We start from the raw sequence: 108,709 nt of genomic DNA, 5'->3' as shown, positions 1-108,709 counted from the left end.
CAGATCGTCGGTGAGGACGAGGCCGACATCAAGCTGGGCCGGGTCAACATCGGCTCGCCGATTGCCCGCGCCCTGATCGGCAAGGACGAGGGCGACACGGCCGAGGTGCAGGCGCCCGGCGGCATCAAGCGTTACGAGATCATCGCGGTGATGTACATCTGACGGAGAGCATGAAGTCACGTCTCAGCATCGTGCTGGCAGCCCTGTGGTGGGGCAGCCTCACGGGCCTGGGTTTTCTGGTGGTGCCCATGCTGTTTACCCACCTGCCCAGCCCGGCCGCCGCCGGTGCCATGGCGGCCAAACTGTTCACAGCGCAGACCTGGCTCAGCATTGGCTGCACCATGCTCCTGCTTCTGGTATTGAACAAGAAAGAGGCTCCAGCCCTTTCCCCGTCTGCGCAAGCAGCTATGAAATTTATAGTGACTGGCCTGCTGTTGGCCGTGCTGGTGGAGTTTGGCGTGGCACCGCGCATCGTCAGCGCCCGGGCCAATGGCGGTAGCCTCCAGCTCTGGCATGGCCTGGGCAGCGCGATGTACCTGGGGCAGTGGCTTGCCGCCGGCTGGACGCTGTGGTCGCTCAGCCGCGTTCAGCCGCCTCAAGGGTATTGACCAGCAGCATGGTGATGGTCATGGGGCCGACGCCGCCCGGCACCGGGGTGATCCAGCCGGCAACTTCCTTGACGCCCTCAAAATCCACATCGCCGCAGAGTTTGCCGGCCTCGTTGCGGTTCATGCCGACGTCGATGACCACCGCGCCCGGCTTGACCATGTCGGCCGTCAGCACATTGCGCTTGCCCACAGCGGCAACCACCACATCGGCTTGAAGGGTCAGGGCCTTGAGGTTCTGGGTGCCGCTGTGGCAGATGGTGACCGTCGCATTTTTTTGCAGCAGCATCAGCGCCATCGGTTTGCCAACGATGTTGCTGCGGCCTATCACCACCGCATGTTTGCCCTTGAGCTCGTAGCCCTTGCCGTCGTTCAGGCTTTCCAGCATCTTCATGCAGCCATAGGGTGTGCAGGGCCAGAAGCCCGGCTGACCAACCATCAGGGCACCAGCGCTGGCCACATGAAAACCATCTACATCCTTGTCGGGCGAAATCGCTTCTATGACTTTTTGCGCGTCGATGTGGGCCGGCAAGGGCAACTGCACCAGGATGCCGTGGATAGCCGGATCGCGGTTCAAAGCATCGACGCGCGCCAGCAGCTCGGCTTCGCTCATGGTGGCGGGGTAGGGCTCCAGCAGCGAATGTATGCCGTTGTCCTGACAGGCCTTGACCTTGTTGCGCACATAAACCTGGCTGGCCGGATTTTCGCCAACCAGCACCACGGCCAGGCCGGGAACAATGCCGCGTGCGCGCAGGGCGGATGCCCGCTGGGCGACAGCGCCGCGCAGCTGCTTGGACAAGGCGTTGCCATCAATGAGTTGTGCGGTCATGGTGTCTGTTCTTCAAGTAAAAACGCCCGCTGGCTCATGAACCACGGGCGCAAGCAGCTACCGAAAGGATAGCAACCGGAAAGTTGGTCTCAGGCTTTGGGCGCGCTCGAACCCAGCGCAATTTTCAGCAGGTCGGCCACGGTGTTTGCATTGAGTTTTTCCATGATGTTGGCGCGGTGCGCCTCCACCGTCTTGATGCTGATGCCCAGGTCGTCGGCGATCTGCTTGTTCAGGCGGCCGGCCACAATGCGCTCCAGCACCTGGGCTTCGCGCGAGGTGAGCTTTGCCAGCAGGGCGTCGCGGCTGGCCGACTGCTGGTGTTCGCTGAAAGCCTCTTTGGCCTGATTCAGCATGCGCTCGACAAGACCCACCAACGCTTCTTCCTGAAAAGGCTTCTGGATGAAATCCATGGCGCCTTTCTTCATGGTGTCCACTGCCATCGGCACGTCGCCGTGGCCGGTAATGAAGACGATGGGCAACGGTGACTTGCGTTCGACCAGACGATCCTGCAACTCCAGGCCGGTCATGCCGCCCATCCGGATATCCACAATGAGGCAGGCGACTTCACGCGGGTCGTAGCGGCTCAGAAAAGTTTCTGCCGAGTCGTAGCAGCGCACCCGATAGTCCTTGCCCTCCAGCAGCCACTGGAGCGAGTCGCGCACGCCCTCGTCGTCATCGACGACGTAGACGGTACCTTTTTTCGGAATCAAGCTCATGCCAAACCTTTTTGAGAAGACGATAACAAGTCACTTGTCAGTGAACACCGGCCGGAGGGGTGGGCAGCTCTGCGGCTGCCGGTGCTGGCGCCCGCAGGGGCGTCACGGGAATCCAGAAGGTAAACCGGCAGCCCACTACTTCGTCGCCATTGTAGAGGTTCTCTGCCTGCATCCTGCCCTGGTGCGACTCGACAATGCTGCGGCACAATTTCAGCCCGATGCCCATGCCCTCAGCCTTGGTTGAATAAAAAGCTTCGTACAACCGGCTCATCACCTCGGGTGACAGTCCTTTGCCCGAGTCGAGTACCGAGAACTCGACCACGCTCTGGTCCTCGATGGTCTTGGGTACCACCCGCAGCTCGACGCTGCGACGCGCCGTCGGGCGCCTTGCCTGAGCGATGGATTCGGCGCCATTTTTCATCAGGTTGATCAGTACCTGCTCGATCAGGATGGGGTCCACCAGCAGCGCCGGCAGGCGCGCTGCAATGTAGTGGCTGAGCCGCACGTTGTGGCGGCGCAGCTCGATGTCGGCCAGCTCCATCGCGTTGCTGACCATGGTGGCGACATCGGCGGCGCTGCGATTGGGTTCGCTGCGTTTGACGAAAGAACGGATGCGCTGGATGATCTGCCCGGCTCGGTGCGCCTGTTTGGCGGTTTTCTCCAGAGCAATCAGCAGGTCTTCATTGCTGATCTGCTGGCCCTTGATGCGTGACACCATGCCATTGCAGTAATTGTTGATCGCAGTCAGCGGCTGATTCAGTTCATGCGCCACGCTGGATGCCATCTCGCCCATGGTGATCAGTCGGCTGGCCGATTGGGCGCGCTCGGCCTGTTGCGCTGCCTGCTCTTCGGCATGGCGGCGCGGCGTGATGTCGGTGGCAATCACCATCTGCGCCAGGCGTCCGTCCACCCAGGTGAGGTAACGCGAGCGCACCTCCAGCCACTTGCCGAGCTCGGGTACAAAAATTTCTGCGTTTTCACTTTGCGCTGCGGTCAGGGTATCCGTCGGAAAACCGGCCAACCCATCGACTGCGTCGAGCGTGTCGTCGGTGGGCGCCACCGCCGGGACACCGGCCTGGGCGATCAGGTTCATGTGGCCAGCCACCTCGCCGCCAAACCATGCGCGGTACAGCTTGTTGGTAAACAACAGCTCTTCACTGCCCAACGGTGCCACCGAGACGGCTGCGTCCAGGCCTTCCAGAACTGTGGTGAAGCGCTCGTACGATGCCGACAATTCCTCCCGAATGCGTTTGGGCTCGGTGATGTCGGTCATCGAGGTCATCCAGCCGGTTTGCTGACCACGCGGGTCTATCAGGGGCGAGACGTACATCCGGCCATCGAAAATCGCACCGCTTTTGCGTTTAACCCGTACCTCAAAACCGCCTGGTGTGGAGCGGCCATGTAATTCGTCATCCAGCCGGGCGGCCAGTGTTTCGCGGTCCTGCTCCGGCCAGTATGGAAAGGGTGCGGTACGGCCCACCAGCTCGGCCTCGCTCCAGCCGGTCATCTGGCAAAAGGCCGGGTTCACATAGGTGATGCGGCCCTGCAGATCCAGCGCACGCATGCCGGTCAGCATGGAATTTTCCATGGCCCGGCGGAAGTTGGTTTCGGAGATCAGGGCTTCCTGGGCCTGCACCCGGCGCCGGGTATGGCGCCAGGTACCCAGCAGCATCCACACGGTGAGGGCGCTGAGCGCACTGACCAGCCAGAAAAAGCCGCTACCGACCACGCCCAGCGAAGCCCTGTAGCCCTGGGCCTTGAGCAGCAAGCCGTTGCCTATCGGAGATACCGGAATTTCATACTCTTGCGCTTCGTCCGACCAGGGCAGCAATTGGGCGGCGGTGTTTCTGGGCGGCGGCAGAATGCCGGCCAGCAGGTTTCCTTTGTCGTCCAGCAGGGCAACCGCGTATTTAGCCGTCACCTCATTGGGAACGCCAAAACGCAGCAGACCGTCTATCGTGTATTCGCCCATGATGACGCCGTCAAAACGCCCCTGGTCATCCAGAGGAACCTGCAACTGCACGCTGGGCGCGTTATAGCTCGCATCGTCCTTGATCGTGAGCGGGCGCGAATACACCGGTTGCCGCAGGTCCCGCGCCAGACCAAAAGTGCTTTCAGTTTCTCCGCGCTTGATCTGCTCGCCGACGAGCTGCATTTGCGAGGCGTTGGCGCTGGGGGAGACATAAGAGGACCTGACCCGACGGCGCGAGTCCACCCAGGTCACCGCCAGCAGCTCGGGGTACTGGTTGACCAGCGATTCGGCCTGCGCCACAAATTCGTCGGAATCCACCTCCTTGTTGGAGACGTCGCGGCTCAGTCGCATCAATTGCTCCTGGCGCTCCAGCAGGCGCAGGCGCAGCCGTTGCTGGGCGTATTCCACATCGCGCTTGACGGCTTGCTGCTCGCGGTCAATTTCCTCAATGCGCAAATAGCCAAAGGCGGCCACCACGGCAGACAGGAACAGCATCACCGAGAACAAGGGCCCCAGCGTGACGAAGCGATCCTGACGCGTCGGTGACTGCCGGCGCCACCAGCTGCGCCAGCGGGCCAGAGGCGCTTGCCCTGCAGGGCTGTCAAAAGTGGAGGGCGTGGGTTCTTTCATGGCGAGGGTGCAGTTTACGGGAGTTGTTCTGCGGCCGGAACGGTGCAGTTCAGATCAAAAGCATTTCAAGGGCGCGGCCTTGTAAATATCACAATATGAAAACAATGAGCACTATTTGAAATTCTGAAAAAATTGTGCGAAACTGGAGACTGGAATCCAAATTGCGTTAACGTGATGAAAACGCGAGTCAACCACCAGCTAGCAAACTAGCGACCAGCAGGAGACAAACCATGGCTGCAAATCCGGAACAGGCGCGTGTCGATACCTTGGGCAGCGCCGCCAACGACGTCCCCGACAAGGACTCCCAGGAGACCCGCGAGTGGATTGACGCGCTGAGTGCCGTCATTGCCAACAGCCCCAGCAACGACGAGGGCCGCGCCCGGGCCCACTTCCTGCTCGAGCAACTGCTGGAACAGGCGCGCCAGGAGGGCATAGACACGCCGTTCTCCGCCACCACAGGTTATGTCAACACCATCGAACCCAGCGACGAGGTGCCTTCTCCCGGCAACCTGCTGATCGAGCAGCGCCTGCGCGCCTACATGCGCTGGAATGCCATGGCCATGGTGGTCAAGGCCAACCGCCTGCATCCGGCCGATGGGGGTGACCTGGGCGGCCACATTGGGTCCTTCGCTTCCCTGGCCAGCCTGTTCGGGGCCGGTTTCAATCATTTCTGGCATGCCGAGAGTGACACCCACGGCGGCGACTGCCTGTACATCCAGGGCCATGTGTCGCCCGGTGTGTATGCCCGTGCCTACCTCGAAGGCCGCCTGACTGAAGAGCAGTTGCTGAACTTCCGCCAGGAGGTCGACGGCAAGGGCCTCTCGAGCTACCCGCACCCCAAGCTGATGCCCGAGTTCTGGCAATTCCCCACGGTCTCCATGGGGTTGGGCCCGCTGATGGCGATTTACCAGGCGCGGTTTCTCAAATACCTGCACGCACGCGGCATTGCCAACACCGAAAACCGCAAGGTCTGGGTGTTCTGCGGCGACGGCGAGATGGACGAGGTTGAATCGCTGGGTGCGATCAGTCTGGCCGCCCGCGAAAACCTTGACAACCTCATCTTCGTCGTCAACTGCAATCTGCAGCGCCTGGACGGCCCGGTGCGCGGCAACGGCAAGATCATCCAGGAGCTCGAGGGCGAGTTCCGCGGCTCTGGCTGGAATGTGATCAAGCTGGTCTGGGGCAGCAACTGGGATCCGCTGCTTGCACGCGACAAGAACGGTGCGCTGCGCAAGGTCATGATGGACACCCTGGACGGCGACTACCAGGCAATGAAGGCCAACGACGGTGCCTATGTGCGCAAGCATTTCTTTGGCCAGAACCCGGAGACGCTGGAGATGGTCTCCCGGATGAGCGATGAGGAGATTTTCGACCTGCGCCGCGGCGGCCATGATTCGAAAAAGGTCTACGCGGCGTTTCACAAGGCGGTCAACCACCCCGGCCAGCCGACCGTGCTGCTGATCAAGACCGTCAAGGGTTTTGGCATGGGCAAGATCGGCGAGGGCAAGAACAACGTCCACCAGACCAAAAAGCTGTCTGATGAGGACATCAAGGCCTTCCGCGACCGCTTCAACATCCCGATTCCCGACAGCCAGCTGCCGGAGGTCCCTTTCTACAAGCCGGCCGACGACACGCCTGAAATGAAATACCTGCACGAGCGCCGCAAGGCCCTCGGTGGCTACCTGCCGCACCGCCGGACCAAGGCCGACGAGAGCTTCACGGCCCCGTCGCTGGAGTCCTTCAAGTCGGTGATCGAGCCCACGCCGGAAGGCCGCGAAATCTCCACCACCCAGGCCTATGTGCGTTTCCTCACGCAGCTGCTGCGCGATCAGGCGCTCGGCGCGCGCGTGGTGCCCATCCTGGTGGACGAGGCCCGCACTTTCGGCATGGAAGGCCTGTTCCGCCAGATCGGCATCTACAACCCGGCAGGCCAGAAATACACACCGGTCGACAAAGACCAGGTGATGTATTACAAGGAAGACAAGCAGGGCCAGATCCTGCAGGAGGGCATCAACGAGGCCGGCGGCATGAGCAGCTGGATCGCGGCGGCCACCTCTTACAGCACGAACAACCGGATCATGATCCCGTTCTACGTGTATTACTCGATGTTCGGCTTCCAGCGTGTCGGCGACCTGGCCTGGGCAGCCGGCGACATGCAGGCGCGTGGTTTTCTGCTGGGCGGCACTTCGGGCCGCACGACGCTCAATGGTGAAGGCCTGCAGCACGAGGACGGGCACAGCCACATCCTGGCCGGCACGATTCCCAACTGCGTCAGCTACGACCCGACCTATGCCCATGAAGTGGCGGTGATCATGCAGGACGGTCTCAAGCGCATGGTCGAGCGCCAGGAAAACGTTTTCTACTACATCACGCTGCTCAACGAGAACTATGCGATGCCGGGTCTGACCCCCGGCACCGAGGCGCAGATCGTCAAGGGCATGTACCTGCTCAAGGAAGGCGGCCAGGGGCTGACCAAGGGCCAGGCCGGGACGGCTCCGCGCGTGCAATTGCTCGGGTCCGGCACCATTCTGCGCGAGTCCATCGCTGCCCAGGAACTGCTGGAAAAGGACTGGGGCGTCGCCGCCAACGTCTGGAGTTGCCCGAGCTTTAACGAACTCACGCGTGACGGCCAGGATGCCGAGCGCTGGAACCTGCTGCACCCGCTGGACGCGCCGCGTATTCCCTTTGTGGGCCAGCAGCTCGAGAAACACACGGGACCGGTGGTTGCCTCGACCGACTACATGAAAGCCTACGCCGAGCAGATCCGTCCCTTCATTCCGCGGGGCCGTACCTACAAGGTGCTGGGTACCGACGGTTTTGGCCGCAGCGATTTCCGCTCCAAGCTGCGTGAGCACTTCGAGATCAACCGCCACTATGTCGTGGTTGCCGCGCTGAAGGCGCTCAGCGAGGAAGGCACTGTGCCGGTCGCCAAGGTCGCCGAGGCGATCAAGAAGTACGGCATCAATGCCGACAAGGTCAACCCGCTCTACGCCTGATCATCACGCGCAAAAAAATACGGACGAACTGGAGACAAGAACATGGCATTGGTAGACATACAGGTCCCTGATATCGGAGACTTTGACGAGGTAACGGTCATCGAGCTGCTGGTCAAGCCCGGTGACACCGTCAAGGCGGAGCAGTCACTGATCACGGTTGAATCGGACAAGGCCTCGATGGAAATCCCCTCGAGCCAGGCTGGCGTGGTCAAGGAGCTCAAGGTCAAGCTCGGCGATAAAGTGAAACAAGGGTCTGTCGTGCTGGTGCTTGAGGCCGGTTCGGCTTCTGCGCCTGCTGCGGCTCCGGTTGCAGACCTAAAAGCGGCTGTAGCCATTGCTGCACCTGCGCAAGCAGCTATTCAATCAATAGCAGTTCCGACGGCCGCTGCCAGCGGACCTGTTGAAATCCGTGTCCCCGATATCGGCGACTTCAAGGATGTGGCCGTCATCGAGGTGCTGGTCAAGGTCGGCGACAGCATCAAGGCTGAGCAGTCCCTCGTCACGGTGGAATCGGACAAGGCGTCGATGGAGATCCCGTCCTCTTCTGCCGGTGTGGTCAAGGAGCTCAGGGTCAAACTCGGCGACAAGCTCAACATAGGCGACCTGCTGGTCGTGCTGGAAGGGGTGGCCAGTGCGCCGGCTGACGCAGCGCCAACTGCAGCCGCTGCGGTGGCAACCGCGCCCGCCGCCAGTCCAGCGGGTGCAGCGCCAGAGCGTGTGGCACCGGCTGTCGCCATGCCCGCGCACGAACCCGCTTCCAGCAGCGGGAAATTGCCGCATGCCTCGCCGTCGGTGCGCAAGTTTGCGCGCGAGCTCGGCGTGCCGCTGGCCGAGGTCAAGGGCAGTGGCCCCAAAGGGCGTATCACACTCGATGATGTGCAGGGCTTCACCAAGTCCGTCATGGCAGGCGATGCGCGCACCCTGGCGCAGGCCGCCAAAACGCCCGCAGCCTCTGGCGGAGGCGCTGGCCTGGACTTGTTGCCCTGGCCCAAGGTCGACTTCACGAAGTTCGGCCCGGTCGAGCGCAAGGACATGTCGCGTATCAAGAAGATCAGTGGTGCCAATCTGCACCGCAACTGGGTCATGATTCCGCACGTCTGCAACCACGACGATGCGGACATCACCGAGCTGGAAAATTTCCGCGTGCTGATGAACAAAGAGAACGAGAAAGCCGGCATCAAGATCACCATGCTGGCCTTCCTGATCAAGGCCTCGGTGGCGGCGCTGAAGAAGTTTCCCGAATTCAATGCCTCGCTGGATGGCGACCAGCTGGTGCTCAAGCAGTATTACAACGTGGCTTTCGCGGCAGACACCCCCAACGGCCTGGTCGTACCTGTCATCAAGGACGCCGACAAGAAAGGCGTGGTGCAGATCTCGCAGGAGATGGGCGAACTGGCCAAAAAAGCACGCGACGGCAAGCTGAGTCCCGCGGACATGCAGGGCGCGTGTTTCACCATCTCGTCGCTGGGCGGCATTGGCGGGCGTTATTTCACGCCCATCATCAACGCGCCGGAAGTGGCGATTCTCGGCGTCTGCAAATCCAGCACCGAACCGGTCTGGGATGGCAAGGCCTTCCAGCCGCGCCTGATGCTGCCCCTGTCCCTGAGCTGGGACCACCGCGTGATCGACGGCGCTTCGGCGGCACGTTTCAACGCCTACCTCGGTCAGATACTGGGCGACTTCCGCCGGGTGCTGCTCTGAACGACCAGCGGAGACAGAAAACATGGCATTGATAGACATAAAAATTCCCGACATTGGCGACTTCGACGAGGTGTCGGTGATTGAGCTGCTGGTCAAGGCCGGCGACAGCATCAAGCTGGACCAGAGTTTGATGACGGTCGAAAGCGACAAGGCGTCGATGGAAATTCCGTCCAGCGACGCGGGTGTCGTGAAAGAACTCAAAGTCAAACTTGGCGACAAGGTCAAACAAGGAAGCGTCGTACTGGTTCTGGAGACCGAAGGTGCTGCGGCGCCTGCAGCGAAAAATACAGAGCCAAAACAGGCTGCAGCCCATATCCCACCTGAGAAAACAGCTACAAAATCAGTAGCGACTCCAGCCGCTGCCAGTTTTGCCGGCACAGCCGATCTGGACTGCGACCTGCTGGTGCTGGGCGCCGGTCCGGGTGGTTATTCGGCCGCTTTCCGTGCGGCGGATCTCGGCTTGAAAGTTGTGCTGGTCGAGCGTTATGCCACCCTCGGAGGTGTCTGCCTGAACGTCGGTTGCATCCCGTCCAAGGCGCTGCTGCACGTCGCCGCGGTGATGGACGAGGTCAAACACTTCGACAGCCTGGGCGTGAGTTTTGGTGAACCCACGCTGGACATTGGCAAGCTGCGCACGCACAAGGAGAAAGTCGTTGGCAAGCTGACCGGCGGTCTGGCCGCGATGGCCAAAATGCGCAAGGTCACAGTGGTGCGCGGTTATGGCGCTTTTGTGAGCGCCAACCATGTGCAGGTGGAAGAAACCTCTGGCGGCGCGCAGGAGAAAACCGGAAAAAAGCAGACCATTGCCTTCAAGAACTGCATCATCGCCGCCGGCTCGCAGGCGGTGCGCCTGCCCTTCATGCCGGAAGACCCGCGTGTCGTGGATTCCACCGGCGCCCTGAACCTGAAAGAAGTTCCCAAGCGCATGTTGATCCTGGGCGGCGGCATCATTGGCCTGGAGATGGGCACCGTCTACAGCACGCTGGGTGCGCGCCTCGACGTGGTCGAAATGATGGACGGACTGATGCAGGGCGCCGACCGCGACCTGGTGAAAGTCTGGCAGAAGATGAATGCGCCACGTTTTGACAACATCATGCTCAAGACCAAAACCGTAGGCGCCAAAGCAACAGCCAAGGGCATTGAAGTCACGTTTGAAGGCGAGGGCGCTCCCGCCCCACAGACCTACGACCTCGTGCTGCAGGCCGTGGGCCGCACACCCAATGGCAAAAAAATTGCGGCAGAGAAAGCAGGCGTCAGCGTGACCGACAGGGGTTTCATCCCCGTCGATATCCAGATGCGCACCAACGTGTCGCACATCTTTGCGATCGGTGACATCGTCGGCCAACCCATGCTGGCACACAAGGCGGTACACGAAGCCCATGTGGCGGCTGAAGTGATTGCCGGTGAATTGCAAGGCAACAAAGAGCTGGCCAGCGCCGCCTTCAATGCCCGCGTGATCCCGAGCGTGGCCTATACCGACCCCGAGATCGCCTGGGTAGGCCTGACCGAAGACCAGGCCAAAGCCCAGGGCATCAAGGTCAAAAAAGGCCTGTTCCCCTGGAACGCGTCAGGCCGCGCGATTGCCAACGGGCGTGACGAAGGCGTCACCAAACTGCTGTTTGATGACAGCCCCGAGGCACACGGCCACGGCAAGATTCTGGGCGGCGGCATGGTCGGCACGCACGCTGGCGACATGATCGGCGAGGTGGCCCTGGCCATCGAGATGGGCGCCGACGCGGTAGACATCGGCAAAACCATCCACCCGCATCCGACGCTGGGCGAAAGCATTGGCATGGCGGCGGAGGTGGCGCATGGCAGTTGTACGGATTTGCCGCCGGCTCGCAAGTAGAACAAGTTTCCGAGCCACCCTGCAAAGCCCGAGCCTTTACCGGTTCGGGCTTTTTGTCGTCTGGCTGACCGACGCGTCGAAAATGTCACCCGGACGTAACTGCGCGAGTGTGTTGTTCGATGGCATGCGCCAATGCCGACGCGTGGGATCCGATCATGAAATGGTTCGCACCTTCCAGGGTCATGATTTGCGCCCGGGGCAGGCGGTCAACAAGCAACTGGTTGCACCGCTGCATGGCCCTGTGGCTGGACCCGCCGCACACAACCAGTGTGGGTACTTTCACCGCGGCAAGGTCTGCAAGTTTCATGGGGTCTGCATAACCAGTCTTCCAGTCGAGGATATTGGTTGGCGTCTGGCCAATCAACTTTTCCTGAACCGCAGGAGGATAGGCATCAAAAGTTCCGGTTTCGCCATAAAAGTCGATGACATGGCGGACCGCCTGCTGATTCCCGCTCTCCCAGTCGGTCATATAACGATCTGTCATGGCATGGACCTCCCGGTTCAATGCGGACTCCCCGCCCAAACCCAATAGATTGAAGGCCGTGGGCTCCAACAGGGTCATGCTCATCAATTTCGGACTGCGGCGTATGGCCATACTCAAAGCGACCCAGGCGCCGAATGAGTGAGCCACCAGATGCACGGGCGCATCAGCTCTGTATAAAACGGCTTCGAGCACGTCCATCTCATCTTCCATGTGGGTGCCACCGGGCTTGCGCCGTTCCTGCGTTTTCCCGTAGCCGGACAAACTGGTGGTGATGGTGCGATAGCGTTCAGACAAGGGCGTACTGATGTTGCGCCATGAAGACCCTGCGGAGAAGGAGCCCGGCACAAAAACGATGGTCTGTCCGTCGCCGCTTTCCTGATACTCCACCGTACCTTGGGGGGGTGTGATCATGATGCCAGTTCCTTTTCAAAGGGCGCAGGCCGGTTGAATCAAGCGGACACGTGCTGTATCCAGGGCCTGAATCAAGGTACGTTGTTTGCGGTCCACATTGAAGGTGTGGCCAGCGTCAAGTACCACATCGCGCCTGTCGCCATCCAGCGTGACCCAGACAGAGCCTTCAAGGCATTCGATAGTCATCCCCAGCGCCTGTTTGACTTCCAGGATCCTGTTTTTGGCGATCTCCTGAACGCCGGGGCGTGTGCAAGTGTCCTGCCCGGTCTGACGGATGCCGTCGAAGGCTTTGGATCGTAACCATCTGGCGATGGAACGGGTGTCGTGAATTGCGACGGGTAGGACGAGGTTCATGGCTTTCTCCAGTGGTGTTGCTGATGGAGAAAGTATGGTTTTTACAGTCCGCCTGGACAAGTGAGCTTGCTACGGTAAATGGCCTCTCTGACTACGGTAGTGTTTACCGTAGTCGACCGCAAGAGCCCTGCTTAGCCGTTGAGCAGGCCGAGAGCGCCTGCGCGATGTACGGCTTCGGCTCGGGTCGAGCAACTCAGTGCTTTCATGGCCCCCGACATGTGCATCTCTACCGTGCGAGGGCTCAAGTTCAGGGCTTTGGCCACTTCCTTGTCGGTATGCCCGTGAGCCACAGCCTGAAGAACTTCAGCTTGTCTCGGGGTTAGTTGGGGTGTCGGTCCCGTGTTACCCAAGAATGTGCCCAGCTCGGCCTCAAAAACCTGCATGGCCGGTTCGGTGGAGAGGAGGATGTGACCCTGGGCTTCCAACGCTACAAACCGGGCACCGGGGATCAGCGAAGCCATCTTGCGACCCTGCTCGAAGCCGATCATTTCATCCTTGCGGCAATGAAAAACCAGGGTGGGTACGTTCACCTGCGCGCAGAGTTCCCTCACGTTGATAGAGAAATTGTTTCGCAGGTAAGCCGTCGCCATCTCGGGCGTCATGGAAAGTTGCATGCGCTCTTCCAGTTCACGCTGCTGCTCCGGGGTGGCGTTGCCAAGCAACTGAGCCACAAACAGCTTGCGAAAGATCGACTTGGGGCTGTTCCAGCCGACTTCCGCACTTTTGATCACCAGCTCAGCCTGATCGATGGCGTTTTGGCTGACGCTTGGGGTGCTGAAAACGGACGTTGCAAATCCGCTGAAAAGAACCAAGTGAGACACCTGGTCCGGGTGGCGTACAGCGTAGGCAATCGAAGTTGCCGCCCCCATGGAAATACCCAGCAATGCAAATTTCTTCAGGCCTCTGGAGGCCACGACGGCTTCCAGGTCAGTGACGCCGTCTTCAAAAGACAGCGACGGCACCTTGCGGTCCGACAGGCCACAACCTCGCGAGTCATACCGCACATAAGAAAATCCCCGGCTGAGCGCTCGTATGTAGGCCTGTGGCTCTTCATGACGCGCATCACACTCCAGGTGGCTAAGCCAGGTTCCAGCCCGGACAATGGGTGTGCCGGAGCCGGTTGACGTGGTTGCGATCTTCACACCGTCTGCGCTGGTGCAAAAGCGTATGTCTTGTTGCAGTGTCATTTGGAACCAGAAGTTTTCGCCATCCTCAGTTTACTGGAGAGGCCGTGGGGTTGGTACACGTCGCTTGCGCGCGGGCGTGGTGAACCCTGCGGTCCCCATGCCGCACATGCTGCTGGATGCAGCGGCGTGGCAGGGCGGTGCAGGCTTCGTTGCTCTGGCCTCCCTCCCCAAGGGCTGCCACAGGGTTTCAACAACGACCGGGCTCGCGGCGCACAGAGGAGCCCTCCCCACGAGTAGCTCAGGCATCTCGGCAGCCGGGTACCGGGCGAAGCCGTCGTGAAGGCTCGATTCTGCGCTGCAGAATCGCAGCCGTCGCACAGGTGTCACCGCTGCCCTGCATGCCAGGCAGCTTCGGGACAAACCCGCTAGGCCGGTAACCGGCGGCTGGCCCAGAATGGGTCACCCCTCTGGAGAAGCCATGACTGAATTTACGTCCCCCCGTTCCCTCTCACGCCGTCGCTTCAACCTGGCCATCAGCGCCGGTGCAGCCTCAATATGCGCGCCGCTGTTGGCCCAGCCGGCCTGGCCGAACAAGCCGATTCGCATCATCGTGCCTTACACGCCGGGCGGTTTTACCGACCAGATGGCGCGCATTGTGCAGGTGGGCCTGCAAAATCGCTTGCAGCAAACGGTCACGGTTGACAACAAACCGGGCGCCAACAGCATCATCGGGGTGGACATGCTGGCCAAGGCGCCGGCCGATGGCAGCACCTTTGCGGTGGTGATTGCGGCCTACGCCGCCAACACCACGCTTTACCCCAAGTTGCCCTACGACCCACGCAAGGATTTGACCGGTGTCTCGCTGATGGGCGTGTCGCCGCTGCTGGCTGCCGTCAACAACGACGCACCTTTCAAGACCGCCAAAGAGTTGATCGCCTATGCGCGGGCCAATCCCGGCAAGGTCAGCTTTGGCTCGTCGGGCAACGGCTCGGCCGCGCACCTGACCAGCGAACTGCTCAAATCCCTGACCAAAACATACATGGTGCACATACCCTACCGGGGAGCTGTGCCGGCGCTGACGGACCTGATGGGCGGGCAGATCCAGCTGTTTTTTGATGCCGCCACCGGGCTGATCAACCAGGGCAAGGCCGGCAAGGTCAGGCTGATCGGTGTCGCCAGTGACCGCCGGCTGCCGGGTGTTCCGGATGTGCCGACCTTTATCGAGCAGGGTTTTGCCGGTTTTACCGGCAGTACCTGGGCCGGCATGTTGGCCCCTGCGGCTACTCCCAAAGACATCATCAAGCGCATGTCGGACGAGGTTGGCCGCATCATCCGCAGCGACGAAACCCGCGTGCGTCTGGATGCGATGGGGACTTTTGGCGCCGGCGGCTCGCCTGAAGAGTTTGACGCTTTCATCGCGGCCGAAACCGCCAAATGGGCCAAGGTGATCAAGGACGCCGGCGTCAAGGCCGACTAATGCTGGTTAACGCCCCCCAGGGCGCAGGGCCTGCTTATTCGCCGGAGGCCGGGGCGGCCGACACATTGGTCACGCGGCGGGCGCCATCAAAGCGGCGTGCCCAGTAGGCCACGCCCATGCTTTCCACCCGAACTTCAGCACCCGGTTTGGGGGAGTGGATGAACTTGCCATCGCCGACGTAGATGCCGACATGGCTGAAGGTGCGTTTCAGGGTGTTGAAGAACACCAGATCGCCAGGCTGCAGGTCATTTTTATCGATGTTTTGCGTCGCTGCGGCTTGCTGCTCTGCGCGGCGTGGCAGAACCAGCCCGATCGTCTGTTCGTACATGGCAACCACAAAACCGCTGCAATCAAATCCGGTTTCTGCCGAATTGCCGCCGCGCCGGTACGGTACGCCCAGAAAACCCATGGCGTTGACCACCAGCTCAGACGCCTTGTGGCCCACCGACTGGCGCACCTGATCCAGGCGGTTCAGCAACCCTTTGTCGGCAAGAAACTTGTCCATGTCGTCGCCTGCCTGACCCGGCGCAGCATGGGCGCTGGCGGCGAGCAGGAAAGTGGTGAGAACCAGGGTGAAACGCATGGCCGCTAGGTTACTTGAAGGACTTGTCCTACGTCAAGCTAAAGTTTTTTCTAGATTACCTTTACAAACTGTTGATTTGTAACGATTTAGAACAACAAGATCGATCCTGATTGAAATCGCCCCCGACCTGAAAGCCCCTGGACTGGCTCATTTACCCGTGCAATGGCATATTTGCAAGCTTGACCGGAAGGTGAGGCGATTCTTTCATTCTCAGGAGTCAGTTATGCCCCCAGCCCTTGTGTACCGTGCGCGCGCAGCTATATTTTTTGTAGCGATCGTTGCTTTTTGGGGACTCCCCGTCAAAGCCCAGGGCGTGCGCGCCGAGACGCTTGCCGGAGGTTTGCAAAACCCCTGGGCAGTGGCCTTTTTGCCGCAGGGGCGTTTTCTGGTGACCGAGCGGCCTGGCCGCATGCGGGTGATTGAAGCCGACGGCAGGCTGGGCACACCGCTGCCGGGGCTGCCGGCGATTGATGCCGGCGGGCAGGGCGGTTTGCTCGATGTCATCACCGATAGCGGCTTTGCCAGCAATCGCCGGATTTACTTCTGCTTTTCCGAGGCAGCGGCTTCTGGCGGCGGCAACAGCACGGCCTTGGCGCGTGCCACGCTGGCAACCGACAACAGCCGGCTGGACGATGTGCAGGTGATCTTCAGCCAGAAACCGAAATTTGCCAGCAGCGCGCATTTTGGCTGCCGTATTGTCGAGGCTCAAAGAGACGGCAAGTCCGATGGGACGCTTTTTCTGACGCTGGGCGATCGTTATTCCCGCATGCAGGATGCGCAACAACTCGACAACCACCATGGCAAGGTGGTGCGCATCAACAAAGACGGCAGTGTGCCTCCGGACAACCCCTTTGCAGGCCGCGCCGGCGCCTTGCCAGAGATATGGAGCTACGGCCACCGCAACATGCAGGGCGCAGCGCTGGCACCCGACGGTACTTACTGGACGCATGAACACGGCCCCCAGGGTGGTGACGAGATCAATCTGCCACAGGCTGGCCGCAATTACGGCTGGCCGTTGATCACCTATGGCGAGAACTACGGCGGCGGCAAGATCGGCGAGGGTCTCACCAGCAGGGCTGGGCTGGAGCAGCCGCTGCACTACTGGGTGCCGTCGATCGCGCCCTCGGGCATGACGTTTTTGACCAGCGAGAAATACGGCAGGAACTGGCAGGGCAACCTGTTTGTTGGCTCGCTCAAGTTTGGCTACCTGAACCGCATTGAGCTCGCCCAGCCCTTCAAGGGCAAAGTGATGCGCGAGCACAAGCTGCTGGAAGGCGCTGGCCGCATTCGTGACGTACGGCAGGGGCCAGACGGCTTGCTGTATGTGTTGACCGACAGCCCGCAGGGCGGTCTGATACGCCTGCAGCCACAGTGAGTTCATAGCTGGTCAGAGGGGCGCCGATAGAATGGGCGCTTTCCAGACCACACAGTGAGCTCGCGTGTCCGAACGATTTGATGTATTTCTGCAATACCTCCTGCCCAAGCAGGCGCTGACCGAGTTTGGCAGCCACATTGCCGGCATGCGCGGCGGTGCAGTCACCACGCGCATCATCCGCTGGTTTGTCGGCAAGTACGGCGTCGACATGACAGAGGCCGCCAATCCGGACATCACCAGCTACCCCAGCTTCAATGATTTTTTCACGCGGGCGCTCAAGCCCGGCGCGCGCCCGCTGGCGCAGGCCGACCTGATCTGCCCGGTGGACGGTGCGCTGAGTCAGTTTGGCCAGATCGAAGGTGATCAGGTTTTTCAGGCCAAGGGGCACCACTACTCCACCACCGCGCTGGTCGGTGGCGACCGTGCGCTGGCGGCGCAGTTTGACAACGGCAGCTTCGCGACGATTTACCTGAGCCCGCGTGACTACCACCGCATCCACATGCCCGCAGCCGGGCGTCTGACTCGCATGATTTATGTGCCGGGCGAGCTGTTCTCGGTCAATCCGGCCACTGCCCGGGGCGTGCCAGGCCTGTTTGCGCGCAATGAGCGTGTGGTCTGTGTGTTTGAGTCGGTGCTGGGGCCGTTTGTGCTGGTGTTGGTAGGCGCCACCATTGTGGGCAGCATGGCCACGGTCTGGCACGGCGTGGTGAACCCGCCCAGAACCAGAGAAGTGCGCGACTGGCGTTATGAAGGGCAGCAGGCGGTGCACCTGGCGCAGGGCGATGAAATGGGCCGCTTTTTGCTGGGTTCCACCGTGGTGTTGCTTTTCCCTCAGGGGCCCTGCCACTTCAACCCCGCGTGGGCGCCGGGTGGCCCAGTCCGCTTGGGGCAAGCCATGGCCCATCGCCGCACTTCCGCAGGTACTGTCTAGGAACCTTGCGGTCGCTATCAAAAAGAGAGCTTCTTACGCTTATCTCTTAAGGGCTGAAAGCGGTTTTATCTGTAAGAATCCGGGCTTGGCCAGGCGCATTGGGCTGACCGCCTTACCGCCCCTTCATCCCTTTCCTACACGCCGCTGATCGCTGGCGACTTACCCTGCCTGTTTGCCAACAACAGGGGCTTAACAGGTGCTTTTGTGGGCAAATTATTCATCCGACATGATCCGGGCTGGTTTTTCGCCAGCCGACCACTCGCGTTGATGAATCCCTTGACTTTCCTACCGGAGTTTTGATGACCCTGCCGGATTTGGACGCGTTGTTTTCGTTTCACGTCAGTCCGATGGAGATTGTTCTTCGCGGGACGGTGATGTACTGGTTCTTGTTTCTGTTGTTCCGCTTTGGGTTGCGCCGCGACGTCGGATCGATAGGCATCGCTGACGTGCTGCTGCTGGTGCTGATTGCCGACGCCTCACAGAACGCCATGTCCGGCGCATACGAATCTATCGCCGAAGGCTGCCTGCTTGTTGCAACCATAGCTGGCTGGAACTTCGGCCTTGACTGGGCCAGCTACCACTTCCCGCGAGTGCGCAAATTCGTGGAGCCGGCACCACTGTTGTTGGTCACTCAAGGCCGCATGCTGCGAAAAAACATGCGTCAGGAGTTGATCACCGTGGAAGAATTGCAGGCCAGACTGCGTGAGCAGGGTGTGAGTGATCTGAGCGAAGTGGCCTCGGCTTTCATGGAGAGCAGCGGCGAGATCAGCGTGGTCAAAAAAGCCACTCCCTCCAGTACCCGCCGCTCCGCGCCTGGTCCTGGGTCGGCATGAACACAGCGCTACGCCAACGCGTCGGAACTGCCCGCCCGTCGCTCAGGGTGTGTGTCATTGAAGACAATGTGGCCCTGCGCCAGCTGATTCTGGACGCCCTGCGCGAGATACCGGGGGTGGATGTGCTTTTTTACGCCGACAACGAGGTTTCCGCCACCAGCTGGCTGTCGTCCAACGATGGCGCCTGGGATCTGGCCGTCGTTGACCTTCACCTCAGGCAAGGCAGCGGGGTTGGCGCGCTGAACTGGTGTACCACCCGGCGACCGGGCCAGCGCGTGGTGGTTCTCAGCGGTGAATTGACTGAAGACCGGCGGCGCCAGTGCATGGCGCTGCGGGCCGATGCAGTGTTCGACAAGGCGACCGAAATGGCAGACTTTCTGGCCTACTGTTCGTCGCTTGCAGCCTGAGCGCCCGCCGCTTCTGCGCGATACTGCTGCAGGGCCTGCAGGGTGCGGGCCTCCATCATGGAGAATCCGCATGAGTCTATTGTTCCGGGACGAGTTACTGGCTGCTGCCGCGCAGGCCGCGTTTCCTCCCGAGCGCACGACGGACCCGGTCTCCGGCCAGGAAGTCTTTGACGCCGAGGCCGGCGCCGTGCTGGCCCGGGTGTTCGAGCTGTTTGGCGTGTCAGCGCTGAGCCCGCATGACGACGATGCGGACAAGGTCATCAACACCGCCTGCACCTTGGCCACCGAGGTGGCAGGCGATCTGGAGCGCCTGTGCGCGGTGGGAGGCAACGCGGACGCACTGGAGGGTACCGGCGCCTGGCATCCGGTCTACCGTGCCTACCTCAGCGCGTTGTGGCAGGGTGACCAGGCAGGCATCGCGCACGGCGCACGGGTGCTTCAGATATCGCAGGGCATCCCCAACGGATCCCTGCCGCTGGACGCCGGACCGCTGGCCTGAGGCGCGCGGCTCACAGTTATCATGAGGCCATGACTCTTTTGTCGGGCCAGCGTGCCGCGCTGGCAGAAATGAACCACAAGGCACAGAACTGGCTGATCGGCTGGTGGCGCCTGGTGTATCTCGGCGCCATGATCCTGGTGCTGGCCATGTCGCCGTCCAGTTATGGCCGCGACAACCGCCGCGTGCTGGCGCAGCACACCTACCACAACACTGCGCCCAATCTGCTGGGCTTCACCCTCATGTGTGCGCTGGTCACGGTGGTGATCACACGCATCGTGATTGTCACCGCGCTCAGCTACGGGCTTTCACAGTACGCCTTGCAGGTGGTGATTCGGGTCCTGGTGCTGGAGCTGATTCCACTGACCGCAGCCATGTTTGTCGCGCTGCGCTGCGCCATTGCCAGCGGGGTCGAGCTGTCGCTGCTGCGCCAGCAGGGGGTGCTGGAGTCGATGCAGCAGCGCGGCCAGGACCCGGTGCGGCGCGAGGTATTGCCGCGTGTCACGGCCGGCATTTTTTCGACCGTCACGCTGGCCGCACTGAGCTGCGTAGTGGCGCTGGTCATGGCTTACCTCGCCAGTTATGGATTCACGCTGTCAGGCGTGCCGGTCTACACCCGGTTGTTTGGTCAGGTTTTCAACCCCGATGTGACGCTGATATTTGTTCTGAAAACCCTGTTTTTCAGCCTGGCAGTGTCGCTGATCCCCATGGCATCCGCGCTGTATGACCCGATAGAAGCGCGCTTTCGCGCCAGCGCCGAGCTGCGCATGCTGGTACGCATGTTTGCGGTCATCCTGGTGATTGAGGTGGTATCGCTGATGGGTAACTACTACTGAGCAAAATGACGAAGCCTGAAAACCTCCCGGACCCAAGCGAATCCCCGAAGTCCCTCCCGCCGACCGGCTCAGGTGCATCGCTGCGCATGCCCGAAGTCGCCAATCTGGAGTTCAAGGCGGTGCTGCTGCTGGCCTTCATGGCTTGTCTGGTGGTGGGTTCGGCACTGTATGTGCTGTATGCCCGCGGCGCATTTGAGAGCACCCAGAAACTGGTGCTGCTGTCCGACGACTCCGAAGGTGTGGTGGTGGGCATGGACCTGACTTTTTCCGGCTTTCCGATTGGCCGCGTACGACGCATCGAACTGGGCGAGGACGGCAAGGCCCGCATCATTGTGGATGTGCCGACCAAAGATGCACACTGGCTGCGCACCTCCAGCGTTTTTACCCTGGTGCGCGGTCTGGTGGGCAGCACCAACATCCGCGCCTACACCGGGCTGCTCAAGGATCCGCCGTTGCCCGATGGCGCGGTGCGAGAGGTGTTGCGTGGTGATGCTGGCGCCGAGGTGCCCAAACTGGTTGCCGCGGCGAAAGACCTGATCGAAAACCTCAACAACCTGACCGCCAGCGAGGGCGCGATTGGCGCCAGCCTGGCGAATTTCCAGAAACTGACCACCAGGCTCAACGGCCCTGGCGGCGCGCTCAGTGTGCTTCTGGGCAACGATGCTGAAGCCAAAAAACTCATTGCCACATTGGACCGCACCAATGCCCTGTTGATCAAACTCGACGGCCTCGCAGCCAAGACCGACACCCAGGTGTTCGGGCCCAAGGGCGTGATGCCCGAAACCCGCGCAACAGTCGTGCAGCTCAACACCTTGCTCGGCGAGGCGCGAAACAGCCTGAAGAAAGTTGACGCCGTGCTGGTCGAGGCCCAGGCCGTGGGAGCCAACGCCAGGGCCGCTACCGATGATCTGGGTGCCCTGCGCGCCGAGGTGGAGTCCAGCCTGCGCAAGGTGGATGGCCTGGTCAACGAGATCAACCGCAAGTGGCCCTTTGCCCGCGACACCGAGATCAAGCTGCCATGAGATCACCCTTCACCCCTATTCCGTATCCAGCCCTGCTGGTCGCACTGGCGCTTTCCGCCTGCAGCAGCAGCCCCAAGGTGCCAGACTGGCAACTCGAAGCCAAAACCGCGATGGAACGTTCAGTCGCCGCTTACCTGGAGGGCAATTCACGGGTCGAGGCCCTGGAGTTTGGTCGTGCGCGCACCGAACTGTCCAGCACCGGCCGGGTCGACCTGGTGGCGCGCGCCGAGCTGCTGCGTTGCGCCAGCCGTGTCGCCAGCCTGGTGCTGGAGCCTTGTGCGGGCTTCGAAGCCTTGCGGCCCGATGCGCCCGCCGCCGAGCGTGCCTATGCCGACTACCTGGCCGGGCAGCTACAGGCGCAGGACGTCGCCTTGCTGCCTGCGCAGCAACGCGCGGCGGCTACCGGCGGCGACGTGGCGGCGCTCAAGGGCATCAGCGACCCCTTGTCTCAGCTGGTGGCTGCTGCGGTCATGTTCCGCGCTGGCCGGGCCAGCCCGGCCGTGTTGCAACAGGCGGTGGACACTGCGTCCAGCCAGGGCTGGCGCCGCCCCCTGCTGGCTTGGCTGGGGGTACAACTGCAGCTGGCAGAAAAGGGTGGTGACGGCGCCGCTGCCGCGCAATTGCGCCGCCGCATCACACTGACCCAATCCCCGGCAACCGCTCCGGCATCCGCTGCGGCGCCGGGCAGCAAACCTTGAGCCGCGCCGCAGTGGGGCACTGGGCCATCGCCATGGCCGGCCTGTTGGCGCTGGCCACCGCCATGGGTATTGGCCGCTTTGCCTTCACGCCGCTGCTGCCGATGATGCTCAGCGACGGCGTGGTTGATCTCCCAAGCGCCAGCTGGCTGGCCAGCGCCAATTATTTCGGTTACCTGGTCGGTGCGTTGCTGTGCACTTTTCAGCCCTGGATCTGGAAACGCCTGGGTTTTCTGCCGCCGCTGGTGGCCACGGTCTGGCTGCGGGGCGGGCTGGTTGCCACCGCCTTGTTGACCCTGGGCATGGCCTTGCAACTGCCTGTGGCCTGGCCGCTGCTGCGTTTTGCCGCAGGTGTGGCCAGTGCGCTGGTATTTGTATACACCTCAGGCTGGTGTCTGGCCCAACTTTCGCGGCTGGGCGCACCGGCGCTGGGCGGTGTGATGTACGCCGGGCCGGGCGCGGGCATCGCCATCAGCGGGCTGCTGGCCAGCGGCATGGTGGCGCTGCAATGGACCGCTGCCGCCGGCTGGCTTATTTTCGGGGTGCTGGCGGCGCTGTTGACAAGCATCGTGTGGTCTACGTTCAGTGAACGTGATAGCCGCGCGGGTGCAGTGGCAGGCGGCCCCTCGGCCAATCCGGCCGTCCGCGAAGAGGCGCCAGCCGGGCGTCCCCAAATGCTTTTGTTGGCCTCGGCCTATGGGCTGGCGGGCTTTGGCTACATCATCACCGCCACATTTTTGCCGGTGATTGCGCGGCAGGCCATGCCGGGCTCGGGCTGGATCGATTTCTTCTGGCCGCTTTTTGGCGTGGGCGTGGTCTGTGGGGCGCTGCTGGCCACGCGTATCCCGGTCGCCGGTGACAGGCGTTACTTGCTGGCGGGGGCTTATGTCATTCAGGCGCTGGGCATAGGCGCCAGCCTGCTGAGTCCGACTCTGGCTGGTTTTGCCCTCGGCAGCATGCTGCTGGGCCTGCCTTTTACCGCCATCACGTTTTTTGCCATGCAGGAGGTGCGGCGCCTGCGGCCTGCTGCAGCCGCCAGCTACATGGGGCTGCTGACCGCGCTGTACGGCATCGGCCAGATCGCGGGGCCGCCGCTGGTGGCCTGGTTGCTGCAACGCAGCCGCACGCTGGTGGAAGGATTTACGCTGTCGCTGGAGATTGCCGCTGGCGCGCTGCTGGCTGGCGCGCTGATGTACCTCTGGATGGCCCGGGCCTACCCGGTTCTGTTGCGACAAAACCTTCGCTGAAACCCGTCTGCGCTCAAAACTGAAGCAAAAAGGGCACTTGGCCCAGTCAGCGCCAGCGCAAGCAGCTATCAAAACAATAGCAAATCCCGAGCATCAGGTCTTGGCGCGCTGTGCCAGTACCGGGCGCAAAAGCTGCGCCAGCTCGGTGGCTCCGATCAGCCGTATCTGCTGCTGCGCCGCAAACTGGCGTGCCTTGTCGCTGAGCTCGCCCATGGTGATACACAGTGCGCTGTCGGCTTGCTGCGCCAGACGCGCTGCCTGCAACTCCTCTAAGGCCTCTATGCCCAGTCGGGCGGCTTTCCAGCGTTTGCAGGCCAGCAGCGTTGTCTGCCCGGCCTTGCGCAGCAAAAAATCGGCGCCGCCGGTATTCAGCCGCTGCACCTCGTAACCGTCGCGCACAAAAGCCTGCTCCACGGCGGCTGAAAAATCACGCCAGGGCATGGCGGCAATCTGTGCCAGGGTGGCCTCCACATGGGCGGTGCTGGGCGCGCTGAACTGCCTCCAGGCGGCAATCACCCCAATGACTGCAAAGGGAAAGCCCCCAATGGCACCAAACACCACATAGTCGGGCGGCAGCAAGGCCTTGGATGCCAGGGCAAATCCGCCTGCCAGGGCGAAGCTGATCCACCACGGTGAGCGCAGCAACACGGCAAAGAGTGACTTTTCAGCCATTTTGAATTTCAAGAGGTATTCCTTCTCAAGGTGAGGGGAGTTTGTATCACGGCGCCGGCACGGCGCTGCCCGCGACAACCTCTTTCAGATGGGGGCAAAGGCCCAAACGTGGAATGGGCGTGCAGGCTTCGCTTCATAATGGTGCACTGCAACACCCCATTGGACAGACCGTTGTCATCACCCATGCTCAAAACCTCTACCGACAAAAACAAGATCAAGTTTCTCCTGCTGGAAGGTATTCACCCGTCTGCGCTGGAGGTGTTGCGCGCTGCTGGCTACACGCAGATCGAAAGCCTGACCGGCGCGCTGGAGGGCGAAGAACTCCACGCCAAAATCGCCGACGCGCATTTTGTCGGCATCCGCTCACGCACCCAGCTGACGGGCGATGTTTTTGCCCATGCGCACAAGCTGGCGGCGGTGGGTTGCTTTTGCATAGGCACCAACCAGGTGGACCTGAATGCGGCGCGTGAACGCGGTATCGCGGTGTTCAACGCGCCATTTTCCAACACCCGCTCGGTCGCCGAGCTGGTTCTGGCTGAAGCAATTTTGCTGCTGCGCGGCGTGCCCGAGAAAAGCGCCGTGGCGCACCGTGGCGGCTGGCTGAAGTCGGCCGACAACGCTTTCGAGATTCGTGGCAAAACGCTGGGCATCATTGGATACGGCTCCATTGGCACGCAGCTGTCGGTGCTGGCCGAGGCGCTGGGTATGCAGGTGGTGTTTTTTGACGTGGTCACCAAGCTGCCGCTGGGCAACGCGCGTCAGGCTGGCAAGCTGCACGATCTGCTGGCGCAGTCCGACGTCGTCAGCCTGCACGTGCCTGAAACGGCGGCCACGCAGTGGATGATGGGCGCAGCCGAGATCGCCGCGATGAAACCCGGCAGCGTGCTGATCAACGCCTCGCGTGGCTCCGTGGTCGAGATTGAACCGCTGGCCGAAGCACTGCGTGCAGGGCATTTGCTGGGTGCGGCTATTGATGTGTTTCCGGTCGAACCGCGCAGCAACAAGGACGTGTTCGAGTCGCCATTGCGCGGACTCGACAACGTGATCCTGACACCGCACGTGGGCGGCTCCACCGTGGAGGCGCAGGCCAATATCGGTATCGAGGTGGCAGAAAAACTGGTCAAGTACAGCGACAACGGCACCTCCACCTCGTCGGTCAACTTTCCCGAGGTGGCTTTGCCGGCGCATCCCGGCAAACACCGGCTGCTGCACATTCACCGCAACGTGCCGGGTGTGCTGGCAGAAATCAACCGTGTATTTGCGGCCAGCCAGATCAACATCGCCTCGCAGTTTTTGCAAACCAACGAAGCCATCGGTTATGTGGTGATCGACATCGACGCCGCGCACTCCGACCTGGCGCTGGCGAAACTTGCCGAGGTGCCGGGCACCATCCGCAGCCGCGTGCTGTTTTAAGTCAGGCTGCCAGTGCGTCTTCAAGGCGCTATCAAAAAAGTAGCTGCCTGCGCACGTCTGAAAAGGGCTGGAGTCTCTTTTGGCTTGAATTTCAGGGGGTTGGCGCCTGCAGGCCCAGCAGCGCTGCCAGCGCTGCGGTGGGCATGGCACCCTCTTGCGTCACCAGCGCGCCGCTTTGCGCATGGGTACCCACAATCGTGGGGATGGATGAAAAGCCCAGGCGTGTCAGCAGCGCCGTGTTTTTGGCCACCGAATCCTTGTGCGAGTCGATGTCACTGCCGGCGCTGATGCCACCGGTTCTGGCCTGCATGGATGCTTCATGTTCGTCCATGGCGGCGACCGGGTCTTTGGCTGCCAGCAGGGTCGCGCCCTGGGCCGTGCTGGACGGGTTCATCAGGCCCACCGGTATCCAGACAAATTTGGCCTGCGATTTCAGTGGCTTGGCAGCCAGCCAGAGCGCGTTGCAGTGGGGGCACTGCGGGTCAAAGAAAACGTACACCGTGCGTGCGCTCATGGCGGAGCCCACGGCAAAACCTTTGGCCTCTGCGGCAATCAGGGCGGTGGATACCTGGGTCGCGGCGGGTTTGGCGGGCGCCTCGGCAGAAGGGCCGTCCTTGCAGGCGACCAGCAGCAGGCTGGTGCTCAGAAACACGACGGCAAGCAGGCGGAAGTTTTTGGGAAAGGGCATGGCAGTCTCAAAGAAATGAATCCCTCAAGGATAGCGCAGCCCGCCATAGGCCTGACATCAAACCGGCAGGGTCTTTACCCCTTTTTAGACATGCCCAGCCGTTCTATCGTTTCTTTCTCGGCGATGAAAGTGTCGCGGGCAAAACGTGTGTACTGCGAGGTGTTCATGTAGATCACCGACTGGTCGTACTTGTCAAAGGTGGCCAGCACCGCCGGGTCGTTCAGGGTTTTTCTGAAAGCCTCGTGCAGCGTAGCCACAATGGCCGGGTCCATGCCCTTGGGGCCACACACACCGAACGGTGAATCTGACACGGTTTTGTAGCCCAGCTCTTCCAGCGTCGCCACGTTGGGCCAGCGCTTGGTGCGTTTGCTGCCATAGGTGGCCAGCAAGCGCAGCTTGCCCGACTCCACGTGCGGGCCCCAGCCAGTCGCGTCGCTGGCGCCCATCACATGGCCGCCGAGGATGGCCTGCATGTTGTCGGCATTGCCCTTGAAAGGCACATGCGTGAGCTTGATGCCGGCACGCTGTGCAAATTCCTCGACCGCCAGATGCGGGCTGGTGCCGGTGCCGGTGGAGCCGTAGGTGAACTTTTCGGGGTTGGCCTTGGCGAAGGCCACCAGGTCCTTGAGGGTCTTGATCGGCGAATCGGCGGGCACCACCAGACCAAAGGTGTAGCCGGTCAGGCAGGCGATCCAGGTGAAATCGGTGAGCGGGTCGTAGGCTGTCTTTTGCATGTGTGGAATGCGGAAAACACCGTGCGGCAGTTGCGTCAACGTGTAGCCGTCGGGTTTGGCGCTCAGCATCTCGATGGCACCGAGCATGCCACCGGCGCCGGGTTTGTTCTCGATGATGATGGTCTGCCCCAGCGCCTTGCCTGCACTTTCGGCCAGCGCACGCATGACCGCGTCCGTGGAGCCACCGGCTGGCCAGGGGCAGATGTACTTGATCGGGCGCGAGGGAAACGCTTGGGCCCGGGCCAGCAAAGGCAGGGCGGCTCCGGCGACGACGGCGGTGGTGCTGGCGATAAACGCGCGGCGGTTGGTCATGAAAAAGTCTCCAATATAAACAGGCGATCAGGCAAGCGTTCAGCGTAGCCTGAGGCGACGCGGTTGTCATCAAGGTTTACCTGAGGGATGAATTCTGCAAGGCAGAACTGCGGCCTCTTGCGGGCATCGCGCTCCTGAGCGGAAGGTAAAATACCCATCGATAGGCACCGCGCCGCAGCGCGCTATTTTTGACTGGAACCAAGCCCCCGTGAATGACCCCGCCCGCGCCGCGACCGACTCTTCTGACCTTTCCGGGTTTTCTTTCCGCGATTCCAGCTCCAACCCAGACACACCTGTGCAGCAACCCCGCCTGTGGTGCGGTGACGGCTGGACCGCGCGCGTTCTCAAAAACGAAGACGATGACGGCTGGGCAGTGGCCATGATCAAGGACGGCGAGCCCGAGCCGGCACTGACAGGCCCCTGGACCATGGGACGCGATAAGAAAAATCCCAAGCCGCTTGATGGCGCCGCCTTTTCCACGCTGGTCAAGACCGCGAGCGAGTTTGTGCGGCGCCACGAGCAGCAGTTACATGCCGCGCTGCACCAAAGCCTGGAAGTCGATTCGCGCGGAGCCCGGGTGACGGTATTGCTCGATATCGTTCCCGACGAAGACAACCCGTATGCGCTGCTCAGCGCACAGGACGAATCGGGCGTGCAGCTTGCCGCGCAGCGGGTGTCTCCAGGCTTCAAACTGAGCCGGGCCAGTGCCACGGCATGGGCCGACGGCGGTTTTCTCAAGCCTTGATGGCGCGCGCCTTGCCGTCTGCGGGCGCCGCCTGCGGCATTGATTTCGGGACCTCCAACTCCACCGCAGGCTGCGCTATCGCCGGCAGCGGGCAGGTGGCGCTGCTGGCGCTGGAGGGCGACAAGCTGACTCTGCCTTCGGTTGTGTTTTTTCATGCCGAAGACGCCCATGTGAGTTATGGCCGGGCCGCGCTGGCCGACTATCTGGCGGGTTACGAGGGGCGTTTGATGCGTTCCCTCAAAAGCCTGCTGGGTACACCGCTGATCAACGAACAGACCGAGGTGGCCGGGCGGGCGCTGCCTTTTCGTACGCTGCTGGCGCAGTTCATCGGCGAGCTCAAGCACCGGGCCGAGCAGGCGGCGGGGCAGACTTTCAGCCGCGCGGTGATAGGGCGGCCGGTATTTTTTGTCGATGGTGATGCCGCCGCGGACCGCCAGGCCGAAGACACGCTGGCCGGGGTGGCACGTGCTGCCGGCCTGAGCGAGATTGCGTTTCAGTACGAGCCGATCGCTGCGGCCTTTGCCTACGAGTCGCAGATCACGCGGGAGGAACTGGTGCTGGTGGTGGACATAGGCGGCGGCACCTCGGACTTTGCGCTGGTGCGCCTGGCGCCCCAGCGCGCGGGCAGGGCAGAGCGCAAAGACGACATCCTGGCCAGCAGCGGTGTACACATAGGCGGCACCGACTTCGATAAACACCTGAGTCTGGCCAGCGTGATGCCGCTTCTGGGTCTGGGCAGTCGGCTCAAAAGCGGGCTGGAGCTGCCTTCAGCGCAGTATTTCAACCTGGCGACCTGGCACACCATCAACTTTGCGTACACCAAAAAGGCCTGGGTGCAGATCACCGAGCTGTACCGCGAGGCCCGGGAAAAAGACAAGCTGCTGCGTCTGCAAAACCTGGTGACCGAACGTGCCGGCCACTGGCTGGCGATGCAGGTGGAAATCGCCAAAATCGCGCTGTCTGCCAGCACTGAAACGCAGATGGACCTGGGCCGCATAGACCCCGGCCAGCAACTGGTCCTGTTGCGCGCCGATTTTGACCGGGCAATCACGCACCTGGTGGACAGCGTCGCGCTCAGCGTCACCGGCTTGCTGCGTGAGGCCGGTTTGTTGGCTGGCGAAGTGGACACCGTGTTTTTTACCGGCGGCTCCAGCAGCGTGCCGTTGCTGCGCGAGCGTATTGCGGCCTTGCTGCCGCAGGCGCGCCGCGTGGAAGGTGATCTGTTTGGCAGCATTGGCACCGGTCTGGCGCTGGATGCGATGCGCAAATTTGCCTGATCCCGGCTATCCAGACGCACCAGCGGGCGGTAACCCGCTGGTGTGTTTGCCTGGCAACACGTCTCGGTAAATCCGTTTGCCAGGAAGAAGTATCGGCCAGGTGCGCAAGAAAGTGCTTCTGTTTTTTTTTGGTAAATTGGTTCGATTAAGTAATAATTCCTGCAATTCAAGAAAATGAAGGAAAAAATACCGAATGGACAAAATTGACCGGAAAATTCTTCAAGTCCTGCAAGCCAATGCCCGGGCCAGCCTGCAGGAGATCGGGCAGGCGGTGGGCCTGAGCCACACCCCATGCTGGAACCGCATCAAAAAGATGGAAGAGTCAGGCGTGATCGAGGGCTACACCGTGCGCATCAATCCGGCGGCGCTGGACCTCAGCGACACGGTGCTGGTGCAGGTCACCCTGGACAGCCACTCCGACAACACGCTGGAGAAGTTTGGCGAAACGCTGGCAAAAATTCCGGAGGTGATCGAGGCCTATCTGGTGTCCGGCGACTACGACTACCTGCTGCGTATTGCCGTCAGCGGCACACAGGACTACGAACGTCTGCTGCGCGAGCGTCTCTACAAGATCAAGGGCATACGCCACAGCAAGTCCAGCTTTGTGCTGCGCACGCTGAAAAAGGCCGACCTGCCGCTGTTTCAGGAGTAAACGGCGGGGCTCAGGGCACTTCGCCCGGTCCGCGTGACCGGACCCAGGCCATGCGCGCCTCGGTCAAGGCCACGCCCAGGCCCGCCAGGCAAATCAGGCCGATACCGAGCGCGGTGGTCTGACCCGGTGCCTGGCCAAACACCAGCCAGCCCAGTGTGGCGGCGGCCACGATCTGCAGATAACTGAACGGTGCCAGCAAGGTGGCCGGGCTTTTTTTGAAAGCGGCAATCTGCAGCCAGTGACCCAGAAAACCAGTGACTCCGGTCGATGCCAGCAGCAGCCATTGCCAGGTGTTGAGCTGCGGTGTCTGCCAGAACCAGGGCAGGGCCAAAGTCAGCGCAATCGTGCCAAACAGGCCGCCGTAATAATTGGTGGTCAGCGGATCATCATGCGCGACGCGGCGCGTTGCGATCTGGAAAAAGGCAAAAGCCAGCGCCGTCGCCAGACCCAGCACCACACCCACCGGGTCCAGTTGCGCGCCCGGCCGCACCACCACCAGCATGCCGGCAAACCCCGCCAATACGCCCAGCCAGCGGTGCAGGCGGTGTGGCTCGTGCAGCAGCCAAGGCGCCATGGCCATCAAGAACAAGGGCGCCATGAAGTTGATGGCGGTGGCCTCTGCCAGAGGCAGCCGGCCCAGCACCGAGAAAAACAGCACGGTGGTGGTAATCATCAGCAGGCCGCGTATGAGCTGCCTTGACAGGGATTTGGTATGGAAGATGGCTTTGCCGCGTGTGGGCAAGACCACCGCCGTCATCAGCGCGGTGTGCACCGCATAACGCGCCCAGGCGACCATAAGCACCGGTACACCCGCCAGCACCAGCCATTTGCCGGAGGCGTCCAGGCCCGACAGCAGCCACAGGCCGGCGATATGGAGCAAGATGCCGCTTTTTTTCATGGGTATAGGGTGGGTGGCGCAGCTTGCCGACAGGCCATGCGGCCTGGGCGAGTGACGGTACGTGGATCATAAGCAAGCCGGACAGCCCCCGGCTGCCAGCGCGGGGCTTGGTGCCAGACTTATGATTGAAATAGGCCGCCAGCCCTTTTGGAATATGCGCAGGCAGCTATCAAAAAAAGAGTAAATTGTGTGCCGGTCACACCGTCAGGTCAGAATTTTCAAGCACCAAAAACCCCAGCTCGACCTTGTTTGCGCTGTGGGAGATGCTGACCTGCTCGGCGCTGGCCAGGGCCTGTACATCGTCCCACCCGAGGTCGCGGTAGCTGCGCGGGTCCTGCGCGGTGCTGGCTCCCTCTTGCGCTGCGACGCTGATGCACACCCTGGCTGTGTCGCCCGTCAAGTCGCTGGTGACCAGCACGCTGGCGGGCGCCGGTGCTGCGTCGGTCAGTGCAATCAGGCTGGCTGTGAAGACGGTGCGCAAGGCGACCTGCGAGACATTCACATCCGCTGCAGCGACCCGATTGGCCAGGGTGAAGCCGCGAAAAGCCAGATCGGTGGACAACATGCCCACACATTCTTCCACCCCGGCCTCCAGCAGCACGATGCCGTTTTCGCGGGGTGCGACCCAGCTGATCAGGTTCATGCTGGCGCCAGCGGCCGTGCGTGACAGCGCGCTGATGGACTTGCAGCTGTCGCGCAGTACCGCCATGTCGGGGGTGGGCGCCTGCAGGCGCCGCTCCAGAATGGCAGAAATCATGCCTATCGGTTGCAGCGTGCCGGCCATGTGGTGGCGTATGGCCGGGGCAATGCGGCGCAGCAAGGCATAGCGCGCAGCTTCTGCTGCAAGGTTGTCGGCGTCAGCGGAGATGGCGGCCTTGTGGGAGACGGTGGACGAGCTCATAAATCCTCAACGGGTTCGGTTGGAATCATTCAAATGCTATCACCGGGTTTGTCAGTGCACCACTGCACTAGCCAACCAGGTCTGCAGTGCTTCAAAGCCACCAATCCGTTTGCCGCCACAGAAAACCTGTGGCGTGGTGGCGGCGCCGGCAACCGCCTGCAGCGTGCGCGAGGTGATGCCGTGGCCCAGCACGATTTCCTCATACGGCAGACCGGCGTTCTGAAGCAAGGCTTTGGCCTGTGTGCAGAACTGGCACCCGGGTTTGGTGAACATCGTCAGCGGCTCGGGCGGCGGCGTGTCGGGTGAAACATGGCGAAGCATGGTTTCTGCATCAGACACCTCAAACGGATCGCCTTCTTTTTCGGGTTCGATGAACATTTTTTCGATCATGCCGTCCCGCACCAGCATGGAGTAGCGCCACGAACGTTTGCCAAAACCCAGGTCGCTTTTGTCCACCAGCATGCCCATGGCCTCGGTGAACTGGCCGTTGCCGTCCGGAATCAGTGTCAGGTTGTCGGCCTCTTGTGTGGCGGCCCACTCGTTCATTACAAAAGCGTCGTTGACCGACAGGCACACCACCTCGTCAACTCCACGCGCCTTGAAAACAGGGGCCAGCGTATTGAAGCCCGGCAGGTGACTGCTGGAGCAGGTGGGGGTATAGGCACCGGGCAACGCAAACAGCACCACCGTTTTGCCATTGAACAGCTCTGCACTGGTCAGGTCCACCCAATGGTTGTCGCGGCGGATCTTGAAAGTGGTGTTGGGGACGTGTTGTCCTTCCCGGTTGGGCAGCATGCGGGTTCCTTCAGGAGTAGGGGTGGCGCCTTGTGACGCAACTGGAACCAGTGTGAGGCACGCCGGGATGACGTCCTGTCGGACAGTAGCGACACTTGCGTAGGAAGGCCCGGTGCGCGGCGTGACAAAATCAGGACCATTGACGTCCACGGAGCCCCGAATGAACTTCGCCCCCGACCTCGCCACAGTCACCCACGGGATTCAGTTGGCAGTGGCCCCGGTGTTTTTGCTGACCGCCGTTGCCGGCATGATCGCCGCCGTGGCGGGCCGGCTGGCCCGCATCATCGATCGGGCACGTTTTCTGGAAAACCGCCTTGAAAGCGGTGACGTTGAGCAGGCCAAGGCGATGCGGATGTACGCCGAACTGGGCGCGCTGCGGCACCGGGGCTGGCTGGTCAATGGCTGCTTGGCGCTGTTGACCTTTTGCGCGATTCTGATCGGGCTGACCATTGTGGTGCTGTTTCTGGGCGAGACCAGCGACCTGCCGGCGCTGAAAATTGCGACGGTGAGTTTTTTGTCGGGTGTGTTCTGTTTTCTTCTGGCGCTGCTGTGTTTTCTGGCCGAGACGCTGCTGGCCACGCGTTTGCTGAAGTTTGCCGAACTGCCGGTGCAGCGGTCTGCTGGAGATCGCTAGGGCCTGTTCACACTATTGATGCAAGATGCGTTGCGAGTCAAAAAGGTCATGCGGGAGGCGCAAAATGCAGCCGGGCTGGAGCCCGGCAAGGCTTTGCAACGCTGCGCATGGCCTTTTTGGCCGCAACCCGGAGGGAACGTGGTTAAAACAGCACCACTCGTCGTTGCACTCCTAGCCCAGCCGCCCAGGCTGAGCGTCGTCGCGCGCCTAGATTGGCGCTGTTTTAACCACGTTCGCACTTGCATAAATAGTGTGAACAGGCCCTAGTCCTTCCTCCACTTGGCAAGAACTGGCAGCGCCAGCGCGCTTCTATCCGTCCGGCATTACTGCTTGAAAATCGCGGGTCGCGGCGCCAATCCGAAGATTCGAACAGCTGTTGGGTGGTTTGCTTGAAGGCCAGGCTGCATCAGGGAATTCCCCAGTCATTTTTTTGACTATTAACGTATACATTAAGTCATGCACAAAGAAATACATCAAATTCTGACCGAGAGAGGTGCGTCAGATCGGTTGGAGGATCTGGCCTGGTGCGGCCACGATCTGAACCGGCCCGAATGTGTGCTGGCGACTGCGCGTGGCGACGTCTACACCGCCGACTGGCGCGGTGGTGTGTCCCACATCCTGCCCGATGGCTCGCAGCGGCTGTACGCCGGTCCGGCGGTGGACGGCGAAGCCCTCAAACCCAACGGCATTGCCTTGCTGGAAGACGGATCATTTCTGCTGGCCCATCTGGGCGCAGAAAAGGGCGGCGTCTTTCGGCTCTATCGTGATGGCCGACTTGAGCCCTTTCTGCGCGCGGTAGACGGCTGCGATCTGCCGCCCAGCAACTTTGTGGTGCAAGACGCGGCCGGCCGCACCTGGATCACCGTCAGCACCCGGCTTTCCCCCCGCGCTCTCGGTTACCGAAAAGGCTGCAACGATGGTTTTGTGGTGCTGGTGGACAAGCAGGGCGCGCGGATTGTGGCCGACGGCTTGGGTTACACCAACGAGTGTGCGGTGGACCCCAGCGGCCAGTGGCTGTATGTCAACGAAACCTTCGCCCGCGAGTTGTCGCGGTTTGCCATTCGCGCGGACTCGTCACTCGGCGCCAAAGAGGTGGTGACCCGGTTTGATGCCGGCGTGTTTCCTGATGGCCTGGCTTTTGATACCAACGGCCATGCCTGGGTGGTCAGCATCGTGAGCAATCGGCTCATCCGTGTGGCGCCCGATGGGGCGCAAACGCTCTGGCTGGAAGACGCCGACGCAGAGCATCTGGCCTGGGTGGAAGCGGCCTACCAGGCCGACGAGATGGGGCGTCCGCATCTGGACGGCGCAAAAAGCCGTTGCCTGAAAAACATATCCAGCCTGGCATTTGGTGGCCCGGATCTGAAAACAGCCTACCTCGGTTGCCTGTTGGGCGACAAGCTGGCCACGCTGCCCATGCCGGTCGCAGGCCACCCTCCGTTTCACTGGAATTTCTAAGCCCCCGGACCTTCAAATGAAAACACAAGCTTCAATGCCTTCAGACGGTGCCTCCATGGTCGATCTGGCCTACCAGGACATGCGTCGCCGCATTCTGGACAACGTCTGGGCCCCCGGTTACCAGGCGCTGGAACAGGAAATCGCCCTGCAACTGGGCATGAGCCGTACCCCTGTGCGCGAATCGCTGATCCGCCTGGCCAACGAAGGACTGGTCGAGGTGATCCCGCGGCGCGGCATGCGGGTGTTGCCGGTGTCGCCCACCGACATGAAGGAGATCTACGAAATCCTGACAGCGCTGGAAAGCATGGCCGCTGAGATGTTGGCCGCCCGCAAGCCAGGTGACGCCGAACTCAAGCCGCTGCTGGTGGCCACCAAAGCGATGGAAAAAGCGCTGGTCAAGGGTGATCTGGACGCCTGGGCGGCGGCGGATGAAAGTTTTCATGAGCAGCTGGTCACCATGGCCGGCAACAAGATGCTGGCCGATGCGGTGTTCAGCTACTGGGATCGCGCACACCGTGCCCGCATGTTCAGTCTGCGGCTGCGGCCCACACCCGTCAACTCCACCAAGGAACACATGGCGCTGGTAGACCGGCTGCGTGCGGGCGATGCTGCCGGCGCAGCGGCGGTCAACCGCGAGCACAGACAACGCGCCAGCCGCGAATTGCTGGTCATTTTTGAGCGATTCCGCCTGCAGCAGATGTAGATGCTGCCCATAAGAACCGCGGCTTTTTTCCAATTTCCAATTTTTAACTCCATACATATTTCGCATGAAACCCTCGTATCACATCGCCGTATTGCCTGGTGACGGCATTGGCAAGGAAGTCATGCAGGCGGCTGAGCAGGTTCTCGGCCAGGTGGCTGAGCGTGTCGGCGTCAGCTTCCGGCTGGACTACCAGCAGGCCGGTGCCCAGCACTATGTGGACAGTGGGGTGGCGTTGCCCGCTGACACCCTGAAAGTCTGTGAGCAGGCGGACGCCATCCTGTTTGGCGCCATGGGGCTGCCGCATGTGCGCGGCGCTGATGGCACCGAGATCATTCCCCAGCTGGACTTGCGTTTTCACTTCGACCTGTACGCCGGTGTCCGGCCGATACGCACCTTCAAGGGCCTGCCCACCCCATTGGCCAGCCCGAAAGCCAGCGAGATCGATTTTGTGCTGGTGCGTGAAAGCACTGAAGGGCTTTTTTACGCCCGGGGCCGGGGTGATGTGCGTGGTGACGACGAGGTGTACGACACCATGAAAATCACACGCACCGGCACTGCCCGCATCTGCGAATTTGCCTTCAAGCTGGCTGAACGGCGTGCGCTGCTCAAAGGGCGTCCGGCACGCGTGACCAATGTGGACAAGGCCAATGTGTTTGCGTCCATGGCTTTCTGGCGCCGGATTTTTGAGGAATCAGCGGCACGCCATCCGGGCGTCGCCTCTGACAGTGCCTACGTGGACGCGATGGCCCTGAACCTCGTCATGAAGCCCTGGGCGTATGACGTGATGGTCACCGAAAACATGTTTGGCGACATCCTGTCTGACCTGATTGCGGCACTGGTGGGTGGCATGGGCATGGCGCCTTCGGCAGACATCGGCGACCGGCATGCCCTGTTTCAACCTGCCCACGGTACGGCACCGGACATCGCAGGGCAGGGCAAGGCCAACCCGACCGCCATGATTTTGTCGGCCGCCATGATGCTGGACTGGCTGGGCGACCGCCACGGCGATACCCGCCTGTCCGACGGCGCGGCGCTGATGGATGCGGCGGTACAGCAGGTGTTTGCCAGCGGTGCCGTGCGCCCCATGGAGTTCGGTGGTGTCAATGGCACGGCGGATATCACGCAGGCCGTGATGAATGCGCTGCGACAGGTCCGCTGACATGACTGCACTGCGTGCTTCCGGCCTCACAACACCCCAGCGGGTGGCGGTGGTGGGCGCGGGTTTCTTCAGCCAGTTCCACCTGGAGGGCTGGCGACAGTTGCCTGGCGTGGAACTGGTGGGTCTGTGTGACGCAGACCCGGCGCGCGCGCAGGAACTTGCGCGGCGCTTTGGCATTGCCCGGGTGTTCACCGAGGTGGCCCACATGCTGGAAGCCACGCGGCCCGATCTGGTGGACGTGGTCACACCACCCGCCAGCCATGCCGAGGTGCTGGGCATTGTGCTAAGTCAGAAATTGCCGGTTATCTGCCAGAAACCCTTTGGCACCGGCTACGCGCAAGCTGTCCAGTTGACGGACAGGGCCGCGCTGGCGGGTGTGCCCCTGATCGTGCATGAAAATTTCCGCTTCATGCCCTGGTTTCGCGAAGCGCGGCGGCTGGTGGATGCCGGGCACCTGGGCGCGCTGCACAACGTCAGCTTTCGCCTGCGTCCCGGTGACGGGCAGGGGCCAAACGCCTACCTGAACCGACAGCCGTATTTTCAGACCATGCCGCGTTTGCTGGTGGTCGAAACCGCGATCCATTTGATCGACACCTTCCGCTATCTGATGGGTGAGGTGCAAGCCGTCTATGCGCGCCTGAGGCGCCTGAACCCGGCCATTGAGGGCGAGGACGCCGGGTTGATCACTTTCGATTTTTCCAGCGGGGCCGCAGGCCTGTTTGACGGCAACCGGCTGAACGACCATGTGGCCGACAACCCGCGCCGCACCATGGGTGAGATGTGGCTTGAAGGCGCCAGAGGGGTGTTGCGGCTGGACGGCAACGCAAATCTCTGGTGGAAGCCGCACCACGGCGAAGAAGTGCCACATCTGTATGACAGTGGTTCCGCCCTGAGTTTTGGCGGCGGCGCCTGCGGGTTTCTTCAGGCGCATGTCCTGCAATGCCTGGCTGCTGGGCGCGAGCCTGAAAACACGGCCCGCGCCTATTTGAAAAATCTGCTGATCCAGGAGGCGGTATATGCCTCGGACCGCAGTGGACAGCGCATCACCCTTGAGGGTTTTGAGCCCCTGAACCCCACGGCCGGCAAGGGCACTGCGCCCGGCATCGGCAATCTTGTCAGTAAGCAAAAAAAGGAGACAGTATGAAAACATCCAAGGCCTTGATCCGATTCTCGTTGGCGCTGGCCGGCGTCGCCCTCGCCACGAGCGCAAGTGCCCAGACCATCCTCAAATTCAGCCACACGGACCAGCAGCAGGGCGCGCGCCAGGCTGCGGCGCAGGTCTTCGCAAAGAAGGTCGAGGAGTACACCCAGGGCCGCTACAAGGTGCAGGTGTTCTGCTGCGGCCAGCTAGGCAATGACCCAAAAAACATCGAGCAGCTCGCGTTGGGCGGTATTGACTTTACGGTGTCGGCAACCGGCTCATACGCCACATTTTTGCCTACCCTGAATCTGACCATGATGCCTTTCATCATCGACAGTTATGCCCAAGGCTGGAAGTTCTACGACGAGTCGAAATGGCTCAAGGCCCAGTTTGACAAGGCGCCGGCCAAGGGTTTCCGCTTTCTGGCGACGTGGGAGGCTGGCTTTCGCAACATGACCACCAAAGACCCGCTGAACTCGCCGGCCGATGCCAAAGGCAAGAAGCTGCGGACTTTTCCCAACGAAATGATGCGCTGGCAACTGGAAGCCATGGGCTTTGGCATCCAGATCATGCCGCTGCCTGAGGTCTATCTGGCGATTCAGCAAGGCGCCGTGGCCGGCCAGGAAAACCCGATCGACACGATCGCGTCGAACAAGTTCTATGAAGTAGCACCCAACGTCACGCTGACGAATCACGTCTACAGCCCGATTCCGCTGGCCATTTCAGAAAAAACCTGGGCCAGGCTGTCACCTGCTGATCAGCAGGCCGTCACGCGGGCCGCCCAGGAGGTGGCGCCATTCCAGCGCAACATGATTCGCGACAACGACGAGAAGCTGCTGGCCGACATGGCCTCCAAGGGCGCCAAGATCAACCGCAAACCTGACACCGAGGCTTTCCGTAAATCGGTGGAACCGGTGTATGCCAAAGCACGCGAGAAATATGGCGCGGATGTGGATCTGGTGCTCAGCGATGCCGCCGCTGTGCGCAAAGCCGTCAAGTAATAACAGTAAAAAAAGGCAGCGCGATGAGCATGCACACAGGCAACCCTTCCATCAATGAAGCAGCGGAGGGCGTCACACCGGCCCCGCTGCCTGGTCCCTTGCTCTGGCTGGGCCGGTTGGTGGACTGGATGGTGATTGGCATAGGCACCGGGCTGATCGTGCTGGTTTTTGCCAATGTGGTGTTGCATGCATTTGCCAAAGACCTGGCCTGGATGACCGAGCTGGGCGAGTTGCTGATGGTGTGGGTCACCTTTCTGGGCGGAGCAGCAGCGGCCCAGCGCGGCACCCACATGGCCATTGGCGAATTTCTCGACAAGCTGGACGTGGCCGGGCGGCGCAGGGCCGACGCCGCGATCCAGTTGTTTTGCCTCGTCGTTCTGGCCGTGCTGTTTTTCTACGGGTGGCGGATTGTCGCTGGCGGCTGGACCAACGTGTTGACCACGCTTGAATGGCCCATGGCCTGGCAGTACATGCCCTTGCCCCTGGGTGCTGCCCTGATGATGGTTTTTGTGGCCTGGGACCTGGTGCAGACCTGGCGCGGGGTGCCGCGCGAGGCGCGTTACCCGCAGGACTGAGCACGTACGCCTTCCATTCACCCCACGAACCGCTACAGGACCTTCGATGCTTGCCCTGGTTATTTTTTCAGTCTTTTTTATTCTTGCTCTGGCCGGCATTCCCCTGATGTTTGCCTTGCTGGCAACCACCGCAGGCATTGTCATGGCCTATGGCATGCAGTACCCGTTGGAGAGCGTGTTTCTGTCCTTCATAGGCGGGGTAGAGCCCTTCATCCTGATCGCTGTGCCGCTGTTTGTGTTTACCGGCGAGTTGCTGGCGCAGGGTGGCGTGGGCAAGCGCATTGTTGAATTTGCCAATGTCTTGTTTGGCTGGCTGCCGGGTGGTCTGGGCGTGGTGACCGTGATGTCCTGCCTGCTGTTTGGCGGGGTTTCGGGCTCAGCGATTGCCGACACCGCAGCGATAGGCTCGCTGGTCATTCCGGCCATGCTGGCGCGTGGTTATTCGCGCGGGTTTTCGGCTGCGCTGGTCGCGGTGGCCGGCACGCTGGCATTGCTGATGCCTCTGTCTATCCCGTTTCTTGTGTACGCCTTTGTCTCCGGGGTGTCCATGCGCACCTTGTCGATGGCCGGGCTGGTTCCTGCTGTGTTGTCAGGCCTGGCACTGATTGCCGTGTGTATGTGGCACGGCTGGTCCACCGGCGTGGACAAAGGCGGCAAGCCGGCCTCTCTGCGCGAGATATGGAAAGCCGGTGTGAATGCCGGCCCGGCGCTGCTGATGCCGGTGTTCATCGTGGGCGGTATCTGGTCGGGCTATTTCACCCCGACAGAGGCCGCTGCGGTCGCGGTGGTGTACGGCCTGCTGGTCTCGATGTTTTTGTACAAGGACCTGAAGTACCGCGATATTCCCGGCTTGTTGCTCAAGGCCTTCATGACCAGCGCCACGGTGATGCTGGTCATTGGCGCCACGGGTGCATTGGCATGGCTGATCACTGCCGAGCAGGTGGCGCAGCAAATGGCCAACTGGGTGTCGTCGGTGGCGCATGTGAAGTGGGTGTTTCTGCTGATGCTCAATGTGGCGCTGGTGCTGCTGGGCATCTTCATCGAGCCGCTGCCAGCGCTGCTGATGGCCGCGCCGCTGTTTCTGCCGCTGGCCATGGCGTTCAAGATCGACCTGGTGCACATGGGAGTGATCATGACTGCCAATCTGGCGATTGCGCTGTACACGCCGCCGGTGGGGGGTACGCTGTTTGTCGCGGCCCGGCTGGCCAAAGCCAGCATTGGCGAAATCACGCGTCATCTTTGGATCATGATGGCCGCCACTTTCAGCGTGGTCATTCTCATCACCTATGTGCCGGAGCTGACGGCCTGGCTGCCGCGCCTGATTGCGGCCTGGGGTTGACCATGTACGTGATCACCGTTTTGTTCACCGTGCATTCGGCACACCGTGCCGACTTTATGGCGGAGATGGTCAACAACGCCCGTATATCGCTGGAGCGCGAGCCAGGTTGCCGCCAGTTTGATGTGTGCACCGCCATCCGCAGCGCTAACGAGATTTTTCTGTACGAAATCTACGACTCAAGGGCAGCGTTTGACGCGCATCTTGCGTCTGAGCACTTTCAGCAGTTCAACCTGAAGACCCAACCCTGGGTCAAGGCCAAGGTGGTCAACGCACTGACAAAAGCATGGCCGTGAAGAGGGCGGAACCGGCGGCGGGTGACGCACCGGCGTGAAAGGGCCGCAGAGCTTTGATGGGTGTTGGTGAAGGGGAGACTTGTAGAACTCTAGGAGACTTCAATGAAACACTGGAAACTTTGTGGCGCAGCGCTGCTGGCGCTGGCGGGCAACCCGCTTTTCGCCAGGGAAATTGTGGTCGCACAGGTTGCCCCTTTTGGCGGGCCGCTGGCGGTTTCTGGGCGCGACTTCAACCTGGGTGCAATGATCGCCTTCGACGAAGTCAACGCGGCCGGTGGCATTGGCGGCAACCGGCTCCGGCTGATCTCGCGCGACGACGGTTACCGAAGCGCAGACACCGCGCAGCACGTTGGTCAGTTGCTGGAGCAGGACGATCCCATCGCCCTGATTGGCATGTGGGGTGCCGAGAACATTGATGCGGTGGTCGAAAAAGGCTTGCTGGCCAATGCCGGGCTACCGGTGGTGGGCGTGCGTTCTGGCGTGGCGGCGCTCAGAAAGAACGCCAACCTGTTTCATGTGCGCGCCAGCTATCGCGATGAAGTCCAGCGCATTCTGGATCAGATCCGGACCATGGGTTCAACCCGTATTGCGGTCGTTTACGAGGACGATGGTTTTGGCAGGGAGGCCTGGGCGGACGTTCAGGAAATGCTGGCCAAGCGCGCACTGAAGCCGGCTGCGGTGGCGGTGCAACCCAAAAACAGCCTGAAGGTGGACAGCGCAGTGGCCCTGATCGCGCAGGCCGAGCCCCAGGCGGTATTGCTGGTGGCCAATACGCCGGTGGCGGCAGCGATCATCAAAGGACTGCGCGCCAAAAACAGTCCATCCTTTATTTTTGCCACATCCACGGTGGACGCCGAACAGCTGGTCAGCCAGTTGGGCGCCGCTGCCGGCGGTGTTGCCGTGGCCCAAAGTGTGCCCAATCCCTACAAGGCCACAGTGCCGATTGCGAGGGAGTTTCAAAACCGCGTGAAAGCGCTGGGCATAGACGCAGCACGCGGAAATTTTGCCTCGCTGGAGGGGTATATCGCCGCGCGGGTGGTGGCCGAGGGGCTGCGCCGCGCCGGCAAGGACGCTTCACGCACAGGGCTTGCGCGCGGGCTTGAAAGCATGCGCCGTTTCAACATGGGCGGCTTTGTGGTTGACTTTGCGCCGGGGCAGCATGAAGGCTCGCGTTATGTCGACCTGTCGCTGATTGGCACCGACGGTCGTATTCGACAGTAAGCGGGAGACGCATCATGAACACCTTTCTGAAAATCGCCATCGCTTTGCTGATCAGCGCCAGCGCGCAGGTCTGGGCGCAAGACCCCGAGTTGCCGTTTGTGCTCAAACTCAACCACACGGACACACCTTCCGGCGCGCGGCATCTCGCGTCCGAGCTTTTCGCAAAGAAGGTGGCGGAATACACGCGCGGCAAATACCGTGTGCTTGTTTTTCATTCAGGTCAGCTGGGCAACGATCCGCAAAGCATCAAGGCACTGGCCGAAGGGCGACTGGACTTCACCGCCAGCGCCACCGGCAGCTTTGCAGGGTTGGTTCCCGAGCTGAATCTGACCGCTTTACCCTACCTGGTCGAAAGTTATGAGCAGGGCTGGCGGTTTTACGATGAGTCGCCATGGTTGCGCGCCCAGTTCGACAAAATGCCCGCCAAGGGCGTGCACCACCTGGCGACCTGGGAGGCCGGCTTTCGCAGCTTCACCACCCGGTCTGCACTGAACCGGCCGGAAGACGCGAAAGGTAAAAAAATGCGTGTCTTCCCGAACGAAATGATCAAGTGGATCATGGAATCCATCGGCTACGAACCTGTCGTGATCCCCGTGACCGAGGTCTACAGCGCCATCCAGCAGGGGCGGGTGGACGGGCAGGAGAACCCGATTGACACCATACGGGCGCTGCGTTTCCACGAAGTCGCGCCCAACATCGTACTGACCCAGCATGTTTACAGCCCGCTGCCGTTTGTCATGGCTGAGCGCACCTGGAAGCGACTGCTGCCCGCAGAACGCGAGCAGTTCGAGCGCGCCGCGCGGGAGGCTGCTACTTTGTCGCGCCAGCTTGTCAGGGAGGCAGATGAGAAAAACCTGGAAGCCATGCGTGCAGCCGGCGCCAAAGTGGTCAGGCCCGATATCGCTGCATTCCGTCAGGCGATGGCCAGCGTGTACACCAAGGCCAAAGCGAGCTACGGCGCCGATGTGGACGCCATCCTGAAAGACGCAAAAGCGGGCGAAAAGGTGGTGGCCCGCTGACATCCTGCAAGCGCGCAGGCCCCCCATTCCTGGTAAAAAAGGCCGCTAGCCCTTTACAGGTATGCGCCAGCAGCTCCTGAAATAATAGCGCTTCAGGGCTGGCGGCGTGACGGCAACGTGGCCTCGACCGAAGGCAGGTCCACCATCACCGGCTGGCCCGGCGTGGTGCAACCGGTGTCGCAGCATTTGCCAGGCTGGCGGTTTTTGGTGATGGCGCGGTCAGGGTCATGTGCCACTCCGCGCTCCAGAATGCGCTCGACCAGTTCCACCTTGGAGCCCACCGGGTAGTTGCGGTAAATCTCCTGCTTCATCGCGGCCGGTGATCCGCCGCCGTGCAGGCTGATCACGCTGTACCAGCCGCCCTGGTAGCCAGCCGTCAGGTCTTCGATAAAACGCGCGGTCTCGATGCGTTGCTCGTAAGGCACGTCCGGGTTGGCGCGCAGCACTTCCGACAGCTTGGCGCCGGTCTCGGGGTTGTGGTCTTCGTCCGGGCCGGGCAGGGTGACGATGAGGCCGCCGCTGACGTAGTGCGCAATCCGGTGCATGTCATAAATTTTGGTCGCCAGCAGCAGCTTGCCAATGTTGGAAAACACCGGGTCCGGCATGAAAGTCTTGCTGTGTGCATCTGGCTTGCCATACACGCTGGCGGCCACGCCACAGGCGAAGAAGCTTTCAGTGATGGTGATGAGTTCGACCATCTGCTCACGCAAATGGCTCTCTTTGCCGGGGTCAAAACCATTGGCCTCGCACATCAGTGCACCGGCGCCTATCAGCAGGTCGCCAAATCCGGCGCGTGCGCCTATGCAGGTGTGCCGGTGGTGCGTGGCATAGCTGTAGGTGAGGTGGCCGCTGTGCTCCCATTCGCCGGCGTAGAACACGCTGTCCCAGGGCACCAGCACTTTGTCGAACATCACCACACCTGTGCTCTGGCCGTATTTGCGGCTGAACAGGGCTGCACCATGCTCGACTTTTTCACCGGGGCGCCCGGCGGGCCGGGCCACGATGGTGATACCCGGTGCGTCGACCGGTACGGCGCAGCAGACGGCGAAGTCGGCGTCTTCCTTGCCCATATTGCGACACGGCATGACCAGCAACTCGTGCACATACGGTGCGCCGGTCACGATGGCCTTGGTGCCGCTGATTACGATGCCTTTTGCATTGCGCTCCACGATGTGCAGGTAGCTGTCCACGTTGGCCTGCTCGTGGGGGCGTTTGCTGCGGTCACCTTTGGCATCGGTCATCGCTATGCCCAGGGTCAAGTCCTGGTCTTGCACGCGGTGCAGGTAATTGAGAAAACGCGCGGTGTTTTCTGTCGTCCCGCGCGCGTCGTCGATGCGCGCCGAGACCTGTCCAATCGCGTTGAGCGCATCGTGCGTCAGGTAGCGCTGGGCGCAACCTGTTTCCTGGCAAACCAGTCGCACGGCTTCCAGTTTGTTGAGCAAATCGCCGCTGCTGGTGTTGATGTGGCTCAGGCGGTTGACGGTTTTTCCGCTGGTGTGTTGCACCGCCGTCATGATGGGCGCGTACTGGGGATTCAGTGCGTAGTCGTAGGTCAGGGCGATGGCATTGATTCCGGGGCCGAAGCCGCGTTCGTCAGCCACGCTGGCTACTTGCCGGCCGTCTAGGAAGACCCGGGGTTTGTAGCGCCGCAGTGACTCGCGAAAGTCGTCGCCGGACATCAGGCTGGCGGCAGGGGTGGGTGCGTTCATGAAAATCTCCTGGTTCTGGCGATTTTAAACACTGTTCAATTGGTTGAACATCTGTTTAAGAATCAGGGGATGTCAAAGGGTTTTGGCTTATATTCAGCCCATGCAAGCACGACTGCAACGCCAGCAGGCACAAAGTGATGCACGCCGTGCCGGCGTGCTGGACGCCGCTCGCGCCGTTTTTGAGCAGCTTGGCATCGAGGGCGCCAGCATCCGCGAGATCGCCCGGCAGGCGGGCTACACGCCGGGCGCGATTTATTCATATTTCGAAAGCAAAGAGGCGATTTACGGCGCCCTGCTGGCGGAGTCGCTGGAGCGGCTGAACGCATCGGTCGACGCCGCCGGCCATACCGCCCTGGCGCCGGCCGAACAGCTGGACGCCAAGGCGAGTGCCTGGTTTGGTTTTTACGCCGCCAATCCGCGCGACCTGGATTTGGGCTTTTACCTGGTGCAGGGCATGCGCCCGCGCGGTTTGACGGCAGAACTCAACGACCAACTCAACGACCGGCTGCACGATGCGTTGCAACCCTGCGAAGTCGCGCTGCAGGCCATGGGTCTGGGCGCCCAAGAGGCGCTACGTGAAAATACCGCCTTGTTTGCCCATGGCGTGGGCCTTTTGCTGCTACAGCACACCGGCCGCATTCGTATGTTCGGGCAAGATGCAAGCCTGCTGTTTGAAAACTACCTGATTACGCTGGTCGAGCGGCTACAGTCCGGCCATCGCCCGGACTGAGCCTGCGCCAGTTCCGCCTGTTCATTTTTGAGGATTTTTACATGTTGCTTGATACCGATGAGTGCCAGCTGGTGCTGGTGGACTATCAGGTCCGCCTGATGCCCGCCATTTTTGAACACGGCCTGGTGCTGGCCAACGCCTTGCGGCTGGCGCAGATGGCCAGGCTGATGCAGGTGCCGGTATGGGGCACGGCACAAACGCCAGACAAGCTGGGCCCCAATCTGCCCGAGCTGCAGGCGGCCATTGATGGAGCCGGCGGCAAGACGCTGAACAAAAACCATTTCAATGCGGTCGACGAGGGCCTGGGCGACTGGCTGCGTCCGCCGGCGCGCAAGGCGCCACCCGGCCCGCCGCGCGGCAATGCCCGCAGCCTGCCCAAACACCTGCAGACAGGGCCCGAGCCTGAAGAAGAGGGCAGGGGCGTCGTGGTGCTCGCCGGTTGTGAGGCACATGTCTGTCTGATGCAGACGGCACTGGGTTTGCTGGACGAAGAGTTTGAGGTGTGGGTCGTCACCGACGCCTGCAGCTCGCGCACCGAGCGCAACCGCGACGCGGCCTTCGATCGCCTGGCGGGTGCGGGCGCGGAACTGGTCACCACCGAGATGGTGGCCTTTGAGTGGCTACGCACGGCGGAACATCCGGCTTTCCGGGATGTGCTGGGGTTGGTGAAATAGGGCGCGATCACGGGAGAAGGCCCGAAATTTCAGGCGTTTAAGGGCTCGGCGCCATATCCAGCGTGCGCAAGCAGCTATAAAAAACAGAGCGCCCAGGCAGCTGTAAATGCTGCTGCCTGGGCGCTACCGTCAGGATGACGGGGCGCCGCGGCCCCGTCCCGCCAGATCAGTTGGCCGCGAAGCAGTAGAACTTGCCGGAGCCGCCTGTGCGTACCAGTGCTTCCTGGCTGCAGCCAGCCGACTGGTGCGAGAAGTTCCAGGACTTGGCCCAGTTGTCGGCATTGGGGCCGGTGCGGTCATGGTGGCCCACGATGGCCGAGCCGTCGGTAGAGCTGGTCCAGGATTTGCAGGTGGTGTCGGTCTGCGGCGCAAAAGCGGTGCCGTCCGAGCGTGAGCCGGTCAGGATGTCGTGCTCATTGGGTGTGTCGCCGCGGCCTTTGACGCCGTTGCCGCGTTCGTCCAGGGCGGTTTCCTTGGACAGCATGTTGCCGTTGTGCAGATGTGCACCGTCGCGGGCAATCAGCATGCCTTTGGCGTTGTGCCAGGGGCCGTTGCCGATGCGGTCACGCGCATGGGTGGCGGCGCCGGCCGGTGCGGTGGCCGTGGCAAAGGTGGGGGGTGTGCTCAGGTAGGCGCGCCATGTTTTGGTGCCGGCGCCAGCAGCCGTTGCCAGCTTCTGGCAGTGGGCATCTGCACCGGCCAGGCCGCCCAGGTCGGCGCCCTTGCCGCTGCCAACGCTGGTGACAAAAAAGCTCATGGGACCAGTGCTCGGCATGCTGGCACAGGCGGTAAGCAGCGCCACGGTGGCGGTGGCGATTGCAAGGTATTTGAGTTTGCGCATGACAGATTTCCTATTCGAGGGGAGTGGGGGGGTATTGATGAATTCAGCTACACATGACATCAACCCGGTTGCTGCGCAAAATGGCGCCCCCGGCATGACAAACCTAGCTTATGCCGCCCGGATAAAGGGCGGTTTGCTGTCCTGCGTGGCCTGATTGAACCTCAAGCCAGAAGCGCCTGCATTCGGGATGACCCCAATCCTGTGTGTTCTGCTCGGTCATCTGGCATAGTCAGCGTCGATTGGCCCTGACCAGCCATAGCCATGTATCAAAAGACCCTTGTCATGACTACCCCAAACTCCCCGTTTGTTCGTCGCCTTGTGACGGTGACCGAGCCCCAGCTGCAGTCCCTGGCCGGGCTGCTGATCGACGCTGTGGACGGCGGCGCTTCAGTGAGCTTCATGCACCCCTTGCCAGTGCCCAGGGCGCTGGCCTTCTGGCGCGGCGTAGCCAATGGTGTAGCCAGTGGCGAGCGGGCGCTGTTTGTGGCTGAAGACGCCGAAGGCATTGTCGGTACGGTGCAACTGATATTGGCGCAACCCGACAACCAGCCCCACCGCGCCGACCTGGCCAAAATGCTGGTGCACCGACGGGCCAGGCGCCAGGGTGTGGGTGCAGCCCTGATACAGGCCGCCGAAGGCGCAGCCCGTGACCGCGGCAAGACGCTGCTGGTGCTGGATACCGCTAACGGCGATGCCGAGCGCCTGTATGCGCGCCAGGGCTGGCAGCGCGTGGGGGTGATCCCCGGCTACGCCCTGCTGCCCAATGGTGCGCCGTGCGACACGACTTACTTTTACAAGGTGCTGGGCGACTGAGGTGCTGAGAAGCGGCGCTTGCCAAGAGTTGGATGTTGAGCCATCGCCGCAGACGTGGCACCCTGCGCTGATTTGACCATGATCTGCGGGTGAGCCGGTGTATTTGCCCGTTCAAAGCACCTCATTGAACAGGTAAAACATATTGTCCTTGGCCTTGTGCCACAGCCCGCGCTGCTGCCAAGCCTTGAGATCGATCTCCTTGCAGCGGCCGACGTACTTTTCGAACACAGCGTCGAGCTGGCTGGCCAGCGCTTCATCCTTGATACCCAGGGTGATCTCGTCGTTGGTGTCGAAAGAGCGGTCATCGAAGTTGCTGGAGCCGATGGCACTCCACACGCCGTCAATCGTCATGACTTTCTGGTGCAGCAGGGTGTGCGGGTACTCAAACAGGCGCACGCCGCACTTGAGCAGCTTTTCAAAATTGCGGTGGCCGGCGTGTTGCACCATGGGGTTGTCCGAGCCGCTGGTGGACGGCATCATCACGCGCACGTCCACACCGCGCTTGACGGCTTCGCCAAAGGCGTCGATGGCTTCGGGCTCGGGGATGAAGTAGGGGTTCTGGATCCAGATACGCTTTTGCGCCAGGCAAATCGCCGTGTGATGCAGGATTTTCACGGCCGGGGCCGAGCCTTCAGGCTTGGCGTAGGCGGCGTGGATGGTCACGTCGCCTGCGGCTTCAAGCTGGGGAAACACATCGTCACCCACAAACAGCTCGCCGGTCTGGCCGCCCCAGTTTTCGCTGAAGGCGGCCTGTACGCTGTGCACGATGGGACCTCGCAGGTGCACGCTGAGGTCGGCGAAGTGTTTGCCGTCTTCGGCGTTGCCCAGCCACTCGTCCACGACGCAGTGGCCGCCGACAAACGCTTCCTTGCCGTCGATCACGCACAGTTTGCGGTGGTCGCGTTCGTTCATGACGCCGATGTTGTAGATCGAACGTTCATGAAAAAACACCAGCTTGCAACCAGCGTCCTGCATCTGCTGGCGCTCGCTTTTACCGATTTTCTTGGAGCCTGTGGCATCAAGCAGCACACGCACCTTGATGCCGGCGCGCGCGCGTTCGGACAAGGCAGCGGCCATGCGTTGCCCCAGCACGCCTTCCTTCCAGAGAAAGGTTTCAAAGTGCACCGTCTGTCTGGCCGCGCCAATCCGCACGATCAGCACGTCAAAAAAATGGCCGTTCTCCAGGATCTGGACGGCATTGCCGCCAACCGCGGTGCTCAAGGTCAGGCCGGCCAGTGAGGGGATCAGCGTGGCTATGGAGGCGCCGCACTCGATTTTCAGCCTGGGGCTGTTGTGGCGCTTGATGGACCAGATGACCAGACCCAGCAGGGTCACGATGCCCAGAAGGATGGCTGTGATGCCGTGAGCGGCGCTGCCCAGAAAAGATTCCATCATTGCGCTGCCATGCCGCCGTGCGCGACATCAATGCGGTTGGGCTGTGCGCCGGGCTGCGTCATGGGGGCTCCTGATAGTGGAGCTGTGAGCCTAAAACGGCCAGCGCAGAAAAGCTGTAGGCCATTGCCGCAGCGCGTTGAGCGTGCAGCACCACGGCGCGGGTTGGTTCGGTATCCGCCGCCTTGTGGCGCCAAGGGGCAACAGGTGCAAGCGTTGAGCCGCCTTGAAGTTCATGGCCACACCGTTCATGCAGTGACGCAGACCGGTGGGTTTGGGGCCATCGTCAAACACATGGCCCAGGTGCCCGCCGTAGCGGCTGTACAAAGCCTCGATACGTTTCATGAAGAGGCTGGTGTCGCTCCCTTCCGCCACGGCCTTGTCCAGCGGATGCCCGAAGCTGGGCCAGCATCTGCCGGAGCTCGACCAGCGCCTCCTTGCCCTGGCACACCAGGCGCGCCAGTTCGCCGATGCGCAGGGTGGGTGTGTTTTGCAAAGAGGGGCTTGCGGTAGTGCTCATTGGCCAATTTTGTCGAAGCCTTGTGCGGCTTCCAAGCCCGACCGGCATGGTCCAGGGAGCGGAGGCCTTCAGGCGCCCGCCCCCTGCCCATCATTCGAAGGGCAATTACTTCTTCATTGCGTCTTTGCCCATCGCGTCTTTTGCCATGGGGTCTTTGGCCATTGGGTCTTTTTTCATGGCATCTTTCTTCATCGCGTCCTTGCCCATGGCGTCTTTGGCCATCGGGTCTTTTTTCATCTCATCCTTGGCCATGGCGTCTTTGGCCATGGGCGCGCCGGCGTGGGAGGCGGCTTGTGCAAAGCCGGCGGAGAGCAGAGCGGAAATAACAAGCAGAGTTTTCAGATGTTTCATGATGGATACCTTTGAGTGCAGTTAAAAAAAAGAATGACGGGATGTCATTGCCTCCGACAACGGGAAGGCGCTTGCCGTTCCGCGTCGGTGTTTCAGGGTTTCTGAGCAAGCTCAGCTACCTCCGAACCAGTTGTAGCCCTGGTCTTCCCAGTAGCCGCCAGGGTAGGTGTTGGTCACAAAAATTGCCTGGATGTGTTTGGGGTTCTTGTAGCCCAGCTTGGTGGGCATGCGCAGCTTCATCGGGAAGCCGTATTTGGGCGGCAGCACCTGGCCGTCATAGCTCAGCGCCAGCAGGGTTTGCGGGTGCAGCGCAGTGGGCATGTCGATGCTGGTGAAGTAGTCGTCGGCACACTTGAAACCCACATATTTGGCGCTGGTGTCGGCGCCCACCTGGCGCAGAAAGCTGGCAAAGGAAACACCGCCCCATTTGCCAATGGCGCTCCAGCCCTCAACGCAGATGTGGCGCGTAACCTGGTCGATCTGCGGCATGGCGCGCAGCTCGGGCAGCGACCACTTGCGCTTGTCGGCGACCAGGCCGGTGACTTCCAGCCGGTAGCCGCTTTCCTCGACCTGCCGGATTTCGTTTTCGCCGTAGAAGGCGTTGAACGGGAAGGGGCGCGTGATCATCGATTCGGGGTAGGTAGGCGCCAGGCGCGTCGGGTCGAACAGCCAGCCCTGCACGTCGTCGTTGACGCGCGAAATCCGGGTCAGGGCGGTGCTGATGCCTTCGCTGTCGTCCAGCACGCAGCCGGTGAGCATCGAGAGGCCGCCCAGGGTGAGCGAGGCGCGCAGGAAGTTGCGGCGGCTGCTGCCCAACTTGTGGGCGTGGGCAATTCGCGCGGTGGCTTCATCGAGCACGGCGGCGCCGTCGATGTCCATGCGGGGAGGGGACTGGATGATCATGGGGTAACTCCTTGCGGCAATCGCGCGATGGGCGGCTCAGCGGCCGCGAACCATGTAGAGCAGGGTGCGCGGCACCAGGGCCACCATGAGGAGGTGGATAGCCACGAACGCGGCGAGGGCGGCCATTGCAAAAAAGTGGATCAGGCGCGCGCCTTCGTAGCCGCCCATCAGTTCGCGCAGCAGTGGAAATTGCACCGACTTCCAGAGCACCAGCCCGGAGAGCACCAGCAGCAGGCTGTCGGCCATCACGAACAGGTAGGCCAGGCGCTGCACCATGTTGTAGTGCTGCGGGTCGGCATGCGCCAGTTTTCCCTTGAGGGCGGCCAGTACGTCGGCCACGAAGGCCCGCGGCGAGAGCGGGAAAAACTTGCGCCGCAGGCGGCCGGTCGCGATGTTGATGGCCAGGTAGAGCAGGCCGTTGATGCCCAGCACCCACATGGCCGCAAAGTGCCACTGCAGCGCTCCGCCCAGCCAGCCACCCAGGGTGAGCTCGCCGGGGATGGAGAAACCGAGGAAAGCCGTGGCGTTGTAGATGCGCCAGCCGCTCATGATGAGGACCACCACCGCCAGGGCATTGACCCAGTGCATGAGCCGTAGCCACCCGGGGTGAATCGTCGGTTTGCTGGGGTTCATGGGAGATCCTCGCGCCTGTTGTTTGCTGAACTGGTCGTTGGTCGCGGCAGGTCCGCATTTATTACAGGGATGGGAGAAATTTATTTCTGCGCACGGGCCGGGCAAGTGCTGAAGAGGGCCCATGCCAGCATGGTACGCAGCGCTGCTCGGTGTGGATTCACTGGCCGCCTGGTGAGACGCGCCGCCCGAGCCGCAGATGCGGGGGCTGGGGCGGCGGGGTGAGGGCGCCCGACTTATTTTGCCGCGTTGCCCGCGTGCAGCACCAGCAAGGGCTTGTCGCGGTACAGCTCGGGCATCATGGTTTTGAGGTTGGCGATTTTCGGCAGGTCAAACTTGGCGATGTAGGGCTGATTCGGGTTCAGCGTGGCGTAGTCCTGGTGATAGTCCTCGGCAGGGTAGAAGGCCAGCGGCTGCGCCAGAGGTGTGAGTTGGGTCACGATCTTGCCCGGGAAGACCTTGGCCGCATCGAGTTGCGCGATATAACGCTCAGCCACCTGCTTCTGGTTGGCGTCCTGGTAAAAGATGGCAGAGCGGTATTGCGTGCCTGCATCCGGCCCCTGGCGGTTCAGCGTGGTCGGGTCGTGCGCCACGGAGAAATAAATCTGCAGCAGCTTGCCGTAAGACACCTGTTTGGGGTCATAGGTGATGTGGACGGCTTCGGCATGCCCGGTACGACCCGAACCGATCATGCTGTATTTGGCGGTGGCTTTTTCGCCGCCGGCGTAGCCCGATACCGCGTTCAAAACGCCCTGCGTGTGTTGAAACACCGCCTGCACGCCCCAGAAGCAGCCACCTGCAAACACGGCAGTCTCGCGGCTGGCGCTGCTTGCCGGCGCGTCCAGCGCCGGGGCCGGTAGCTTGACAGCTTTTTCTGCGGCCGCGCTGCCGCTGAACAACACCCCGGCCGACAGCGCGACTGCGCCGGTGACAGACAGAAATTTGCCCATCATCATCAGGCCGCCTTGAAATTCATGGCCACACCGTTCATGCAGTAACGCAGACCGGTGGGTTTGGGGCCGTCGTCAAAGACATGGCCCAGGTGCCCGCCGCAGCGGCTGCACAAGGCCTCGATACGTTTCATGAAGAGGCTGGTGTCGCTTTCTTCTGCCACGGCTTTATCCATCGCCTGCCAGAAGCTGGGCCAGCCGGTACCGCTTTCGTATTTGGTGGTCGATGAGAACAGGGGCAGGGCACAGCCTGCACAGCTGTACACACCGGCTCGCTTTTCCTTGTTCAGCGGGCTGGTGTAGGGCGTCTCGGTACCTGCCTTGCGCAAGACCTTGTACTGGTCGGCATTCAGCATTTTTTTCCACTCGGCGTCGGTGCGGGTGATTTCGTAGGTGCGGGCAGCATGTGCGGACGAACCCGTCAGGAGGCCACGGGCGCCAGCCAGTACGGCGGACAGGGCGCCCAGGCCCAGCAGGGTGTTTCTTCGGCTCATCATGTCAATCTCCTTGGGTAGCCATTTTGGCTTTGTGTATCGGTCGGCGCTGAAGGGGTTTTCTTACAGCAGCAACGCTGGCAGGGCTACTGTTGGGCGCTGTTCTTTGTCCGGCGCGTACGTACGTCTGGTACGCAGCTTGTTCGGCAAGAGATTCAATTCCGGCAAGGAGATCCGGTTTTCAGGCCAGGCCGCGATCCGGACACCGTTGGCCTGCAAGCGATAGTTGCTACAAAACCAATAGCTGTTTGCGCATATACAGCAAGGGCTGGTGGCCAATTTGATGCTCAGACCAAACACTTGTCGCCGCCAGCGCAGCGTCGCCCCCGTCTTCCGGGGAAAATGCCTGTTTACCCCGATCAAGACAAGAACCGCCATGCCACTGCCCGCACCCCAAGCCCGAACCCACCTGCACACCCGCGCCGTCGTTTACCGAGGCTACCTGCGCGAAGACGGCCTGTGGGACATCGAAGCCGAGATGAGCGACACCAAAACCTACCCGCTGGACCGCTCGGAGCGCGGCGACATGCCGCCCGGCACACCGATACACGGCATGGCAATACGCGCCACGGTGGACGACCACATGACCATCCGCGAAATTGCCACCGCCAGCGACCACACGCCGTTTGCCGAATGCCAACAGGGGGTGGACCCGATGCAGCAGATGGTGGGTGTCACCATGGGCCCGGGCTGGCGCCAGGCGATTGAGAAAGCCCTGGGCGGCATACGCGGCTGCACACACCTGCGTGAGCTGCTGTTCAACATGGCGACCGCCGCTTACCAGACTGTTCCCGTGTACCGCGAGCGGCTGCGCCGGCAGTCGGGCGCGCCTGTGGCTGAAACCGCCGGGCCGCCGTACCACGTCGGCAAATGTATCGCCTGGGATTTTGACGGTGCGGTGGTGCAGCGCCATTACCCGCAGTTTGCAGGCTGGAAGCCCTTGACCCGGAAGGTGTAAGTCCGTCGGGAGGCGCCGCACGAAAGCGGACGATGGGCTTCTTGCGCTTCGTCCTACAGCCCCGGCATGCGCCGTGCCTTAGCCTCGCGGTGAATGAATACGCCCACCGATACACCCGCCGCATCCCCCTCGATTTCGCCTATGCGTCGTTTTGGCGCCGCACTTGCCCTGGCTGCCAGGCATCCAACCCTGCGCGGCCTGGCCTGGGGCCTCTTGGCTGTGCCAGTGGTGCTGCTGCTCTACGCGCTGGCGCTGATTCCTTTCACCCCCAGTATTGACGACCTGCGCAAGACGAAGTCGGCCAAAGCTTCGGTGGTGCTGTCCGCCGACGGCCAGGAGCTGGCGGTTTTTGAACGCGCCAATCGTGACTGGGTCAAGCTGGAAGACATTTCGCCCCACGTCAAAAACGCGCTGGTCGCGACCGAAGATGCCCGGTTTTACAGCCATCGCGGGCTGGACCTCAAGCGCACGCTGTCTGCTGCCGCCAATACGCTGCAGGGCAAGGTGCAGGGCGGCTCCACCATCACACAGCAGCTGGCGCGCAACCTCTACCCGGCAGAAATAGGCCGATCCCGCACCATGACGCGCAAGATCAAGGAGGCCATCACCTCCCTGAAGATCGAGGCGGTTTACTCCAAGGACGAAATTCTGGAGACCTACCTGAACACCGTGCCTTTTCTGTACAACGCCTACGGCATTGAGATGGCGGCACGCACCTACTTTGATAAAACCGCCGACAAGCTCGATGTGTTGCAAAGTGCCACCCTGATCGGCATGCTCAAGGGCACCAGTTACTACAACCCGGTGCTCAACCCCGAGCGCGCGCTGCAACGCCGCAACACCGTGCTGGGCCGCATGGTCAGGCACCAGAAGCTGCCTGCCGAACAGCTGGCGGCGCTGCAGAACATGCCCTTGCAAGTGGACTTTGCACGCCAGCCGCCAGAGCTGGGCCCGGCGCCGCATTTCATGCAGCAGATGCGGCGCTGGCTGATCGAGTGGGCCGACCGCAATGAGTACAACATTTTCGCCGACGGGCTGGTGGTGCACACCACCATAGACTCGCGCCTGCAAGCCATGGCCAATGAAGCGGTGACGCGTCAGGCCGACAAACTGCAGGACCTGTCAGATGCAGACTGGGCGCACAAGTCAGGCTGGACCGAAGCCAAAGGCAAGGGTGGCAAGCCAGGCAAAAAACGCGAGCTGATGCTGGCCCTGGTGCTGGACACGCCCGAGTACAAAGCCGCACGCGCCGCTGGCCAGACCGAAGAGGAAGCCCTCAAGCGCACTGCTGGTGACACGGCCTTCATGGAGAAGCTGCGTGAGGACAAGACACGCCTGCAGGCCGGTTTTCTGGCGCTGAACCCGGGCAACGGCCATGTATTGGCCTGGGTGGGCAGCCGCGACTTCACGCTGGACCAGTATGACCACGTGGCCCAGGCGCGCAGGCAGCCGGGCTCAACTTTCAAGCCTTTTGTGTATGGCGCCGCGTTTGAAAACGGCTCACGCCCGTACGACCCTTTCATGGACCAGGCGGTCGACATACCGCTGGGCGACGGTACGTTCTGGCGGCCTTCTGACGGCGGTGGCCCCAGCGGCGCACCCATGACCCTGCGCGAGGGCCTGGTCTACTCCAAAAACACCATCACCGCCCAGGTCATGCAGGTGGTGGGGCCAGCGCGTGTGGCCCGGCTGGCCCACAGCTTGGGCGTGCGTCAGAGCAAGCTCGATGAAGTGCTGTCATTGGCACTGGGCACCAGCCCGGTGACCCTTAAAGAGATGGTTGCCAGCTATGGCTCGCTGGTCAATGACGGCCGCTATGTGGCACCGATGATGGTCACCCGTGTGGAAGACCGCAACGGTGCGGTGCTGGAGGCGTTTGAGCCCGCGATTGCCGAGGCCGCCATGTCCACCCAGGCGGCCAACATGCTGGTAGACGTCATGCGCGGTGTGATTGACCAGGGCACGGGCGCCGGCATACGCAGCCGCTACGGCATACGCGCCGATGTGGCCGGCAAGACCGGTACCACGCAGGACAACACCGACGGCTGGTTCATCCTGATGCACCCGCAACTGGTGGCTGGTGCCTGGACCGGTTTTAACGACAACCGCGTCACCTTGGGCGAGCGTTGGGGCCAGGGCGCCCAAAGTGCGCTGCCCGTGGTGGGCGACTTTTTTCAGCAGGCGTTCAAGGCCAAACTGCTGGATACCCGTGCCCGGTTTTCTGCGCCTGCGGGCATCAGCACCGTGCCGGCACCATTTGCAGACCAAAACGCAGCGCTTCTGGCCGCCGATCCGCAGTTGCAAGCCGGTGTTGAGCCGCCGCAACTGGTGGGCGCCGCTTTGCCTGCTGCCGCAGCTTCGGCGGGTGTGTTGTCTCCGCCGCCTATCAAATATGTGAACATCCAGATTCACCCGGCGCAGGCCACCCAGCCTCAAGCTCAGCCCCAGCGCGACTGGCCGGCTGGCGGCGTGCGTATAGACCTGCCGCCGGCCGACCCCGGCTTGCCCAAGCGCGTCGACCTGCCTGCGGTGGAGCCGCAGCCAAGCTTTCCGCTGTCTGAAGTGGCAGCGCCCGCCGCCCCTGGCAACCCTTAGTGGGGTGTTGCAGGCCGTTCGGGCGGAGTTGTCTAAGCCTGTCCGCGCGTAGCCCCGTAGCAAGCTCAGGGCGCACGCTTAAGCGGGCAGCAGGGCAAACAGCAAAAGTGCGCTATCAAATACATAGCTGCTTGCGCTCGTCCTACAAGGGCTGGTGCCCTATTTCGCTTCAAGCCCAGGCAGGGCCGGGCGTTTGTTACGGGCAGGGTGGCCTGCCGTTTTACACTGGGCGCAGATGAACACCTTTCTTGCCCGCCTTGTTGCCCGCGCCCGGCCCCTGGCCGACCAGGCCATGTACCACCTGCGCCACCCGACCCGACGCGGCGTGTTGCTTTCGCTTGCGGCCCTGCCTGGCCTGCTGTTTCTGTATGTGCTGCTGCTGATCCCCTTCACACCCAGCATCCGGGACATCCTGCAATCGAAGTCGCAGCAACCCGCCATGGTGATGTCGGTCGATGGCAAAGAGCTGGCCATCTTCAAACGCGCCAACCGCGACCGCGTCAAGATGGCCGACATATCGCCCAATGTGCTGGCGGCGCTGATATCCACCGAAGACCACCGCTTTTACGACCACCACGGCATTGACTTCAAGCGCACTGCGGCGGCGGTCTTTTACACCTTTGGCGGTGACACGCAGGGCGGATCCACCATCACGCAGCAACTGGCGCGCAACCTGTTTCCCGAAGAGGTCGGCCGCTCGCGCAGCCTGACGCGCAAGATCAAGGAGGTCATCACCGCGCTGAAGATTGAGGCCGTGTACACCAAAGACGAAATCCTGGAGACCTACCTCAACACCGTGCCGTTTTTGTACAACGCCTTCGGTATTGAAATGGCGGCGCAGACCTACTTTGACAAACCGGCCAGCAAGCTGGACGTGCTGGAAAGCGCCACCCTGATCGGCATGCTCAAAGGCACCAGTTATTACAACCCGGTGCTCAACCCCGAGCGTGCCAAAGAGCGCCGCAACATCGTTCTGGGGCAGATGGTCAAGCACAACAAGCTGGACGCCAAAAAGCTTGATGCGCTGAAAAAGCGCCCGCTGAAAGTGGACTTTGAAAGGCAGACCGAACCACTGGGCGCCGCGCCGCATGTGGCGCAGTTTTTGCGCCGCTGGCTGATTGAATGGGCAGACCGCAACGACTACAACATCTATGCTGACGGGCTGGTGATACACACCACCATCGACTCGCGCCTGCAAAACATGGCCAATCAGGCGGTGGTGCGCCACGGCAATACCTTGCAGGGCAACGCCAACAACGAGTGGGGGCCACGCGCCTGGGCCGGCAAAAAAGAGCTGACGCGCGCCGTTGTGCGCGAGACGCGTGAGTACAAACTGGCGCGCGAAGGCGGCCAGAGCGATGAAGAAGCCCTGAAGCAGTTGCAGGCCGACACGGCCTTCATGCAGACGCTGCGCCAGGAAAAAACGCGGCTGCAAGCCGGTTTTCTGGCGCTGGACCCTGCCACAGGCCATATCAAGGCCTGGGTAGGCAGCCGCGACTTTGCCAAAGACCCGTTTGACCATGTGCAGCAGGCGCGGCGCCAGCCGGGCTCTACCTTCAAGCCCTTTGTGTATGGCGCGGCCTTTGAAAACGGCGCGCGTGCCACCGACGGCTATATGGACCAGGCGGTCGAGATTCCGCTGGGCGGCGGCCAGGTCTGGCGGCCCAGTGACAGCAGCCCGCCCAGCGGCGAGATGATGAGCTTGCGCAATGGTCTGGTTTATTCCAAAAACACCATCACCGCGCAGGTCATGCAAAGCGTCGGCCCGCGCCGTGTGGCCAATCTGGCGCAGGCCATGGGTGTGCGCCAGAGCAAACTGGAAGAAGTGCCTTCCCTGGCGCTGGGCACCAGCCCGGTCACCCTGAAGGAAATGGTGGCCAGCTACGCCACGATTGCGAACGACGGCAATTACATTGAGCCCTTTCTGGTGCTGCGCGTGACTAACCGCAAAGGCAAGGTGCTGGAGACCTTCCAGGCCAAGGCGCCAGAGCAGGGCCTATCGCTGGCCAGCGCGCAGATTCTGATCGACGCGATGCGGGGTGTGGTGGACCAGGGCACCGGTGTTGCCATCCGTGCGCGTTTTGGCATTCAGGCCGACGTGGCCGGCAAAACCGGCACCACACAAGACAACACCGACGGCTGGTTCATCCTGATGCACCCGCAACTGGTGGCCGGCGCCTGGGTGGGGTTCAATGACAACCGCATCACCATGGGCGACAGCTGGGGGCAGGGTGCACGCAGTGCGCTGCCCATGGTGGGCGACTTTTTTGCACAATCGCTGCGTGCACGGGTGGTGGATGTGCAGCGGCGTTTTGACGCACCCAAAATTACAGGCGCCCCGGAAAGTGTGGCCAGCCAGGTCAGCGACTGGTTCCAGTCGCTGTTCCCCTCCGCGCCGCAAGGCGTGGCACCGCCACGGCCACCGGCTGAAGAGCAGGCCTCGCCGGTTTACGTGCCGCAACCGCAGCAGCAGCAACAACAACAGCAGCAGCAGCCTGGAACGGTGTTTTATCCGCAGAGCCCGCAGCAGGGCCCGGCCCCATTTCCACAGCAATTTCCGCCGCCATCCTCTTCACAGTTTCCGCCCCAGTTCCCGCCGGGTGGCAACGACCAGCAGCGCTGGGAGCCCGTCCCCGGCGCCCGACCGGCTCCGGCCAGCGGCGGTGTGGGCCAACCGCAGCCCGCCAATCCGCGCTTTCCCACGCCAGGCGTCGTGATTGGCGCGCCGGCGGGTGAGCGCGCGCCATAACGCCCCGAGGGTGAGCGCCATCGCTTCCGGATTGCCTGCTGCCCCGTTGTCTGCGGCCACGCGGCGCAGCATCACGCTGCTGTCGCTGGCCACGTTTGCCAGCATGGTGGCTCAGCGTATTTGCGACGCCATGCTGCCCGAGCTGTCACGCGTGTTTGCGGTCAACCTGGCGCAGGCCGCGCAGGTGGTGTCGGTGTTTGCGGTGACCTATGGGCTGGCGCAATTGTTTTATGGGCCGCTGGGCGACCGGCTTGGCAAGTTTCGCGTCGTCGCCTTTGCCACGCTGGGCTGCTGCGTGGGCAGCGCCCTGGCCTTGCTGGCCACCAGCCTGGAGATGCTGGTGTTTGCCCGCCTGCTGATGGCGCTGACCGCAGCGGCACTGATCCCGCTGGCCATGGCCTGGGTGGGCGACAGCGTGCCGCCCGAGCAGTTGCAGGAAATGCTGACACGCACCGGCCTGGGAAGCACCCTGGGCATTGTGGGTGGGCAACTGGCCGGTGGCCTGCTGACAGATGCGCTGGGCTGGCGCTGGGCCTTTGCCTTTTTGACACTGCTGTTTGGGGTGGTGGGCGCCTTGCTGCTGCTGGATTGGCGCCGGCAACAGGCCGCCCCCGCCGCCAGCGCGGCTGCGGCGCAGGGCGTGCGGACCGGCTTTGTGCGGCAGGCGGTGTTGATCATCACCGGCCCCTGGTCACGGCTGGTGCTGCTGCTGGCTTTTGTAGAGGGCGCGGCGGGGTTTGGCGTGCTGGCCATCTGGGCCTCACACCTGCACGGCAGCTTGGGCTTGAGCCTGTCGGTGGCGGGTGCCATTGTGGCGCTGTTTGGCCTGGGTGGCGTGGTGTACATGGCGGTGGGCAGGCATCTGATCAGGCGCTTCCGCCAGCACGCACTGGTTCTGGCCGGTGGCGCACTGGTGGGCCTGAGCGCGCTGTTGCTGGCCTTTACGCCGCACTGGTTGCCGGCACTGCCGGCCAGCCTGCTGGCGGGTTTTGGCTTTTTCATGTTTCACAACACCATGCAGGCCAACGCCACACAAATGGCCCCGGCGGCCCGCGGCACGGCGGTGACGCTGTTTGCATCTTTTCTGTTTCTGGGCCAGTCAGTGGGTGTGGTGCTGGCCGCCAGCCTGATCACGCGCCTGGGCAGCGGGGCAGTGGTGGCGCTGGGTGGCGCGGTGATGGTGGTCGTCGGGGTTTTGTTTGCCTGGCTGCTGCGCAGGCGCGACGCACAGCGCGGTCTTTGACGGAGTCACCTGTCACGGTGCCGGCCTGAATTCTTCAAGCAAAATCGGCCTCCAGCCCTTTGGGAATAAGCCCAAACAGCTATCTATTTAATAGCTAATCAACGCCCCGGCTAGGTGCTGCATACTTCTGCAAACCATGGTGACACGCCCACCCAGAAAGAAAAGCCCGCCAGCCGCTGCCGATGCGGCCCCGGCCAAACCGCGCGCAAAAAAGCCGCGCACCCCGCGCAGCCACCACTACCACGTCTATGTGATCGAGCTGTCCGATGAGGTGTGGAACGTGGGCCGCTTTCGCCGCGCCAATCCCGACTATCTGCTGGGCCAGCCCTTTGTGTACGTGGGCATGACAGGCCTGGACCCCGATGTGCGTTTTGACAAACACAAGGCCGGCATCCAGGCCAATGTGTATGTGCAGAAGTGGGGCATACGGCTGTTGCCCGCGCTGTACGCCATGTACAACCCCATGCCGTATGAAGGCGCGCGTGACATGGAAGTCGAACTCGGTATTGCGCTGCGGGAGTTGGGGTATGGGGTTTGGCAGGCTTAGAAACGGCTTCTCGATGGTTGGAGCCGCGTGGGTGTTTGTGCGTTGTGAAAAGTGTGGCTTTCTAGTCTGTTTGCAGGATGACAGGATGCCGGCCGAAATTCATACTTATTGAATGTCGTGTTGATAGCGCCCGGTGCTCGAATTAAAGGGGAGGGCGTGTGGCGGGAAACGGCAGGAGCACCATTCAGTGAAACTGTGCGATTGGACCATGCGTCCATTTTTTGGGGGCCTAAGTACCGCAGTTATTTGAGAGTGACCCGCCTTGAGCTGAACCTGTAACGGCGACTTTTGGAAATTCAATTTGCCTGTATAAACGCGCAGACATTCAAGCGAAGTACATGATTAAAAATATCTTTTTCGATTTTTTTGCACCATGCTATTCTGCGGTTTTGCGGGATATGTCGAAGTTAGGCATCGTATCCATCAGAATCGGCGCCCGATGAACGCATCTTCAATCTTCCGCCCAGGCAAGCCGATCGATAACCCTCACTACTTGGTGGGGCGAACGCCACAACTCAATCGAGTACGCGAACTGCTTGCCGAAGGTGGCCGCACAGTCGTGATCACCGGCACGCGAGGCATTGGCAAGACATCGCTCGCAAGAATCTCGGCTAGCACCTTTGGCAGTCATGTCGACACGCAGTGCAATGGTGCAACAACGTTTCACGACTGGTCTGTTGACCTGCTCACCAAGCTAGGCGTCCCGACGTCAATCGTTGAAAAGAGTCTGGAGGAAAGCTTCAACGCGGGTTTCGGTGCAACGCTCATCGCCTCACTGAATCTTGGTGGCTCCAAGAAGACAGCCCATAAAGAGCAAGGAATCGCTCAGAAAGCAATCACGCCGGAGCGACTTCTGAACATAGCGCGACAGGCCAAGCTCGACGCTACAGCAACCGTCGACGAGTTTGATCGCATTCCCAGGACCAAAGTGGAGGAAATTGGGCTGTTTGGCGACCTAATAAAGGTGCTCGGCGATTCCTCCGACACGCACAACCTACGTCTCATCTTTATTGGTGTCAGTTCGGGCGCTTCTCGCCTCTTCAACGGCCATCCAAGCATCAAGCGAAACGTCACGGCGATCCACCTCAACCGGCTGACACGGCAGGCGATTCGCTCATTTTTCAAAACCGTCTACGATGAATCGGGAGTTCGATTCGAAGCCGATGTAGTTGAACGATTCGCGACGGACTTCATGGGTTTCCCACACTTTGTTCATGCCGTCGGCGATCGCTGCGCCAAGGACAGGAAGGGTGTCTCGGCAATCGACATGAGAGCCTACGAGCGCGCTGTAGACGCCGCAGTTGACGAGATGCTTGGCATTGACTCTTCGCTTGATCTCATAACGAGCAAGAAGTCCGCGGAGACGGATATCGTCCTGATTCAGATTCTGGAAGCTCCAGATCTCAGGGTAACGGCGCAGGCGCTGAAGCAGAAGCTGGCGATTGCTCGGTACGACGCGGAGAGAGTTGAAGCAGCAATTGAGCAACTTATCGAGCGCGATGTAATTCGGTGGGGATACGGTAAGACACTTGTCCTTGCGGACCCCGAAATTTCACCGTTCCTGCAGGCCAATTTCCGGCGCCGCCGCCACGTAACCGCCGACGTCAACTTCCCTCTATTTGACTCGAGCGACGATGCTTAACCCCTCAGCTAACATGGGCACACCACGGTTGGTTGTAGCTTCGCCGCAGGTGCGGCGATCGGGTTGCTTTCGACATTAGCCGGCGCATGCGACTCACCCTTCATTACCGAGGCATCCTCCGAGCGAACGGCACGCCATCGCACAAGCACGACCTGCGCCGTCATTTCCACGAGCAACTCGCAACTCTGTGGCGTCAAAAGCCGCTTGCGGAGCAGCCGGAGCTAATTCTTCCGCGCGTTGGCAACGGCTACTGCTTACTTCGGCCACTGTCTGGAACGGTGTTCGTCCCACTGATATCCGAGGAGATGAACGCCGTCGCTGAATTGGAAGTGAGCATCCTTAGACCGGAGCCGCCCGGAGGATTGTTGACGCAAGGCGGTGACATCGATAACAGGCTCAAGACACTGTTCGACTCGTTGACGATGCCGCGTCATTTGAATCAACTGCCACCGTCTGCCGAACAAGCGAGTGACTCGCCGTTCTTCTGCCTACTTGAGGACGATAACCTTGTCACCTCTGTCAGCGTGCGCACGGAGCAGCTTCTCGAGCCGATTGAGGACAAGTCGGTGGTCGATCTCAGAATTCGCGTACGCACCAGAGTTACCCGAGAAACGATAGGTAATGATTCCTTCGCATAACCTCAGACCGATGCTGTTGGCGGCGGTGGCTAAAAGGTCGTATTTGGATTCCCCCTCAACGGCAAGAAGTTGACCGATAGATCGGCTGTTGTGGAAGCGCCTGCAGTCGTATGTCCGGTACCTAAAGTGGGCTCTGTTGTCGCCCAAGGCGCCAAACGGCCTTTGATTTGCTATCAATCTTATAGCTGCCTGCGACCGTCCGGATTGGGCTAAAGCCGCATTTTTTTCCATGAAAAAGGGCCGCGCAAGCGGCCCTTTAGAGGTGTGCGGTGACCAAGCTGTGGCGCCGTCGCGCCTGCTACTTATTCAATCTTCGCCCCCGAAGCCTTCACCACGTCCGCCATGCGTTTGTAATCCACCGCCAGCAACTTGCCGAAGTCGGCATTGCTCAACGCCCGGGGCTCAATACCCTGTTTGTCCAGGCGCTCCAGAATGACCGGGTCTTTCAGCAGTTTGCCCATGGCGGCGTTGATGCGGTTGGCTTCGGCTGCCGGTGTGGCGGCCGGGCCCAGCAGGCCGAACCAGGAGTCGAACTCATAACCGGGCAGGCCGCTTTCGGCAATCGTTGGCAAGTCGGGCAGGTATTTGCTGCGTTTGGGTGAGGTCACGCCCAGCAGGCGGATGCGGCTGTCTTTGGCAAAACCCAGTGCGCCGATGCTGGCGGCAATCACCGCGTGGGCACGGCCCGAGATCACCTCGTTGATGGCTTCGCCGGTGGCTTTCAGCGGCACATGCACCAGGTCAATGCCGGCCAGGCCGTTGAAGTAGGCCATCGACAAGTGCGTGGCGCTGCCCATGCCGGCGGTGGCGTAATTCATCTTGCCGGGGTTGGCCTTGGCGTAACGGATGAACTCGGCCACGTTTTTGGCGGGCACATCGGGGTGGATCATCAGCACATAACCTGCGGTGCCAATGTGGGCCAGCGGCGCAAAGTCTTTTTGCGGGTCGTAAGCCAGCTTGGTGTACAGCGAGCCGGCAATGTTGTGGCTGGCCGCGGACATCACCAGGGTGCTGCCATCGGGCTCGGACTTGGCTACAAAACCTGTGCCTATGGTGCCGCCGGCGCCGGCGCGGTTTTCCACAATGACGGTCTGGCCCAGGGCGGTGCCCAGTTCGCCGTTCATGGCGCGCGCCAAAATGTCTTGTACGCCGCCGGCTGCAAAGGGCACCACAATACGCACCGTTTTGCCGGACGTCTGAGCCAAAGTGAGGCCAGTGGTGAGGCTCAGGCCGGTGGCGATGGCGGCGGCAAGAAGGGTTCTACGCTGGATCATGGTGTTAAAGCTTTTCTAGGGGGTGAAGGGAAGTCAGGCGATGCAGATTTCGTCGGCCAGGCGGCGCATAAAGCGCTCACACCAGGCCAACTGGGCCAGTGTGACCCACTCATTGGGCTGATGCGCCTGGGCAATATGCCCCGGGCCGCAGACGATGGTGGGCACGCCGGCCTGATGGAACAGAGCAGCTTCCGTGCCAAACGAGACCTTGCCCGCGCCGCTGGCCGGGTCCACATCGGCGCAGCGAAAGCACAGTTGCGCAATCTCGCTGCCGGCATCGGTGGCAAAGCCCGGCAGCACCGAGTTGAGCTTGTGGCTGATACCGGTGTCCGCCGCCACTGCCTGCATGGCGGGCAGCAGGCTTTCGCCAAAAGCCTTGGCTTGGGCAAACAGATCATCGGGGCTGTTCATGTGGTGGTGGCGGATCTCCCAGGTGATGTCGCAGTCGCGCGGAATGATATTCAGCGCGGTGCCGCCCGCAATCACGCCGGTGTGTATGGTGGTGTGGGGCACGTCGTACACCGGGTCAAACGGGCCTTGGTCTGCCAGCTGGCGGTGCATGGTTTTGAGATTGGCGACAAACTCGCAGGCGATCTCGACCGCATTGACGCCCTGCGGTGTCAGCGATGAATGCGCCTCAAAGCCGCGCACCGAGGTTTTGTAGGCGTGTTTGCCCTTGTGCGCAATCACCACCTGCATGCCGGTGGGCTCACCCACAATGCAACCGGCAGGCTGGTAGCCTTGGGCCAGCATGTCGGCAATCAGGCGCCGCACGCCAATGCAGCCAACCTCTTCGTCGTAGCTGAAGGCCAGGTGTACCGGGCGCTTAAGTTTGCGCTTGAGCAGCTCGGGCACCATCATCAGCGCGGTGGCGCCAAAACTTTTCATGTCGGTCACGCCGCGGCCATACAACTTGTCGCCAAGGACTTGCGCGGCAAAAGGGTCGGTGTTCCAGGGCTGGCCGTCCACCGGCACCACATCGGTATGGCCAGACAGCACCAGCCCGCCCACTTTGGTTTCACCATCGGCGGCCGGCAGCGTGGCCCAGAGGTTGGCCTTTTTGCCGCTGTCGTCATAGGTCAGGCTGCAGGCCAGGCCGTAGCTTTCAAGCAGGGCTTGGGTCCATTCAATGATGGGCAGGTTGCTGTCGCGCGAGACCGAGGCAAAAGAAACCCATTTTTCGATCAGGGGCAAGGCGGCCAGGTCAGCGGCAGCGACGGCTTGCAGCGTGGGGGTGGGAAGTGGTGCGTTCATGCGTGGCCTTCAGGGCTGGTGGCGGAGCAGAGAGAGAAACTAGGTACACATATTACCTGCTGTGCCCGGGGGGGCGGGGCAGGGGCAGGCAGCAGCCTGCCGGGTTGGCCCTTTGCCTTGGTTCAGAGAAGAGGCGGCTGGTAAGCGCTGTCGCCACCGTGGCACTTTCCCCGCCGCGGCTCGCATAAACTGGCTTGATTCAATCCAGGAGAATTTCATGCTGACCCTCTGCGGCTTTCCCGTGTCCAACTACTACAACAAGGTCAAACTCGCGCTGCTCGAAAAAAATGTGCCGTTTACTGAAGAAGTGGTGCTGACCAAAAGTACCGATGAAGCGGTGCTCAACGCATCGCCGCTGGGCAAAATTCCGTTCATTCGCACCGAGCATGGCGGGCTGTGCGAAAGCCAGGCCATCCTGGACTACATCGAGGCCGCCTGGCCGCAGCCGCCGCTGTTGCCGTCTGATTCATTTGCAGCTGCCAAGGTACGCGAGCTGACCACCTTTATCGACTGGCACCTGGAGATGGTGGCGCGCCAGCTGTACGGGGCCGCGTTTTTTGGTGCCGAACCATTGAGCGAAGCCAATTTGGCCCGCATCCGCAAGCAGCTGGAGACCAACATCGCGGCCTTCAAAAAGCTGGCCAAATTTTCGCCCTTTGTGGCGGGTGACAGCTTCAGCCAGGCCGACTGCGCCGCTTTTGCCAATCTGCCGGTGGTCGGATTGGCCAGCAAGATTGCGTTTGGCGAAGATTTGCTGCTGGCCGGCGGCGTGGACTACAAGGCCTACGTAAAGCTGATTGGCGATCGGCCTTCCGCACAAAAGGTGGTGGCTGATCGCAAGGCATCGCAGACCAAGGCCTAGGAGCTTGGGCGGCAAAAACAGGGCCGACTGCGAAGCGACCGCAAGTGTCCATTTTTCCTGGTTTTTTTGCCCATAACTACGGCTATGGGGCCGTCGACCCGGCAAAAACTGTCCTTAGCGTGCTTACTTTTCGCTTCAACGCCGGCCGCCCAAGCTCCTAGAGCAGGTAGCCGCCCACACGTTGCAGCAGTGCCTCTGCCTCTGCATAGCGGCCCAGGCCCTGCAACAGCCTGGCCATGGCCAGATCGCTGCGGACAATCAGGTCGGTGTTGATTGCCACGCTTTCCGCTGGACTCAAAGCGGTGGTCGATTGGGCCAGGCGCCGCGAATGATCGGCTTTGGACGGCAGACCTCCGGCCGCGTTCAACAAGGCCAACTGGGTCAGCGCCCGCGCCTTTTCCGGTCCGGATTTGGCTTCGAGCTGTGTTTGAATGCTGGTGACCATTGCTTGCAACTGCTCATCGGCCGCATTGTCCGATAGCTGGGCCACGCTACGCAACCACGTTGCACGTTCAAACAGATTCGGATTTTTACCCACTTCCGCCAAAGCCGCGTCAAGGCTTTGCCGCGCCTTGTCCGCCTGCCCCATTTGCTGCTTGACCTGGTGATCAATGGCGTAAAGGCGTACCAGGGCCCAGGCATCAGGCGCCTGTTTGATCAAGCCCTCAACCTGAGCGGCACTTGCCTGGGCTTTCGACCACATGCCCAGCTTGACTCTTGCGGCCGCTTCGTTGGCAAACACCGTTGCCATGGAAACTGCCAGATCGCCCATGGCCGCATTGGGCTGACCGGGGCCAGTTACGGATTTCAGTGCATCGGCTGCCAGGGACAGAAAGTTCCTGGATATTTCAGGCGCTATCTGCCCGCCCTGGCTCAAAATGGCGGCCACGCTGCCCAGCAGCTGCACCCGCTCGACCGCATTGCCCGAGGCAAGAATTTTGGTTTTCAGCTCGTCGCTGACCACGCGTGCGGGGCCGATTTCGCGCCTTTGTATTGCCCAAGCACTGGCCCTGATGTCTGCATTCCTGAGGGCTGTAGCGGCTTCGGGTTCCGACGCCGCGTTGTGGGTGGACAGAGCCGCCTTCAGAACCTCTTTGGCGCGCGCGGATTGTCCAATTTCGGCCAGCACCCTGGCAAACTCGGCCGTCAGAACCTGCTTGGTCTGTTTCGGCACTGCAGTGCTGCCTGCGCTTACCCCGGCGGCATTGCCACCGGCCGTGCCACCGGAACTGCCAGCCGCCGTGCCACCAGAATTGCCAGTGGAACTGCCGCCACTAAACGAGATGCCGTTTGCCGCCGTGTTGCCACTGGCGCGCGCAACACCCGACGGACTACCGCCAGCAGTAGCGCTACCGCCAGAACCTGCCGAACTGGTCGGGTTGTCAATGGCGCTGTCAATGGCATCGTTTGCCGCCTGGCTGGCAGAGCTGCCGGCCTTGCCGCCGACAGCGCCACCAGCCATCGCCCGATCGGCCGTGGTGTTGCCCACTGATTTGGCGAGCGTCTTCGAGGCCGCCAGGGCCTGCTCAAGAGTCAGCTGCTTGCCCCCTGTTGGCTTGCCGGCTGCAGCCTGCATCAATGGGTCGTCGACGTCCGGGTCTCCCGTGCTGCCAGGAGCGCCGGGTGAGCCGGCAGCGCCGCCCGTCGCGCTATCGGCATCAGCGCCGGCGGCCTGGGCTGTCTTTTCAAGGCTGTCGGCAGTCATGGCCTTTGGCTGGCCGTCCTTGGTGCTTGCCGATTTTCCCCACGGAAGGCCGTCTGGCGACAAACCTTTGCCGCCCACGAAGGCCACCACCAGTAAAGCAAGCACACCGACGGCTTTCACCACACCCGACAACCCGCCCTTTTTTCTTTTGATGCCGTATTCCGCTTCAATCTCCTCGCGGACCTTGGCGCGCATGGCGGCTTCCATGGAATCGCGTGTGCGCTTCTCGCTTTCCTTGGCGGACTTGGCTTGTTCGTATTCTATTTTTCCGCGCTCCTGCTCCATCATCTTGCGGCGCAGCAGAAACTCGGGGGTGACCTTGTCCACAAATATATTGCAGCTCGGACACTGGCGATTTTCAGGCAACACGATGCGCTTGTCGCAGGCAGGGCAAACATAGGTGCCGTCGTAATTGCCGGCCATCGCGGCCTGGATGCTCAGGATCGGGGTAACTTCCACCAACAGACCGGCTGCGCCAAACTGGACTTTGGCAAGATCGGCTTTTTCGCGCGTAACCCCGGCGCCCACTTTGGCGCTGGGGGAGCTGGCCAGCACTTTGAGCAGGCGCTCGATACGCTCCGGCGCAATACCTGAGGCTTCGCGTGCAAGCCGCTCAATATCCTCCATGCGGGCTCCGGACGGCACGGTGATCACAACATCAAAAAGCGGCGTGGCCGATTCAACGGGGGCTTCGGTGGGTTCAGACATGCAGGTTCCAGTTCCCGAATTGATTGTTTGTGTACGGAAGTGTATCGGAGTGTTAGTGATATACGTGTGACATTTGGCCCTCCGGAGGCACTGTTACACCCACCCTAACCACCCCAGTACAGCACCCGCACCGAGCAAGTACAACAGGTGAATCTTACTGCGCCAGACGATCAGCGCGGTAGCCGCCGCCGCCAGCCACAGTGGCCAGTCGGCGAGGCGGTAGTTGCTGCCGGTCGCCAGAATGTAGCCGGTGGAAATCAGCAGGGCAATCACAATCGGCGCCATGCCCTGTTTGAAGGCACGGACTCCGCGCAGCGTGCGATTGCGGTGCCCCCAGCTGGCGGCCAGGTAAGTCAGGGTGGTGCTGGGCAGCAAAATCCCGAGCATGGCGATAAATACGCCCAGCAGCCCGGTCAGCGGACCACCCGCGTTCAGACCCACCTGCCAGCCCATCAATGCCACAAACAACACGTTGGGCCCCGGTGCGGCCTGCGCAATGGCCACCGAGGCACTGAATTGCGGGTCGGTCAGCCAATGACGTCCATCCACCAGATAGCGGTGCATGTCGGGCGCTGTCGTGATGGCGCCGCCCACCGACAGCAGAGACAAGACCAGAAAGTGCCCGAACATGGCCAGCCAGTCGCTCCACAGCAAACTGATGGTCATCGCGCAAGCTTTCTGTAGGTCATGGCGCAAGCCACCAAGCCCAGGCCCAGCAGCACGTAGGCCAGCGGCAGGCGCAGCAGGGCAACACCGGTAAAACAGGCCATGGCCAGCGCGATGCAGATGGGCAGCCCGAGCGGGTGAAGTTTTAGCGCCCCCATCAGCTTCAAACCTGTAGCGGCAATCAGACCTGCGGCCACCGCACCCATGCCGCGAAGCGCCCCCGCAACGCCCGGGTGATGCGCGAACTGGGCATAAACCAGCGCCAGCAACAGCACCACCACCAGCGGTACGGTCAGCATGCCAGCCAGCGCGGCCAGCGCACCTGGCAGACCGAAGTAACGATGTCCGATCATCAATGAGAGGTTGACCACATTGGGGCCCGGCATGATTTGCGCCACGGCCCATTCCTCGACGAATTCCTCTCGCGTCAACCAGCGCTTTTTTTCGACCAGCTCACGCTGGACCACGGCCAACACACCGCCGAAACCCTGTAGCGCCAACAGGGTGAACGAGACGAACAGGTCGGTCAGCGATTGGGGTGTCGGGCGAGCGTCTTGTTCAGGGGGCAAGGCAATCATGGGCCAATTATCACTGGAGCGGTCGCCGCAGCGCGGGTGGCCACACATAATCCGTCGGCAATCAAAACAAGGCAGCCAGCAAGCACGCGCACAGGTCTTCGCCGAGAAAAAGGCTGCGCAGCAAGGCCAGATGCTGCCGGTCAGGAAAAGCTGTTGCTCACAGCCTGAGCGCCCATGTTTCGCCAACAAGGTTCTGGCCGAAGCCGGTGTAGGGCCCGCTCTTGACGAGCTTGAAGCCGCGCCGGGCATAGATGTCCCGCGCGCCGCCCAGGCAACTGTTGGTCCAGAGCACCATTTTTTTGTAGCCCTTGCCGCGTGCGAAGGCGATGCACTCGTCGGTCAGCAGGGCGCCCAATCCGCGGCCCCGTGCCTGCGGCGTCAGGATCAGCATGCGCAACTGGGCGACTGTGGCGGATTTGCGCACCACGAAGACCGAGCCCACGCGCTGCCCGTCCAGTTCAGCGATCCAGCAGCGTTCCCATTCGGGCTGGTGCTTGCGCAGGTAGCCGGCAACGATGTCTGCCACCAGGGCTTCGAACTCGCTGTTCCAGCCGTATTCTCTCGCGTAAATTTCACCGTGCTGCTGCACTACCCAGCCCATGTCGCCGGGCTGTGGATCACGCAGGATCGCGGGCGGGGGAGCTTCGCTGGCCCGGGCAGGATCGAGCAGGCGCTGCACCGTGGCCAGCGCATCGGTCAGCGCCTGCTGCGCAGGCGCGGGCAGGGGCGCGAGCAGGGCAGCGGCCTCGTCGCGCGAGCGCTGCTGCAGCGGGGCAAACACCTGGTAGCCCGCTTCCGTCAGGCGCAGCAGGCTTTGCCGCGCGTCAGCCGGCGAGACTGCGCGCTCCATCCAGCCTTTGGATTGGAAGCGGCGCAGGATGCGGCTCAGGTAGCCGGCGTCCAGTGCCAGGTCACGTCCCAGCTCGGCCGCTGTCGGCTGGTCGCGGTGCGCCAGTTCATACAGCACCCGCAGTTCGGTCAGCGAAAACGCGCTGCCCAGGTAGGGCGCCAGCACGCCGATACGCTGGGTATAGAAGCGGTTGAAGCCGCGCACGGCCTTGATGTGGGTGGCGGTGACTGATTTGATGGGGTCGGCGTTCATGGCCGCTATCATCTCCAAATTAGTTGACCGAGTCAACGAATGGCTACCCGAACCTTAACCTTCCTGCCTGTCTCCGCGGCTGATCAGGGTCCGCAGGATTTTTTTCAAAGCAGTGACATCGCGCTCGCTGAAGCCCTGGAGCAAGGCGTCTTCATGCACTTTGGCTTGAGCCAGCAGGGCTGCCACCGTGGCGCGCCCCTGTTTCGTCTCAAACACCAACGTGCGCCGTGCGTCAGCCGGGTCGGCGCCGCGTTGTACCCAGCCAGCTTTTTCCATGCGCTGCACCAGCTTGGTCAGCGTCGGTTGTTGCGCCAGGATTTCGCGCGCCAACTCGCCGATGGTCAGGCCGTCACCGTCCGACAGCGTGGCCAGTAGCCGCCACTCCAACGGACCCAGCCCGGCGGCCCTCACCTGGGCATGAAACTCCCTGTAGACGGTATGGCTGGCACGCGCGAGCAGGTAGGACAGATAACCGTCGATGAACCTGTCAGGCGGTAGACGACAGGCGGGGGCGGGGGGTGTGCGGCTCACGGTGTGTCGGAAGGAAAGGTGTTGTACTTGCGATTTACATGAATATTCATATATTATCCGCAGATGAATGCCGCCTTGCAAGCCATCCCGCAGATCGCCTCACCCCTGGACAGCCGGACGCTGCGCACTGCGCTGGGACAGTTCGCGACCGGCATCACCGTGGTCACCACGCGTTCGGGTGACGGAGGGTTTGTCGGTCTCACCGTCAATTCGTTTTCAGCCCTGTCACTTGAGCCGCCGCTGATCCTCTGGTCGTTGCGCTGCAGCTCGCCCAGCCTGCCGGTGTTTGAAAACGCAGAGCGCTTTGTCGTCAACGTGCTGGCCGAAGCACAGGTCGAGGTCTCCCGACGCTTTGCCCTGCCGATGGCCGACAAGTTTGACGGCGTGGCACATGCGGAAAACGCCTGGGGCCAGCCGCTGCTTCATGGCGCCGCCGCCTGGTTCGAATGCCGCACCGTGTCGCGGCAGATCGCCGGTGACCATTGCCTGTTTATTGCCGAGGTCGAGCGTTTCACCTTGTCGGAAACGGCGCCCCTGCTGTTTCACGCAGGCGCCTATTTCGCCCTGGGTTCACGCCTTTAAACAAGGAAGTTTTTCATGTTGCAGGAACGCATTGAAGCCCGCTGGATAGACTGTTTTGCCGAAACCTTTGCGCTGTGCGGGGTGAAGGCGGGCGACACGGCAGCCATCCTGTCCGAGACGCAGTCACGGCCAGTCAATGTGCATCTGGCTGAACTTGCACTGGCGCGCCTGGGTGCGCGGGCTTTTCATCTGGTGCTGGCCACGCCGCGTTTGGCCGCGCCGGTGCCGGTGCGTTCCACCGGCGCATCGGATGCCATCGGCCAGCTCGCACCGGTGGTGCAGGCGCTGGCCGCATGTACCTTCGTGGCAGACCTGACGGTTGAAGGGCTGCTGCATGCTGCTGAACTGCCAGACATCCTTACAGGTGGCGCCCGCGTGTTGATGGTGTCGAACGAACACCCCGAGATCCTCGAGCGCTGCCTGCCCGATCCGGCGCTTGAGTCCAAGGTCAAAGCCGGCATCAAATTGCTGCGGAACGCAAAAACCATGCGTGTCACCTCGCCGGCGGGCACCGACCTGCGTATTTCGCTGGCCGGTGCGCAGGCCGGAGGCGGCTGGGGCTACACCGCCCGGCCAGGCACCATCTCGCACTGGCCCGGCGGCCTGTGCCTGGCTTTTCCGGCCAAAGGCAGCGTCAACGGCACCCTGGTGCTGGCCCCCGGCGATGTCAACCTGACCTTCAAGCGTTATCTCGAACAGCCTGTGGTGCTGACGATCGAAAACGACTTTGTGACCGACATCGCCGGCCAGAACGTGGATGCCGATCTGATGCGCAGCTACTGGGCGGCCTGGGGTGACCGCGAGGCCTATGCCGTCTCGCACCTGGGCTGGGGCATGAACCCGAAGGCGCGCTGGGACGCCATGGCGATGTATGACAAGAAAGATTTCAACGGCTCGGAGCTGCGCGCCTTTGCCGGTAATTTTCTCTATTCGACAGGCGCCAATGAAGTGGCCGGCCGCCATACGCTGGGGCACTTCTACCTGCCGCTGCGCGGCTGCACCGTTCTTCTCGACGATCAGGTGATCGTGGACGCCGGGCGCCTGGTCGGTGACCTGGCCTGAACATGTTGCTGCCCGCCTATCTTGAACAGGGGGATGGCGACACCGCCGTATTCATGCTGCACGGCGTGGGCGGCGGCAAGGAGGCGTGGGCGCGCAACCAGCCGATGCTGGCCGCCGCCGCTTATCGCGCAGTGGCCTGGGACATGCCGGGTTATGGTGCGTCGCCATCCATTTCGCCCTGTACCAACGCGCTGCTGGCCGATGCACTGAAAGAGCTGATCATGCACATAGGCGCCAAGCGCAACGTGCTGCTGGGCCACAGCATGGGTGGCATGATTGCGCAGGAAGTCGCGGCGCTGTATCCCGCGCTGGTGCACGGACTGGTCCTCTACAGCACATCGCCGGCCTTCGGCAAGGCCGATGGCGCCTGGCAGCAGCAGTTTTTGCAAAGCCGCTTCGCGCCGCTGGACCAGGGTCTGGGCATGGCAGGTCTGGCCGAAAAGATCGTGCCGACCATGTTTGCGCCCGGTGCTGATCCAGCGCGACTGGCCGAAGCCGGCGCACTCATGGCGGGCATTCCCGCAGACAGTTACCGCGCCGCGCTGTCGGCCATCGTGTCATTCAACCGCTTGAGCGCGCTCACCGATATTGCTGTGCCGACCTTGTGTCTGGCCGGCGAACTGGACCTGAATGCGCCGCCTGCGGTGCTTGAAAAAATGGCCAGCCGCATAAACGGCGCGCAGTACGCATGCCTTCCCGGCGTCGGCCACATCGCCAACATCGAGCAGCCCGCGCTATTCAACAGCGCGGTGCTTGGTTTCCTGAAACACCACTTTTCGACCTGAACCCGAGGATTTGCCATGTCCGCCTTACCTGTTTCTCCACCGTCTGCCGGTCGTTACACCCCACCCTCGATTGCCGGCGACTACAGCGCACTGACGCCCAAACAAAGCGAGCTGCTGGCGATTGCCTCGCGGCTCGGGCGCGAAAAGTTTGCACCACGCGCGCAGCAGATTGACCGCGACGCGGTGTTCCCGTTCGAGAACTATGCCGACCTGCGCGAGGCCGGGCTGCTCGGCATTTGCGTGCCCGAAGAACACGGCGGCTGGGGCGCTGACTTTGCGACCTACGTGATGACCGCCGCCGAAATTGGCCGCCATTGCGGCGCGACCGCGCTGACGCTCAACATGCATGTGAGCTCGACCATGTGGACTGGCTTCATCGCCGATGACCTGGACATGGCGCCGGAGCAGCGCGTCAATCATGAGGCCCACCGCAAGGTGCATTACCAGCGTGTGATAGGGGAGGGCAAGGTCTATTCCCAGCCTTTCTCCGAAGGCGGCGCTGCAGCGGCGGGCAAGGCGCCATTCGGCACGCTGGCCAAAAAAGTGGAGGGCGGTTATCTCGTCAACGGCAAAAAGATTTTTGCCTCGCTCGCTGGCGCAGCGGATTACTACGGCATTTTGTGCACGCTCGACAAGCCGGGCGCCACCCAGCGAGACTCTCTGTACCTCGCGGTCGATAGAAACCTGGAGGGTGTCAGCGTCACCGGCGACTGGGACCCGCTGGGCATGCGCGGCACAGTGTCGCGCACCTTGATTTTCAAAGACGTGTTTGTGCCGGAGATCGAGCGCCTGATTCCTGAGGGCGTTTATGCCCAGGCCGCGCTGCGCTGGCCCCACATGTTTGCCACCTTGTCGCCGACCTACATGGGCATAGCCCAGGCAGCCTATGATTTCACGGTGCAGTACCTGCGCGGCGAAGTGCCCGGCACGCCGCCGGTCAAGCGCCGGATGTACCCAACCAAACAAATTGCGGTGGCCGAAATGAAAGTCCGGCTCGAACAGACCCGCGCCATATTTCTGCAGAACGCCCGAGCCGCGCGTGTTGATCCGTCCAAGGAAATCCGCCTCGGGCTGTACGCGGCGCACTACACCATCATGGAAAACGCCAACGAGATCTGCCGCCTGGCGGTGCGCACCTGCGGTGGCCAGTCCATGCTCAAGACCCTGCCGCTGGAGCGCATGTACCGCGATTCACGCTGCGGCTCGCTGATGCTGCCGTGGACCGCCGAACTCTGCATCGACCGGTTGGGCCGGGAATGCCTGTACGAGCCGGGCGAGCAGGACGAGCAGGCCGTGCTCTAGCGGGACCGGGCGTGAATCTGGCCAGCGTCATCGAAGGTCACGCCGGGCAAACGCCCGCGCGTGTCGCACTGCATTTTGAAGGCGCCGACATCAGCTACGCCGGGCTGTGGGAGCGCACTGAATGCGCGGTCCGCGTGTTGCAGGCGGCGGAGGTGAAGCCCGGTGACCGTGTGGCCTGGCTGGGCCTCAATCATCCGGACCTGCTGGTGCTGCTGTTTGCGCTGGCACGACTGGGTGCCATCCTTTTGCCACTGAACTACCGCCTCGCGGCACCCGAGCTGCAGGCGATTCTGATGCACGCCGGTGTCAGCCTGTTGGTGGCCGGCGGCGTGCATGCCGATGCTGCGGATGCGCTGGCAGGCGCAACAGGCTGCGCTCGCCTTCAGGCGGATGCGCTGACGGACGAGGCGGATATGTCCTTCGGGAACCCGCCGCCGGTCGTCAATGGAAATACGCCGGTTTTGCTGGTCTACACCTCTGGTACCACTGGTCAGCCCAAGGGGGTGATCCATACCCAGGCGGGGCTGGTCTGGAATTGCAGAATTTCGGCCCATGCGCATGAGCTCACCGCCGATGACCATGTGCTCAGCGTGCTGCCCATGTTCCACGTCGGAGGTCTGTGCATCCAGACCTTGCCGGCCCTGTACGCCGGCGCGACGGTTACTTTGCACGCGCGTTTTGAAGCAGGCGCCTGGCTCGACGACGTGTCGCTGCGCCGGCCCAGCTTGTCCTTGCTGGTCCCGGCCACCTTGCGCGCCGTGCTGGATCATCCTGGTTTTGCGTCATCTGATCTTTCCTCACTCAAACTGCTGGCCGCGGGCTCCTCGACGATTCCTGCCTCCATGATTACGCCTTTTCACGCGCGTGGTGTTTCAGTCGGGCAGGTGTACGGCGCGACCGAAACCGGTCCTGTGTCCATTTACCTGCGCCGCGAGGACGCCATGGCGCATGTCGGCTCGGCCGGCAAGGCAGGCCTCCATGTGGAGGTGCGGCTGTTACGGAAGACCGGCGAGGACGCCGCCATCGGCGAAATAGGCGAGATATGGGTACGCGCCCCCAACCTGCTTGCCGGATACTGGAACGACCCCGGCAATCCGGTATTTGTAGACGGCTGGTTTCACACTGGCGATCTGGCGCGCCGCGACGTAGCCGGGTTTTACGAGGTGGTGGGCCGCTTGAAAGACATGATCATCTCGGGCGGCGAAAACGTCTACCCCGCCGAGATCGAAAACCTGCTGGCTGATTGCCCGCAGATTCTTGAAGCTGCCGTGGTGGGCCAGCCCGACGCGCGCTGGGGCGAGGTGGTGGTGGCGGTGGTGGTGCCCAAGCCGGGTGCTGCTCTCGATACCGCTGCAGTGATGCGGCTGTTCGACGGGCGGCTGGCGCGCTTCAAACATCCGAAACGTGTGCTGTTCTGCGACGCATTGCCCAAAACCGCATTGGGCAAGGTGCAGAAGGCGGGCCTGCTCGCTATCGCTACCACTGCCGCTCAGTAAACCGGCTGGTACTTCCTGATCGCGGCCTTCACCTCGTCGCTCAACACAAAGCCGGGGCCGAACTTCGCTGCCAGTTCTGCGGCGCGTTGCGCAAACGCATCCAGGCCCATGCCGTAAATGAACTGCATCGCCCCACCTGTCCATGCCGGAAAGCCGATGCCGAAGATGGAGCCGATGTTGGCGTCGTGCACGCTGGTCAGCACGTTTTCGCTCAGGCAGCGCGCGGTTTCCACGGCCTGGCGGTAGAGCAGGCGGTCTTTCAGGTCGGTGATGTTCCAGGCGGTCTCCGGTTTTTCGAACAGGACTTTGAGTTCCGGCCAGAGTGTTTTCTTCGCACCTTTTTCCGGCGGATAGTCGTAAAAACCGGCGCCGGCGGCGCGGCCATTGCGGTCAAACTCCTTGACCATGCGTTCAACAATCAACTCGCCAGGCGTCGCAATATAGGTTTTGCCTTCTGCCGCGTAATCGGCGCGGGTCTGGTCCAGCACATGCACGCTGAGCGACAGTGCCGTTTCATCGAGCACCGCCAGTGGGCCGACCGGCATGCCGCACTGAATACCGGCGTTTTCAATCGCGGCTGCCGGAATACCTTCGCCCAGCATGGCCGCGCCTTCCATCACAAAGGTGCCGAAGGTGCGGCTGGTGTAAAAACCGCGCGAGTCGTTGACCACAATCGGGATTTTGCCGAGCGCCTGAACAAAGTCGAACGCGCGGGCCACGGTTTCGTCGTCGGTCTGCTTGCCGCGGATGATCTCGACCAGCTTCATCTTGTCGACCGGGCTGAAGAAATGGATGCCTATGAATTTTTCGGGGCGCGCACTGGCTGTTGCCAGGCCGCTGATCGGCAGGGTGGATGTGTTCGATGCAAAAAATCCGCCCCCAGCCAGCAAGGGCTCGGCCTCCTGCGTGACCTTGGCTTTCAGGTCGCGGCGTTCATACACCGCTTCAATGATCAAATCGCAGCCCGCCAGTCCAGCAACCTGGTCGGTGGCGGTGATGCGGGAGAGCAGGGCGCTTTGATCAGGCGCACTCATGCGGCCCTTGTCCACACGTTGCTGCGTCAGTTTGGCGCTGTAGGCCTTGCCCGTATCGGCCTTGTCCTGGCTGACATCCCTGAGAACGGTGCTGATGCCCCGGCTGGCCTGCACATACGCAATGCCTGCACCCATCATGCCCGCGCCCAGCAAGCCGACTTTTTGTGGCTTGTAGCGCGGAATGCCCTTGGGCCGCGACTGACCGGACTTGATCGCGTTCATGTTGAAGAAAAACGTGTTGATCATTGCCTTGGCCACCGGCGTGACTGCCAGCCGGGCCAAGTAGCGGCTCTCTATGCGCAGTGCGGTGTCGTAGTCCACCTGGGCGCCTTCCACCATTGCTGCCAATGCCGCTTCAGGGGCGGGGTACAGGCCACGCGTCTTCTGCTTCAGAACGGCAGGCGCCACACTGAGCATGCCCGCCAGCTTGGGACTGGACGGCAAGCCGCCGGGCATTCTGTAGTTCTTGTCGTCCCAGGGGTGGTGCGCTGGCGCGGCGGCGCCATCGTGGGTGGCGATCCATGCCAGTGCCGCCGGACGCAACGCGGCGGCATCGGGTACCAGTTCCTGCACCAGGCCCAGCGCCAGCGCCTCATGCGGGTTGAATAATTTGCTTTCCAGAATGTAGGGTTGCGCTCCCATCAGGCCCAGCAGGCGCGTCATCTTGGTGATGCCACTGGCCCCGGGAATCAGGCCCAGCGTGATTTCGGGCAGGCCAAACTGGATCTTTTTGTCATCCACCGCGATGCGGTAGTGGCCGATCAACGCCACCTCCCAGCCGCCGCCCAGCGCCGCGCCATTGAGGCAGCTGACCACCGGCTTTCCCAGGGTCTCCAGCGTGCGGAAGTTCTTCTTCATGCGCTCGATTTCTGCGAACACCGCCGCGGCATCCGACACCTGGTTGCGCATCAGGCCCTTGAGGTCGGCTCCGGCAAAAAAAGTACTCTTGCTGGAGGCCAGAACGATGCCGCGTATGGCCTCGCGGTCCTTGAGCACCTGCGCGGTGACTTCGTTCAGGTCCTGCTGCCACTGCGCACACATGGTGTTGACGGGCGAGCCTTGCTCGTCGAAAGTGATCGTGGCGATACCGTCGGCCAGTTCGTATTGAAGAGTCTTCATCAAATTCTTTCAACAATTGTGGCAATGCCCATGCCGCCGCCCACACACAGCGTGGCCAGGCCGTAACGCAGCTTGCGCCGGTGCAGCTCGTCAATCAGGGTGCTGAGGATCATGGCGCCAGTGGCGCCCAGCGGGTGGCCCATGGCTATCGCGCCGCCATTGACATTGACCTTGTCGTGCGGCGCCTTCATTTCTTTCATGAAACGCATGACCACGGCGGCAAAGGCTTCGTTGACCTCGAACAGGTCGATCTGGTCTATCGTCATGCCCGCCTTGGCCAGTGCCTTGCGTGCGGCTGGCATTGGGCCGGTCAGCATGATGGTCGGGTCGGCCCCGCTGAGTGCTGCTGCCACGATACGTGCACGTGGCGTCAGTCGGTGCGTTTTTCCCGCGGCCTCCGAGCCGATCAATACAGCCGCCGCGCCGTCCACGATGCCCGAAGAATTGCCTGCGTGGTGGACGTGGTGGATGCGTTCGACCTGCGGGTAACGCGTCAGCGCCACCTGGTCAAAACCCATGGCGCCCATCTGTTCAAACGCTGGCTTGAGCGAGGCCAGGCCTTCCAGCGTGGTCTGCGGTTTGATGAATTCGTCCTGCGCCAGAATGGTCTGGTCAAGGAAGTCCTTGACCGGCACCACCGAATGATCGAAATAACCTGCCTCACGCGCTTTGGCAGCGCGTTTCTGGCTTTCCATCGCAAAGGCATCCACGTCGGCGCGGCTAAACCCTTCGATGGTGGCAATCAGGTCAGCGCCCACGCCTTGAGGCACGAACAAGGTCGCGCTGTTGGTTTCCGGGTCCTGCGCCCAAGCGCCGCCGTCCGAGCCGATGGGCACCCGGCTCATGCTTTCGACCCCGCCGGCCACCACCAGGTCTTCCCAGCCGGAGCGTACTTTTTGCGCGGCCATATTGACGGCCTCCAGGCCCGACGCGCAAAAACGGTTGATCTGCACGCCGGAGGCGCGGAAATCCCAGCCGGCCTTCAGCGCTGCCACCTTGGCAATCACCGAACCTTGTTCGCCAATCGGCGACACCACGCCCATCACCACATCGTCGACCTGGGCCGTGTCAAAGCCGTTGCGGCGCTGTAGCTCGGTCAGTACGCCGGCCAGCAGGTTGACGGGTTTGACCTCATGCAGGCTGCCGTCTTTTTTACCTTTGCCACGGGGTGTGCGTATGGCGTCGTAGATGAATGCTTCGGTCATGGGTGCTCCAGCTGGCAAAAGGCGATGATGGAGTATATTCATTTCACAAAGCAATCGCTTTGTGAAAATGGCGACAGCAGGAGGCGCAACAGCATGGAAAAGACCGAGATCAACCGCCGCCAGGTGGCATTGCTGGGCGCAGCCGCTTTGGCTGGACTGGCATCGCACGCAGGCGCACAGACCACCGTGCGCAAGCCCTACGTGGCCGACATGCATTCACATTACGGCATGTTCCTGCCGCGCTTGTTCGGTTTGGACCTGGACAAGCACATGCGTGAGAACGGCATCACGCTGCTGGCCTGGGCGGTGGTGGACGACCGCAAATGGATTTCGGCCAGCGGACGACTGGTGCAGGTCGAAGAGCCCAAGCCGGGCGCGATCTGGGTCTACTGGCAGGACCTGGTCAAGGACTACGAAGCGCGCCTTGCGCAATGGAAGGTCGCCAAGGCGCTGACCACCGCTGATGTGGACGGGGCACTGGCCGGTGAGCCGCGCGTGCTGCTGGCCTGCGAATCGGCCAACTTCATCGAAGGTGACATTGCTCGGCTGGCGCAGGCGCACGCCATGGGTGTGCGCCACATGCAGCTGGTGCACTACATCCGCACGCCGCTGGGCGACCATCAAACCGCCGCACCCCAGCATGGGCGCCTGACGCCGCTGGGCGCGCAGGTGGTGGCCGAATGCGCGCGGCTGGGCATGGTGGTGGACCTGGCGCACGGCACGGGATCGCTGGTCGATGGCGCAATGGACGCGTCGCCCGCAGCCATGGTCTGGTCGCACTCCTGGATCTCGCCAGTCGGCGGCACGCCCTCGGACGTGGGCTACATGGCTCGGTCACTGCCGCTGGCCCTTGCCCGCAAGATTGCAGCGCGTGGCGGTGCGATCGGCCTTTGGTGCCTGCGGCTGGGCAGCGACCCAGGCTACCCGGTGAACAGCAAGGCCGGCTACGCTGACGAGATCATGCGCATGTGCGACCTGGTCGGGCCAGAGCACGTGGCCTTCGGCACCGACATGGAAGGCGTATGGCCCAACCGGATGCTCAATGACTATGCCGACCTGCGGGACGTCATCGACAACCTGGGCAAGCGCGGCATCGGCGATGCCGTGCTCAACAACATATTTATTGGCAACTACGCGCGCATCGTCAAATCAGCGATGGCCGGTGCCAAGGCCGCCTGACCACGGAGGACATACCATGATCGAACGCACCCTTTTCAACAGCGACCACGAAGCCTTTCGCGACGCTTTTCGCAAGTTCTGCGACAAAGAAATTGCGCCTTTTCACGAGCAGTGGGAGGAGCAGGGTTATGTGGATCGCGCCGTCTGGAACAAGGCAGGCCTCAACGGGTTTTTATGCATGACCATGCCCGAAGCCTATGGCGGATCGGGCGCGGACAAGTTGTATTCAGTGGTTCAGATGGAAGAACTCGCATACGGCGGTTACAGCGGCATCGGCTACAGCCTGCACAGCGAAATTGTTGCCCCCTACATCCTTCATTACGGCACAGAGGCGCAGAAACTCAAGTACCTGCCCAAACTCGCCAGCGGCGAGATGGTGGGCGCGATTGCGATGAGTGAACCTGCTGCCGGCTCTGATCTGCAGGGCGTGAAAACCACGGCGATCAAACAGGCCGATGGCAGCTATTTGCTCAATGGCAGCAAAACCTTCATCACCAATGGCTGGCACGCCGACCTGGTGGTGGTGGTGGCCAAGACCAACCCGGCAGCGGGTGCGAAGGGCACCAGCCTGCTGCTGGTGGAGCGCGGCCTGCCCGGTTTTTCTGTCGGCAAGCGCCTGAAAAAACTGGGGCTCAAGGCCCAGGATACGTCGGAACTGTTTTTCTCGGATGTGCGTGTTCCCGCAGCCAATCTGCTGGGGGGCGAAACGCATGAAAACCGTGGTTTCATCTGCCTGATGGAGCAACTGCCCTGGGAGCGGCTGCAGATCGCCATCACAGCCGTCGCCTCTGCGCAGGCGGCCATCGACTGGACGGTGGCCTACGTGAAGGAACGCAAGGTCTTCGGTCAACCCGTGGCCAGCTACCAGAACACGCGTTACACGCTGGCCGAGTTGCAGACGCAGGTGCAGGTGGCGCGCGTCTTCGTCGACAAATGTACCGAACTGCTGGCTGTTGACAAGCTCGACACCGCCACTGCCAGCATGGCCAAGTACTGGACCACCGACCTGCAGTGCAGGGTCATGGATGAATGTGTGCAGCTCTTTGGCGGCTACGGCTATATGTGGGAGTACCCCATCACCCGCGCCTACGCCGACGCGCGTGTGCAGCGCATCTACGGAGGTACCAATGAGATCATGAAAGAAGTGATTTCAAGGTCCATGGGTCTGGGGGCCAAATCATCCTGACCCACGAAAAAAAGGACTCCGGATCATCCCGAAACCCTTTTTTGATGGGTCAACGCCGCCCTGGTAGACGTGGCGCCTGATGACAATTTTTTCGACCTCAACCCAGCGATTTGGCGCCAGGGAGGCTTCGCGGATTTTGACCCCGGCGCTGCCGGTTGGGTCCAGCACTCAGGAAGGGTCTTTGCTGCGGGTACGTCCCACGGCGCTGAAGATGCCAATCCCCAGAATCACCAGTGAGCCAATGCCGATGTAAATCGGCGGTACGCCCGCCACAAAGGCGCCCCATACCAGGCCGCCCAGAAAGATTGCAAAACCGACCATATAAAGTGCAAAAGACATGCTGCCTCCAGAAGTTGATGCCAGAGTATTGGCATGAGCGCGGTGTGCGCCTATCGGGTAGGAGCTTTTGCGGATGTGGGAGAAAGCCTACTGTCCCGCTTTGGAGCCCGGTGTGACCGCTGTGTGACAGGTTCTGAAAATTGACCCGTATTTCCGTCATTTGTCACACGGACAGGCCCTCAAACTGCCATGTGTCAGGAGATGACAAGCTGTAACTAAAAGATTAGCATGGGGCCATGCGAGGCAAGTTGCAAGCGCCCTGAGCGCGGTCAACGAGACAACCCAGAAGAATTCATACCTGATAAATCGCTACAGGGCTGGCCCATCTCCAGGACAGGGGTGTTTACGTCATGTCATTTTTTCAAAATTTGTTTTCCTCGTCGCACGGTACCCGGGAAGCAGGGCAGGGCCCAGAGACTGCACCGGTCAAGATGAATCTTGATGAGCGCATGGCGTTTCGCCGTGAAATGCTTTTTGACTCGGTCAAAACCACGATGCAAGGCCAGGGCATTCTGAGCGGGAGCTACCGCTTCAAGGTGGTGCGCGCCGACAAACGCGGCCACAGCTTTGTGGTGATGGTGGACCTCTCGACGGACTTCATGGACAGTGAACAGGGCAGGCCCCGACCCTTGCAGGCCTTGGGCGCGTCCATGGCAAAAAATGCGCTGGCCCGTTATGGGGTGGGGGTGGCTGCGGTTTACTGGCGCGTCAACCCGGAGCTCAAGGGTTTTGACCCGGAGCGTGGTGAGCCCGCTGCAGCTGGCGACGACACATCCACCCCCGAGGCGGAACGCTCAGCCAATGTGCGCAAATACGAGCGAGCCACTGCTGAAGAGCTTGCGGCGTTTGAGGCGGCGTGGCAACAAGGCAGTGAGTTGACGATTGGTGACCGCACCTATTCGTCGGACCTGGCGCCGTTGAGCGGCCCCGAGGGCAAAGACAGCCGCTGACGCGCGCGTCTCCGGTTGACGGGGAGCGGGATAATGGCCGGTTGTTAATTGACCTGGCCGATCCAATGCATTTTCTCTTTCCGCGCTTGCGTGGCGTATCGGCATGACGTCGCTGGTTCACTGGACCGAAGCCGGTGAGGCCCGCTCTGCGCGCTGGCGTTCTGAAAGTGGCGCACCGCCGCCCAAACGCCTGCAGATCGCAGACGACACCCTCAGCGCAGATGCCGCCTTCCGGCTGGCCAGCGAAGGCACGGCCCTTTTGTGGCGCGGTGACTTTCAAAATGCGCGGCAACTCCTGCAGGCCATCGCCCGGCGTATCGACAAGCCCAAAAGACCCAAAAAGCAGCTGACAGCAGAAGCGCCTCAGGACGTTTTCAACCTGCATCGCCAGGCCCAATCGCAGCGGGCACGCACGCTGTCCATGCTGCTGCTGGAGTTTGATGGCGCGCACCACCTGGCATTGCGGCGCGCGCCCGATGTCACACTGGCTTGCAGCCAGGTGTATGGCCCCGGCGATGTGTCGCAAGGCGGATACCTCGTACCGATGCGTGAGCTGCTGGGCCTGATCAGTGCCCATGAGTGGCGAAAAAAGGGCTTGGCGATTGCGGCGATGGATGGTGCGAAGATCCACCCGCATTACGGTGTGTTTGCGCCGGTTCGGGGTGAATACCTCGCGCTGCTGGCCAATGCGCCCTTGCCAGCAGCCATGGCCTCAGAGAGCGTCGCCTTTGACATTGGCACAGGCACTGGCGTGCTGGCGGCGATATTGGCGCAGCGCGGTGTACAGCGCGTACTGGCCACCGACCAGGACCCGCGCGCCCTGGCCTGTGCCCGCGACAACCTGCAGCGTCTGGGCCTCAGCGGTCGGGTGGAGTTGCACGAGGTGAACCTGTTTCCCGAGGGCCGCGTACCGTTGATCGTCTGCAACCCGCCCTGGGTGCCTGCGCGCCCAAGCTCACCGCTTGAACACGCGGTTTATGACCCGGACAGCCGCATGTTGCGCGGCTTTCTCGACGGTCTGGCGGCGCACCTGGTGCCGGGCGGCGAGGGCTGGCTCATCCTGTCGGATCTGGCCGAACACCTGGGATTGCGGCCCCGCGGCGATCTGCTGGCCTGGATGGAGGTGGCGGGCCTGCAGGTCTTGTCGAAGCTGGACACCCGGCCGCTACACCCCAAGGTGATGGACGCGCAGGACGCGCTGCACACCGCCAGGGCGGCTGAAACCACCTCGCTCTGGCGCCTGGGCGTCAAGGCTGGCGGATAAGTTGCTATCATTACGATAGCTGCTTGCGCCCGCTAGCAAAGGGCTAGAGGCTGTTTTCGCCTATTTTTTTTGAGAGAAGGGGCTGCCATGACGTATCAGCTGCATTACTGGCCCGGTATCCAGGGGCGGGGCGAGTTTGTGCGCCTGGCGCTGGAGGCTGCAGGCGCCCCTTATGTGGATGTGGCGCGCGGACCGAAAGATCAGGGGCAGGGCGTTGCGGCCATGATGACTGTGATGCAGAGTCCGGCGCAGCAGCACCCACCCTTTGCACCACCGTTTCTGATTGACGGCCGGGTCGTGATTGGCCAGACGGCCGCCATCCTGCTTTACCTCGGCCCGCGTCTGGGCCTGGTTGGCAAGAGTGAGGTCAAACGCCTGTGGACACACCAGTTGCAGCTGACCATCGCCGATGCAGTCGCTGAAGTTCACGACACCCATCACCCGCTGGCCATGCATCTGTTTTACGAAGACCAGCAGGATGCGGCGGTGGCGCGCGCCAAGGCCTTTCGGGAGCAACGCATCCCGAAGTTTCTGGCCTGGTTTGAAAGCGTGCTGGCACGCAACCCGGCGGGCAACGGGCACCTGGTGGGCGCGCGCCTGAGTTATGCCGATCTGTCGCTGTTCCAGCTGGTCGAAGGTCTGCGCTATGCCTTTCCAGAGACCAGCCGCCGCGCCCTGCGGCGAGCGCCACAGGTAGCCAGCCTGCACGCCAGCGTGGCACAGCACCGGCGCCTGGCTGCCTATCTGGCCAGTACGCGCCGCATTGCCTTCAATGAAGAGGGCATTTTCCGGCGTTACCCGGCGCTTGACGGGTGACGCTGAAGCACGGCGCTTTCTCCTACAGACCAGTTTGTTCCAGCCTGACCGCGTGCGTAGTGGCCTTCCACCACGATGCGTTTCTGGACTGAAAAGCAGCACATGTATTCAGTCCTGGATCTGTTTCACCAACACGCTTGAAGGAGCAATGCCATGGCACTGGAAGACAAAAACACAGACCGTAATTTCAATCTTGACCCGATTACCGACGCACCCGGCGCGCACCCGGTGGGGACCGGACTGGGCGCTGCTGCTGGTGGCGCGCTGGCTGGTGCCGCCGCCGGCGCAGTGGGCGGCCCCGTGGGTGCTGTCGCCGGGGCAGTGGTGGGTGCGGTGGCCGGGGGACTGGGTGGCAAGGCTGCAGCCGAAGCCATCAACCCAACCGCCGAAGAAGCCTACTGGCACGACCAATACACAAAAGAACCCTACTACCAGGCGGGCCGGGGTTATGACGATTACGCACCGGCCTATCGGCTGGGCTATCTGGGCCGGAGCAAGGCCAGTGGCAGTTTTGACGACGCACATGCCGATCTCTCGGCGTCCTGGACCAGCCAGCGCGAGCGTTCCACCCTGAGCTGGCAAGAGGCCGAGGCGGCCAGCCGAGCCGCCTGGTATCGGGCCGATCAGCAACTGGGGACCAACCGGGTGGTTGGCAATGTCGCAGGCAGGGAAGAAGTGATTGAAACCCTCAACGACCTGCTGGAATCCTGCCGCGATGGAGAATACGGTTTCAAGGAATGCGCCGAACATGTCAAGGCGCAGGACATCAAAACCCTGCTGACCCGCCATGCCGATGAATGCCGCAGCGCCGGCCTTGAGCTGGTGACCCATATTCGCCAACTCGGCGGCGAGCCCGACGAGGGGGGCACTGCCAGCGGCGCCATGCACCGCGGCTGGGTGGCGGTGCGAGGCGCACTCAGCGGCTACACCGATCTGGCCATGCTGGACGAGTGCGAGCGCGGCGAAGATGCGGCACTGGCCCGCTACCGCAATGCGCTGAAGGAGGATCTGCCCTCAGACATTCGTGCGGTGGTGGAGCGCCAGGCACAGGGCGCACAGCGCAACCATGACCAGATCAAGGCACTGCGCCATGCTCTGAGGGCTGCCGCCTAGGTCGTGTCGATGACATAAAAAAGCTGGCCTGGTGCCAGCTTTTTTTTGCCTGTTGTGCGCCCCGCTGCAAGCGCGGGGCAGGCTGCCGCGGAGAGCGCTCAATCGTCCTTGCCGTGCCCTTTGCCTTTCCCTTTGCCGTGGTGCTTTCCGTTGTCCCAGTCTTTGTCCTTGAATTTCTTGTCCTTCTTTTCTTTCTTCTCTTTCACATAAACGTACTGGGTATCGCGCACCCAGTAGCCGGGCTGCCGGTAATACCCGCCACCTTTTTGCTCCCAGCGGTCAGGTGCCCATTTATAACCTTCGCGGTTGGCAATGGTCCGGCCGCGCACCCAGATATGGCGGTCACCGTTCCACGCCCAGTAGCCAGGTGCCCACACCTGGTTGGGCGCCAGCACTGGCACCGCTTCGTACTGGGGCTGGGGTGGCGCCAGATTGATGTTGATGCTGACCTGCGCCATGGTGGGCGCGGCAGCAGCCAGGACAAGCAGCGCAGCAAGTGAGAGGTCGCGGATACGGGGGGTCATCATGGGAAGCTCCTGGTGGTTGATAGGGTCAGTGTCTGCCAGCCCTGCATCTATTCGGGCCATGGCAGGTAAAGTTATGCGGGGCATCAATGCGATTTCGTGAAGCTTTGTATCCGCTATATATTTGATAGCTGGTTACGCAAGCGGGGTAGGGGCCAGCAGCCTGTTTTTCTTCAATTTTTGAGCGTCCCCCCGCAATCGACCTGTGCGGCCAATGCGCCGTTGCGGCCGGTGTAGCTGCTGTCGGTAACCTTGCAGTTAGACGCCTTTTCAATCGCCTTGCGCAGGCTGGCGGTTTTTTGCGGCCCCTCCGGCGCAGAGGCCGGGCCCACAGCCGTCCACGTGCTGGCGGTCAGCTCTTCCACCCGATAGCTGGCGCCGTCGATCTCTACAGTTTGTGCATTGGCTTCAGGCGCGCCACGTAGCGCGTTGCAAGCGGGCAGCACAGCTGCCACGGCAATCAGGCAGAGGCCGGCAACAGAGCGGTAAGACGGGTGAGACACCATTAAATTTCAAACGAGTGGTGAAACAGATGCAGCGACGCCTTGGGCTGCGGCACGCTCGGCGGGACATCGGGCAACTTCGATTGCGGGCAGCCGGTCAGCAGCAGCAGCGCAACGACGGCGCACAGCCCCGGAACGGCGGCGGCGCCGCGCCAGGGAGTCTGATGGTGTGAAGCATTTTTTTTCATGAAGGTCTCCGGCAGAACATGGCACCGATGGATGCAGTGCCCGGTTGTATCGACATCCAGATCCAGCGTAGGCGGCATCAATAGAAAGTGTTAGCGCCTGAGCGGCTGCCAGCGTGTCAGCACATCCCGCATGGGACTGTGATGCGCGTCCTACGCAGGCGACGCCTCACACTTTGCGGGCAGTCAACCCCAGCGTTTTCATGGGCCCAGCCAAGCGACGCCTTGCCGCCTCATAACCCTCCCACGGCAGGTTGCCAAGCTGCATGCGTGGGTCGATGTTGGCGCAGTGCCAGTGCGCGCCGCTGCCAAGACCTGGCCACTCGTCCCACGTCACCGGCACCGACACACCCATGCCTGGCCCGGGGTGTCGGCATGCACCGGTTTCGCCGATAGGACCAGGGCGCCCTTGCAGATCGCTATTAATTCCATAGCTTCCAACTCAATACCAGTTTGGGATAAAGCCCTTTTTTAGTCAAACTACAGTGGTGCGTGGTCGTTCGGGTCGTATCTGGTATCTGGCGGAATCTCCTGGTCAAAAGCGGGACAAGGCTCCGTCCTACAAGGCGTGATGTACTTTTCCAGTAGCATGGCCGACTCTTTTACATTCGGAGCCACCCATGACCAAGACCCACCGCCAAAGCCTTCGCGCGTTTTTCGCAGCCACTGTTGTTGTGGTGCTCGTCACCGGTTGCGGCATGATGACGCCAAAATCGACCCAGCTTGCATTCACCACACAGCTGCGCGGCGCCAACGAGGTGCCGCCCGCAGCCACCAACGCCACCGGCCAAGTGGACGCGGTGCTGAACAAGGACACCAACCTGTTGCAATGGAAAATGACCTACGACGGCCTGAGCGGCCCAGCGACGGCAGGCCACTTCCATGGCCCCGCCATGGTCGGCGCCAACGCCGGTGTGGCTTTGCCCTTCAACAATCCTGTCACCAGCCCCATGGCCGGCCAGGCCACCTTGACCGCGGCGCAGGCGGCCGACCTGATCGCCGGCAAGTGGTACGCCAATATCCACACCGCCAAATTCCCAGGCGGTGAAATTCGTGGCCAGATGACGCTGCGTCCCTGATTGCAGGAGCGGCGCTTTCCTGAAAAACAGGCCTCGGGCCTGTTTTTTTTCGCCCCATGTATCGGGACTGGCCTGCCCGTCCTACAGGCAGGCTGCTTGCACACTGACGGCACGGGGGGCAGGGTGCGGCGTAAGGTGAAAAATCAATCCATTCACCCTGTTGAGTTCAACCCGTACCCTGGAGCTTTCATGAAACCCCTCTCAAGCCATCCCACGCCAAGCCCGTCAGGGCACAAAAACAAGGGCCCGCAAGCCGATGGCAGCGAGCAACAAGCGCTGGCGGAAAAGGCCGCCAACAGCCCGGCCGGCATCAAAGCGCGTATTGACTCGAAAAACATGCCAGACAAGCCACCGCTTGACCATCAGCACACGCCCAACAGCTCCGGGCGCCCATAAATCCTTTCCGCACTTTCGGCTTTCCGCTTTCCGCTTTCCGCTTCATCCATCACCGACCGCATATGCGGCCAACCTGGGACTCGCACATGTCTAAAAAAATTGTCGCTTTGTTGCTGTCTGCCGCGCTGCTTGCAGCCGGTTCAGCCGTCATGGCCCAGCCCGCATCGATGGAGGACAGCCTGATCACGCGCGGTGCGGTGGCCGACGTCACCCCGCAGCAAAAATACCGTACCGCGATCAACGAGGCAGGCGGCGGCTACAAGGTCTATCTCGAAGAGTGCGCCACACTGGCCGCTGCGGAGCGTACCGCCTGCCGCCGCGATGCCAAGGCGCTGTTCGACCGCGACATGGCTGCCGCGCGCCAGATTTTGCGCAACAAGTAGCCGGCTTTCAGCGCATCACGGGCCGGCGTGTTGACGCCGGTGCTCGGTGCGCTTCATCGTCAGGTAGGCGTTGCGCTCCACTTCGTGCAACTGGCGCGGATAACGCTCGGTGGCATCAAACCAGTGCTGCAGGCGTTTTTCCACCTGTTCTGGAGCAGCGCTGTTCAGCGACGCCAGGTAAGCATCAATGGCCAGGTAATAACGCATGGTGTTGCGCTCCACCGCGCCGCGCATGCCCTCTACATACGCTTTCGTGCCACCGCTGGTTCGCTCGATCTGGGTAAACCCCAGTTTTCCGTTGCCCATGGTGGCCAGATAACCCTGCATGGCCATGCGCCCGGCCAGCCCATAGCCGTACGAATACTGCAGGTGCAGAAAGGTTTTGCCGCCGACAATCGGGACCGCCCGAAAGTTGATGCGGTAATTGTGGGTACCCACAGGGCCTTTGTCGGCGTTCATCTGCACCGCCAGATACTCTGGCGTGGACACGCCGGGCCTGAAGTCAAAACTCAGGTTGTAGGCGTCGCGGATCTCCTGCGGGTGTTTTTTCCCCACCGCGACCACCAGCACCGACCGGGTACCGTCGCCCTCGGCCCGGCAATATTTGGTGTTCAGATGCAGGATCAGTACTTCACACCAGTTGTCAGGGTCCTTGAAGGCGGCGGCAACGGTCGCAAACGGGTAGTTGATGACCGCATAGGCGTGTCCGCTGACCGACTTGTCGGATTCGGTGGATTCGATCACCAGCGGGCGACCAAACTCGTTTTTCGTCAATTGCGGGGCCAGGGCGGTGTATCTGGCCTGAAGCGCCTGCGCGCCAGCCTCTGGCGAAGGCTGCGCCAGGACAACGCCAGCGGCCATCAAAACTGCAAGTGAAGCGCAGAGAGTCCGCAAACCAGGAAATTGGAAGTGTGCTTGTTTCATCGCCACAGTTTGCAGGGTCCACAAGCGCGCCTGAGGAGCTTGCTCCATCGTCCTACAAGCTTTGGGTCAGGTGCCTTTCGGCGGTGGGGCGTAGCAGTGAGAAATGGCTTGAGAGCGAGGCCCAAACCTTTGGCGTCGCACTTCAATGCCGGGGATGATCGGTATTAGTTAACATAATATACAGACGCTTGGGCGACTGACGAAGCAAAAGCGATTGCAGCCCAAGCGGGGAGGGCGTGAGCAGCTATTGAAACGATAGCAAGCACTGCCAGCATTTTGACATTTGCGAAGCCCGCCTGGAGCCTTTTGGCAAGGTTCACCCAAATTTGCCGGGTGTCGTCATCGCGGGCGCGCTGAGCCTGCATTTCGACCACCAAAAGGTCGGGTTTTTCGCCCAACGCCTCAGCCAGTTTTGCGCACGCTTTTTCGTCGGGCAAACTGCGCCCATGTCGGTAGTTTCTCAGGTTGCCAGACCCCATCCCGAGGAACATGGCGAGCTTGTAATCAGACCCTATTTTGTGAGCCTGTTTGACACTATCCAGCACGGTGTTCACATCACGCATTTCTGCCCCTTTTTAGATCAATTCCCGTACGTACGATAACGGAGCCACGGATTTGGCGCTAGGAGCTAGGGGGTTGCGCACTGCAATGGTCTTGCTCTACATTCGCGCTGCCACCGGCTTTGAACCACATGCATGCAGCAGGGTTCGCATCAAAAATTCCTCAAGCCGGTGGCCCTTCGGGTGATGCGGACTGTGCGAATCACCGAGTGAGGACTCAACGATGCGAACCAATTCTGATGGGCCAGTAGGCTCAGTCACACCCCCAGCACCCACCGTTTTTTACCCGCGCAATTTCTGCGGGAACAAAGACCTGGAGCTTCACGCTCACCATCACCACCTGAGCGACACGCCGACCACAGTTGGCCTGTTCGCCCGTGGCGCTGGCCTTTCGTTCCAATGGGACATGACAGTAGAGGGCGCACGCAGCATGGCCGACATGCTGTGCAAGGCCGCAGCCGAAGCTGAAGCCCTGGACATTGCCAAGCAGGACGCAGAGGCGGCAGCATGAGCACCGCCACCATGTCCATCACCGAGCGCCGCGTCGTCATCTGCCTAAAGCTGGCCCAGCTGCAAAGGCGGATGCCCATGGGCTGGGAAGGCTGGAGCCACACCGAGTTGATCGAGTTCCGCGCCGACCTCAGAGCGGCCAGCCGCTGCGGCAGCGTGTCGGACTTGCTGCTGGTGGCCGGGCGCATTGCCACCGCCTACGGGGAGCCCATGGCCCTGATCGACCCTTGCCACGGGCAGGCAGCATGAGAGTTCCGTACGCACTCATTGAGGTGGCCCGGTATTTCCTCAGGGGTCTTGTGCTGTCCCTGGGCTGCGGTGTCGGCTTCCCCCTGGGCGTCAAGTTCGCTTTCCTGCTGGTGGGCGCATGAGCAGCGCCACCGTACGACTCAGCGACCGCATCGCCCTGACGTTTGACACCGTAGAGGGCAGACTGATTCACGCCCGCACCGGCCCTGGTGCGCTGCTGACCATTGAAGGCCAGACAAACGACATCCGCAACTGTGCGTTTATCCCCGCTGACAAGCTGGGCGCTGTGATCGCCAGCCTGCTGCTGATTCAAAAGCAGCTGCAAGGGCAGGGCGCCACCTGTCACGACCCGGACGCCTGCCAGCTGGGCCAGCGGGCATGCCCTATGCCCAGCGCCTGCCGCGTGGCGCCATGAAGCAGCCAGAGGACGCCGCAACCGTTGAACTGCCGCTTGGCCTCGACGCGATGGGCCAGCCCTTCACGGATTGGGTGACCCCTGCGGGCTGGTCAAGCAATGACAAAAAACGCATCGACCCGCACTGGCCTTTCCAGCTGACCATTGGCACGCCAGAAGCGGCGATGGCAGCGCGCCGCACCTACAACCCCGGCACCGGGTTTCGTGAGCGTGAGCGCCTCAAGCGCAAAGCCAACCGCTGGGTGGCGAAGCTGGAAAAGATGCCCGCCACCGAGCGGGCATTTATTCGCGCTGCACTGGACACCATCGACAGAACGGGCGAGGCGTGACCCTCCCCGCAACACTCCGAGTCCCCGAATTCCTACGCCTTGAACAAGGCGAACTGAACAGCCTCCTTCACGTTTTGCGTGACCCGCTGGCAACGCAGATTTACCTGCTATTGCTGGCACACACCGATTTCAAGACAGGCGAGTTCCTGGGCGGGTATCACCGCCTGATGGAGCTATGCACCCCGCCCATCCCAGAACGCGGCAGGCGCCGCCCTGGGCCGTCCTACTGGCAAGTGCGGCGGGTGGTGGATGACCTCATCAAAGCCCGCCACGTATGGCGCAACGCGGCAAGCAACGAGGCACAAGGCCAACTCCGTCTGAAGATCGTGCCACGCGACAAAAATATAGCCGCGACCAAAACGATAAACCACAGGGTTTCCCGCAGGCTCCAAAGGTCAGAAAACCTAGCAACCACGCGGCTTCCCGAGTCACCGATGGACGATTTACCGCAGGGTATACCGCAGGGGTATCAGGGATTTAATTCAACATCCCCTACCCCTTCAGAAACTGCCAGTTATCCACAATCCGAGGCCGCTAAACGCGGCAGGGAAGAGCTTGCAGCTCTCAAAGCCGGATTCCTATCGAGTGCGCCCAAGGGCGCAAAGGCAACGAAGGTGGACGCGGACGATATCCCGTACTAAAACGGCGCCAGGGCACCGGCAGCGGCAGGGAAGACTGCTTGACATTGAAGGGGATGGGTCGGGGTCAAAACCCGTACGCGCCGCATCAGGACGATGCAGGCGCGTTTTTTTTTGAAGTTTCAGGGCAGTGGCGCTACGTACGGGAAATCGGCTTAGAATCGCGCCCTGATGCGCACCTTGCTGATTCTTCGGAGTCAACAATGGCAACCTCGAAACCTTCCCCGGCCAAAACAGCGGCCAAAAAAACTGCATCGCCGTCCGACAAACGGGCGGAAAATCTGGCAGCACTTGCCCAGATCGAGCACGAAGCCACGTACGGCGACGTGCGCAAAGCCGTTGCCGACTTGGCACGGCTGATCTCAGTAGCGGCTTGATCGCCATGGCCGATGAAAACCTCATCGGCCTGGGCGCCTGCCCGGTCTGCGGGCAGCCCGAGGCCAGATACACCCTCACAAAATCCCGCCTGGTGTGCGTTTCATGCCGGCAGCCGCGCTGCGGCTTTCAAGGCTTCGCACGTACAGGCGACTGTGACGAAAAATTGCGCGCCCTGATCGGTGCACCATCGCCAGCAAAGCCGGTGCTGCAGGCCGAACCACCCGCACCGCCCGCGCCAGCCATCGCCGCTACTGACGATGCGCCACAGACAAAAAAAACTGAAACAAAACGGCCCGGCTGGGGCGTGCTTGGAGCTATCTGATGGTCACGAAAATTCAAAAGTCTGCCGATGTGTCAGACGCCACGGTCAAGGGTGAGCCGCAGGCCGCAGCGCCACGCAGTGTGGAAGCCGACATAGATTCGGTGCTGAGCGACCTGAACCAACACGCGGCCAGCAGCCAGGGCGCGGCCCAGCAGCAGGAAGCCAAACAGGAGCGCCAGCAGATCGACACGGTGAAGGCCGATATTTTGGACTTGCTTGATCTGGTGGTAGCGCCCGCCCGGCCTTTGATCAACTGGCTGACCGATGAACAATTCGAGCAGCTCTGGGGCAAGAAAAAGCGCGAGGAATTCGCAGAGCCGCTGGCAGCCATCGCCAGACGCAACGGCTGGGACATGCGCGGCGCGCTGAGCGACTATGGCCCGTACGCCATGCTGGCAGCATCGCTGGGCCCATCGGTCTATGTGACCTACAAGGTGCGTCAGCAGCAAAAGGCGTACTTCGCAGAGCAGGCAGCAGCGGCGGGCGGGAAGGGCGGCGATGGCAGCGCCAGCACTTAAGCGCGCCGATGTGCGGGCGTTTGTCGGCACCACCGGCAGCGGCAAGGGCGTGGGCGTCAATGAAGCCCTGGACGAATTGAAGCCGACGCGCCTTGTGATCTTTGACCCGCTCAAGGAATACGCTGATCGCGGCATCGTCGTTTCTGACGTGCGGCAAGTGATCGCGGCCATGAAAAAGCCAGCCTTCAAAATGATCTGGCAGCCGCACGATGACACCGAGTACGACAAGGACGAATTCAAGCGCGACTTTGCCGCGCTGTGCAAGGTGGTTTTCATGGCCGGTGATCTGGTGTTTGTTGTCGAGGAATTGGAGCTGGTGACACGGCCCACCTGGGCACCGGCACCGTGGCGCAATTGCACCAAGCGCGGGCGGCACCAGCGCCTGGTGATCATCGCGGCCTGCCAGCGGCCGGCCGATGCCGACAAGGCTTTCTGGTCATCGTGCATGTACATCCGGTGTCACGCGCTGCGCGAGTCCAGCGACAAAGACCGCATGGCGAAGGTGCTGGATGTGCCCTATGACCAGATCAACGCGCTCAAAACCAAGGCAATTAGCGACCGGGAAACGCACATCACGTACTACGAAAAAGACTTCAACCGGGACACCTTCGGTGAAAAAACCAACAAATTGAGGCGCTGATCCCGTACGTACGTGCTCCCCCTTTACGAGCGTACGTGCTGGGCCTTTCAATGCGGGTTCTTTCTCTCCAAACTTCACCACACCGAAAGGCAAACCATGCAGTCTCAAGTCAAAAACGCCGTTGTCACCACGGCCATCGTTCTGGGCACGATTTTCGTTCTGAACAAAATTTCGTTCACCCGCCCCCTGGTGCAGACCGCGCTGGCCTGATCGCTGATCGGCAACCCCTGAAACTCTCAAAGGCGACCACACCATGACCCGTTTGATCAAACTCCCACAAGTCGAAAACGTCGGCATCAGCCAGCGGGCCACGGTGCCGATTCCTTTGGGCCGCACCTACAACAAGATTTTCTTGTTCTGCGAGGGCAACATCACCAAGGCGCTGCTGTCCAACATCGTGCTCAACGTCAACAATGGCGAGAAGCAACGCTGGAAGACTTCGGCCCATTGCCACGCGCTCAACGCCTACAAGGGCAACGCCACCGACGCGGCGATTCTGGAAATCGACTTCACCGAGCGCGGCGGCGTTGACGAAGCGGCCAAAACCATGGGCTGCTATGCGATGACTCAGGAGGCGGGCGTCCAGTCGGCTACCCTGGAATTCGATATCGGCGTGTATGTGGCCAGCGCCGCGTCCAAGGTCATCGCCATGGCCGAGGTTGACGTGCCCAGCCGCAACACGCTGATCAAACGCATCCGTTCTTCACAGAAAACCCTGTCGGGTGCCGTGGAAGAAAGCATCAAAATCCCTTACGGCAAAAGCGGCGAGCAGCTGCAACGCCTGATGGTGTTCGGCACTCTGGCATCCATCAACAGCATCCGCGTGCGGCGCGACGACTCGGAGGAATTCGAGACCGTGCCCGTGGCGCGCAATGAGTTCTACCAAAAGACCTACGGCAAGGTTCCGCAGGCCGGTCTGATGGTGGTTGACTTCATCCCGCACAGCCTCATGAATCACATGCTCAATACGGCACTGATCATGGGCAGCGACGGCAAGCCACGGCCCGTGGAAAACCTCGAAATCCTGCTGGACGTGAACGCGGGCGGCACCTTCGACATTTACGCGGAAACGCTCACCACCAGCGACCGTCCTTAATCGGCCCGGTTTAACAAGGGGTCAGACATGGAAAAAATCATGTATGACGATGGTAGCTACACCATCGTCGACGACGCGGGCAACATGGGCGCGTGGGACATCTACGGGCTGAAACAGTCCGTGGTGAGTTCCACCGGCCAGTATTTCGAGAACCCGGCCTATGCCCAAGGGCAGTGGGCGGCTGACCAACGCGAGGCGCAAAAGATTGCACCGTTCTACCCGGACAACGGCCTGGACTGGTTCAAGAACGTGGCGACCTACGGCGCGAAGGCCATCATTGATTCGCACTACGGCCCTCAGGCCGCTGTGAACAAGACTCAAGCGGGTGCCACCTTCGCGGGTGCCAACGGCAAGACCTACGGCACCGGCGCTGGCACGATAGCTGGCGTGTCGCCCCTGGTGGCGTTCGCCCTGGTCGGTGCTGTGCTTTTTGTCGCGCTGAGCGACTGATCGGTCAGCATGGCCGGACTATCAGCAGCAGGCGCGGCGGCTGGCACGGCCATCATGCCGGGCATCGGCACCGCCATCGGTGGCGTTGTCGGAGCCATCGCGGATGGCTTCATGGGCGGTGGCGAGTCGGCATCTACCGGCTACACCACCCAGAAAGCCGAGTCGGCCATTTACGGTGATCTGGGCCTGGACAGCTCCGGCTGGAACGTCAACTTTTCCGGCAGCCAGTCCAACGGCTCCAACAAGTCCGCACCGTCTGCCCTGGACTCCATCGGCCTGACCGGCAGCGGCTCATTGCTGGGTGCATCGGGCATCACGTCTGGGATGCTGATTGCGGGCGCTGCGGTGCTTATCGGTCTGGTGATATGGAAAAAATCAAGGTCGAAAAAGTAGGCCCTGGCATTGCCGAGGCGCTCATGGCCTGGGCGGGCTTGGACGACCCAGCCGGGATGGCAACACCTGCCAGCATCGCCAATTCTGGCGAGTGTTTCCGGCTGACGGTTGACGATGAAGTGGGCGTGTTTGTGTTGCAGCGCAAGGCTGACCGGCTTTGGGTTGCGGGTGCCGGTGCAGTCGGCACGGCTGGAATGACAGCGCCAGGGCTGAGCGTGATTGAAGCCATCGCGGCGCAGTCAGGCTGCAAGGTGGTGGCATTCCAGACCGGGCGGGCAGGGCTGGCAAAACTGGCAAAAAAGCAGGGCTACAGGTTGACCGGCTTCATCATGGAAAAGAGCGTTTGAAATGGACTTGCTACGTGAACGATTGAAAGCCCGCGGCGCTCAGTGTGCGGTGCTGTGCGGCGGCGGTGGCGACTCCAGCACCAGCACCACCACCGAGGGCGCAAAGACCACCACGGTCAACACTGACAAGCGCGTGGCTGTACAGGACGGCATCGGCACCACGGGCGATGGCAACATGGTGAGCTACACCAGCACCGTCAATAGCAGCGATGCGGTGGTTGCCATAGCCAAGGCAGGCGCGGACGTGATCAACAGCAGCGGCGGCGCGGTGGTTGACCTGTTCAAAGACGCCGGGAAGACCTACAGCACCACGATAGAGCAAAGCGCGAACCTGATCGACAAGCTGCTGGACAAGGCATCCGAGGGCTTCGCGCTCAGCACCAAGGTGGTGGACAGCTTCACCCCGAACGAAAACAAAAACACCGACGCCATAAAAACTGCGGCCATCGCCGCTGGCGTCATTGGTGTAGCGATGCTTTTTGGAAAGAAATCATGAAGCCATTTAACCTCACGCTGGCAGCCAACGAGACGCGGGCCGTCTCTGTCGCTGGTGACTATTTCGAGCTGCGCAAGGCACCGTACGTGCTTGACCTGGTTGAGTTCCTCAACGTCGATAACGGCGTGGTGGCGCTGATCGACGAAGCCGAGGCCACCGACAAAACTCGCACCAAAGAGCCCTTTGCAAACGTGCGAATCACCAACGGTGCAACGGGTCAAACCATCCGCTTTTATCACGGCTTCGGTGACTCAGGCTCCAACAGGTTTACCGGCGTTGTGTCGGGTGAGGTGTCCCTGGCAGCGGCTACGCTGGCCGCGCTTGAGCATGTGCAGGTTCGCCCCGAGGTTTCGACCGGCTCATTCATGAATCAGGCCGCGCTGGTGGCAAACACCGCCGTCAACGTGTTCACAGCGGCAGCCAATGTGAACGGGGCCATCCTCCTGAGCGCCGATATTTCGGAGTTCGACGCCACCCAGTCACAGGGCGGCTTTGTAGCAAAGGCCACCGCACCGGCCAATGTTGCAGATGGTGAGCCCATGCTGATGACGCGAATGATCGGCGCCTATGAGACGACCAATCACTATTTCGGCAACAGCCTGTCAAAAGAGCAATTCATTGCACCGGGCTTGGGCCTTTATTTCATTCGCACTGTCGCGCTGGGGGCCGCAAATGGCAACTTCCGCGCCTGCCGTTACAAGCTGCTGTGAGCAAAAAAGCCGCCATCGTTGCCCTGGTCGCCTTGGCCGCTGTCGGCTTGTTCCTGTTCGCCCCCCGTGCCTTCGCGGCCGCCATCGCCACGCCCGAGCCAGCACCGCCCGAGCCAGCACCGCCCGAGCCAGTCTATGACTCAGGCGCGGCGGGCTGGATTGACACCTTCGACAACTGGGCACAGCAGCTCTATGCAGAAACGGAGATTAACGCCATGCCCCTGACCATGCCCATCAACCTACAGGCCAACATCGCGGCCATGCAGTCAGCCATTGCCAGCGCAGAAGGCACAGCAGAGCAGCCAGACCCATACCGCGTGTGCTACGGCTACAAGCACCTGATCCAGAGCTTTGCCGACCACCCCAAGGCGACAAAAGAGTGGGGCGGCGAAACCCTGTCCGACACCATGTGCGCGGCTGCTGGTTTTGGCCCTGGTTGCGTTTCCACGGCAGCGGGCAAATATCAAATCACCTTCACCACCTGGACACGCATCAAAAAGAAACTGGGCCTGCCAGACTTCAGCCCGGCCAGCCAGGACGCAGCCGCTGCCGAGCTGCTGAAAGAACGCGGCGCAACGTCAAAACTGGCGATAGGCGACTTTGCCGGTGCCGTGGCTGCAGCCCGCAAAGAATGGGCGTCCTTGCCCGGTGCCGGGTACGCTCAGCCCGAAAAGTCCCTTGCATGGCTGACAGCCCGATTCACCGAGGCGGGTGGGGTGCTGGCGTGAACCGAACCTACATCTACGCTGGCGGCGCCATCGTGGGCATTGGCGCGCTTTATTTCATGGCCCAAAGGCTCAAGCTGCCCAGCACCGGCAGCCTGGCCGCTGACGTGGCCTGGGCAGGCGTTGACGCGGCCCATGGCGCGTTTGTAGGCACCGTCAAGGGCATTGGCGCGGTGTTCGGGGTGCCAGACACCAACACCGACGCCTGCACCGCTGATCTGGCCCGTGGCGACAAGTGGGCAGCATCGTTTTCATGCCCTGCCGGCCGATTTTTGGGCGGCGTGTGGAGTTCCACAGCGGCCAGCGAAGCGCGCACCGAGAACGCCCGGCAGATCGACCGCATCCTGGAGCGCGAAGCGGCCACGTATTCAGCCATGGACGCCCGATACGCGGGCGCTGCCTATGGTCAGCCGTCAGACGGCTACACCGGCACCTGGTAACTATTTTTTCAAAGGGAGACACCATGAACCGTTTTACAGAACCTTCCACCTGGGCTGGCCTTGCCGCCTTGTTTCAGGTTGTTGCCAGCTTCGCACCGCCACAGTACGGCTGGATTGCCCACGCACTGACCGCAGCGGCTGGCTCAGCCGCCGTGGGCCTGCGCGAGAAAGCCACCTACTGACATGAGCGAGGCAATGCAAATTGCCCTGGTGACTGCCATCATCAACGGCGCGGTTACATGGGGCGTAGTCAGTACAAAGCTGGCATGGCTTCGCCGTGACATTGAAAAGCTGGAAGGCCGGGTCAGCGCCTGCGAGGCCCGCCACCACATGCGGCGGCACGATGACTAAAACCGGCTTCATTCCCACTAGCAGCGAGTTTGCCCGCGAGGCCATCATCGTCATTGGCGGCGCGCTGATCGCGGCGGTGGTGCTGTCCCAGCTCCCCGCCGTGCGGGCGTACATCCAAAAGAACATCGGCAGCGGTGCCGGTAATGTGGGCTGCGACTGCGACAAGTAGCGCCACAGATCCACCATCGCTGATCGTGGCGATGCTGGCCAACCAGCCCTTTAAAAATTCATCGCCATAACGGGCGCGTTTGCAGCACCGAAAAAGCCGGTCTTTTCCAGTCTGGCAATGCGCGCCCGTAACATGGCATTTTCTCGCTTGAGGCCATCGGCTTCCTGCCGTGCGTACAGCGCGCCATTGTGGGCCGTTGTCTCAAGCAGGCTGTAACCCCATCGGCTCTCATAGAAAAGCGCCAGGAGGGCTGCCCGTGGCGCTTGATCGGCCTGTTTCCAGCGTTTGAGGGTTGCGACGTTGACCCCAAGGTGAGCGGCGATGCCGTCCAGATCGCGGGTCAGCAGGTCATCAAGCAGGACGGAAAGGGGCGGCGTGTGCGTGGCGCGGAACATTTAAGCCAGCTTTACACATTTTTACATTTAGGGCGATGCGTGAATAAGTCACACGAATAAACCACTTAACATAATATACATCGTGGAACCTAACAACAAAGGCCGCGGCAGGGCATGTCCACTACCACTTGCCCGTAGCTTGCCGCTTGCGCACGGCTGCGGAAATCAGTTCGATCGCATCGGTGCGGCTGACGCGGCGGGCAAAGTCGATGGCGGTCAGGCCCTGCTGGTTTTTGAGCAAAGGGTCGGCGCCGGCGTCCAGCAGCAATTTGACGGCTGCAGCAGTGCCGTACTGCGCGGCCATCATCAGGGGCGTGCTGCCGTTGGGTGACTCGGCGTCGATGTAGGCGTGGTTGTCCAGCAGCAGGCTCATGATGGCCAGATGACCGTTGGTCGAAGCGTAATGCAGAGGCGCCCATCCGGTTTTGTTCACGTCGGCATCGCGCTTGATCAGGGCGGTCGCAATTTCCAGCTGCCCCTTGAGCGCAGCCATCATCAGAGGGCTTTCCCCGTGGGCGTTAAGAATGTTGACGTTGGTTTTGGGCCAGGCCAGCAGGATCTGCGCGGCTTTCAGCGACGGCTCTTGCACCGCCAGATACAGGCCGTGCTGACCTTTGGGGTCTATGGTGTTGGCATCAAAACCGCGCCGCAGCAGTTGCGTCAGGGTCGCCGCGTCGTCCTGCTTGATGGCCACGAAAAAATCTTCGTAAGAACCTGCATGAACAAAAACAAATCCATTCAAAACAAATAGATAAGCGACATTCTTAATCCACTTTATTAAGATGCGCTTCATGCCATGACCCCTGAAAATAACCGTTCAAAGTTGCGACTGGTGGCCTCGGCAATGGTTTCTACCGGCATCTGTTTGATCTCGGCGACCTGTTTGGCCACATAGGGCACATACGACGGGTTGTTGGTTTTCCCCCGGTAAGGCATGGGCGCCAAATAAGGGCTGTCGGTTTCTATCAGCGTGCGGTCCAGCGGGACAAAGCGGGCAACTTCGCGCAGATCAGAGGCGTTTTTGAAGGTCAAAATGCCTGAAAAAGAGATGTAAAAACCCAGATCCAGCGCGGCCCGGGCGACTTCTGCCGTCTCGGTGAAGCAATGAAACACGCCGCCCGCCCGGCCTGCGTTGTCCGCCGTTTCGCCCTCCTCCCGCAAAATGGCCAGCGTGTCGGCAGAGGCGCTGCGGGTATGGATGACCAGCGGTTTGCCCGTCTGGCGGGCAGCGCGGATGTGGGTGCGAAAACGCTCGCGCTGCCAATGCATGTCTGCCACGCTGCGGTCACCCAGGCGGTAATAGTCCAGCCCGGTTTCACCAATCGCAACCACCCTGGGCAAGGCGGCGCGCCGCACCAGATCGTCCAGACTGGGCTCTAGCACGCCTTCGTTATCGGGGTGCACACCGACGCTGCACCAGAAGTTGTCATGGGCTGTGGCCAGCGCGTGCACGGTCTCAAACTCTTCCAGCGTGGTGCAGATACAGAGGGCGCGATCAACCTGGGCCTGAACCATGGCTTCACGGATCTGGGGCAGCTGGGCCTGTAGCTCGGGAAAACTCAGGTGGCAATGCGAGTCTGTGAACATCTACGGGGTTTGATTGAGAGTGAAATAGTGCTTTAGCCCTTTCTGCACGGGCGCAAGCAGCTATGAAAAAAGGAGCAAATCCGGACCAGGTCGAAGCTAGATGGTCTGCGTCGGGCGGTCAGAGGCCAGGTGCGCACCCAGAATTTCCTCGATCTTGATCTTCAGCAGGCGCGACTTTTCGTCGTTGGGAAAACGCACACCCACGCCCTGCGTTCGGTTGCCCGAGGCCCTGGCCGGTGTCACCCAGGCCACTTTGCCGGCCACCGGGTAACGCTGGATGTCGTCCGGCAGGGTGAGCAGCACATACACGTCGTCACCCAGTTTGTAGTCACGCGCCGACGGAATGAAAACGCCGCCTTCGGTAAAAAGTGGAATATATGCGGCGTATAGAGCGGCTTTTTCCTTGATGGCCAGCTGGATGACACTGGGGCGCACGGCATTCGAAGCGGTGGCTGTGGCACCTGGGGCGCTGGCGGGAGGCGTTGTACTCATGCTTCTAGTTTATCGGCTGTGGCGCCCGTCTGTGCACAGAAAAAACGCCTATCTTGCGTTCAGGGCAAGCTGTGCGCGGCTTGCCAGCGCTTCCAGCATCAGGCCGGGGTTGTAGGTGTGCTCCACCGTGCGTGCGCTGGCCGCCAGTTCTTTGGCCCAGGCGCTGAGCGCGGCAAAACCGGGGCCAGCGGCTGGTTTGCCTTTGCCCGGAGCCGCCAGCGGCAAATCCTGGGCGCTGAAAAACCGCGCCTGGGCGCCAGCCCGGGTGGCCAGCATGTCATGGCAAAGCTTTTGCAGGGCATCCACGGCCTGGGCGGGCGTCCAGTCAGACAAGGCGCCGACCTCCCCTCTGGCCATCGCTTTTGGCAAAGCCTGCCAGTGTTGTGCCACGGCGCTGCTGGGCCCGGCGTGGGCACGCTCCAGCGCGTCGGCAGGCCGGCCACCGGCTGCCAGCAGCAAGGTGTGCAAGTCGGCGGTAGCCGGTTTTTTGCCGGCCTTGCCTTCCGGCCCGGCCTGCTCTGCCAGCCAGGCCAGCGCTTCGTCAAAAACCGGCCAGTGCATGGTATGGCCCTGGCAGCGGCTGCGAATGGTCGGCAGCAACTGGTGCGCCGCCTCGGTAGCCAGAATGAACTTGACCGCACCAGGCGGCTCTTCCAGCGTTTTGAGCAGGGTGTTGGCGGTGATCGTGTTCATGCGCTCAGCCGGATACACCAGGATGACCTTGGTGGTGCCGCGCGAGCGGGTGAACTGGGTGAAGGTCACGGCCTCGCGCGCCGCATCGACCTTGATCTCCTTGCTGGGTTTGCGTTTTTTGCTGTCCAGCTCGTCCTGGGTTTTTTCGTCCAGCGGCCACCCCAGACTCAAGGACAGAGCTTCTGGCATCAACAAACACAAATCGGCATGGGTGTGGACCTGCACAGCGTGGCAACTGCCGCAAATACCGCAGGCCCCGTCGGCGGTGGCTTGCTCGCAGAGCCAGGCCCGGGCCAGCGCCAGCGCCACGTCAAACTGCCCCAGGCCCGACGGCCCGCTGAGCAGCCAGGCGTGGCCGCGCTGCGCAAGCAGGCTGCGCAACTGGGTCTGCAGCCAGGGCGCCAGCGGCAGACTATGTTTGGTGGCTTCTTCCGTGCCCATGCCCATTCCCGTACTCATGACAACCAGCCTTTGCCGGTGAACACCTGGTGCACCGATGACCACACAGCCTCACGTGCCTGGGACGCATCGATGCGGGCGAACCGGCCCGGATCCAGCGCCAGGCGGTTCGCATAACCCTGGGCCACGCGGCGGAAAAACTCGACCGGCTGGGCTTCAAATTTGTCAGGCACCCGGGCACCCGCCAGGCGCTTTGCAGCTTCTTCGGGTGACAGGTCGAACCAGACCGTCAAATCCGGCTGGAGCAAGGCTGGCGCTGCCCCTTTTTTGCCCAGTTCATGCACCAGATCGTGGCCCAGCCCTTGTGGTTCCTGCGCCCACAGCTCCAGTTTTGATAGCATCTCAAGATCAAATCCACGCCCGCCGCCCTGGTAGGCAAAGGTCGCGTCGGTAAAACGGTCGCAGAGCACGACATCGCCGCGTGCCAGTGCCGGGGCAATCACGCAGCTCAGGTGGTCCCGCCGGGCCGCAAAAATCAGCAGCGATTCCGTCAGGGCATCCATCGCGTCGTTGAGGATCATGGCGCGCAGCTTTTCAGCCAGCGGTGTGCCACCGGGCTCGCGCGTCAGGGTGACGGCCCTGCCCTGCGCTGTGAAGGCATCCGCCAAGGCGCTGATGTGGGTCGATTTGCCGGCACCGTCTATGCCTTCGAAGCTGATGAAAAGGCCTTGCACAGCGCTCATTGCCGGCGCTGGTACTTGTTGACAGCCCGGTTGTGCTCATCGAGCGTGGCGCTGAAATGGCTGCTGCCGTCACCACGCGCCACAAAATACACCGCCTGTGTGGGCGCAGGCTTGACGGCGGCCAGCAGCGCAGCCTTACCGGGCATGGCAATAGGGGTGGGGGGCAACCCGGCCCGGGTATAGGTGTTGTAGGGCGTATCGGTCAGCAGGTCGCGCCGGCGCAGGTTGCCGTCGAATTGCTCGCCCATGCCGTAGATCACCGTCGGGTCGGTCTGTAGCAACATGCCGCTGCGCAGCCGGTTGGTGAAGACACCACCGATCTCGGCCCGGTCGGAGGGCTTGCCGGTTTCTTTTTCGACAATGCTGGCCAGGATCAGGGCTTGGTCCGGGGTTTTCAGCGGTGTATCGGGGTTGCGCAAGGCCCAGGCGGCCTCCAGCCGTTTATCCATGGCGCGGGCAGCACGTTTGAGCACCGCCAGGTCGCTGGCGCCCTTGGCGTAGGTGTAGGTGTCGGGGAAAAACCGGCCCTCGGGGTGGATGCCCGGCTTGCCCAGCTGGGCCATGAGTGCTTCCGGGCTGAGCGCCGCCGAGTCGGGTTTGAGCGCCTCGGCCTTGGCCAGCGCGGCACGCACCTGCCGGAAGGTCCAGCCCTCGACCAGGGTCACGCTTTTGAGGCTTTCCTCGCCGCGCACCAGCATGCTCAACAAGGTGCGTGGCGTGGTACCCGGGACAATCTCGTAGCTGCCGGCCTTGATCTGGCGCGCCTGGCCAGAGAGGCGAAACCAGGCGTATAAAACCACGGGCTTGACGTCCACGCCGCTGGTCGCCACAGTTTCAGCCACACCCTGGGCGGGGGTACCTGGTTCAATTTCGAGGTCCAGCACCTGGGCGCCCGCTGGCAACTTCAGGCCAAGCGGCTGGTGCAGCCACCAGCCTGCGGCAGCAAACACCCCCAAGCCACCGAGAAATACCAGCACCAGCAAACTCGTGAAAAATCTACGCACAACCCTGTTACCTTCCGGAAAACGATGGGTCCATGATAATTCAGCTTATGTTGACCCCCTCCCCTGATTTGCCTCTTTCCCTGTCGTCCGTTGCCGCGCTTTCCGGTATCACGGAATTGACCCATCTGGGCGTGATTCGTGCCGCGGGCGAAGACGCCGCGAGCTTTCTGCAGGGCCAGCTGACGCAGGACGTCGCCCAGCTGGGCCTGGCTGAGGCAAGGCTGGCCGCGTTCTGCAATGCCAAAGGCCGGATGCAGGCGAGTTTTGTGCTGTTCAAACGCGGCGAGGGCGAGATATTGCTGGTTTGCAGCCGCGACATTCTGGCAGCGACGCTGAAACGCCTGTCGATGTTTGTCATGCGTGCCAAAGCCAGACTCAGCGACGCCACTGCCGATTACGCGCTGTTTGGGCTGGCTGGAGACGCTATCAAAACAGTAGCTGACTACGCATATCCGGTATGGGCCAAAGCTGATTTTGATACCGCAAATCTGGTGTTTTTGTACCCGGGCGCCAGCCAGCCACGCGCGCTTTGGTGCGCGCCCGCCGGCACGCCGCCACCCGAAGCACAAGCGATCTCTCTGGACCACTGGCAGTGGCTGGAGGTGCAATCTGGCGTCGCAACGATCACCCAGCCGATTTTTGAGGCTTTTGTCCCGCAAATGCTCAATTACGAGTCGGTGGGCGGCGTGAACTTCAAAAAGGGTTGTTACCCGGGCCAGGAAATTGTGGCGCGCAGCCAGTTTCGCGGCACGCTCAAACGGCGGGCTTATGTAGCGCACACCAGCGGCTTGCCGCAGGTGGGTCAAGAGGTGTTTCATGCGCTGGACGCAGACCAGCCGTGCGGCCTGGTCGCCGCCTGCGCACCGCACCCGGTTGATGGTTTTGATGTGATCGTGTCCATGCAGACCGCTGCGGCGGCCGACGGCGAGGGCGGGAGGCTGACCCTGGGCAGCGCAAGCGGTCCGGCGCTGGAGCTGTCGCCCCTGCCCTACCCGTTGCTGGAAGATATTTGATCCCCGCGCAATGTGCCTGATCGCCTTTGCCATCGGCGCCTCGCCGCGCTGGCCGCTGGTCGTTGCCGCCAACCGCGATGAGTTTCTGGACCGGCCCACGCTGCCACTGGCGCGCTGGCGTACCGATGCGGGTACTGAGATCATCTCTGGCCGTGACCTGCGCGCCGGTGGCACCTGGCTGGGGTTGACGCCCCATGGCCGCCTGGCGATGTTGACCAATGTGCGCGGACCCGCCTCGTTGACTGGCGACAAGTCGCGCGGCGAACTGGTCACGCGCTGGCTGGACAGCGATGTCCATGCGGCCGGTTTCATGGCGCAAATTGATGCCGAAGCCTACGGCGGCTTCAACCTGGTGCTGGGTGACTTCAAAAGCGGCGCATGGCACTGGCTCAGCAACAAACCCGGCCCGGGGCTGGAATCACGCGCACTGCGGCCCGGTATTTATGGTCTGTCCAATGGCGCACTCGACACGCCCTGGCCGAAAACCCTGGGCCTGAAGAAAGCCCTGCATTCGGCGCTGGCCGCCCCCAGCGAGGAGACGCTGGAGGGCGAGTTGATGGCAGCCCTGAGGGACAGACGGCGCGCAAGCCGTGATGACCTGCCCAGCACCGGCGTGCCGCTGGCGCTGGAGGAAGCCTTGTCCAGTGCGTTTGTGGATTTTCCGGAGCATGGCTACGGCACGCGCTGCAGTACGGTGCTGGTGGCGTCCGCAGCCGCAAAGGGCTGGGACCTCATGGTGCAGGAGTACTCCCATGCGCACTGCGCCGACGACAGGCCCGGCATGCAAAACATTCGCCTGAACTGGTCCTAGGCGCCTAGGTGTGAAGTTTCAATAGGTTGTTACGGGTGTTCACCCGGATTGGTTCTGAGAGACTGGGAATCGCCAAACGCCCAACCCTCAACACCCCAATCCAGATGAACACCCATAAGAATGCCCGATTAACGTACCTGCGGCG

At 61.7% G+C, this 108,709-nt stretch carries 122 protein-coding genes and 1 pseudogene (1 of these 123 cut by a window edge); 77 read left to right on the top strand and 46 right to left on the bottom strand.

Translation table 11 applies throughout. The features are described from left to right. Both greA and Q8L50_RS03750 read left to right on the top strand, forming a co-directional pair. Positions 1-162, top strand: the final stretch of a protein-coding gene (greA, locus tag Q8L50_RS03755) for a transcription elongation factor GreA (RefSeq protein WP_305347313.1). It extends 315 nt beyond the left edge of the window; 162 of the gene's 477 nt are visible here — the last part of the coding sequence; the start codon falls outside the window, past its left edge; it ends in the stop codon at positions 160-162. An 8-nt stretch (positions 163-170) separates the two neighbouring features. Beyond that, a complete protein-coding gene (locus Q8L50_RS03750; protein WP_305347312.1) occupies positions 171-608 on the top strand; it encodes a DUF4149 domain-containing protein in 438 nt (145 codons plus the stop codon). Here Q8L50_RS03750 and folD read toward each other — a convergent pair. The 3 genes from folD to Q8L50_RS03735 form a co-directional block, all read right to left on the bottom strand. After that, positions 577-1,434: a bifunctional methylenetetrahydrofolate dehydrogenase/methenyltetrahydrofolate cyclohydrolase FolD gene (folD, locus tag Q8L50_RS03745; protein WP_305347311.1), complete on the bottom strand. Its 858-nt coding sequence runs from the start codon at positions 1,432-1,434 to the stop codon at positions 577-579. The genes Q8L50_RS03750 and folD overlap by 32 nt on opposite strands. 89 nt (positions 1,435-1,523) lie before the next feature. Then, positions 1,524-2,150 carry a response regulator transcription factor gene (locus Q8L50_RS03740; RefSeq protein ID WP_305347310.1) on the bottom strand — a complete coding sequence of 209 codons (627 nt, stop codon included), beginning with the start codon at positions 2,148-2,150 and terminating at the stop codon, positions 1,524-1,526. A 37-nt stretch (positions 2,151-2,187) separates the two neighbouring features. Continuing rightward, positions 2,188-4,752 (bottom strand): PAS domain S-box protein, encoded by a 2,565-nt coding sequence (locus Q8L50_RS03735; RefSeq protein WP_305347309.1) that lies wholly within the window; start codon positions 4,750-4,752, stop codon positions 2,188-2,190. A 230-nt stretch (positions 4,753-4,982) separates the two neighbouring features. Here Q8L50_RS03735 and aceE point away from each other — a divergent pair, with 230 nt between their 5' ends. The 3 genes from aceE to lpdA are packed head-to-tail and all read left to right on the top strand — an operon-like array spanning position 4,983 to position 11,298. Next, entirely contained in the window at positions 4,983-7,748 is a 2,766-nt protein-coding gene (aceE, locus tag Q8L50_RS03730; RefSeq protein WP_305347308.1) for a pyruvate dehydrogenase (acetyl-transferring), homodimeric type, read from the top strand. Positions 7,749-7,790: 42 nt separating this feature from the next. Next, entirely contained in the window at positions 7,791-9,449 is a 1,659-nt protein-coding gene (aceF, locus tag Q8L50_RS03725) for a dihydrolipoyllysine-residue acetyltransferase (protein WP_305347307.1), read from the top strand. 22 nt (positions 9,450-9,471) lie between these two features. After that, entirely contained in the window at positions 9,472-11,298 is a 1,827-nt protein-coding gene (gene lpdA / locus Q8L50_RS03720) for a dihydrolipoyl dehydrogenase (protein ID WP_305347306.1), read from the top strand. Positions 11,299-11,383: 85 nt separating this feature from the next. Here lpdA and Q8L50_RS03715 read toward each other — a convergent pair whose 3' ends face one another. The 3 genes from Q8L50_RS03715 to Q8L50_RS03705 all read right to left on the bottom strand — a co-directional run bounded on the left by Q8L50_RS03715 (position 11,384) and on the right by Q8L50_RS03705 (position 13,734). Continuing rightward, positions 11,384-12,193, bottom strand: coding sequence for an alpha/beta fold hydrolase (locus Q8L50_RS03715; protein ID WP_305347305.1), 810 nt, complete (start codon positions 12,191-12,193; stop codon positions 11,384-11,386). A gap of 15 nt (positions 12,194-12,208) precedes the next feature. Then, positions 12,209-12,547 (bottom strand): DUF2917 domain-containing protein, encoded by a 339-nt coding sequence (locus tag Q8L50_RS03710; protein ID WP_305347304.1) that lies wholly within the window; start codon positions 12,545-12,547, stop codon positions 12,209-12,211. A 131-nt stretch (positions 12,548-12,678) separates the two neighbouring features. Further along, positions 12,679-13,734 (bottom strand): alpha/beta fold hydrolase, encoded by a 1,056-nt coding sequence (locus tag Q8L50_RS03705; RefSeq protein WP_305347303.1) that lies wholly within the window; start codon positions 13,732-13,734, stop codon positions 12,679-12,681. Positions 13,735-14,152: 418 nt separating this feature from the next. Between Q8L50_RS03705 and Q8L50_RS03700 the strand changes: the two genes are divergently transcribed. Continuing rightward, positions 14,153-15,151, top strand: a complete 999-nt coding sequence (locus Q8L50_RS03700; protein ID WP_305347302.1) for a tripartite tricarboxylate transporter substrate binding protein — start codon at positions 14,153-14,155, stop codon at positions 15,149-15,151. 34 nt (positions 15,152-15,185) lie between these two features. Here the strand turns inward: Q8L50_RS03700 and Q8L50_RS03695 are convergent, their stop codons facing one another. Further along, a complete protein-coding gene (locus Q8L50_RS03695) occupies positions 15,186-15,734 on the bottom strand; it encodes a C40 family peptidase (RefSeq protein WP_305347301.1) in 549 nt (182 codons plus the stop codon). A 223-nt stretch (positions 15,735-15,957) separates the two neighbouring features. Here Q8L50_RS03695 and Q8L50_RS03690 point away from each other — a divergent pair, with 223 nt between their 5' ends. The 9 genes from Q8L50_RS03690 to Q8L50_RS03650 all read left to right on the top strand — a co-directional run bounded on the left by Q8L50_RS03690 (position 15,958) and on the right by Q8L50_RS03650 (position 23,576). Further along, positions 15,958-17,109, top strand: coding sequence for a PQQ-dependent sugar dehydrogenase (locus tag Q8L50_RS03690; RefSeq protein WP_305347300.1), 1,152 nt, complete (start codon positions 15,958-15,960; stop codon positions 17,107-17,109). A gap of 64 nt (positions 17,110-17,173) precedes the next feature. After that, complete coding sequence (gene asd / locus Q8L50_RS03685) at positions 17,174-18,040, top strand: archaetidylserine decarboxylase (RefSeq protein ID WP_305347299.1); 867 nt, start codon at positions 17,174-17,176, stop codon at positions 18,038-18,040. A gap of 299 nt (positions 18,041-18,339) precedes the next feature. Next, entirely contained in the window at positions 18,340-18,873 is a 534-nt protein-coding gene (locus Q8L50_RS03680; protein ID WP_305347298.1) for a DUF421 domain-containing protein, read from the top strand. Then, positions 18,870-19,280, top strand: a complete 411-nt coding sequence (locus Q8L50_RS03675) for a response regulator (RefSeq protein WP_305347297.1) — start codon at positions 18,870-18,872, stop codon at positions 19,278-19,280. Before Q8L50_RS03680 ends, Q8L50_RS03675 begins: the two co-directional genes overlap by 4 nt. 70 nt (positions 19,281-19,350) lie before the next feature. Further along, on the top strand, positions 19,351-19,779 hold the full coding sequence (locus tag Q8L50_RS03670) for a hypothetical protein (protein WP_305347296.1): 429 nt from the start codon (positions 19,351-19,353) through the stop codon (positions 19,777-19,779). A gap of 29 nt (positions 19,780-19,808) precedes the next feature. Beyond that, positions 19,809-20,612 carry an ABC transporter permease gene (locus tag Q8L50_RS03665; RefSeq protein WP_305347295.1) on the top strand — a complete coding sequence of 268 codons (804 nt, stop codon included), beginning with the start codon at positions 19,809-19,811 and terminating at the stop codon, positions 20,610-20,612. A 5-nt stretch (positions 20,613-20,617) separates the two neighbouring features. Beyond that, positions 20,618-21,634: an MlaD family protein gene (locus Q8L50_RS03660; protein ID WP_370869744.1), complete on the top strand. Its 1,017-nt coding sequence runs from the start codon at positions 20,618-20,620 to the stop codon at positions 21,632-21,634. After that, positions 21,631-22,332 carry a hypothetical protein gene (locus Q8L50_RS03655; RefSeq protein ID WP_305347293.1) on the top strand — a complete coding sequence of 234 codons (702 nt, stop codon included), beginning with the start codon at positions 21,631-21,633 and terminating at the stop codon, positions 22,330-22,332. Before Q8L50_RS03660 ends, Q8L50_RS03655 begins: the two co-directional genes overlap by 4 nt. Before the next feature lie 32 nt (positions 22,333-22,364). Further along, a complete protein-coding gene (locus Q8L50_RS03650) occupies positions 22,365-23,576 on the top strand; it encodes a YbfB/YjiJ family MFS transporter (protein ID WP_305347318.1) in 1,212 nt (403 codons plus the stop codon). 93 nt (positions 23,577-23,669) lie between these two features. Here the strand turns inward: Q8L50_RS03650 and Q8L50_RS03645 are convergent, their stop codons facing one another. Next, complete coding sequence (locus Q8L50_RS03645; RefSeq protein ID WP_305347292.1) at positions 23,670-24,260, bottom strand: restriction endonuclease; 591 nt, start codon at positions 24,258-24,260, stop codon at positions 23,670-23,672. 171 nt (positions 24,261-24,431) lie between these two features. Here Q8L50_RS03645 and serA point away from each other — a divergent pair, with 171 nt between their 5' ends. Further along, the gene (gene serA / locus Q8L50_RS03640; protein ID WP_305347291.1) at positions 24,432-25,661 is read left to right on the top strand and encodes a phosphoglycerate dehydrogenase; all 1,230 of its coding nucleotides are present in this window, start codon (positions 24,432-24,434) and stop codon (positions 25,659-25,661) included. Between the two features lie 91 nt (positions 25,662-25,752). Here the strand turns inward: serA and Q8L50_RS03635 are convergent, their stop codons facing one another. The 3 genes from Q8L50_RS03635 to Q8L50_RS03625 all read right to left on the bottom strand — a co-directional run bounded on the left by Q8L50_RS03635 (position 25,753) and on the right by Q8L50_RS03625 (position 27,553). Then, positions 25,753-26,349, bottom strand: a complete 597-nt coding sequence (locus Q8L50_RS03635) for a thioredoxin fold domain-containing protein (RefSeq protein ID WP_305347290.1) — start codon at positions 26,347-26,349, stop codon at positions 25,753-25,755. A 74-nt stretch (positions 26,350-26,423) separates the two neighbouring features. Beyond that, on the bottom strand, positions 26,424-27,395 hold the full coding sequence (locus Q8L50_RS03630) for a tripartite tricarboxylate transporter substrate binding protein (protein ID WP_305347289.1): 972 nt from the start codon (positions 27,393-27,395) through the stop codon (positions 26,424-26,426). Next, positions 27,392-27,553 (bottom strand): hypothetical protein, encoded by a 162-nt coding sequence (locus Q8L50_RS03625; RefSeq protein WP_305347288.1) that lies wholly within the window; start codon positions 27,551-27,553, stop codon positions 27,392-27,394. Before Q8L50_RS03625 ends, Q8L50_RS03630 begins: the two co-directional genes overlap by 4 nt. A gap of 50 nt (positions 27,554-27,603) precedes the next feature. On the opposite strand from Q8L50_RS03625, the gene Q8L50_RS03620 reads away from it, so the two are divergent. The 3 genes from Q8L50_RS03620 (at position 27,604) to Q8L50_RS03610 (ending at position 30,069) form a co-directional block, all read left to right on the top strand. After that, positions 27,604-28,140: a hypothetical protein gene (locus Q8L50_RS03620; protein ID WP_370869743.1), complete on the top strand. Its 537-nt coding sequence runs from the start codon at positions 27,604-27,606 to the stop codon at positions 28,138-28,140. Beyond that, the gene (locus Q8L50_RS03615; protein ID WP_305347287.1) at positions 28,140-29,417 is read left to right on the top strand and encodes an Hsp70 family protein; all 1,278 of its coding nucleotides are present in this window, start codon (positions 28,140-28,142) and stop codon (positions 29,415-29,417) included. Before Q8L50_RS03620 ends, Q8L50_RS03615 begins: the two co-directional genes overlap by 1 nt. A gap of 193 nt (positions 29,418-29,610) precedes the next feature. Further along, positions 29,611-30,069, top strand: coding sequence for an Lrp/AsnC family transcriptional regulator (locus Q8L50_RS03610; protein ID WP_305347286.1), 459 nt, complete (start codon positions 29,611-29,613; stop codon positions 30,067-30,069). 10 nt (positions 30,070-30,079) lie between these two features. Here Q8L50_RS03610 and Q8L50_RS03605 read toward each other — a convergent pair whose 3' ends face one another. The 3 genes from Q8L50_RS03605 to Q8L50_RS03595 all read right to left on the bottom strand — a co-directional run bounded on the left by Q8L50_RS03605 (position 30,080) and on the right by Q8L50_RS03595 (position 32,663). Then, positions 30,080-30,967: a DMT family transporter gene (locus Q8L50_RS03605; RefSeq protein ID WP_305347285.1), complete on the bottom strand. Its 888-nt coding sequence runs from the start codon at positions 30,965-30,967 to the stop codon at positions 30,080-30,082. Between the two features lie 196 nt (positions 30,968-31,163). After that, the gene (locus Q8L50_RS03600) at positions 31,164-31,868 is read right to left on the bottom strand and encodes a hypothetical protein (RefSeq protein WP_305347284.1); all 705 of its coding nucleotides are present in this window, start codon (positions 31,866-31,868) and stop codon (positions 31,164-31,166) included. A 51-nt stretch (positions 31,869-31,919) separates the two neighbouring features. Continuing rightward, positions 31,920-32,663 carry a glutathione peroxidase gene (locus Q8L50_RS03595; RefSeq protein ID WP_305347283.1) on the bottom strand — a complete coding sequence of 248 codons (744 nt, stop codon included), beginning with the start codon at positions 32,661-32,663 and terminating at the stop codon, positions 31,920-31,922. Between the two features lie 160 nt (positions 32,664-32,823). Here Q8L50_RS03595 and Q8L50_RS03590 point away from each other — a divergent pair, with 160 nt between their 5' ends. The 11 genes from Q8L50_RS03590 (at position 32,824) to Q8L50_RS03540 (ending at position 43,206) form a co-directional block, all read left to right on the top strand. Further along, positions 32,824-33,297: a DUF2721 domain-containing protein gene (locus Q8L50_RS03590; protein WP_305347282.1), complete on the top strand. Its 474-nt coding sequence runs from the start codon at positions 32,824-32,826 to the stop codon at positions 33,295-33,297. A gap of 456 nt (positions 33,298-33,753) precedes the next feature. Then, positions 33,754-34,755, top strand: a complete 1,002-nt coding sequence (locus Q8L50_RS03585) for an SMP-30/gluconolactonase/LRE family protein (RefSeq protein WP_305347281.1) — start codon at positions 33,754-33,756, stop codon at positions 34,753-34,755. Between the two features lie 16 nt (positions 34,756-34,771). Then, positions 34,772-35,458 carry a GntR family transcriptional regulator gene (locus tag Q8L50_RS03580; RefSeq protein WP_305347280.1) on the top strand — a complete coding sequence of 229 codons (687 nt, stop codon included), beginning with the start codon at positions 34,772-34,774 and terminating at the stop codon, positions 35,456-35,458. Between the two features lie 64 nt (positions 35,459-35,522). Beyond that, positions 35,523-36,617, top strand: a complete 1,095-nt coding sequence (locus Q8L50_RS03575) for an isocitrate/isopropylmalate dehydrogenase family protein (RefSeq protein WP_305347279.1) — start codon at positions 35,523-35,525, stop codon at positions 36,615-36,617. Between the two features lies 1 nt (position 36,618). Next, a complete protein-coding gene (locus Q8L50_RS03570; RefSeq protein ID WP_305347278.1) occupies positions 36,619-37,761 on the top strand; it encodes a Gfo/Idh/MocA family protein in 1,143 nt (380 codons plus the stop codon). Beyond that, complete coding sequence (locus Q8L50_RS03565) at positions 37,758-38,759, top strand: TRAP transporter substrate-binding protein (protein ID WP_305347277.1); 1,002 nt, start codon at positions 37,758-37,760, stop codon at positions 38,757-38,759. The genes Q8L50_RS03570 and Q8L50_RS03565 overlap by 4 nt, the downstream gene beginning before the upstream one ends. 23 nt (positions 38,760-38,782) lie before the next feature. After that, complete coding sequence (locus Q8L50_RS03560) at positions 38,783-39,334, top strand: TRAP transporter small permease (RefSeq protein WP_305347276.1); 552 nt, start codon at positions 38,783-38,785, stop codon at positions 39,332-39,334. A gap of 46 nt (positions 39,335-39,380) precedes the next feature. Beyond that, the gene (locus Q8L50_RS03555) at positions 39,381-40,673 is read left to right on the top strand and encodes a TRAP transporter large permease (RefSeq protein WP_305347275.1); all 1,293 of its coding nucleotides are present in this window, start codon (positions 39,381-39,383) and stop codon (positions 40,671-40,673) included. 2 nt (positions 40,674-40,675) lie between these two features. Then, entirely contained in the window at positions 40,676-40,966 is a 291-nt protein-coding gene (locus Q8L50_RS03550) for a putative quinol monooxygenase (RefSeq protein WP_305347274.1), read from the top strand. A 102-nt stretch (positions 40,967-41,068) separates the two neighbouring features. Continuing rightward, entirely contained in the window at positions 41,069-42,187 is a 1,119-nt protein-coding gene (locus tag Q8L50_RS03545; RefSeq protein WP_305347273.1) for an ABC transporter substrate-binding protein, read from the top strand. Positions 42,188-42,201: 14 nt separating this feature from the next. Continuing rightward, entirely contained in the window at positions 42,202-43,206 is a 1,005-nt protein-coding gene (locus tag Q8L50_RS03540; protein WP_305347272.1) for a TRAP transporter substrate-binding protein, read from the top strand. A gap of 92 nt (positions 43,207-43,298) precedes the next feature. Here Q8L50_RS03540 and Q8L50_RS03535 read toward each other — a convergent pair whose 3' ends face one another. Beyond that, complete coding sequence (locus Q8L50_RS03535; RefSeq protein ID WP_305347271.1) at positions 43,299-44,915, bottom strand: 4-hydroxyphenylacetate 3-hydroxylase family protein; 1,617 nt, start codon at positions 44,913-44,915, stop codon at positions 43,299-43,301. Positions 44,916-45,015: 100 nt separating this feature from the next. Here Q8L50_RS03535 and Q8L50_RS03530 point away from each other — a divergent pair, with 100 nt between their 5' ends. Both Q8L50_RS03530 and Q8L50_RS03525 read left to right on the top strand, forming a co-directional pair. Further along, entirely contained in the window at positions 45,016-45,645 is a 630-nt protein-coding gene (locus Q8L50_RS03530) for a TetR/AcrR family transcriptional regulator (RefSeq protein WP_305347270.1), read from the top strand. A 41-nt stretch (positions 45,646-45,686) separates the two neighbouring features. After that, positions 45,687-46,319, top strand: coding sequence for an isochorismatase family protein (locus tag Q8L50_RS03525; protein ID WP_305347269.1), 633 nt, complete (start codon positions 45,687-45,689; stop codon positions 46,317-46,319). 166 nt (positions 46,320-46,485) lie between these two features. On the opposite strand, the gene Q8L50_RS03520 is transcribed toward Q8L50_RS03525, so the two are convergent. After that, a complete protein-coding gene (locus Q8L50_RS03520) occupies positions 46,486-47,160 on the bottom strand; it encodes a hypothetical protein (protein ID WP_305347268.1) in 675 nt (224 codons plus the stop codon). 282 nt (positions 47,161-47,442) lie between these two features. On the opposite strand from Q8L50_RS03520, the gene Q8L50_RS03515 reads away from it, so the two are divergent. Beyond that, positions 47,443-47,973, top strand: coding sequence for a GNAT family N-acetyltransferase (locus tag Q8L50_RS03515; RefSeq protein ID WP_305347267.1), 531 nt, complete (start codon positions 47,443-47,445; stop codon positions 47,971-47,973). Between the two features lie 111 nt (positions 47,974-48,084). Here the strand turns inward: Q8L50_RS03515 and Q8L50_RS03510 are convergent, their stop codons facing one another. The 8 genes and pseudogenes from Q8L50_RS03510 to Q8L50_RS03475 all read right to left on the bottom strand — a co-directional run bounded on the left by Q8L50_RS03510 (position 48,085) and on the right by Q8L50_RS03475 (position 53,591). After that, positions 48,085-49,368, bottom strand: a complete 1,284-nt coding sequence (locus Q8L50_RS03510) for a phosphatidylserine/phosphatidylglycerophosphate/cardiolipin synthase family protein (RefSeq protein WP_305347266.1) — start codon at positions 49,366-49,368, stop codon at positions 48,085-48,087. A 225-nt stretch (positions 49,369-49,593) separates the two neighbouring features. Beyond that, positions 49,594-49,785, bottom strand: a pseudogene (locus Q8L50_RS03505) (peptide-methionine (R)-S-oxide reductase); the annotation flags it as partial. A 205-nt stretch (positions 49,786-49,990) separates the two neighbouring features. Beyond that, positions 49,991-50,236, bottom strand: a complete 246-nt coding sequence (locus Q8L50_RS03500) for a pentapeptide MXKDX repeat protein (protein WP_305347265.1) — start codon at positions 50,234-50,236, stop codon at positions 49,991-49,993. Positions 50,237-50,347: 111 nt separating this feature from the next. Then, positions 50,348-51,139, bottom strand: coding sequence for a molybdopterin-binding protein (locus Q8L50_RS03495; RefSeq protein ID WP_305347264.1), 792 nt, complete (start codon positions 51,137-51,139; stop codon positions 50,348-50,350). A gap of 36 nt (positions 51,140-51,175) precedes the next feature. Further along, entirely contained in the window at positions 51,176-51,772 is a 597-nt protein-coding gene (locus Q8L50_RS03490; protein WP_305347263.1) for a cytochrome b/b6 domain-containing protein, read from the bottom strand. Positions 51,773-52,005: 233 nt separating this feature from the next. Next, on the bottom strand, positions 52,006-52,725 hold the full coding sequence (gene msrA, locus Q8L50_RS03485; RefSeq protein ID WP_305347262.1) for a peptide-methionine (S)-S-oxide reductase MsrA: 720 nt from the start codon (positions 52,723-52,725) through the stop codon (positions 52,006-52,008). Then, on the bottom strand, positions 52,725-53,216 hold the full coding sequence (gene msrB / locus Q8L50_RS03480) for a peptide-methionine (R)-S-oxide reductase MsrB (RefSeq protein ID WP_305347261.1): 492 nt from the start codon (positions 53,214-53,216) through the stop codon (positions 52,725-52,727). Before msrB ends, msrA begins: the two co-directional genes overlap by 1 nt. A gap of 60 nt (positions 53,217-53,276) precedes the next feature. After that, positions 53,277-53,591 (bottom strand): hypothetical protein, encoded by a 315-nt coding sequence (locus Q8L50_RS03475; protein WP_305347260.1) that lies wholly within the window; start codon positions 53,589-53,591, stop codon positions 53,277-53,279. Between Q8L50_RS03475 and Q8L50_RS03470 the strand changes: the two genes are divergently transcribed. The 7 genes from Q8L50_RS03470 (at position 53,590) to Q8L50_RS03440 (ending at position 63,585) form a co-directional block, all read left to right on the top strand. Then, positions 53,590-54,171, top strand: a complete 582-nt coding sequence (locus Q8L50_RS03470; protein ID WP_305347259.1) for a DUF2889 domain-containing protein — start codon at positions 53,590-53,592, stop codon at positions 54,169-54,171. The two genes, Q8L50_RS03475 and Q8L50_RS03470, sit on opposite strands and share 2 nt — an antisense overlap. A gap of 93 nt (positions 54,172-54,264) precedes the next feature. Continuing rightward, on the top strand, positions 54,265-56,766 hold the full coding sequence (locus tag Q8L50_RS03465; protein WP_370869742.1) for a penicillin-binding protein 1A: 2,502 nt from the start codon (positions 54,265-54,267) through the stop codon (positions 56,764-56,766). Between the two features lie 235 nt (positions 56,767-57,001). Further along, positions 57,002-59,515: a penicillin-binding protein 1A gene (locus tag Q8L50_RS03460; RefSeq protein ID WP_370869741.1), complete on the top strand. Its 2,514-nt coding sequence runs from the start codon at positions 57,002-57,004 to the stop codon at positions 59,513-59,515. Between the two features lie 10 nt (positions 59,516-59,525). After that, complete coding sequence (locus Q8L50_RS03455; RefSeq protein WP_305347258.1) at positions 59,526-60,758, top strand: MFS transporter; 1,233 nt, start codon at positions 59,526-59,528, stop codon at positions 60,756-60,758. Between the two features lie 136 nt (positions 60,759-60,894). Beyond that, positions 60,895-61,305 carry a hypothetical protein gene (locus Q8L50_RS03450; RefSeq protein WP_305347257.1) on the top strand — a complete coding sequence of 137 codons (411 nt, stop codon included), beginning with the start codon at positions 60,895-60,897 and terminating at the stop codon, positions 61,303-61,305. Positions 61,306-61,744: 439 nt separating this feature from the next. Then, a complete protein-coding gene (locus tag Q8L50_RS03445; RefSeq protein WP_305347256.1) occupies positions 61,745-62,947 on the top strand; it encodes an ATP-binding protein in 1,203 nt (400 codons plus the stop codon). A gap of 86 nt (positions 62,948-63,033) precedes the next feature. Then, the gene (locus tag Q8L50_RS03440) at positions 63,034-63,585 is read left to right on the top strand and encodes a hypothetical protein (protein ID WP_305347255.1); all 552 of its coding nucleotides are present in this window, start codon (positions 63,034-63,036) and stop codon (positions 63,583-63,585) included. A gap of 302 nt (positions 63,586-63,887) precedes the next feature. Here the strand turns inward: Q8L50_RS03440 and Q8L50_RS03435 are convergent, their stop codons facing one another. Both Q8L50_RS03435 and argE read right to left on the bottom strand, forming a co-directional pair. Beyond that, the gene (locus tag Q8L50_RS03435) at positions 63,888-64,859 is read right to left on the bottom strand and encodes a tripartite tricarboxylate transporter substrate binding protein (protein WP_305347254.1); all 972 of its coding nucleotides are present in this window, start codon (positions 64,857-64,859) and stop codon (positions 63,888-63,890) included. Between the two features lie 33 nt (positions 64,860-64,892). Continuing rightward, positions 64,893-66,113 carry an acetylornithine deacetylase gene (gene argE / locus Q8L50_RS03430; RefSeq protein WP_305347253.1) on the bottom strand — a complete coding sequence of 407 codons (1,221 nt, stop codon included), beginning with the start codon at positions 66,111-66,113 and terminating at the stop codon, positions 64,893-64,895. Positions 66,114-66,330: 217 nt separating this feature from the next. Here argE and Q8L50_RS03425 point away from each other — a divergent pair, with 217 nt between their 5' ends. After that, positions 66,331-66,975 (top strand): glutathione S-transferase family protein, encoded by a 645-nt coding sequence (locus tag Q8L50_RS03425; RefSeq protein ID WP_305347252.1) that lies wholly within the window; start codon positions 66,331-66,333, stop codon positions 66,973-66,975. Positions 66,976-67,132: 157 nt separating this feature from the next. Here the strand turns inward: Q8L50_RS03425 and Q8L50_RS03420 are convergent, their stop codons facing one another. The 5 genes from Q8L50_RS03420 to Q8L50_RS03400 all read right to left on the bottom strand — a co-directional run bounded on the left by Q8L50_RS03420 (position 67,133) and on the right by Q8L50_RS03400 (position 72,265). Further along, positions 67,133-69,388 carry a hypothetical protein gene (locus tag Q8L50_RS03420; protein ID WP_305347251.1) on the bottom strand — a complete coding sequence of 752 codons (2,256 nt, stop codon included), beginning with the start codon at positions 69,386-69,388 and terminating at the stop codon, positions 67,133-67,135. 93 nt (positions 69,389-69,481) lie between these two features. After that, on the bottom strand, positions 69,482-70,054 hold the full coding sequence (locus Q8L50_RS03415) for a chromate transporter (protein ID WP_305347250.1): 573 nt from the start codon (positions 70,052-70,054) through the stop codon (positions 69,482-69,484). Then, positions 70,051-70,632, bottom strand: a complete 582-nt coding sequence (locus tag Q8L50_RS03410) for a chromate transporter (protein WP_305347249.1) — start codon at positions 70,630-70,632, stop codon at positions 70,051-70,053. The genes Q8L50_RS03415 and Q8L50_RS03410 overlap by 4 nt, the downstream gene beginning before the upstream one ends. Before the next feature lie 157 nt (positions 70,633-70,789). Beyond that, positions 70,790-71,734, bottom strand: a complete 945-nt coding sequence (locus Q8L50_RS03405; RefSeq protein WP_305347248.1) for a helix-turn-helix domain-containing GNAT family N-acetyltransferase — start codon at positions 71,732-71,734, stop codon at positions 70,790-70,792. A gap of 54 nt (positions 71,735-71,788) precedes the next feature. After that, complete coding sequence (locus tag Q8L50_RS03400; RefSeq protein WP_305347247.1) at positions 71,789-72,265, bottom strand: MarR family winged helix-turn-helix transcriptional regulator; 477 nt, start codon at positions 72,263-72,265, stop codon at positions 71,789-71,791. A gap of 63 nt (positions 72,266-72,328) precedes the next feature. On the opposite strand from Q8L50_RS03400, the gene Q8L50_RS03395 reads away from it, so the two are divergent. Genes Q8L50_RS03395 through Q8L50_RS03375 form a run of 5 tightly spaced genes read left to right on the top strand, consistent with a single transcriptional unit; the run spans position 72,329 to position 77,492 of the window. After that, positions 72,329-72,847 (top strand): flavin reductase family protein, encoded by a 519-nt coding sequence (locus Q8L50_RS03395; RefSeq protein ID WP_305347246.1) that lies wholly within the window; start codon positions 72,329-72,331, stop codon positions 72,845-72,847. A gap of 15 nt (positions 72,848-72,862) precedes the next feature. Beyond that, positions 72,863-73,909, top strand: coding sequence for a peptidase M29 (locus Q8L50_RS03390; protein WP_305347245.1), 1,047 nt, complete (start codon positions 72,863-72,865; stop codon positions 73,907-73,909). A gap of 2 nt (positions 73,910-73,911) precedes the next feature. Then, a complete protein-coding gene (locus tag Q8L50_RS03385) occupies positions 73,912-74,694 on the top strand; it encodes an alpha/beta fold hydrolase (RefSeq protein WP_305347244.1) in 783 nt (260 codons plus the stop codon). Positions 74,695-74,709: 15 nt separating this feature from the next. Further along, the gene (locus Q8L50_RS03380; protein WP_305347243.1) at positions 74,710-75,996 is read left to right on the top strand and encodes an acyl-CoA dehydrogenase family protein; all 1,287 of its coding nucleotides are present in this window, start codon (positions 74,710-74,712) and stop codon (positions 75,994-75,996) included. 11 nt (positions 75,997-76,007) lie between these two features. Continuing rightward, on the top strand, positions 76,008-77,492 hold the full coding sequence (locus Q8L50_RS03375) for a class I adenylate-forming enzyme family protein (protein WP_305347242.1): 1,485 nt from the start codon (positions 76,008-76,010) through the stop codon (positions 77,490-77,492). Here the strand turns inward: Q8L50_RS03375 and Q8L50_RS03370 are convergent. Continuing rightward, positions 77,486-79,645, bottom strand: a complete 2,160-nt coding sequence (locus tag Q8L50_RS03370; protein WP_305347241.1) for a 3-hydroxyacyl-CoA dehydrogenase NAD-binding domain-containing protein — start codon at positions 79,643-79,645, stop codon at positions 77,486-77,488. The genes Q8L50_RS03375 and Q8L50_RS03370 overlap by 7 nt on opposite strands. Further along, a complete protein-coding gene (locus Q8L50_RS03365) occupies positions 79,645-80,850 on the bottom strand; it encodes an acetyl-CoA C-acetyltransferase (RefSeq protein WP_305347240.1) in 1,206 nt (401 codons plus the stop codon). The genes Q8L50_RS03370 and Q8L50_RS03365 overlap by 1 nt, the downstream gene beginning before the upstream one ends. A gap of 93 nt (positions 80,851-80,943) precedes the next feature. Here Q8L50_RS03365 and Q8L50_RS03360 point away from each other — a divergent pair, with 93 nt between their 5' ends. After that, positions 80,944-82,029 carry a dipeptidase gene (locus Q8L50_RS03360; protein ID WP_305347239.1) on the top strand — a complete coding sequence of 362 codons (1,086 nt, stop codon included), beginning with the start codon at positions 80,944-80,946 and terminating at the stop codon, positions 82,027-82,029. A gap of 16 nt (positions 82,030-82,045) precedes the next feature. After that, complete coding sequence (locus Q8L50_RS03355) at positions 82,046-83,215, top strand: acyl-CoA dehydrogenase family protein (RefSeq protein ID WP_305347238.1); 1,170 nt, start codon at positions 82,046-82,048, stop codon at positions 83,213-83,215. A gap of 168 nt (positions 83,216-83,383) precedes the next feature. Here Q8L50_RS03355 and Q8L50_RS03350 read toward each other — a convergent pair whose 3' ends face one another. Beyond that, the gene (locus Q8L50_RS03350) at positions 83,384-83,554 is read right to left on the bottom strand and encodes a hypothetical protein (RefSeq protein WP_305347237.1); all 171 of its coding nucleotides are present in this window, start codon (positions 83,552-83,554) and stop codon (positions 83,384-83,386) included. 350 nt (positions 83,555-83,904) lie between these two features. Here Q8L50_RS03350 and Q8L50_RS03345 point away from each other — a divergent pair, with 350 nt between their 5' ends. The 4 genes from Q8L50_RS03345 (at position 83,905) to Q8L50_RS03330 (ending at position 87,697) form a co-directional block, all read left to right on the top strand. Further along, a complete protein-coding gene (locus Q8L50_RS03345; protein WP_305347236.1) occupies positions 83,905-84,504 on the top strand; it encodes a hypothetical protein in 600 nt (199 codons plus the stop codon). A 103-nt stretch (positions 84,505-84,607) separates the two neighbouring features. Beyond that, entirely contained in the window at positions 84,608-85,768 is a 1,161-nt protein-coding gene (locus tag Q8L50_RS03340; protein ID WP_305347235.1) for a class I SAM-dependent methyltransferase, read from the top strand. Between the two features lie 87 nt (positions 85,769-85,855). Beyond that, positions 85,856-86,584, top strand: a complete 729-nt coding sequence (locus Q8L50_RS03335; protein WP_305347234.1) for a glutathione S-transferase — start codon at positions 85,856-85,858, stop codon at positions 86,582-86,584. 153 nt (positions 86,585-86,737) lie between these two features. Beyond that, entirely contained in the window at positions 86,738-87,697 is a 960-nt protein-coding gene (locus Q8L50_RS03330) for a PA2169 family four-helix-bundle protein (RefSeq protein WP_305347233.1), read from the top strand. Between the two features lie 98 nt (positions 87,698-87,795). Here the strand turns inward: Q8L50_RS03330 and Q8L50_RS03325 are convergent, their stop codons facing one another. The 3 genes from Q8L50_RS03325 to Q8L50_RS03315 all read right to left on the bottom strand — a co-directional run bounded on the left by Q8L50_RS03325 (position 87,796) and on the right by Q8L50_RS03315 (position 88,990). Continuing rightward, on the bottom strand, positions 87,796-88,224 hold the full coding sequence (locus tag Q8L50_RS03325; protein WP_305347232.1) for a hypothetical protein: 429 nt from the start codon (positions 88,222-88,224) through the stop codon (positions 87,796-87,798). Between the two features lie 170 nt (positions 88,225-88,394). After that, complete coding sequence (locus tag Q8L50_RS03320; RefSeq protein WP_305347231.1) at positions 88,395-88,724, bottom strand: hypothetical protein; 330 nt, start codon at positions 88,722-88,724, stop codon at positions 88,395-88,397. 2 nt (positions 88,725-88,726) lie between these two features. Continuing rightward, the gene (locus tag Q8L50_RS03315) at positions 88,727-88,990 is read right to left on the bottom strand and encodes a hypothetical protein (protein WP_305347230.1); all 264 of its coding nucleotides are present in this window, start codon (positions 88,988-88,990) and stop codon (positions 88,727-88,729) included. A gap of 539 nt (positions 88,991-89,529) precedes the next feature. Here Q8L50_RS03315 and Q8L50_RS03310 point away from each other — a divergent pair. The 3 genes from Q8L50_RS03310 (at position 89,530) to Q8L50_RS03300 (ending at position 90,767) form a co-directional block, all read left to right on the top strand. Further along, a complete protein-coding gene (locus tag Q8L50_RS03310) occupies positions 89,530-89,988 on the top strand; it encodes a CHRD domain-containing protein (protein WP_305347229.1) in 459 nt (152 codons plus the stop codon). A 189-nt stretch (positions 89,989-90,177) separates the two neighbouring features. Further along, positions 90,178-90,384, top strand: coding sequence for a hypothetical protein (locus Q8L50_RS03305; protein WP_305347228.1), 207 nt, complete (start codon positions 90,178-90,180; stop codon positions 90,382-90,384). 86 nt (positions 90,385-90,470) lie between these two features. Next, on the top strand, positions 90,471-90,767 hold the full coding sequence (locus Q8L50_RS03300; protein WP_305347227.1) for a hypothetical protein: 297 nt from the start codon (positions 90,471-90,473) through the stop codon (positions 90,765-90,767). Between the two features lie 15 nt (positions 90,768-90,782). On the opposite strand, the gene Q8L50_RS03295 is transcribed toward Q8L50_RS03300, so the two are convergent. Together Q8L50_RS03295 and Q8L50_RS03290 are read right to left on the bottom strand one after the other, a co-directional pair. Continuing rightward, complete coding sequence (locus Q8L50_RS03295; RefSeq protein ID WP_305347226.1) at positions 90,783-91,628, bottom strand: hypothetical protein; 846 nt, start codon at positions 91,626-91,628, stop codon at positions 90,783-90,785. Between the two features lie 227 nt (positions 91,629-91,855). After that, positions 91,856-92,254 (bottom strand): DUF3693 domain-containing protein, encoded by a 399-nt coding sequence (locus tag Q8L50_RS03290; RefSeq protein WP_305347225.1) that lies wholly within the window; start codon positions 92,252-92,254, stop codon positions 91,856-91,858. A 220-nt stretch (positions 92,255-92,474) separates the two neighbouring features. On the opposite strand from Q8L50_RS03290, the gene Q8L50_RS03285 reads away from it, so the two are divergent. From Q8L50_RS03285 to Q8L50_RS03190, 20 genes are all read left to right on the top strand, one after another. Further along, entirely contained in the window at positions 92,475-92,762 is a 288-nt protein-coding gene (locus tag Q8L50_RS03285) for a hypothetical protein (RefSeq protein WP_305347224.1), read from the top strand. Beyond that, entirely contained in the window at positions 92,759-93,010 is a 252-nt protein-coding gene (locus Q8L50_RS03280; RefSeq protein WP_305347223.1) for a hypothetical protein, read from the top strand. Before Q8L50_RS03285 ends, Q8L50_RS03280 begins: the two co-directional genes overlap by 4 nt. Then, positions 93,007-93,132, top strand: a complete 126-nt coding sequence (locus Q8L50_RS03275; RefSeq protein WP_305347222.1) for a hypothetical protein — start codon at positions 93,007-93,009, stop codon at positions 93,130-93,132. Before Q8L50_RS03280 ends, Q8L50_RS03275 begins: the two co-directional genes overlap by 4 nt. Beyond that, positions 93,129-93,425, top strand: a complete 297-nt coding sequence (locus Q8L50_RS03270; protein ID WP_305347221.1) for a hypothetical protein — start codon at positions 93,129-93,131, stop codon at positions 93,423-93,425. The genes Q8L50_RS03275 and Q8L50_RS03270 overlap by 4 nt, the downstream gene beginning before the upstream one ends. Further along, a complete protein-coding gene (locus tag Q8L50_RS03265) occupies positions 93,389-93,754 on the top strand; it encodes a hypothetical protein (RefSeq protein ID WP_305347220.1) in 366 nt (121 codons plus the stop codon). Before Q8L50_RS03270 ends, Q8L50_RS03265 begins: the two co-directional genes overlap by 37 nt. Next, positions 93,751-94,395 carry a hypothetical protein gene (locus Q8L50_RS03260; RefSeq protein ID WP_305347219.1) on the top strand — a complete coding sequence of 215 codons (645 nt, stop codon included), beginning with the start codon at positions 93,751-93,753 and terminating at the stop codon, positions 94,393-94,395. Before Q8L50_RS03265 ends, Q8L50_RS03260 begins: the two co-directional genes overlap by 4 nt. A 38-nt stretch (positions 94,396-94,433) precedes the next feature. Beyond that, positions 94,434-94,769: a hypothetical protein gene (locus Q8L50_RS03255; protein WP_305347218.1), complete on the top strand. Its 336-nt coding sequence runs from the start codon at positions 94,434-94,436 to the stop codon at positions 94,767-94,769. 322 nt (positions 94,770-95,091) lie between these two features. Continuing rightward, complete coding sequence (locus Q8L50_RS03250; RefSeq protein ID WP_305347217.1) at positions 95,092-95,610, top strand: hypothetical protein; 519 nt, start codon at positions 95,092-95,094, stop codon at positions 95,608-95,610. Further along, positions 95,591-96,250 carry a hypothetical protein gene (locus Q8L50_RS03245; protein WP_305347216.1) on the top strand — a complete coding sequence of 220 codons (660 nt, stop codon included), beginning with the start codon at positions 95,591-95,593 and terminating at the stop codon, positions 96,248-96,250. Before Q8L50_RS03250 ends, Q8L50_RS03245 begins: the two co-directional genes overlap by 20 nt. Before the next feature lie 253 nt (positions 96,251-96,503). After that, positions 96,504-97,346: a major capsid protein P2 gene (locus Q8L50_RS03240; RefSeq protein WP_305347215.1), complete on the top strand. Its 843-nt coding sequence runs from the start codon at positions 96,504-96,506 to the stop codon at positions 97,344-97,346. Between the two features lie 27 nt (positions 97,347-97,373). Next, the gene (locus Q8L50_RS03235) at positions 97,374-97,796 is read left to right on the top strand and encodes a hypothetical protein (protein WP_305347214.1); all 423 of its coding nucleotides are present in this window, start codon (positions 97,374-97,376) and stop codon (positions 97,794-97,796) included. A 9-nt stretch (positions 97,797-97,805) separates the two neighbouring features. Beyond that, positions 97,806-98,189: a hypothetical protein gene (locus tag Q8L50_RS03230; protein ID WP_305347213.1), complete on the top strand. Its 384-nt coding sequence runs from the start codon at positions 97,806-97,808 to the stop codon at positions 98,187-98,189. Continuing rightward, positions 98,162-98,536 carry a hypothetical protein gene (locus Q8L50_RS03225; protein WP_305347212.1) on the top strand — a complete coding sequence of 125 codons (375 nt, stop codon included), beginning with the start codon at positions 98,162-98,164 and terminating at the stop codon, positions 98,534-98,536. The genes Q8L50_RS03230 and Q8L50_RS03225 overlap by 28 nt, the downstream gene beginning before the upstream one ends. A 1-nt stretch (position 98,537) precedes the next feature. Continuing rightward, entirely contained in the window at positions 98,538-99,032 is a 495-nt protein-coding gene (locus tag Q8L50_RS03220) for a hypothetical protein (RefSeq protein ID WP_305347211.1), read from the top strand. Then, positions 99,029-99,742, top strand: coding sequence for a hypothetical protein (locus Q8L50_RS03215; RefSeq protein WP_305347210.1), 714 nt, complete (start codon positions 99,029-99,031; stop codon positions 99,740-99,742). Before Q8L50_RS03220 ends, Q8L50_RS03215 begins: the two co-directional genes overlap by 4 nt. After that, positions 99,739-100,470 carry a glycoside hydrolase family 104 protein gene (locus Q8L50_RS03210; protein ID WP_305347209.1) on the top strand — a complete coding sequence of 244 codons (732 nt, stop codon included), beginning with the start codon at positions 99,739-99,741 and terminating at the stop codon, positions 100,468-100,470. Before Q8L50_RS03215 ends, Q8L50_RS03210 begins: the two co-directional genes overlap by 4 nt. Beyond that, positions 100,467-100,907, top strand: a complete 441-nt coding sequence (locus Q8L50_RS03205; protein ID WP_305347208.1) for a hypothetical protein — start codon at positions 100,467-100,469, stop codon at positions 100,905-100,907. The genes Q8L50_RS03210 and Q8L50_RS03205 overlap by 4 nt, the downstream gene beginning before the upstream one ends. 23 nt (positions 100,908-100,930) lie before the next feature. Next, positions 100,931-101,089 carry a hypothetical protein gene (locus Q8L50_RS03200; protein ID WP_305347207.1) on the top strand — a complete coding sequence of 53 codons (159 nt, stop codon included), beginning with the start codon at positions 100,931-100,933 and terminating at the stop codon, positions 101,087-101,089. A 13-nt stretch (positions 101,090-101,102) separates the two neighbouring features. Continuing rightward, positions 101,103-101,258, top strand: a complete 156-nt coding sequence (locus tag Q8L50_RS03195) for a hypothetical protein (RefSeq protein WP_305347206.1) — start codon at positions 101,103-101,105, stop codon at positions 101,256-101,258. Further along, a complete protein-coding gene (locus Q8L50_RS03190; protein WP_305347205.1) occupies positions 101,251-101,427 on the top strand; it encodes a hypothetical protein in 177 nt (58 codons plus the stop codon). Before Q8L50_RS03195 ends, Q8L50_RS03190 begins: the two co-directional genes overlap by 8 nt. Positions 101,428-101,477: 50 nt before the next feature. Here Q8L50_RS03190 and Q8L50_RS03185 read toward each other — a convergent pair whose 3' ends face one another. From Q8L50_RS03185 to mltG, 7 genes are all read right to left on the bottom strand, one after another. Then, entirely contained in the window at positions 101,478-101,822 is a 345-nt protein-coding gene (locus tag Q8L50_RS03185; RefSeq protein ID WP_305347204.1) for a hypothetical protein, read from the bottom strand. 121 nt (positions 101,823-101,943) lie between these two features. Beyond that, positions 101,944-102,615 carry an ankyrin repeat domain-containing protein gene (locus Q8L50_RS03180; protein WP_305347203.1) on the bottom strand — a complete coding sequence of 224 codons (672 nt, stop codon included), beginning with the start codon at positions 102,613-102,615 and terminating at the stop codon, positions 101,944-101,946. After that, positions 102,612-103,409: a TatD family hydrolase gene (locus Q8L50_RS03175; RefSeq protein WP_305347202.1), complete on the bottom strand. Its 798-nt coding sequence runs from the start codon at positions 103,407-103,409 to the stop codon at positions 102,612-102,614. Before Q8L50_RS03175 ends, Q8L50_RS03180 begins: the two co-directional genes overlap by 4 nt. A gap of 96 nt (positions 103,410-103,505) precedes the next feature. Next, positions 103,506-103,901: a PilZ domain-containing protein gene (locus Q8L50_RS03170; RefSeq protein ID WP_305347201.1), complete on the bottom strand. Its 396-nt coding sequence runs from the start codon at positions 103,899-103,901 to the stop codon at positions 103,506-103,508. A 48-nt stretch (positions 103,902-103,949) separates the two neighbouring features. Next, positions 103,950-105,053 carry a DNA polymerase III subunit delta' gene (locus Q8L50_RS03165; RefSeq protein ID WP_305347200.1) on the bottom strand — a complete coding sequence of 368 codons (1,104 nt, stop codon included), beginning with the start codon at positions 105,051-105,053 and terminating at the stop codon, positions 103,950-103,952. Continuing rightward, positions 105,050-105,736 carry a dTMP kinase gene (tmk, locus tag Q8L50_RS03160; RefSeq protein ID WP_305347199.1) on the bottom strand — a complete coding sequence of 229 codons (687 nt, stop codon included), beginning with the start codon at positions 105,734-105,736 and terminating at the stop codon, positions 105,050-105,052. Before tmk ends, Q8L50_RS03165 begins: the two co-directional genes overlap by 4 nt. Then, on the bottom strand, positions 105,733-106,740 hold the full coding sequence (mltG, locus tag Q8L50_RS03155; protein WP_305347198.1) for an endolytic transglycosylase MltG: 1,008 nt from the start codon (positions 106,738-106,740) through the stop codon (positions 105,733-105,735). Before mltG ends, tmk begins: the two co-directional genes overlap by 4 nt. Positions 106,741-106,787: 47 nt before the next feature. Here mltG and Q8L50_RS03150 point away from each other — a divergent pair, with 47 nt between their 5' ends. After that, on the top strand, positions 106,788-107,753 hold the full coding sequence (locus Q8L50_RS03150) for a folate-binding protein YgfZ (protein ID WP_305347197.1): 966 nt from the start codon (positions 106,788-106,790) through the stop codon (positions 107,751-107,753). 10 nt (positions 107,754-107,763) lie between these two features. Beyond that, the gene (locus Q8L50_RS03145) at positions 107,764-108,564 is read left to right on the top strand and encodes an NRDE family protein (RefSeq protein WP_305347196.1); all 801 of its coding nucleotides are present in this window, start codon (positions 107,764-107,766) and stop codon (positions 108,562-108,564) included. Positions 108,565-108,709 lie beyond the last annotated feature (145 nt).

Source organism: Polaromonas sp., from assembly GCF_030680935.1.
Taxonomy (GTDB): Bacteria; Pseudomonadota; Gammaproteobacteria; order Burkholderiales; family Burkholderiaceae_C; genus Polaromonas.
This window is presented reverse-complemented; position numbering and strand designations above follow the sequence as displayed.

Bases quoted from the DNA above. Each gene is read 5' to 3' on its own strand.
- Q8L50_RS03750 (WP_305347312.1), top strand. From the start codon at position 171: ATGAAGTCACGTCTCAGCATCGTGCTGGCAGCCCTGTGGTGGGGCAGC.
- folD (WP_305347311.1), bottom strand. From the start codon at position 1,434: ATGACCGCACAACTCATTGATGGCAACGCCTTGTCCAAGCAGCTGCGC.
- Q8L50_RS03740 (WP_305347310.1), bottom strand. From the start codon at position 2,150: ATGAGCTTGATTCCGAAAAAAGGTACCGTCTACGTCGTCGATGACGAC.
- Q8L50_RS03735 (WP_305347309.1), bottom strand. From the start codon at position 4,752: ATGAAAGAACCCACGCCCTCCACTTTTGACAGCCCTGCAGGGCAAGCG.
- aceE (WP_305347308.1), top strand. From the start codon at position 4,983: ATGGCTGCAAATCCGGAACAGGCGCGTGTCGATACCTTGGGCAGCGCC.
- aceF (WP_305347307.1), top strand. From the start codon at position 7,791: ATGGCATTGGTAGACATACAGGTCCCTGATATCGGAGACTTTGACGAG.
- lpdA (WP_305347306.1), top strand. From the start codon at position 9,472: ATGGCATTGATAGACATAAAAATTCCCGACATTGGCGACTTCGACGAG.
- Q8L50_RS03715 (WP_305347305.1), bottom strand. From the start codon at position 12,193: ATGATCACACCCCCCCAAGGTACGGTGGAGTATCAGGAAAGCGGCGAC.
- Q8L50_RS03710 (WP_305347304.1), bottom strand. From the start codon at position 12,547: ATGAACCTCGTCCTACCCGTCGCAATTCACGACACCCGTTCCATCGCC.
- Q8L50_RS03705 (WP_305347303.1), bottom strand. From the start codon at position 13,734: ATGACACTGCAACAAGACATACGCTTTTGCACCAGCGCAGACGGTGTG.
- Q8L50_RS03700 (WP_305347302.1), top strand. From the start codon at position 14,153: ATGACTGAATTTACGTCCCCCCGTTCCCTCTCACGCCGTCGCTTCAAC.
- Q8L50_RS03695 (WP_305347301.1), bottom strand. From the start codon at position 15,734: ATGCGTTTCACCCTGGTTCTCACCACTTTCCTGCTCGCCGCCAGCGCC.
- Q8L50_RS03690 (WP_305347300.1), top strand. From the start codon at position 15,958: ATGCCCCCAGCCCTTGTGTACCGTGCGCGCGCAGCTATATTTTTTGTA.
- Q8L50_RS03680 (WP_305347298.1), top strand. From the start codon at position 18,340: ATGACCCTGCCGGATTTGGACGCGTTGTTTTCGTTTCACGTCAGTCCG.
- Q8L50_RS03675 (WP_305347297.1), top strand. From the start codon at position 18,870: ATGAACACAGCGCTACGCCAACGCGTCGGAACTGCCCGCCCGTCGCTC.
- Q8L50_RS03670 (WP_305347296.1), top strand. From the start codon at position 19,351: ATGAGTCTATTGTTCCGGGACGAGTTACTGGCTGCTGCCGCGCAGGCC.
- Q8L50_RS03665 (WP_305347295.1), top strand. From the start codon at position 19,809: ATGACTCTTTTGTCGGGCCAGCGTGCCGCGCTGGCAGAAATGAACCAC.
- Q8L50_RS03660 (WP_370869744.1), top strand. From the start codon at position 20,618: ATGACGAAGCCTGAAAACCTCCCGGACCCAAGCGAATCCCCGAAGTCC.
- Q8L50_RS03655 (WP_305347293.1), top strand. From the start codon at position 21,631: ATGAGATCACCCTTCACCCCTATTCCGTATCCAGCCCTGCTGGTCGCA.
- Q8L50_RS03650 (WP_305347318.1), top strand. From the start codon at position 22,365: ATGGCCGGCCTGTTGGCGCTGGCCACCGCCATGGGTATTGGCCGCTTT.
- serA (WP_305347291.1), top strand. From the start codon at position 24,432: ATGCTCAAAACCTCTACCGACAAAAACAAGATCAAGTTTCTCCTGCTG.
- Q8L50_RS03635 (WP_305347290.1), bottom strand. From the start codon at position 26,349: ATGCCCTTTCCCAAAAACTTCCGCCTGCTTGCCGTCGTGTTTCTGAGC.
- Q8L50_RS03630 (WP_305347289.1), bottom strand. From the start codon at position 27,395: ATGACCAACCGCCGCGCGTTTATCGCCAGCACCACCGCCGTCGTCGCC.
- Q8L50_RS03625 (WP_305347288.1), bottom strand. From the start codon at position 27,553: ATGGGTATTTTACCTTCCGCTCAGGAGCGCGATGCCCGCAAGAGGCCG.
- Q8L50_RS03615 (WP_305347287.1), top strand. From the start codon at position 28,140: ATGGCGCGCGCCTTGCCGTCTGCGGGCGCCGCCTGCGGCATTGATTTC.
- Q8L50_RS03610 (WP_305347286.1), top strand. From the start codon at position 29,611: ATGGACAAAATTGACCGGAAAATTCTTCAAGTCCTGCAAGCCAATGCC.
- Q8L50_RS03605 (WP_305347285.1), bottom strand. From the start codon at position 30,967: ATGAAAAAAAGCGGCATCTTGCTCCATATCGCCGGCCTGTGGCTGCTG.
- Q8L50_RS03600 (WP_305347284.1), bottom strand. From the start codon at position 31,868: ATGAGCTCGTCCACCGTCTCCCACAAGGCCGCCATCTCCGCTGACGCC.
- Q8L50_RS03595 (WP_305347283.1), bottom strand. From the start codon at position 32,663: ATGCTGCCCAACCGGGAAGGACAACACGTCCCCAACACCACTTTCAAG.
- Q8L50_RS03590 (WP_305347282.1), top strand. From the start codon at position 32,824: ATGAACTTCGCCCCCGACCTCGCCACAGTCACCCACGGGATTCAGTTG.
- Q8L50_RS03585 (WP_305347281.1), top strand. From the start codon at position 33,754: ATGCACAAAGAAATACATCAAATTCTGACCGAGAGAGGTGCGTCAGAT.
- Q8L50_RS03580 (WP_305347280.1), top strand. From the start codon at position 34,772: ATGAAAACACAAGCTTCAATGCCTTCAGACGGTGCCTCCATGGTCGAT.
- Q8L50_RS03575 (WP_305347279.1), top strand. From the start codon at position 35,523: ATGAAACCCTCGTATCACATCGCCGTATTGCCTGGTGACGGCATTGGC.
- Q8L50_RS03570 (WP_305347278.1), top strand. From the start codon at position 36,619: ATGACTGCACTGCGTGCTTCCGGCCTCACAACACCCCAGCGGGTGGCG.
- Q8L50_RS03565 (WP_305347277.1), top strand. From the start codon at position 37,758: ATGAAAACATCCAAGGCCTTGATCCGATTCTCGTTGGCGCTGGCCGGC.
- Q8L50_RS03560 (WP_305347276.1), top strand. From the start codon at position 38,783: ATGAGCATGCACACAGGCAACCCTTCCATCAATGAAGCAGCGGAGGGC.
- Q8L50_RS03555 (WP_305347275.1), top strand. From the start codon at position 39,381: ATGCTTGCCCTGGTTATTTTTTCAGTCTTTTTTATTCTTGCTCTGGCC.
- Q8L50_RS03550 (WP_305347274.1), top strand. From the start codon at position 40,676: ATGTACGTGATCACCGTTTTGTTCACCGTGCATTCGGCACACCGTGCC.
- Q8L50_RS03545 (WP_305347273.1), top strand. From the start codon at position 41,069: ATGAAACACTGGAAACTTTGTGGCGCAGCGCTGCTGGCGCTGGCGGGC.
- Q8L50_RS03540 (WP_305347272.1), top strand. From the start codon at position 42,202: ATGAACACCTTTCTGAAAATCGCCATCGCTTTGCTGATCAGCGCCAGC.
- Q8L50_RS03535 (WP_305347271.1), bottom strand. From the start codon at position 44,915: ATGAACGCACCCACCCCTGCCGCCAGCCTGATGTCCGGCGACGACTTT.
- Q8L50_RS03530 (WP_305347270.1), top strand. From the start codon at position 45,016: ATGCAAGCACGACTGCAACGCCAGCAGGCACAAAGTGATGCACGCCGT.
- Q8L50_RS03525 (WP_305347269.1), top strand. From the start codon at position 45,687: ATGTTGCTTGATACCGATGAGTGCCAGCTGGTGCTGGTGGACTATCAG.
- Q8L50_RS03520 (WP_305347268.1), bottom strand. From the start codon at position 47,160: ATGCGCAAACTCAAATACCTTGCAATCGCCACCGCCACCGTGGCGCTG.
- Q8L50_RS03515 (WP_305347267.1), top strand. From the start codon at position 47,443: ATGACTACCCCAAACTCCCCGTTTGTTCGTCGCCTTGTGACGGTGACC.
- Q8L50_RS03510 (WP_305347266.1), bottom strand. From the start codon at position 49,368: ATGATGGAATCTTTTCTGGGCAGCGCCGCTCACGGCATCACAGCCATC.
- Q8L50_RS03500 (WP_305347265.1), bottom strand. From the start codon at position 50,236: ATGAAACATCTGAAAACTCTGCTTGTTATTTCCGCTCTGCTCTCCGCC.
- Q8L50_RS03495 (WP_305347264.1), bottom strand. From the start codon at position 51,139: ATGATCATCCAGTCCCCTCCCCGCATGGACATCGACGGCGCCGCCGTG.
- Q8L50_RS03490 (WP_305347263.1), bottom strand. From the start codon at position 51,772: ATGAACCCCAGCAAACCGACGATTCACCCCGGGTGGCTACGGCTCATG.
- msrA (WP_305347262.1), bottom strand. From the start codon at position 52,725: ATGATGATGGGCAAATTTCTGTCTGTCACCGGCGCAGTCGCGCTGTCG.
- msrB (WP_305347261.1), bottom strand. From the start codon at position 53,216: ATGATGAGCCGAAGAAACACCCTGCTGGGCCTGGGCGCCCTGTCCGCC.
- Q8L50_RS03470 (WP_305347259.1), top strand. From the start codon at position 53,590: ATGCCACTGCCCGCACCCCAAGCCCGAACCCACCTGCACACCCGCGCC.
- Q8L50_RS03475 (WP_305347260.1), bottom strand. From the start codon at position 53,591: ATGGCGGTTCTTGTCTTGATCGGGGTAAACAGGCATTTTCCCCGGAAG.
- Q8L50_RS03465 (WP_370869742.1), top strand. From the start codon at position 54,265: ATGAATACGCCCACCGATACACCCGCCGCATCCCCCTCGATTTCGCCT.
- Q8L50_RS03460 (WP_370869741.1), top strand. From the start codon at position 57,002: ATGAACACCTTTCTTGCCCGCCTTGTTGCCCGCGCCCGGCCCCTGGCC.
- Q8L50_RS03450 (WP_305347257.1), top strand. From the start codon at position 60,895: ATGGTGACACGCCCACCCAGAAAGAAAAGCCCGCCAGCCGCTGCCGAT.
- Q8L50_RS03445 (WP_305347256.1), top strand. From the start codon at position 61,745: ATGAACGCATCTTCAATCTTCCGCCCAGGCAAGCCGATCGATAACCCT.
- Q8L50_RS03440 (WP_305347255.1), top strand. From the start codon at position 63,034: ATGCGACTCACCCTTCATTACCGAGGCATCCTCCGAGCGAACGGCACG.
- Q8L50_RS03435 (WP_305347254.1), bottom strand. From the start codon at position 64,859: ATGATCCAGCGTAGAACCCTTCTTGCCGCCGCCATCGCCACCGGCCTG.
- argE (WP_305347253.1), bottom strand. From the start codon at position 66,113: ATGAACGCACCACTTCCCACCCCCACGCTGCAAGCCGTCGCTGCCGCT.
- Q8L50_RS03425 (WP_305347252.1), top strand. From the start codon at position 66,331: ATGCTGACCCTCTGCGGCTTTCCCGTGTCCAACTACTACAACAAGGTC.
- Q8L50_RS03420 (WP_305347251.1), bottom strand. From the start codon at position 69,388: ATGTCTGAACCCACCGAAGCCCCCGTTGAATCGGCCACGCCGCTTTTT.
- Q8L50_RS03415 (WP_305347250.1), bottom strand. From the start codon at position 70,054: ATGACCATCAGTTTGCTGTGGAGCGACTGGCTGGCCATGTTCGGGCAC.
- Q8L50_RS03410 (WP_305347249.1), bottom strand. From the start codon at position 70,632: ATGATTGCCTTGCCCCCTGAACAAGACGCTCGCCCGACACCCCAATCG.
- Q8L50_RS03405 (WP_305347248.1), bottom strand. From the start codon at position 71,734: ATGAACGCCGACCCCATCAAATCAGTCACCGCCACCCACATCAAGGCC.
- Q8L50_RS03395 (WP_305347246.1), top strand. From the start codon at position 72,329: ATGAATGCCGCCTTGCAAGCCATCCCGCAGATCGCCTCACCCCTGGAC.
- Q8L50_RS03390 (WP_305347245.1), top strand. From the start codon at position 72,863: ATGTTGCAGGAACGCATTGAAGCCCGCTGGATAGACTGTTTTGCCGAA.
- Q8L50_RS03385 (WP_305347244.1), top strand. From the start codon at position 73,912: ATGTTGCTGCCCGCCTATCTTGAACAGGGGGATGGCGACACCGCCGTA.
- Q8L50_RS03380 (WP_305347243.1), top strand. From the start codon at position 74,710: ATGTCCGCCTTACCTGTTTCTCCACCGTCTGCCGGTCGTTACACCCCA.
- Q8L50_RS03370 (WP_305347241.1), bottom strand. From the start codon at position 79,645: ATGAAGACTCTTCAATACGAACTGGCCGACGGTATCGCCACGATCACT.
- Q8L50_RS03365 (WP_305347240.1), bottom strand. From the start codon at position 80,850: ATGACCGAAGCATTCATCTACGACGCCATACGCACACCCCGTGGCAAA.
- Q8L50_RS03360 (WP_305347239.1), top strand. From the start codon at position 80,944: ATGGAAAAGACCGAGATCAACCGCCGCCAGGTGGCATTGCTGGGCGCA.
- Q8L50_RS03355 (WP_305347238.1), top strand. From the start codon at position 82,046: ATGATCGAACGCACCCTTTTCAACAGCGACCACGAAGCCTTTCGCGAC.
- Q8L50_RS03350 (WP_305347237.1), bottom strand. From the start codon at position 83,554: ATGTCTTTTGCACTTTATATGGTCGGTTTTGCAATCTTTCTGGGCGGC.
- Q8L50_RS03345 (WP_305347236.1), top strand. From the start codon at position 83,905: ATGTCATTTTTTCAAAATTTGTTTTCCTCGTCGCACGGTACCCGGGAA.
- Q8L50_RS03340 (WP_305347235.1), top strand. From the start codon at position 84,608: ATGACGTCGCTGGTTCACTGGACCGAAGCCGGTGAGGCCCGCTCTGCG.
- Q8L50_RS03335 (WP_305347234.1), top strand. From the start codon at position 85,856: ATGACGTATCAGCTGCATTACTGGCCCGGTATCCAGGGGCGGGGCGAG.
- Q8L50_RS03330 (WP_305347233.1), top strand. From the start codon at position 86,738: ATGGCACTGGAAGACAAAAACACAGACCGTAATTTCAATCTTGACCCG.
- Q8L50_RS03325 (WP_305347232.1), bottom strand. From the start codon at position 88,224: ATGATGACCCCCCGTATCCGCGACCTCTCACTTGCTGCGCTGCTTGTC.
- Q8L50_RS03315 (WP_305347230.1), bottom strand. From the start codon at position 88,990: ATGCCGCCTACGCTGGATCTGGATGTCGATACAACCGGGCACTGCATC.
- Q8L50_RS03310 (WP_305347229.1), top strand. From the start codon at position 89,530: ATGACCAAGACCCACCGCCAAAGCCTTCGCGCGTTTTTCGCAGCCACT.
- Q8L50_RS03305 (WP_305347228.1), top strand. From the start codon at position 90,178: ATGAAACCCCTCTCAAGCCATCCCACGCCAAGCCCGTCAGGGCACAAA.
- Q8L50_RS03300 (WP_305347227.1), top strand. From the start codon at position 90,471: ATGTCTAAAAAAATTGTCGCTTTGTTGCTGTCTGCCGCGCTGCTTGCA.
- Q8L50_RS03295 (WP_305347226.1), bottom strand. From the start codon at position 91,628: ATGGCCGCTGGCGTTGTCCTGGCGCAGCCTTCGCCAGAGGCTGGCGCG.
- Q8L50_RS03290 (WP_305347225.1), bottom strand. From the start codon at position 92,254: ATGCGTGATGTGAACACCGTGCTGGATAGTGTCAAACAGGCTCACAAA.
- Q8L50_RS03285 (WP_305347224.1), top strand. From the start codon at position 92,475: ATGCGAACCAATTCTGATGGGCCAGTAGGCTCAGTCACACCCCCAGCA.
- Q8L50_RS03280 (WP_305347223.1), top strand. From the start codon at position 92,759: ATGAGCACCGCCACCATGTCCATCACCGAGCGCCGCGTCGTCATCTGC.
- Q8L50_RS03275 (WP_305347222.1), top strand. From the start codon at position 93,007: ATGAGAGTTCCGTACGCACTCATTGAGGTGGCCCGGTATTTCCTCAGG.
- Q8L50_RS03270 (WP_305347221.1), top strand. From the start codon at position 93,129: ATGAGCAGCGCCACCGTACGACTCAGCGACCGCATCGCCCTGACGTTT.
- Q8L50_RS03265 (WP_305347220.1), top strand. From the start codon at position 93,389: ATGCCCTATGCCCAGCGCCTGCCGCGTGGCGCCATGAAGCAGCCAGAG.
- Q8L50_RS03250 (WP_305347217.1), top strand. From the start codon at position 95,092: ATGGTCACGAAAATTCAAAAGTCTGCCGATGTGTCAGACGCCACGGTC.
- Q8L50_RS03245 (WP_305347216.1), top strand. From the start codon at position 95,591: ATGGCAGCGCCAGCACTTAAGCGCGCCGATGTGCGGGCGTTTGTCGGC.
- Q8L50_RS03240 (WP_305347215.1), top strand. From the start codon at position 96,504: ATGACCCGTTTGATCAAACTCCCACAAGTCGAAAACGTCGGCATCAGC.
- Q8L50_RS03235 (WP_305347214.1), top strand. From the start codon at position 97,374: ATGGAAAAAATCATGTATGACGATGGTAGCTACACCATCGTCGACGAC.
- Q8L50_RS03230 (WP_305347213.1), top strand. From the start codon at position 97,806: ATGGCCGGACTATCAGCAGCAGGCGCGGCGGCTGGCACGGCCATCATG.
- Q8L50_RS03225 (WP_305347212.1), top strand. From the start codon at position 98,162: ATGGAAAAAATCAAGGTCGAAAAAGTAGGCCCTGGCATTGCCGAGGCG.
- Q8L50_RS03220 (WP_305347211.1), top strand. From the start codon at position 98,538: ATGGACTTGCTACGTGAACGATTGAAAGCCCGCGGCGCTCAGTGTGCG.
- Q8L50_RS03215 (WP_305347210.1), top strand. From the start codon at position 99,029: ATGAAGCCATTTAACCTCACGCTGGCAGCCAACGAGACGCGGGCCGTC.
- Q8L50_RS03200 (WP_305347207.1), top strand. From the start codon at position 100,931: ATGAACCGTTTTACAGAACCTTCCACCTGGGCTGGCCTTGCCGCCTTG.
- Q8L50_RS03195 (WP_305347206.1), top strand. From the start codon at position 101,103: ATGCAAATTGCCCTGGTGACTGCCATCATCAACGGCGCGGTTACATGG.
- Q8L50_RS03190 (WP_305347205.1), top strand. From the start codon at position 101,251: ATGACTAAAACCGGCTTCATTCCCACTAGCAGCGAGTTTGCCCGCGAG.
- Q8L50_RS03185 (WP_305347204.1), bottom strand. From the start codon at position 101,822: ATGTTCCGCGCCACGCACACGCCGCCCCTTTCCGTCCTGCTTGATGAC.
- Q8L50_RS03180 (WP_305347203.1), bottom strand. From the start codon at position 102,615: ATGAAGCGCATCTTAATAAAGTGGATTAAGAATGTCGCTTATCTATTT.
- Q8L50_RS03175 (WP_305347202.1), bottom strand. From the start codon at position 103,409: ATGTTCACAGACTCGCATTGCCACCTGAGTTTTCCCGAGCTACAGGCC.
- Q8L50_RS03170 (WP_305347201.1), bottom strand. From the start codon at position 103,901: ATGAGTACAACGCCTCCCGCCAGCGCCCCAGGTGCCACAGCCACCGCT.
- Q8L50_RS03165 (WP_305347200.1), bottom strand. From the start codon at position 105,053: ATGAGTACGGGAATGGGCATGGGCACGGAAGAAGCCACCAAACATAGT.
- tmk (WP_305347199.1), bottom strand. From the start codon at position 105,736: ATGAGCGCTGTGCAAGGCCTTTTCATCAGCTTCGAAGGCATAGACGGT.
- Q8L50_RS03150 (WP_305347197.1), top strand. From the start codon at position 106,788: ATGTTGACCCCCTCCCCTGATTTGCCTCTTTCCCTGTCGTCCGTTGCC.
- Q8L50_RS03145 (WP_305347196.1), top strand. From the start codon at position 107,764: ATGTGCCTGATCGCCTTTGCCATCGGCGCCTCGCCGCGCTGGCCGCTG.